The sequence below is a fragment of the Flavobacterium kayseriense genome, from assembly GCF_014305095.1.
Classification (GTDB): Bacteria; Bacteroidota; Bacteroidia; order Flavobacteriales; family Flavobacteriaceae; genus Flavobacterium; species Flavobacterium kayseriense.
This window is the reverse complement of the sequence record NZ_JACRUI010000002.1, coordinates 230,686-346,028: the sequence shown is the minus strand read 5'-3', so window position 1 is coordinate 346,028 and position 115,343 is coordinate 230,686. Positions and strand designations below refer to the sequence as shown.

Sequence of the window (115,343 nt, the reverse complement as noted above, 5' to 3'; positions counted from 1 at the left end):
TTAGAACGTTCCAAAAAGATAGCTCTAAAGAGGCGGGGATTTTTCACCACCTAATAACGTTACCTACCTACCACACAACAGCGCTTCATATGAATGATTTGTCTCAGGGATACTATGGCAATGAAGGAATGTTAGCTTACGTAAAAGGAGTGCAAAGACAAGAAATTCGAAAAGGGGTTGCTTGCGTAAAACATCAGAGAATGGCTGGGTCTAACCTAGGAGATGATCATAAAACGTTTTTTGCAGGGGAAAAAGCTTTAAAAGCTGATGGAGCTAAAAACACTAGTGATCAGTTTGAAAGTAAAAAAATAGAGCAAAAGAGAGAATTAGTTTTAGAAAAATAATATTTGTTTACTAGAATGTAAAGAGGCTAATCTTTTGTGATTGCCTCTTTTTAGTAAATATATCTTCAAATACTTTCAAATAGTAAGGATAGGGATTGCTATGCTAATTGTATAAATAAAGCTGTGAATTCATCCCTGTTTTTACTTTTTTTGAAGCGGTAAAAAGAGCAAAAAATAATAAAGTATTCCGTAATGAAAGCTATTTGTTTCTACTTTCTTCAATCTTTCTTTTCATTTCTTGGTCTTTTTTTTGTGTAGTTGTAATTGCATATGCAAACGCAATTCCAAAAAGCAGGGTAATTATCCCTGCAAAGTAGGGTATAAAATCAGTCATTTTTATTTTTCTTTATTAGATGTAAGTAAATGCCAAAACATAAGATCGATGGTACCCAAAGTCCAATGAATATAGCTTGATTTTCAAAACCATTAAAAAACAAAACTTCTGAATAAATTAAAGAAGCAAAAGCAGCAACGAATAGCAATTTGTCTGTTAAATCAAATTTATAAAACATATTAAAAGAATTATTTTGTCCTACTCTGTGGCTTTTCGGAATACGCCCCGTTTTTGGTGGGTTCTGGACTCCACTTTGATTTTAGATATATTTTCGAATAAAAATTAAGTTGTGAGTGATTTTACTCTAGAGGTAAAGTACTGCTGTCAGTAGGATACTAGACACTATGATATTGAAAATGAAGTACTCTTGTAAATGTAGTAGAATAGATTGGCTAAAAAAAGTATTTTAATCTAAAAGAATACAGTTTAGAACAATACTAAACATTCTGTGTTTTTTTCTGATACAATTAATAAAAGGTATTAATTAATTTAAAAGTAAAATTTTAGAGTTGTCAAGGTACTTTGCTGTATTCTAATAGTAAATAGTTCCGTGTTAAAATGTATTTGTTTGTAAGTCGATGACTCTAGGGAAAATCCTTTCTGTTTCTGCAGAAAGGGTTTTTTTATTACCAAATAGCAAAAACTGATTGCAGCTTTTAAGTATTTCGGTAAATAAAACTTATTTTTGTACTGTTTTTAAAAAAAATAGAATAGCACTATGTCAGATACAATCGAAAAAATAAAATGCCTAATTATAGGTTCGGGACCAGCAGGTTATACAGCAGCAATTTATGCAGCTAGAGCTAATATGAATCCTGTAGTATACCAAGGAATGCAACCGGGTGGTCAATTAACGACTACTAATGAAGTAGAGAATTGGCCTGGTAATCCAGAAGGAATTACAGGACCTGAAATGATGGTGGGATTGCAAGCGCAAGCAGAGCGTTTTGGTACAGACGTACGTGATGGATGGGCTACTAAAGTTGATTTCTCAGGTGATATTCATAAAGTATGGATTAACAATACCATCGAATTACACTGTGAAACAGTTATTATATCCACAGGTGCATCGGCTAAATATTTAGGATTAGCATCTGAGCAACATTACCTAAAAATGGGTGGTGGAGTTTCGGCTTGTGCTGTTTGCGATGGTTTTTTCTACAGAAATCAAGAAGTGGTAATTGTAGGAGCAGGAGATTCTGCTTGTGAAGAAGCACATTATCTTTCTAAATTATGTAAAAAAGTAACCATGCTAGTAAGAAGCGAAAAATTCAGAGCCTCTAAAATCATGGAAGAACGCGTTCGTAAAACCGAGAACATTACTATTTTAATGAATCATGATACGGTTGAGGTACTTGGAGACGAGCAAGTAGTTACTGGCGTAAAAGCATTGAATAAAACTACCAATGAAGAATTTGATATTCCTGCTACTGGTTTCTTTGTAGCTATTGGACACAAACCTAATACTGATATTTTTAAGGACTTTATTACTCTTGACGAAACAGGTTATATTGTAAATACTCCAGGTAGTTCTAAGACAAATGTTACTGGTGTTTTTGTAGCTGGTGATGCTGCTGATCATGTGTACCGTCAAGCAATTACTGCTGCAGGTACGGGATGTATGGCTGCACTTGATGCCGAAAGATATTTAGCTGCACAAGAATAAAAAAATAATTAGATTTAGAATAAACATAAAAGTCCCATTTACAATTTGTAACATGGGACTTTTTTTGTTTTAAGCTGAGGTAGAATTACTTCTTTTTTAATAATTTAGCTTCATCATCAAATCGTTTTATTTCAATTTTAGGATTTCCATAAAGTTGAATTTCAGATCGTTCACTAGCGCTAATTTCAATTTCTTTTTCTGCATTAACACTGCACGCTGCTGATTGTTCTGTGATGATTATAAGTTTGTTAATTTGTAGTTTTTCAGCGGTAAGCTGAGTAGTGTTATCCAGCCTAATTGCTCCTGTCTTAGCTGCTCCTTCTATTCTTGCCACTGTCTTTTGGTATTGGTCAAAAGTAAAGTCGGTTACATTTACTAATGCTTTTAATTGCGAACTCTCGCTCATCACGATTTTTGCAGTCTCACCTTTAAGATTTAATTCCAAGCTAGATTTATTGTCGGTTTGCAATGCAAAGTTTTTTGCCACAATGTTTACAAATAGTTTAGAATCATCTATAGATTTTAAGGTCAAATTATCTGTGTGAATTTCTTGAATTGCATTTACTATAGCATCGTTCTTTGTAGTTATGCTATTGATTTCATTTGCGTAAGTGATTCTAACAATTAGTTTCTTAAAACGAGTAATTGTTTTAATGGTATGCAGTTGCAGCGTAGCACCCACGGATGTTATTGCTATTTCATCCTGTAAATTATCATCGGCTTCTATTGATACAAACGAAGTTGCTCCTTTTTCAAGATAAACCTCGATGTTATCATTCACTTCAAGATGGTTAAAGTTGCTTATTTCCTTGACTATTGTTGTTACTATTTTAGAACCTTTTATTCTTTCTTTTTTTTGCGCTACTGCAAAAGAGGTTGCTAATAAGATTAAAAATACGGCTATCGAATGTTTCATTTTCATAGTGTTTACTTTACTGCAAAAGTAAAAAAATCATCCTGACTAGAATGATTTTTTTACGTATTAGGATAATGTTAACCTATATTTTATCGACGCTTCCACCTGACGACACTCGACGTTCCATTGATTTGGGCGTTTTAGAGTATTCAATACTTCCGCCACTTGACGCTTTAGCTTTTAACCTTACAATAGGATGTGTCTTAATAGATGCACCACTAGAAGCTGCCGCTATAACCTCATTTGATAAAAGATCATCAGCTTCAATCTCGCTTCCGCTAGATGAATTAGCATTTAAATCTAAGGCTAATCCATACATGACAATTGTGCTAGCACTACTCGCTTTTGCGTTCACACGATCATATTCCAAATCGAGCTTAATATTAGCTGCACTGGAAGCTCTTATCACAATTTCTTCCCCTTTTAAAGTATTGGTACCTGATATAGAAGATGAGCTTGAGGCTTTTAATTCTTCTATAAGAGGCATTTTTACGATTACTTTTTTAGATTCAATATCAAGGAACGAATTGTAGTCGCAGTCAATAACTAAAACGCCATTTTCTATTCTAGTTCTTATGCTACTGATTAGATTATCGTCGGCTTCAACTGTGATTTCAGTTTTATCTGATTGTTCTAGCACTAGATCGATCGCGTTACTTACTTCTATGCTCTTGAACGGATTAGTTACAGTTCTATTCTCTTTCTCAACAGTGCCGCTACCGGTTATTGATTTTAAGTTGATAGTGTGGTTGCAGGATGCAAACAGCACTGAACATAGTAGTGCAATAACAAATTTTGTTAGTAGTGATATAATTTTGATCATGATTAATTTGTTTTAATAATTATCCCATTTTTATTCACTCTTAGTCGACTAGAACTTTTTTTAGTATTAGTAGAATCAGTAGTTATCGTTACTCCATTTTTGCTAATTATAATTGAATTGTTCTGATCATCCGTTGCTTGAAGATTGATTTCTTCATCATATTCACTGTCAACGTCATCATATTCATTTTCATCTGCTGGACAGTCTAAACAACGTACTTTATTTTCCATTACTTGATATAAATATTTACCAGAGCTATAGTGCAAGTTAAAAAACTCATCGTTAGATCTGTCATATTCTTGAACGCTAGTATCTGCTTTAAAAAGTGTTCCCTCTGGGAGGTACAATGTAATGGCTACTTCTTGATCACGAAATTTATCTTTTAGATTAGAGAGCAGGTAGTTGTCTAAAATGATTTGATTTCCAACTATTTTATAACTGTATTTAATCAATTCGGCTCTTTTTTTAGCTTCAGATAATGAATTTCCTTTTGCTTCTTTCTCTATTTGCAGGTAAGGTAACTTTTCATCTGTACGTTCTATTTTTAAACTTACATGGTTTGAATAAATTACATTATTACTCAAGGAGTCTTGTGTAATTTTAAAATTATCATGATCATCAATGCTTTTTGAATAATAAGCATTGTGCTTGAACTTCACGAATAAAGTGTCATTTGGCATAAGGTTAATTGTTTCTTTTTTCACCACTCGGCCATCAGATGCAAATGCTGATGCTTGCTTAATTCCTAGCGAAATAGCTAAGGCAACAGCGATAATCCACAAAGCTAAAAGTGTGTATTTAGCGATACTTCCTATTGACTTCATCCCAGGAGCTAATAATTTGAACCCTAATACTGTTAAGAAAAAGAACGGAATTCCAACTGCAAAAAACATTAGCAATCCAAACGACCAAATAGGGTAGTCCGTATAATTTCCTGCTTCTACAAATCCTTGCCAAGGAAAATCAATAAAGGCATTTGTACCTAAAGTGAACACGCCTATCAATAAGAAAATCAATGTCGTTAAACCTGTCATAATTAAAATGATACCAAGGAACTTAGCAAAAATCTTAAAAACAGTCATAATAAAGTCACCTAATGAGCTTCCCACTTTACCAGCTCCAGTTTTTATTTGGTTACCGTATTTGTCATAATCGCCATTTTTAAATTTTTGAGATACATTTTCATACTCTTCTCTTACTTTTTTTTCGATGTTCGAGATATTAACAGGCTCGCCAGTCATCTCTAGTTTTTCAGAGGTTGTAATCGCTTCAGGAGTAACTACCCACAAAATGATGTAAGCAATAATACCGGTGCCGAACCCTGCAAAAACTAACAGAATAAGAACAATCCTGATCCATACAGTGTCAATCCCAAAGTAAAATCCTAATCCAGCAGCCACGCCTCCAAGCATGCCTTTGTCTTTATCACGGTACAATTTTCTTGATCTACTACCAGTTGTACTATAATTATACGTTTGCTGATTGTTTGTGTTTTCGTCTTCAATAATATAGTCTTCAGGTTGTCCCATTATGGTAATAACTTCGTCTACATCTTTTAATCCCACAACATGTTTGTCGCTTTTTTGTTTCTCATTTAATAGTTCCGAAACTCTCATTTCGATATCTTTTATAATCTCATCTTGTCCCGATGAGTTGTTGAGAGAACGCTTTATAGCATCAAAATAGCGTGTTAATTTTTGGTATGCATCTTCGTCTATATGAAAGAACATTCCGCCTAGGTTTATATTTACAGTTTTGTTCATGACTTTTATTTTTGGTTGGTTATAAGGTTTACGGCATCAGACAATTCAGTCCAAGTGCCACTAAGTTCGTTCAAAAAGGTTTGGCCTATTTCAGTGAGACCATAGTATTTTCTGGGTGGTCCTGAGGTCGATTCTTCCCAACGGTAGTTCAATAAACCGTCATTTTTTAATCGTGTTAACAGTGGGTAAATTGTACCCTCTACCACAAGTAATTTTGCGTTTTTTAAAGTGTCAAGTATTTCTGATGTATAAGCATCTTTCTCTTTTAGTACAGATAAGATGCAAAACTCGAGAACACCTTTACGCATCTGGGCTTTTGTGTTTTCAATGTTCATAATTTGTTTTTTTGATTTTTTTGTTGATTAAGCTATTCATTTTTTGATTGATAATTGATGATTTTTATTTGAAGCTAATCCTGCTATTCGCTGCAATCTTTTTATTTTTTTTCAAAAAAGTAAAAAGGATTTCCACTGCTATCAGGGCTAGGAGTATTTTATTTGATAAACGGTATGGTGATAGGATATTTATAACGTTCTCCATTTGACGTTTTAATCGCCGCGTATATGATTAAAAAAAACTCCGCTACTTTTAAACAACCAAAAAGAAAAACGGCAGTTAATCCTACAGTTATTAAACCTATTTGATTACTAAAATTAAAATTATTTACGACAAAGTTATCATCGTTGATCACCGCATCTAGGGAAACATTATTAAAAATTGTAACAAGTAAAATAGGAATAGCAATTAATGCTGTAAGGATAGAGTACAATAAAATACTCAATTGAAAATTCAGGACTTGCTTTCCATGAAAATCGACAAATTCTGATTTGTCTTTTTTAGAAGACCATAAAAGTATTGGAAAAATATAATTTCCAAAAGGAATAAAATACTGAGTCAATGTGCTCAAGTGTGTAAAAGTTGCAATGTTTTTTTCGGTTGTGTTTTCCATTTTGATTGATTTTATGCCAATTTTATTCTTGGCTTTGATGATGATTAAAATTAATACAGGTTAGCTTTAGTCGGCCTAGTAATTTCTTATGCAAATATATATCTAAAGAATGGTATCTTGTATCGCATAGTAGTAAAAGTTAACATAAAATTAACAAATTAATTTATTATGTACGCATAGTAATTTTTTGTATTTTAGCCTCAAAACCAGTGTCTATGAAACTTACAGCATCAAAACTCAACAAATTTTTATTTTTTAAATTACCATCTGCTTTTATATGTGGGGTACGTGTAAAAGAATTAGATGAGAGTCATTGTGTTGTAAAAGTAAAACACCGCTGGATCAATCAAAACCCTTTTAATTCCATGTATTTTGCTGTTCAAGCTATGGCGGCTGAGCTAGCAACGGGTGCTCTAGTAATGTACCAGATTCAAAAGAGTGGACGCAAAATATCAATGTTGGTAGCAAATAACAAAGGTAATTTTACTAAAAAGGCGACAGGACTAATAACTTTTGAGTGTAAAGATGGTCATTTAATCGAGCAAGCAATGAAGGCAACTATTGCAACAGGTGAGGGTCAAACTTTTTGGATGAAGTCTATTGGAACTGACGAAAAGGGAATTCAAGTATCAGAAATGGATTTTGAATGGAGTGTACGAGTTAAGTAGTTTCGTTTATTGTAGTAAATATAAATACGTAAAAGCCTCTAAATTTAGAGGCTTTTTTTTGTTTCAAATTTTTATAAAATAGTTTTTTGTCGTGTTGACCACATTGTGAGTTGTAGAATTTGATGTTAGTAGTATCTGTAAATTATAGATTCTGTAGCTTTGTTCCTTAGTTGTGTATTAATCATTATTAGTACTAGAAAATTATAATTTTTTTCGAAATAAAACCAACAAAGGGCAGCTCTATTCGTTTGAATAGTTGATTCAATTAGAACAAATCTTCCTGTCAATTGAACTTCTGAAACTTATTGTATAATAATTTTTCTAGCTATAGCTGCTTTATCAGTTTGTACTTTTGTAATATATATTCCAGGTGCCAGTTTTTTAAGCGGGATTGTAATTTCTTTTTGATCTTGATTTGTGATTTTTGTGTTTATAATATTTTGACCTAAAATATTATAAAGCGTGATTCCTTTTATTTCAATTTCGGTTGGATTATTTACTATAATGCTATTTTGATTTTCTGCATAACGTATTGTGATCGCTTCACTTTCATTTATAAACTCATTGCTGTTTAGTGTCTTTCCATCATTGAATTTTAGGAAGAAACGATCTTCGGTTTTGCCTTGAGAAAGTGTCACTTCAAATGGTGTTGTGGTAATATCGTTATAAGTATCAGTAAGTTTATCATAGATGAAATAGCGTTGTGCCGTATCAAAATTTTCTACTAGATCTAAGTTAAATGATACCTTCCCTTCGGCATCTGTTTTGATACCTATGGCATACGATGCTTTTTCATCAAAATAGCCCTCTCCTTGAATCAATAGTTGGTTATCACCATTAAGGAAGTACATGTCATTTGGAAAATCATCGATATTGAAACCATCATAACCAGGATCGATATCAGAAGTCGCTTTTTCATCCATAAAACCAAGTAGTACCTGACGGTGAAAATCATCATGAGAGTTAAATCCCAATCTTAATTTTTTGTATGTTTCAGTAATTGCAGAATCATTTTCGTTAGTTTTCCAATCTTGTTTCGCTGTTTTTTTTGTTTTGTAAAGGACATTAGAGTTGGCGGCATCATCTTCTTTATAGAAACCGCGCTGACTATTTTTAAAGGTAACGGTACCACCTGAACCTAATTTACCAATTACAAAAAATCCTTGGCCAACTGGAATAAAACGATTAGGAATTCCTCTCGATGGAGTTCCAGACTGAGTAATAAAATCGACTCCAGAGGAAGAAGGAGCAATTCCTCCCGTTAGATTTCGTACTGCGTAACCACCTTGATACGCTCGTAAAATATGTGTGTTATTGGTAGCATAATGCTCCCAGAAGTACAATGTACCGTCTATAGAAGGACTGTTAAAGGACTTTATTGAATTAATGTTATCAGTAATGAAAGCATCAGCATCTAAAGCAGATGGATACGGATTTCCAGCTAATAATAGCTGATCGCTCCCAACAGTGTTAGTCGCTATTGTTCCATTATTAGGTTTTCCTACAAAAGTATACGTTTGATTACCTAATGCACTTCCACTGCCTTTCATCGTAAAGCCTTGACCTACTCTCAGTGGTGCTGTTTCTGCGATTTGAGTCCAATTTGCGTAAGCATTATTTAAGCTATCAAATTTGTACAGCCAATATCTTGCAATGCTAAATGGTGTAGTTGGAGCCCCATCATAGCCACCAGTCCAATTAATATTTTGTGGTATAGTGGTTGATCCGTCTTTCATAACTCCCGAAACGGAGTAATTGCCATTGTTTTGAGCACTACTTATTGGGCTTACGGGTGAACTCCAATAATTATAGTTGTATTTATTAGACTGTCCTAATTGATCTCTTTCAATAGACCCCGAACTTGAAGTTTCAAGAATACTACCTTCTGTTTGGATGAGCTGTGATTTACCTACTAGATCTATTTTTCCATTAATTTTTAAATAATGCGTTACTTCTATCTTATTATTACTGTTAGCTTCAAGAGTATTGCTTTCAACAAGTAATCCTAATAAAGTCTTGTTTCCTGCAGTGGTAACCTTGTTGCTAGTTTTTACAATATTCCAGTCAATATACGTGGATCCATCAATAGCTAATGTATTAGGAATATTCCAAACACTTCCGTTGGTCCACGTACTGGATGTCTCCCATGCAGTATTGGCTGCAGTTGTGTAAGGAAGTGGAGCTGTTTCTGGTTGCGGTGTTCCGATATTAATAAGTCTCCCTTGAATTGCCGTAAGCGATTTTCCTAATACGTTACCATTAAGTATATCAGTTGCTTTATTCATTTGGTAATAACCATCTAAATTAGACCAATTAAGTCCTGGGACTGCAAGTGGGACTATACTACCTTCGATGTTTCCGCTCGAATTTGTAATTTCTTGGTTCATCATTTGGCGAATTTGCTGAGGTGTAAGCTCTAATTTCCAAATACGTAGTTCGTCCATCCAACCATTAAAGAAATTAGAAGGGGTACCAGCTGTTTGACCCGTCGCTCCTAGAAGGGAATTTGAATTATTATTTAGCACCGGGTTAACTCCACTAACTTGTGTTTGTACAGCAATCCCGTCGATATAAAGTTTGTAGTTAGTGCCATTAAATGTTACTGCGACATGATACCATCTCCCGGTATTTATAGGATATTGAGATGTTATTGAGCTATTGTTCCAATTGAAAGAGATTATATTATTTACCAATCTTAAGTCATATCCGTGAGTTGTATTTGTACCCAAACGCTTAGAAAATATCGTTTGCCTGTTAGTGTTTGAAGCGTTTGATTTAATCCAGACTTCAATGCTAAACGCTCCAGTATTTAAGCTGTAATTCTTGTTGAAAGTTACATGATCATCTACGCCATCAAAATTTAAAACGTTACATGGTACAAAAGTGATCAAAACGTCGTCAGTTGTTGCTGCACATCCCGTTGTCCATCGCAATAAATATTGTCCAAAATTAGGACTAGAAAAGGTTGAACTTGGACTTGATATACTAGAGAAGATTTCACCTCCTCCAGTTGGTCCACTAACAATAGTCCAAGTTCCTGTTGTTCCTGTTGTTGCCGCTAAAGTGACAATTTCGCCGCCACAGCTAAGTATTCTATCTGCTCCTGCTATATTAGTGAAACAGCTACTTCCTGTGCTATTTAATGCAACAGTGGTTGGTGTTGTAATTGCGGTATTACATCCTGTAGAATTATCAAAACCTTTAAAAATAGCTTTACTAATTGCATTACCGGATATTACTCCGACACCTGCAATAGTACCACTTACAGATATGACAGAGGTGCAACTATTGTTTATAATTATTGCACAATTCTCTGTAGCCTTTACTCTGAAGGTTAAGGTTGCTAATAAGTCATTTGGGTCTGTATGTAATGGTAAAGTACCCATATCCCAAATAATAGTGCTAGTTGCAGTATCAAAATAGGGTAAATTAGTAGTGGTAACATCTGTGGCTTTAGTTATTGTAATACTTCCTACTTCGAAGTTAATGGTATTCGAAATCGGAATTCTAATTACGGTACTGTTTATCGCCTCTGTACCTTTGTTTTTAATGTTTAAAGTGTAAGTAATGTTTTTACCAGGTGTTACTGTATAAGGCAACGGTGGATTTGTATTGCCGTCTATCGAGGTTACACCCATAAAAGCTTCTGGTTCTGGAACATAGGTCTCTACTGACATGGCTAAACCAAATATAGCGTAAAGTTCTCCTACGGTACCATATCGGAAGGTAGTGCTGGTTTGGTTATTACCTAAAACGGAATTACCAGGATTGTTAATTTCAAACATACTCAAATCAACTCCTGTGTTATTTACTATGTTTGGGTTTCTAGGATTACCTCCTGTAAATATTGACGAATTAAAAAAATTGGTTGTTGTATTTCCAGAATGAGATAAACTCGTGTAATTACTTGCAGCTGTTGGCGTTGCAGCGTTGGTGAGAGTGTTATTTCTTATTTTTAAGTAATCTCCGGTAACACCAGCATCTCCTTCACTAGCCATTACTCCCAATTTCATCTTTACTGGACCAGAGGGAACTGTTTTAAATCCATCAACAAATATTTCACCAAATTGATCCCCATTTGAAACTACCAGCGCATGACCATCAAAAAGTGTAACATCGCGGTATTTCATCAAATCATTTTCATAAATTATAACCATACCCCAGCCTCCAACGAAACCCGTGCCATCACCTTTTCCTTCTACAATTGCTAAATCAGCTATGGTATAATTTCCAATACCATTCGCTTTAACGTAATCGGTAATTTCTTTATAACCTACAAAAATACCTGAGTGTGTGCTTAAATTAACTGGATATTGAATGTCCGAGTTTGTAGCAGTCATAACCGTGTAAGCAGTCTCATTTGGACCTTTGATTGACACCTTTCTTTTATCAAATGGTTTGGTTACACCGTTCTTGGTTACATTAAAAGTATACTGGCTACTGTTAGATCTACCAGTCCAATATAACCCTGCATATAAAATTCTAGAGCAATTAGGTAGTGCTCCATTTTCATTTGATAGCTGTAATTCTGCAGATGAGGAATTGAATGTTGATGGATCACTATCTACATCAACAAAAATCATATTCTCAGTATTGTTATTAACTGCATCACCATATGCTGCCAAGGTTAAATTGGTATTTCCAATCATTGTAAAGTCACCTTTGATTCTATAGTTCAACTGTGTTGGAGTAGCTGCTGCGGCTCTTTGTGTAAATGGTTTTACTACAGTAGCTTGCGCGATTGTTTTGAGAGGATTTAATACAAATAATATTAAAATTATTTGCACCGCAATTTTGCAAATTAAATTGTTTACGTGTAAAGTTTTATCCATAACTATTATTTATAGTTGCTGCTACTGCTGTTTTTCTATGTACAAATTCAAAAAGGAATGTATTTTGTGTAGTTAAATACAAATACAAAAATAATTTTTTTCGGTTAATAAACACGTTGTAATGCATTTAAAATCGATTAAATACATTATTAGTTATTTAAATAAAGTAAATTATTACAAAAATATATTTTTTAATTATAAAGTGATACTTTCTTCAAGCATTTTAATATTAAATAGCTATAAGGTGTTTTACAAAGTTGGTACAAAGGATATTTTGAATATGTTTTATAAGTCTAATTGCAAGATTAAATAGTCTCCATTTTTTTTAATAATAAAGAACAGTAATCAGAAGTGAACCATCATTAAAAATGAAAATTAGAATAGCTATTTTGTATTATTAATTTTGAAAAAATATATAGGGCGTCTTTTTGGAATGGTTTTTCTATCAGAGCTTATGGGATAGTGTTGAATCCTACAAAAAAGGTACCTTTTATAAAGGCACCTTTTTTGTAAAATAATACAATTGTATTCTCTGGTCTATATTAAAACTGTAATAGTAAGAGTGATTAAATTCTCGTTTCTAGTCTTGCAAAAGAAGGTAGTGTAAATTATTAATTGTAGTTAGGGTACAATAATTTTTTGAGTGAAAGTAGCTGTTGCTGTTTTTACTTTGGCAATGTACATGCCTGTCGCTAGTTTTTGGAGAGGAATTTTTAATTCTTGTAGAGTACTGATTTTACTATTCATAAGGTTTTGTCCGATAGTATTATATAGACTAAATTCTTCAATACTAAAATTAGTATTGTTATTTATGGTTATCGAATTTGTTTTTGATGAATAAGTAATAAAGAGTCCGGTTTTAGCAGCTTCTATTGCTTCAGTAATAGCTTTTTTACCATCATTAAATCGGAGATAAAATCGATCACTAGTTTTTACTTTATTTAAAAAGACTTCGTACGGTGCATTTGTTATGTCATTATAAGTATCGTTTAGTTTGTCGTAAATGAAAAAATGCTGCTGTGAATCAAAATTTTCAGTACCATCTATGTTAAAAGTTACTTTGCCATCAGCATCTGTTTTTACACCTAATGGGTACGAAATATTGTTATCAAAAAATCCTTCACCTTGAATTACAAGTTGGTTTTCGCCATTGAGAAAATACATGTCATTTGGGAAATCGTCAATACTTAAGGCATCGTAACCAAGGTCAATAGCTGAGGTAGCTTTTTCATCCATAAATCCTAATAGAACTTGTCTATGAAAATCGTCATGTGAATTAAAACCAAGACGAACCTTTTTGTATTTAATCACAATCTTTTCATCAGCAGAATTATTTTCAGTTTTTTGTTTTAGTGTAGCAGTAGTTTTAAAAGTCGGATTAGACATGGTTGTATTATCTTCTTTAAAAAAAGCTCTTTGATTGTTTTTAAACATAATTGTGCCTCCAGAGTCCTTTTTTCCAATAACAAAAAATCCTTGTCCCACCGGAATGAAACGATTTGGTATTCCTCTAGATGGAGTGCCGGATTTTGAGATAAAGTCTACTGCTGACGAAGAAGGCGCTATACCTCCAGTAAGATTTCGTACTGCATAACCGCCCTGATATGCGCGTAAAATATGAGTATTATTCGTTGCATAATGTTCCCAAAAGTACAATGTACCATCTATAGAGGGACTTGTAAACGATTGAATCGAATTGATATTCTCGTTTATAAAAGCATCTGCATCTAAGGCTGAAGGATATGGATTTCCTACTAAAAGTAATTGGTCACCGCCTACAGTGTTAGAAGATATAGTTCCATTATTTGGTTTTCCAACAAATGTATAGTTTTGATTCCCTAAAGGACTTCCACTGCCTTTCATAGTATAACCCAGTCCCACTTTTAGTGGCGCTGTTTCAGAAATCTGTGTCCAATTTGAATAGTTATTACTTAAGTTATCGAATTTATAAAGCCAATATTTAGCTATGCTTACCGGTATTGTTGAAGTTGAAGGAGATCCGTCGTATCCTGTTATCCAATTTATATTTTTTGGCGTACTTGTACCGCCGTCTTTCATCACGGCTCCAATGGTGTAATCACTATTGTTTTGTGAAGTGTTTTTTGGTCCCACAGGAGAACTCCAATAATTGTAATTGTATTTGTTAGACTGTCCAAGCTGGTCTCGCTCAATGGAACCAGAACTACTTACATCTAGGTCGCTTTCATTGGTTTGTAATAGCTGAGACATGCCAGTAAGATCAATTGTACCATCTAACTTTAAATACCAGTCATTTTGGATTTTGGTGTTATTGTTCATTACAATATTTTTTCCTGAATCGACAATCATTCCTAAGTCTATATTGTCTACGGTGTCGGTAATGTCATGCTGTACTTTTATGATAGACCAGTCTTTGTCGATTACGTCCATTCCTCTAATCTCCTTCGTTGGGCTATTTACTGCTTCAGAAAAAGTACCAGTACGCTCGGTTAAAAAAGGCATTGGAGCCTGTTGCACAAATATATTTTTATGATTGTATATTTTTGTTCCAATAATATCTATCATTGGCGTAGTTAAATCATCTATGATATCATCTTTGTAATTATCCATTCGGTAGTATCGCAGTAAATTAGCAAAAGGCAAGGAAGAGGGTGCAGTAGCTATATTTTTTGGAATAATTGCACCCCTAATTTCAGAACTGCTATCCTGAATTTCTTGATAAACCATTCGTTGCAATTGTGAATCGGTTAACGCTACATTAAATACCCGTACTTCATCCATTTTGCCTTTAAAGTATTTCGATCCAATAGGTCCTATAGTAGCCGGGTCGCGGCCTATTGTTAATAATGAAGTATCATTATTTATTGAACCAGTTCTTGCTTGAGTTCGTACTAAAGTACCGTTCAAGTAAAGCTTAAGTGAACCACCTCCATATACTGCAGCAATATGATACCATCGTTGACTGGATAGTGCGGTGTTGTAAGTTACCTTTGTTCCATTAATAGAAGTAAAAAGTTTCTTAGATGCATCTATACCAATTTGGAAATTGTTCTGTCCGATGACAACACCCTCTGTTGTAAACCCCGAATTTAAATTGATCCAAGCCATCAGGGATGCATTATCTAATGTTCCTAAAATCGAAGTACTTTGTGCGTAATCATTTCTTCCGTCAAAATCTAGAAATAATTTGGTACGGATATCTCTCGGTGACCCAAACAGTGAAGTATTACTATCAAAAGTATCTAATATGCCATCTTTATCAATGTCAGCAGTACCATCAATAATTCCGTCATTGTTAGCGTCTAAAATTTTATAATTGTACAACAATTTATTATTGGCAATATCAAAAGTAGTTCCGTTAGATTTTACATCCAGGTAATCAGGTATACCGTCGCCATCGGTATCTAGTAAGTAAGTAGTGTTAGGATTGGCATTTGCAATTCCTTGCCCTATGTTTCCATATTGATTTAAGCCCGTACCATAGTCATAAATGTCTAATATTCCATCACCAAAGCCTTCCAGTATTCCGTCTCCATTAGTGTCTTTGTTTCTAAATGTTTCTGATTCAGGTCCGTCTCCAGTTCCATCGCCAGAAATATCTCCATCTCCGTTAATAAAGCCCGTAACAGCATTACTATTTCCAGCACCAGACTCATCAACATCAAACAAGCTATCATTGTCGCTATCTAAATCTAAATAATTAGGGACTCCATCACCATCTGAGTCTAAAGCAGGTAATGCGGCGATAGATTCAACGCTATCGAGAAGACCATTACCGTTTACGTCTGCCCAAGCAACAGCTATTTTGCCTTTTCCATTACTATAACTTCCTAAACCTACCTCAATTATATCCTCTATACCATCATTGTCTGCATCGAGATCAAATAAATCAGCCACTCCGTCACCATCACGGTCACATAAAGTTTGAGATATTGATATGTCATCTATCGCTAAGTCATTTCCATTTCCCCCTGTTTCATTATTTATAAAAACTACTTTAAAGTCACTGACGTTAAAAACTAAATCAGATGTAAAATTATACCAGTCTCCTGAGATGTTGCTACTATTGGTTGGTGCTATTTCGCCAGTGCTGATAGTAGAAAGTACATTATCATTTAAATCCCTAAATTCTACTTTTATATTTGGTCTTAATCTAGTTGCAATCCCAGGAGCATCAGATAAGTCTAAATTCAATACCCAAAAGCTGTATGTTATAGGTGTTTGTGGTAGCGCTCCGGTAATAGTTGCGGTGTAGAAAATTCCAGGAGAATAGTCAGCATTAAACATTGCCATCCTACCATTAACGTCACCTGTGTGATCACCGCCTTTATACCAAACTCCTGTTGGGCCTTCAGCCCATGTAGATATTATTGCACTTGGGCCTACAGTGTAGTCTCCATCATTTAAACTCAAAGTACCAGCATAAGGGTTGGGTCCCGTACCACCTGGTTCGTATAAATAGGTAGTCGTTGCAGCGTAGGTTGTATTAATAGTTGTTCGGTTTGTTCCTGCTCCAAAAGTTTCATTTAAAAATTTGTAATTAACATTGAATCCTTTTACCGCTCGGCAATTATTCTCTTCGGTAATATCGAGAATTCCATCATTGTCATCATCAATGTCTATATTGTCAAATACACCATCGTCGTCACTATCGTAGAATGTTTGAATACCTCGACCTTTGATTGTAAATGTGTAAGGATTTTCATTAGTGTCGTTATTGGCAATTGAAATGGTAGCATTTTTTGTCCCTATTACCGTGGGATCAAATGCAATCGAAAAACTAGTGCGATTCATTCCAGAGATAGTTGTTGGTAAAGTAGGGGTGCTTACTATCGTAAAATCGGTTGAGCCAGATAAAGAAATTGAATTTAAGTTCAAAGTAGCCGATCCTAGATTGTGAATGCTGAAAATTTTTGTAATAGATCCAGAGCTAATATCTAGCGAACCAAAATCGGTTCCGTCAGTTCCATCTGGAGTAGTATCACCACTTGCTATGCTGATATTACTTCCTTGTAAATCAATTTCTTGGGGTCCCCAAGTAATAACTACTTTTCCATTTGCGCCATTTCCTCCAGTCCTAGTTCCTGTTGATATTCTATAGCCACCACCACCACCACCTCCAAGAATTGCTGAATTCCCTGCATTTCCTTCAGTTACTGATCTTGCATTACCGCCATTACCACCTCCCAATGGAGCTATGGCTCCAGAACCAGTAGAAGCAGCTACACCATTCGTATAACTTCCTGCTGATGAACCACCACCACCACCAGACTTTGAAGGTATTCCATTTGAGCCGTTTCCACCGGCAAATTTAAAATCACCGATACTAGTGGTTGCACTTCCGCCAGCTGCCCCAGTAGTTATATTATTAGGAACACTGTTGCCTCCTTTGGCGAGAATTGTTGCTGTAGTACTAAACCAAGAATCACCACCTGGACTTGTACTAGTACTTCCCAAACCAACAGTGACAGTATGATTTGTTCCAGCAGTTACTACTATAGTTTTACGGGCATATGCCCCACCGCCACCGCCACCAGCTGATCCGTTTGCTAACATAGTTCCTCCTTTTCCTCCACCTCCCCATGTTTCTACTGTGACTGAAGTGACTCCAGCAGGAACGGTGAAAGTACTTGTTGTAACAAATGTTTGTTGACCCTGAGAGTAGCCACTATTTATAATAAGGATATAATAAAATACGAAAAAAAACTTTAATGTAAGAATAGTAATTTTATTCATAGTTTTCAACTGTTCTAATGTTACTGATTTTTAAATACTATTTAATGTTCTCTAATTTAATAGAATACAAGAGTTTTATTAAAAAGTATGTATGTAAAATCGGATCTGTAAAATTAAACTTTTTACGTGTTAAAAATATTTTTTATGTCAAAATAATCGATTAACGACTATTAATACAATATCTTGAACTATAAAGCCTACAAAATTTATTATTTGTTTTACAATAAGGATTGAGAATTAGAAAAAGTAGTAAAATTTTTAAGTCTATTTATTTAGTTTAAAATATGATATTACAGAGGTTTGTAAATTTTCAGGACCTAATTTCCAAAAACTTATGAAAACAATTTTTTGTACTTATCTTATTTCATCCTTAGAATTTCCCATTAGCAAACAACGCAAAAACAACCTTTAATAGAAAAATATTTTAGAGTGATTCAAAATGAATATTGAAGCAAATCAAATTGAAGAAATTGTTTTTTTTTGATGAATCCAATTCAGAAAGGAAAGCCGGAGAACTGAAGCTTTCAGTAAAATGTACGGTAATTCATTACTGTTAATTGCAATAAAAAACCCTTAAACAATTGATGTTTAAGGGTTTGTTTTTGTAGCGAGAACGAGATTTGAACTCGTGACCTCAGGGTTATGAATCCTGCGCTCTAACCGACTGAGCTACCTCGCCAAAATCATTCATTTGTTATCCTCTTGAATGCGGGTGCAAATATAAAAATTATAAATGATCTTGCAAGCATATTTAAAGAAAAAAAAATATTTTTAAAAAGGTTTTTTTTTCGTAATTATATTCTATATATTCGAAAAAAATTAATGCAACTCATGGATCAAAAAATACGCTACGAAATAGAGTTCCCAATCAATTCTTCACCGCAATTGTTATATCAATATATTTCAACGCCTTCTGGGCTTTCAGAATGGTTTGCTGATAATGTGAATTCACGTGGCGAGTTTTTTACCTTCATCTGGAATGATTCAGAGGAAAAAGCAAGATTAGCTTCAAAAAAATCTGGAGAGAAGGTGAAGTTTAAATGGGTGGACAACAATAATAAAGACACCGAATATTTTTTCGAATTACACATATTAGTTGATGAGTTGACAAAGGATGTTTCTCTAATGGTCGTAGATTTTGCTGAGAAAGATGAAGTAGAAGAAGCTACGCAGTTATGGGAAAATCAAATCTCAGATTTAAAACATCTGATAGGATCTGTCTAGTAAAATTGTATTTTATAACTTACCTTTGCCCTAAATATAATTTAGGGCTTTTTTTATGATTAATTTCAACGGGATTACAGTTACACAAGATACAAATATATTGACGCAAAATCGTGCTTTTTTATACGGAGATGCCGTATTTGAAACTGTTAAGGTTGTCGATGGGAAAATTCTTTTTCTTGAAGATCATTATTTTAGATTAATGGCCTCAATGCGTGTAGTTCGAATGGAGATTCCTATGAATTTTACAATGGAATATTTAGAAGATCAAATGTTGTCCCTTGTCAAAAATAATGGTTGCAGTGATTCTTCTAGAGTTAGGATTACTGTTTTTAGAAATGATGGAGGATATTATCTACCTGTAACAAACGAGGTGTCCTATTTAATTCACTCTAGTAAAGCTGAAAATAAATTATACAGTTTTGAAAAATCGATCTATGAAGTAGATTTGTTTAAAGACTTTTATGTTACTAAGCAACTTTTGTCGTCTATAAAAACCACAAACAGAATGTTGAACATTACAGCGAGTATTTATGCCTATGAAAATAGTTTGGACAACTGTTTGCTATTGAACGATAGTAAGAATGTAGTTGAAGCTATTCAAGGTAATATTTTTATGGTAATAGGAAAAAAGTTAATAACGCCGCCTGTAGCTGAAGGTTGTTTAAATGGTGTAATGCGAAAACAAGTTTTGACTTTAGCAAAACAAATAGGAGGACTTGAGGTTGTTGAAGAAATTATTTCTCCTTTTGATCTTCAAAAAGCAGATGAATTATTTGTTACCAATGTTATTAAAGGTATTCAGCCAATAACAAAGTACAGGAAAAAGGAATTCAAAAATGATATTGCAAGTGAATTGTTAACGAAGCTTAATGAGTCGATTAAATCTGTTTAATTCAAATAGGGATTTTCAGGTGCATTAGACCAAATTAAATATTCGCCTCCAAGTTCCATTATTTGCTCTTTCCAGAAATGTGTAGCCGATTTACCGATTATCTTATTTTTATAATTATTTGAAGTAACGATCCAAGAGTTAGAATTCATTTCAGCCTCTAATTGATTTTCACCCCAACCAGTATATCCCAAGAAAAAGCGAATATTTCCTTTTTGTATGGTACCATTGTTTATCAATTCTTTAGTTGACTCAAAATCACCGCCCCAGTATATACCGTTGGATATCTCGATACTATTAGGTATTAGATCCGGAATGTTGTGAATAAAATAAAGGTTGTCCTGTTCTACGGGACCTCCGTTGTAAATTTTAAATCTTGCACGAACCTCAGGGATTAAATCATTAATTGTGTACTTCAGTGGCTTATTTATTATGAAGCCAACTGAACCCTCCTTATCGTGATCTGCTAATAAAATTACAGATCTATTAAATGATAAATCTCCAATTATAGAAGGCTCAGAAATAAGCAGTTGTCCTTTTATTAGTGTTTCTGTAATCATGTTTGCCGTAATTTTTTTATTAAATTTAAGAAAAAAAATTAAAATAGTACCTATTTCTTCGATTAAAGGCAAAAAAAAACCTTCAATGAAGAAGGCTTTTCGCTATAATAAGATATTATAAAATGGGTGTAATTAGTTTACAGCTCCTTCTAATTCTGCTCCAGCTTTAAATTTTACAACATTTTTTGCTGCAATTTGGATTGTTTTTCCAGTTTGAGGATTTCTACCATCTCTCGCTGCTCTCGCTGATACAGACCAAGATCCAAAACCTACTAAAGATATTCTTCCACCTTTCTTCAAAGTTCCGCTAACGTTTCCTAAAAACGACTCTAAAGCCAATTTAGCAGCTGCTTTTGTGATCCCTGCGTCTGCCGCGATAGCATCGATTAATTCTGATTTGTTCATAATAATAGTTATTAATTGTTGGTTAAATAAATTGTTAATACACAAATTTAGCAGGAAAACAGTACCATGCAAGTGATTTAGGGGATTTTAGCCTCTTTTGTTGATAACTTATTTTAATTGTTCATAAATGCATGGCGTTTTGTAGTGTTTTAATGCAAAAGCCCGTGATTGTTGGACTTAATAGGCTTTAGCTTCAGCAGTAAACGTCAGACCATTTAACAGCTCTGCGATCAGCATTCTCTTTTTTCCAGGAAATTGTAAGCTTACTAATTGTATAAAACCATCCTTAACTGCTACTTTTAACTCTTTTTTGGTTGAAACTATTGTTCCTATTTCTATGTTGTGTACTTCTGGAAGTAAAATAGATTCATATATTTTAACACTCCACTCTTCATTTTTATCTGAGAAATAGCACCAAGCTGCAGGATAGGGACTTAATCCTCTAATTAAATTATGTACTGTAGTTGCTGACTGTGACCAATCGATCTTGCAATTTTCTTTATTCAATTTGTAAGCGGTCTTTATGTCTGGATTTTCAGTTTGTACTGTAAGTTCTACTTTATCTTCTTCAATAAGTGTTAAAGTTTTAATGACAGTTTCACTTCCTAGATTCATTAGGCGGTCATGTAGGTGACCTGCATTTTCATTAGTATCAATGTCTAATGCGCTATTTAGAATCATGGCACCAGTATCAATTTTATCATCTATAAAAAATGTTGTTACACCAGTAGTAGATTCTCCGTTTATAATTGCCCAGTTGATTGGCGCTGCGCCTCTATAATTTGGTAACAATGACGCATGAAGATTAAAAGTACCCAGCTTTGGCATGCTCCACACCACCTGAGGGAGCATTCTAAAAGCAACCACAACTTGAAGGTTGGCGTTTAGCGCTTTTAAAGTGTCTAAAAATGTTTCGTCTTTTAGAGTAGTAGGTTGCAATAAATTTAAATTATTAGCAAGTGCATATTCCTTTACAGCTGAGTATTTTAATTTTTGACCTCTACCAGCAGGTTTGTCTGCGGCTGTAATAACACCAACTACGTCATAATTGTTTTTTATGATGCTATCTAAAATGGCTACGGCAAATTCTGGCGTGCCCATGAAAACTATTCGTAATTTTTCCATTATTTTTTTACTGTATATTTATTATTGGTCTTGACGCTTATGCTTTCGTTTTCTAGTAATTCTTGAATAGCGAAGAGAATATCGTCTTGTTTGTGGTTAATCTTGTTTTGAATTTCTCTCGAAGTTAAATCTTCTTTTGCTAAAATATTTAGAATATCTAAGTTGATTGTAGGCTTTTTGAGTTTCTTTTTTTTCGAAGAAATGCAGTAGGAACAAATACCGCAATCTTCAGTCGCTTTTTCACCAAAATAGTCTAGAATTATTTTGCTTTTACAGTGAGTTTTGTCGCTAACATAACTTAAAACGGATTTAAGTTGTGCAGCCTTAAGCTGATTTTGGTTTTCTAAATATTTTGCTACTCTATTGATAGTTCTGTCATCTTCTCGTATTTCATTAAAAATAATTTTAGTGTCATTGTTTTTTGAGTGGTAGTCAACTATATTTTTTTCTTTAAGCTTAAGTAAAACGTCATTAACTTGGTCTTCAGTTTGATTCGATTTTTTTGCCACTAGCGAAATATTAAAAGCAGTTGGCATTTCATAAATACCAGGATAGGTTCGCATTATAACTAAGATAATTTCTGCAGCAGTAGGGTTTAAACTGGAGTATCGAATGACTTCCTTGGACGGAATTAAAAATTGTAAGTTTAATTTTTCTGAAAATTCTTGTGAAAGTGTTATGATTCCTTGACGATCTAAAAACTGTAAGGCATTATACGTTTTTAGAATAGGAAAGTTGTACTTAGAGCAAAAATTATTTGTGTTTAAATAAAACTGCTCATCGATACCTTCTCCGTAGGCAATTCGAAAGTGGTTACACAATTTAATATACATCTCCTTCAAAAACTTTGTATCGGGTAAGATATTCAAAAACTGATTTTCAGCTTGTATGCTATCTGACGGGCTATGTAAAAGTACGGCAAATGCTTTTTCCTCGTTTCTACCTGCTCTACCAGCTTCTTGGTAATAGTTTTCGATATTATCAGGAAGCTGAAGGTGAATCACCGTCTTTACGGTAGCCTTATCAATCCCCATCCCAAATGCATTTGTAGCAACAATCACCTGTTCTTGATCTTGCATCCATAATTGCATGTTCTTCTCTTTTACTTTAGTACTTAATCCACCGTGATAATAAGTTGCTTTAAAGCCAAGATTTTGTAATTGAGATGAAATTTCGATACACGATTTTCTGTTTCTTACGTATATTATAGAGGATTGCGGATTCTTTCTTAAAATTTGTTCTACGCGATGCAGTTTATCTTCCACTTCAAAAACCATGTAGGCAATGTTTTTTCTTGCAAATGATTTCTGAAACAAATGAGGTCTCTCTAGTCCTAGTTGTGAAATAACATCTTCTTTTACTCTTGAAGTTGCAGTTGCTGTAAGTGCTAAAAAAGGAATTTTAGGGAAATGAGATTTTAAATGTGAAATTTTTAAATAGGCTGGTCTAAAATCATGTCCCCATTGTGATACACAATGTGCTTCATCAATAGTTATTAAGTTAATAGGAAGGTTTTTAATCCGTTCCAAAATCCAATCAGACTGCAAACGCTCTGGTGATAAGTAGAGGAACTTGTAGTTCCCAAATTGGCAATTATCAAGTAGATCAATCATCTCTTCAGATCGAATTCCTCCAGTTAGCGCTATAGCTTTGATGTTTCGCTTTTGCAAATTCGCTACCTGGTCCTTCATCAGGGCAACCAAAGGAGAAATAACCAAGCAAATTCCATCTTTCATCATGGCTGGAACTTGAAAACAGATAGATTTTCCACCCCCAGTAGGCATTAGAGCAAAGGTATCTTGATCGCTTAAAACAGAATCTATTATCTCCTGCTGTAAGGATCTAAACGAATCATGCTTCCAATATTTTTGTAGAATTTGTAACGCCTCAGACATTCTTTTTTGAATTTGAATTACAAATTTTCAACTACATTCCATCTTGTTTATTACTAAACGGTACAGGATTTTAGTTCGAAATTTTATCTAAGATAAAAAGAATTCGGTTATCAATAGTATCTTTTGGAACTTCTATTAGTTCATACTCATATCCTTCGTACGTCTCGATAAGGTGATTTTGGATTAGCTTTGCTTGCTCGTAATTCTCATAACGAGCTTCGTCGCTAACGTAAATTTCTTCCCATGGTGGTAGTATGAAAATTTTAGAATACCGGTATTCCCTACAAATAGCATCAAATGAAGCAGGGTAGCTATCCCCAATGTAATGCATGTAAGCAAGTACATCTGGAATTCCACGATCTATAAAAACCACATTGTGAGGTTCTTTTTGAGCGTCTAAAAACTGTTTTTTTCTACCTTCAAGTAATAGTTCACTAAATAAGAGCGGTTTTTCAAGAAATAGCTGTTCGATTCCTTGTTTCTTCGCTTCTAAAGTTACTTCTCTTGAGATTTCTGGATAGCAACAAAAACCTTTTGCTACTAATCCATCTATTAGAGTACTTTTCCCTGTTCCGGGTCCACCTATAATTATAATGACTTCTTTCTGCACGTTTTAGAAATAAGGCGCAAAAGTACTCAAACTTATTGGAAATTGAAAAAATGAAACGTATTAAAAATGGTTTTAGTAAAAATTAATAATGCATAATTCATAATTATCATTTGAAACCGTATCTTTGCTTTAATTTTAATTGAAAAATGGATAAAAAAGCAGAAGAGTTTTATGATAGATTGAAAGTAGAGTTGGATAACAGCAATACCTGGCCTGCTTTATATTTGTTTAAATTTATTGTTCCTACAACAGATGAAAATATTCAAAAAGTTGAGTTGGCATTTGATTGCATGGGAGCAGTTATTAAAACTACTAAATCTAAAACAGGAAAGTTCACTAGTATATCTATTGATGTTCAAATGAAAAATTCTCAAGAAATAGTTGATAAATACCAAGAAGTTTCTACAATAGAAGGTATAGTTTCTCTTTAATATTTGAATAGTTTTACAATTGAAAAGCACTACTTAAGTGTATAAATCAATAGTTGTGTTCAAAAGCCTCAAAAAAATTCAAATATGAATTCAAAGTATACAAAAGAAATTGCTAATGATGTTGTTCATCATTTAGAATACAATGCAGAAAGGTCTCATTTAATCATACCTGAGTACGGCCGTCATTTGCAAAAGCTAATTGATCAAGCCACAGCAATAGAGGATAGCGAGCAACGCAATAAAGCAGCTAAATATATTATCCAAGTAATGGGAAATCTTAATCCTCATTTAAGAGATGTATTGGATTTTCAGCACAAATTATGGGATCAGCTTTTTATTATGTCTGATTTTAAATTAGATGTAGAGTCTCCTTATCCAATTCCTTCAAGAGAAGTTTTGCAACTTAAGCCTGATGTTTTGAATTATCCTCAAAATTTCCCAAAATATAGGTACTACGGTAATAACATCAAATATATGATTGATGTTGCTAATAAGTGGGATGATGGTGATATGAAGAGCGCTTTGGTTAAGGTTATTGCTAACCATATGAAAAAGTCTTATTTGAGCTGGAATAAAGACACAGTGAAAGATGATGTGATATTCGAGCATTTGTTTGAATTATCAGATGGGAAATTAGACATGCGTCAAAGTACAGAGGAGCTTATTAACACTACAGATTTGTTGCGTACTAATAAACGAATTTCAAACAAAATTACTCCTCCAGGCCAACCTAAGATTCAGAGTAATAAAAACATAAAAACAGGAAAAGCAAAAACGTATTCTAAAAAACAACAGTAAATACCTATCACAGGTTTTTACATATAAAAGAGTACGATTTAATGTTGCTGGAAATAAAACTTACAATAATATTAATGTTATAATATGGGAATTTTTAAAATAGAAGGAGGCATTCGTCTAAAAGGAGAAATTACTCCACAGGGAGCAAAAAATGAAGCATTACAGATTTTATGTGCAGTACTTTTAACTCCAGAAAAAGTTATAATCAACAATATTCCTGATATTATTGATATCAATAAATTAATTACACTTTTAGGTAATCTCGGTGTGAAAATTCAGAAGAATGGTCCAGGATCATATACTTTTCAAGCTGATGACATCAATGTAGGCTATTTAGAAACAGAAGCGTTTAAGAAAGAGGGTGGGTCGTTACGTGGATCTATCATGATTGTAGGTCCCTTATTAGCGCGATTTGGTAAAGGATATATTCCAAAACCAGGTGGTGATAAAATTGGTCGTCGTAGATTGGATACTCATTTTGAAGGTTTTATCAATTTAGGAGCAAAGTTTCGTTACAATAGAGAAGATCATTTTTATGGTGTTGAAGCCAAAAATGGTTTGGTTGGAGCCACAATGCTTTTAGACGAAGCGTCGGTTACAGGAACAGCTAATATTGTGATGGCAGCCGTTTTGGCTAAAGGAATAACAACTGTTTACAATGCAGCTTGTGAACCTTACTTACAGCAGTTGTGTAAAATGTTGAACTCTATGGGTGCTAACATTACCGGTGTTGGTTCTAATTTGTTAACGATTGAAGGTGTAGAAAGTCTTGTAGGTTGTGAGCACAGAATTTTACCTGATATGATCGAAATAGGATCATGGATAGGTTTGGCTGCAATGACTAGAAGCGAAATTACAATTAAGGATGTAAGTTGGGATAATTTAGGAATAATTCCAAATACGTTTAGAAAACTAGGGATAACTTTAGAGCGAAAAGGAGATGATATTTACATCCCTTCTCATGAAAATGGCTACGAGATAAAGACTGATATTGATGGCTCTATTTTGACTATTGCTGATGCGCCTTGGCCTGGTTTTACACCTGATTTATTGAGTATCGTTTTAGTGGTTGCAACACAAGCTAAAGGAGATGTATTGATACACCAAAAAATGTTTGAAAGTCGCTTGTTTTTTGTAGACAAATTGATCGATATGGGAGCTAAAATTATGTTATGTGATCCACACAGAGCAGTAGTTATGGGACATAATTTTCAATCTCAATTAAAAGCTACAACAATGTCCTCACCGGATATTCGTGCAGGAATCTCTTTATTGATTGCAGCACTTTCAGCTAAAGGAACGAGTACGATACAAAATATAGAACAAATTGATCGCGGATATGAGAGAATTGATGAGCGTTTAAGAGCCATTGGAGCAAATATCGTTCGTGTTGAGTAAAGAAGAATCAGCTGTAAAGGCAACTTATTTTAGTATTATAGGAAACACCTGCTTGGCCATTATAAAGGGCTTAGCAGGTTTTTTTGGCAATTCGTATGCCTTAATCGCAGATGCTATTGAGTCAACGACCGATATTTTTGCATCATTATTAGTGTTGTTTGGAATTAAATACTCAAATAGACCTGCTGATGATAATCACCCCTACGGTCATGGTAGAGCAGAGCCATTGATTACTTTTTTGGTTGTAGGTTTTCTAATAACCTCGGCTACTGTAATTGCATATGAAAGTATTATCAATATTCAAAAACCACATGATTTACCAAAATCATGGACGCTTTATGTTTTGGCGACGATTATCTTATGGAAAGAATATTCCTTTCGAGTAGTCATGAAAAAAAGTATCGAAACAAATAGCTCCTCCCTAAAGGCAGATGCTTGGCACCATAGGAGTGATGCAATTACTTCTGTAGCGGCATTTGTTGGTATTGGCATTGCATTACTTATGGGAAAAGGATTCGAAGCTGCGGATGATTGGGCTGCGCTGTTTGCCTCTGGATTTATTTTTTATAATAGTTACAGAATTTTTAGACCCGCCTTAGGCGAAATAATGGACGAGCATCTGTACGATGATTTAATTGCCTCGATTCGATTCGTGGCAACACAGGTAGAAGGCATTGTTGATACCGAAAAATGTTTTATTAGAAAATCGGGTATGAAATATCATGTAGAATTACACGCAATTGTCAACGCAGCTATCACTGTTAAGCAAGGGCATGAACTATCACATCGATTAAAGGATACTTTGCATCAACAAATAGATGAATTAGGTCATATTCTAATTCATATAGAGCCAGATGATGAATAGGGAGCTAAAAAAAAGCCAGCTTATAGCGCTGACTTTATTTAGGATACTTATTTTGATATTACAAAAATGATTTTATTGCTAAGTCATAGCTTTTTAAACCAAAACCCAGAATAACTCCTTTAGCATTTCCGGAAATATAAGATTGGTGTCTAAAACTTTCTCTAGAAAAAGTGTTAGATATATGTACTTCGACTATAGGTGTGGTAATTGCTTTTACTGCATCACCAATTCCTACTGAAGTATGTGTGTAAGCACCTGCATTAAGAATTATTCCGTCATAAGTAAAACCAACTTCTTGAATTTTATCAATCAATTCTCCTTCAATATTACTTTGAAAGTAAGAAAATGCTATTGTAGGGTTTTCTATTTGTAGCGTGGTGAAGTATTCCTCAAATGTTAAACTTCCGTATATTTCAGGTTCTCTCTTGCCTAATAAATTAAGGTTAGGTCCGTTTATAATGCAAATTTTCATAATGAATGTTTTTGTAAAAATAAAAAAACCGCTCTAATATTAGAGCGGTTTTTTAAGATTGTTTTTAGTTTTTAGAACATGATTCCAGCAGATACTTGAAAAGTCGAGTTTTTAATATCGGCATTCTTAGATGCTTCTGTTAAACCAAGACCATAACGCGCCTGAATAAATAGATTCTTTGTGATGTTAAGGCCAAGACCTCCAACAGCTGCAAATTCAAAAGTCTCTGAATCCTTAAAATTTACATTGTCTCGTTCACTTAATAAAAAGGAAGCTTGTGGACCTAATTCTAAACTTAAACTGTTACTTAAATAGATTTTTGCTACCACTGGAATGGATAGATACCCTAGCTCATTTTTGAACTCATTAACTCCGTTTTTATAATTTGCTCCTTGTGTAGAATATAAAAGTTCGGGCTGAATTGCAAAACCTTTTGTTAATTTAACCTCGGCTACTAAACCTGCATGGTAACTAGTGATAGCTTCTGAATCGTAGTTTGTTGGAGTTACCGTGATATTAGTTCCGTTTTGATTGGCGTAGTTAATACCCCCCTTGATTCCTAGACGTACTGATTGAGCTTCAACATTGGCTGATAATGCAAAAAATGCAATGGCTGCTAAGATTACTTTTTTCATGATGTGATTTTTTATTTTTGTTAGTTGCAAGGTACAGACTTTACAGTAGCTTACTATTGTAGAATTTTTATTTTTTATTGTAATATTTCAACTAACACCTAAGGGCATAAAAACGAATTGAGTAGTAAAGTTATTGAATTTGTTTTAGTTGGATATTTTTTCCAAATGATTAGTGTAAACTACAAATTTAGCTGTATATTTTTTTTATTACCTCATTTTATGAGTATTGTTATCACTAAATACAGTGATTTTTTTGCATTTAATGTATTGTAATTAAGTTGTTTAGTGTGTCCTTTTTAAGTGCTTTTTTTTCACCGAATAATCTGTCAGAAAATGATGCTATATTTGCCTTAGTAAATAGAACAAACAAACAAAACAAACATGAAAAAAATTATTTTAACAGTTGCGGCTGTATTTGCTTTGGCAAATGGCTATGCTCAAAAAGAAGGTGGATTTAGAGTTGGTTTAGATTTAGGATATACAGTGCCATCAAATGGTGGTGGTGGTGTTTTATTCTCGATAGAGCCAAAATACAATATCAAAGATAATATGAATGTTGGTTTACGTATTGGTGCAGCAGCGATGGCTCGCGATATCAATACAGGTAATAACAATACGACTGCGAAGATCTCTGCTAACGGTTCTTATGTTGGTACTTATGATTACTATTTTAATAAGGGAGGGTCTTCTTTTGTTCCTTACGTTGGTGGTGGTGCTGGTTACTATAGTATTGCAAATTTAGAGTTTGATGATAATAACGGTTCATCCACGGACAATATTGACGCTTCAGGAAAATTTGGTGGTCTTTTAAGAGGTGGTTTTGAATGGGGTAAATTTAGAATGGGTTTAGAATATAATCTTGTTCCAAAATCGACTTTGCAAGATATTAATGGTAATGGTAAAGGTGAGGTTGCAAACTCATACTTAGGAGTTCACTTAGGATTTTATGTTGGTGGAGGTAAATGGAGTAAATAATAGAATCTTACTTAAATAATTCAAACCTCTTCAATATCGAAGAGGTTTTTTTATGGATATAAAATGCCTTACTTTGTAGTATGAGTTGGAAGTCCTATATAAAGAGTTATCAGTCCTATTTAAAATTAGAGAGAGGAATGTCAAAGAATACAATTGAAAATTATTCTTTTGATGTCGATCGTTTATGCCTTTATTTGAGAGAGAATGCTATTGCAGTTTCTCCAATACTTATAGATGATGTAACTGTCCAACAGTTTATTTATGAAGTATCTAATCAAGTTAATGCGCGCTCACAAGCAAGAATTATTTCTGGTTTAAAAAGTTTTTTTAATTATCTAATTTTCGAAGACTATCGCGAGGATAATCCCTTAGAATTAATCGAATCTCCTAAAACAGGGAGGAAATTACCAGATACATTAGCTATTGAAGAAATAGATGCTTTGATAGCTGCCATCGATCTAACTTCCAATGAAGGGGAGCGAAACCGTGCTATGTTAGAAACGTTGTATGGCTGTGGCTTACGTGTATCTGAATTAGTGGCTTTAAAAATTTCAGATTTATTTTTTGACGAAGGTTTTATAAAAATTACAGGAAAAGGAGATAAACAGCGTTTTGTACCTATTGGTGAGTTGGCTCAAAGGTATATTGAGCTATATAAGGATACTGTTCGCATTCACGTAAATGCGAAGAAAGAATTTGGCGACACGCTGTTTTTAAATAGGAGGGGAGCGCAATTAACGCGAGCAATGGTTTTTACTATTATTAAAAATTTAGCTATAAAGATTGATCTAAGTAAAAATATAAGTCCTCACACTTTTAGACATTCCTTTGCGACACATCTACTTGAAAATGGTGCTGATCTTCGTTCGATTCAGTTAATGTTAGGTCATGAATCGATTACTACTACTGAGATTTATTTGCACTTAGATAGAAAATTTCTAAAGGAGGTTATTCATAGTTTTCACCCTAGAAAGAAAACGAAAATGTGATTTAATTTCATAAAAAAAAAACACCTCAATATAATTGAAGTGTTTTTGTATGGATATAAATGTAAAGCAGTTTTTATTTAGCAATGTTTACTGCTCTTGTTTCTCTAATTACAGTTACTTTCACTTGACCTGGGTAAGTCATTTCAGTTTGTATTTTTTGCGAAATTTCAAATGATAAATTGGCTGCATTATCATCAGATACTTTCTCGCTTTCAACAATAACACGTAATTCTCTACCTGCTTGAATAGCATATGCGTTTTTCACTCCAGTAAATCCGTAAGCAACTTCTTCAAGATCTTTCAAACGTTGAATGTAAGAGTCTAATACTTGTCTTCTAGCTCCGGGTCTAGCTCCTGATATAGCATCACAAACTTGAATGATTGGTGAAAGCAGTGATTTCATTTCAATTTCATCGTGGTGAGCTCCAATTGCATTGCAAACCTCTTCTTTTTCACCATATTTTTCAGCCCACTGCATTCCTAATAAAGCGTGAGGTAAGTCACTTTCTGCATCTGGTACTTTTCCTATATCATGTAAAAGACCTGCTCTTTTAGCTAATTTTACATTCAAACCAAGTTCTGCTGCCATGATACCACATAGTTTCGATACTTCACGAGAGTGTTGTAGTAAATTTTGTCCGTAAGAAGAACGGTACTTCATACGACCTACTACTTTGATTAATTCTGGGTGTAAACCGTGAATTCCTAAATCTATTACAGTACGTTTACCAACTTCGATAATCTCATCATCTATTTGTTTTGCTGTTTTCGCAACAACTTCTTCGATACGTGCTGGGTGAATACGTCCGTCAGTTACTAATTTGTGTAGGGCTAAACGAGCAATCTCTCTACGAACGGGATCAAAACAAGAAAGAATTATTGCTTCAGGGGTATCATCTACGATGATTTCTACTCCTGTAGCTGCTTCCAGTGCTCTAATATTCCTTCCTTCACGTCCAATAATTCTACCTTTAACGTCGTCAGATTCAATATTGAAAACAGAAACACAGTTTTCTACTGCTTCTTCTGTTCCAACTCTTTGAATTGTATTAATGATGATTTTCTTTGCTTCTTGCTGCGCTGTTAACTTAGCCTCTTCAATAGTATCTTGAATGTGAGACATTGCTTTAGTTTTAGCTTCTGCTTTTAAGCCTTCCACTAACTGTTCTTTTGCATCTTCAGCAGATAATCCTGAGATTACTTCTAATTGTTGCAACTGACTTTTATGTAATTTTTCTACTTCAGCTTGTTTTTTATCTAAGCTTTCAATTTTTGTGGTGTATTCTATCGTTTTGCTTTCAAAGTCATCATTTACTTTCTTAGCTTTTGATAATTCATTAGAGATTTGAGATTCTTTATCTCTTATTCTTTTTTCAACTTCAGCGACTTTTTTGTCTCTAGTCAAAATCACTTGTTCGTGCTCTGACTTTAGTTCAATGAATTTTTCTTTTGCTTGAAGAATTTTATCTTTTTTTATGTTTTCAGCTTCTAAGTTGGCATCTTTTAAAATCGATGATGCTTCTTTTTTAGCGTTTTTAATTAAGTTTGAAATATTGCTTTTCTCTATGATTTTTGCGATTGCAAACCCTGCTGCAATTCCTATAATTCCTGAAATAACGATCGTTAATATGTCCATGTTTGTTAAAATTTATAAATATAAAAAGCCTACATTAATTGCTTGAATAAACTCGAAAAGACAAGTTTTGAGCTAACTCGTTGTTCAAGCTTCCAAACTGAATTGGCTTGCTATAGTAACGATGATTCGCTCATTCTAAATTGTTAGTGTTGAGTTTACCAATTGTGAACTAATGTAGGCAGTATCTTAGTTTCTTGTAAAGAACGTTTAATTGTCGAGATATTGATCGAGAAGCGCATTGATTTTTTTAATTCTTTCAATGGTTTCTTCTCCATTTATCGCATTGTCAATTTGTTTTTGCTCTGATTGTGATGCAAATTGCAACGCGCACATGGCTAATACATCTTGTTTGTCGCGAACAGCATAGTTTTCTTCAAATTGCTTCATCATCACATCAATTTTCTTTGAAGCGCTTCGTAAGCCTTCTTCTTGATTAAGTTCTACCGTTAGTGGGTATACTCGATCTGCAATTGATATTTTAATTTTAAGCTTTTCGTCCATATTTATACTAATCTGATAACTGTGCTATACAGTGATCAATTTCACGAATTAATGAATTTATTTTAAGCTTTGTATCTCTCTTGTTTTCGTCACTGCCTAGTAGTGAACTAGCAATTTTAAGTGTTTCATATTGCGATTTTAGCGCTTCAATTTCATTTGACTGATCTTGTATGATTTGTGCAGATTTTGTTAATTCGATTTTTAATCCTTGATTGTTTTTTTCTAAATTTTTTATTTTTAGAATAAGTTTTACAACTTTATTTTCAAGAGTATCAATTATTTCTACAATTACACTCATTATCGTACCTAATTCATTACTTAATATTACAAATTTAGTATTAGTTTTTATTATTACAATATTTTATTGGTTTTTTTATTTTAAAATAACTAATGTATTGCATAATAATGTGTTAGGAATTGTGTTCTATTTTGTAAACTAAACCGAAATACTTTTTTTACCTTAGCAAAAATGATTACTATGAGATTTTTTATTTTTTTTCTAGTTTTTACTGGGCTTACAAACGCTCAAATCAACTATCCAAAGGATTATTTCGGATTTCCTCTAGATGTTCCTATGCAGTTATCTGGTAATTTCGGAGAGTTAAGGCCTAATCATTTTCATGCCGGTTTTGATTTCAAAACACAACAGCGTGAGGGCTTAAAGGTGTACTCTGTAGGTGAGGGTTATGTGTCAAGAATTAAAATTTCTTCCTTTGGAAATGGAAAAGCGATTTATATAACGCACCCCAACGGTTATACAACGGTTTATTGTCATTTAAAGAACGCTGATGGGGTCATTGATGAATATATCAAAAAGGCACAGTACAAAGAGCAATCCTATGAAATTGAGTTGTTTCCCAAAGCAACGGATTTAGTAATTAAAAAGGGGCAAGTTATTGCATTCTCAGGTAATACAGGTTCGTCTGAAGGGCCACATTTACATTTTGAATTTCGCGACAGCAAAACAGAAAAAATTATCAACCCAATGTTGTTTGGTTTTGATAAATACAGTCAAGATTCTAAAAAGCCAACGCTTTCAGCTGTATATGTCTATCCGATAGATGCTAAAACGGTCGTGAATCAGTCTAAAAGGCCTTTACTTTTAAACTTAGTTTTACAAAAAGATGGAACTTATTTAGCTAATAAGGTTGTCGCAAATGGTAAAATAGGATTTGGTATAAGTGCAGTAGATTATGATAATGTTTCATTTAATAAAAATGGAGTCTATAAAGTGCAGTCTTTTATCAATGGTAAACCTAATTTTGGTTATCAGTTCGATACCTATTCTTTTGATGATATGCGATATATTAATGCTTTAGTTGATTATCCTAAATATAAAAAAACCTATCAAAGAGTACAAAAGTTATTTATGGCAAACCCTTATAAGTTAAGTATTATAAAAACGGATGAAACAAATGGAGTTGTTACTGTTGTGCCAAATTTATCTGCAATTTGTAGAATTGAATTGTCTGATTTTTATGGAAACAAAACAGTGGTGTCAATTCCTATAACTTATGATACTGCTACCTCAATTGTGGATAAGGAAGTTGTTCCTTCAAATTATTTTGTAAAGGTTAATAAAGATAATATTTTTGCAAAAGATAATATGTCAGTTTTCTTTCCTGCTGGCACTTTTTACGAAGATTTCGATATGAATTTTGATGTAAAAGGGGATGTGTTGTTTTTGCATGATGATTCAGTGCCTGTTCATAGTTATTTTACCGTAACCATTGAGAGTGATAAATATACTGCAGCGCAAAAAGGAAAAATGTTTATTGCTGATATAGATAAGTCGGGTCGTAAAGGATATAATGTCACAACTATAAAAGGAAATATTTTTAGTACAAGAACTCGTGAATTAGGTAAGTACACTCTAGCTTCAGACACAGTTGCGCCATCTATTACTATCACTAGCCAAATTGAGGGGAAATGGATTAGTTCACAAAAAACAGTACAGTTTACAATAGGAGATTCAGGATCAGGAATTAAAAGTTATGATGGTTACCTAAATGGTAAATGGATTTTATTTGAACATGATCACAAAACAAAAAAAATTACGCATAATTTTGATGATAGTATTGTAGCCGAAGGTGCTAATAGTTTGAAACTTGTCGTTACAGACAACGTAGGGAACTCGACTACCTTTGAAACGCAATTTTTTAGAAGTCAAAAATAAAAATATATAAAGAGCTTGAGCTGTAAAAAGAGAATTTTTGTTTGTTTTTTATTTGTCATGAGTTTGGTATCTACAGCTCAAACAGGAACCGTTAAAGGTATTATTCTAGATAAAGTGAATCGTCCTGTAGATGGGGTGAATGTCTCTTGTGGCACCCAAAGCGTTACCTCCAATGAGAATGGATTTTACATTATCAAAGTACCAGCTGACCAAAAGACTACGTTGGTTTTTACGCATGTCTCATTAAAAAAAGCTACAGTTACTATTTTGCTTCAAGCGAATGAGAATTATGAGTTTAATTTAGTGATGAATGACCAGACTGAGCAAATAGGAGAAGTTGTTGTAAACGGGAACAACAGACGGTCAGTGCAGGGCTTGACAAGCATTGATCCTGCTATAATTAGGACAATACCAGGAGCTAATCCCGGGATTGAAAATATTTTAAGAACACTAGCAGGCGTAAATGCGAATAATGAGTTGAGTACACAATATGCAGTTCGTGGTGGTAATTATGACGAGAACTTAGTATATGTAAACGAAATCGAAATTTATCGACCGTTTTTAATTCGTTCAGGGCAGCAAGAAGGATTAAGTTTTACTAATACTGATTTAGTGCTGAATGTAGATTTTTCTGCAGGAGGATTTCAGGCTAAATTTGGTGATAAATTATCTTCAGTTTTAGACATTACCTATCGTAATCCCACACAATTTGGAGCAACATTTGAAGCTAGTTTTCTAGGTGGAAGCCTTGCTGTAGATGCCGTTTCTAGAAATAAAAAGTGGTCTGCAATTACTGGTGTACGGTATCGAAATAATAGTTTGTTGGTGAATAGCCAAGATACCCAAACAAATTACACACCGTCCTTTGTAGATGTTCAAACGAATATAAATTATCAAGCTTCGGCGAGATGGCAATGGGGTTTTTTAGGAAATATTTCTCAAAATAAATACGATTACGCTCCTTTGACGCGTGTCACTAAGTTTGGTACTATCGATATGCCTATGGCTTTATCTGTCTTTTATGAGGGGGAGGAAAAAGATAAGTATAATACTTATTTTGGAGCATTAAAATCAATATTTAAAGTATCAGATATCTTTACTTTAAAATTTATAGGTTCGGTTTTTCATACGCTAGAACAAGAGTATTTTGATATATTGGCACAATATCGTTTGGGTGATGTAGATGTTACTATTGGTTCTGAAACGTATGGGAATGTTTCATTTACTAAAGGAATTGGTTCTCAATTTAACCATGCTAGAAACGATTTAGACGCACTCATTGTTAATGCAGAAGTTAAAGGTTTTTTAGATTGGAAAAAGAATGTAGTCGAATGGGGTGCGAAATACACGCGTGAGTCGATAAGAGATCGAATAGTGGAATGGGAAGTAATTGATTCAGCAGGTTTCTCCATAAACCCACCTCGAATCGATTTAGCAACAAAAGACGAGCCCTATACTATTTATGAAGGTCCTTTAGTTCCGTATCAATCTGTTCGTGCTAAGAACTTTAATACCATAAATAGATTTTCAGGTTACGCACAATGGAGTAGACGAGATAAAATAGGAGCTGCTGATGTTTGGTATAACGCTGGAATCCGAGTTCATAATTGGGAAGTTGTTGGAGCGACTACAATAGGTAAATCACAGTTCACGATTAGTCCTCGGGCGCAATTTGCTTTAAAACCTGATTGGGAAAATGATATGGTTTTTAGAATTTCAGGAGGATTATATCATCAGCCTCCTTTTTATAGGGAGCTGAGAGCTGCTAGTGGACAAGTACAGCCAAATGTAAAAGCCCAACAATCAATTCACTTTGTTTTTGCTAACGACTATAGTTTTAAAATCTGGAACAGGCCATTTAAATTAGTTTCAGAGCTTTACTATAAGTCGTTGACTAATGTTAATACCTACACAATAGATAATGTTAGAATACGATATGCGGCTACTAACGATGCAAAAGCCTATGCCCAAGGTCTAGATCTAAGACTGAACGGAGAATTTGTTCCAGGTACAGAATCATGGTTTAGTTTTGGTTACTTAAACACAGAGGAAAATAGTTCCGATCAGGGCTATATCGCTCGCCCGACTGATCAACGTTTAAAATTTGGTATACTATTTCAAGATTATATGCCTAACATTCCTACTATGAAAGTCTATTTGAATTTGGTTTACAACACGGGAATTCCAGGAGGTTCACCAGCATATGCAAATCCTTATTTGTACCAAAACAGACTCAATGATTACCGCAGGGTAGATGTTGGTTTTTCCAAAGTTTTAATTGATAATAGTTCAGGATTGGCTAAAAATAAATGGTTAGGTAATTGCAAAGAACTAGCCATAGGTCTAGAGATTTTTAATCTTTTTAATAATCAAAATGCAATAACCAATACATGGGTTCGAGATGTTTACTCTAAAAACGAATATGCGATTCCTAATTATATGACAAGACGTGTTTTTAATATTAAATTGAATGCAAGGCTTTAAATATATTCACTTATTTTTAGGTTAAACACTAATTTAAGTTGATAAATTGAGGTGAAATAAAGAAGGAGTTTTTAAAATTGATTACATTTGGAAATATTTAAATATTTAAATCATATGAAGAAATTACATATCGCCTTGCTAAGTACCGCAGTTTTATTATTTGTGAGTTGCAAGGAAGAAGTTGAGAAACCTAGAGTAATATATGATGCAGCAAATAAAGTAAAAGCAGTTGGTAAGGTTGATTCTGCACAAATATCTATTTCTGATCTTCCCATTCAGATGGAAGGTACGGATTACTTGATTCATCCAGTTGGAGATTTAAGAGTGTATGAGCGAGGAGCAAAATCAAGATATGGATCTTCGAGTGTTATTGACGTTAGTTTTACTATCTCTAATTATGGAGAGGATGAAATCACGGGTTATTTACAAAACTTAAAATTTCAAAAAACAGATTCGGACTCCATACGTAGTCTGACAGATAAGCCTGCTCTAATTCTAACAGCCACCTACCTTGCCTCAGTTTCAAATAGAAACAAAAAACAAATAATGGTATATACGATGTATGACGTTGATACTAATAGGGATGGTAAATTAGATACAAGCGATATAAAATCTTTATATTTAAGTGATATCAGTGGAAGAAAATTCACAAAAATATCAGCAGATTTTCAGGAGTTAATTGATTGGAATTTAATAGAATCAAACAGTCGCTTGTATTTTAGAACCGTAGAAGATACTAATAAAAACGGGCAGTTTGATAAAAATGATGTGGTGCATTACAACTATGTTAATCTTGCAAGTGGTGAATGGACTGCGGCAAGTTATGATCCGATATAGTGATCCTTCAGGATCATTAAAACTAGTTTTGTAATTGTTGGAATAGTTGTCTAATAAGATTGATCTTAAATTAAGATATCGCTTTCTAAATCTGATTTTTCAATTATAAAGTCGAATCCCAATTTTTCAACTAATTCGATGACTAAGTTTTTGTACCAATTCTCTGATTTAGGATGAATATATATTCTCTCGATTAAATGGTCAATTTCAACATTGATTTTTAAACCATCATTTAATGTCAACGTGGTGTCAGCAACATCAGTAATGATTCGAACTTCGCGTTCGTATTGAAAGCTTTTTCGTTTAAAGAGAAAAGGAAAAAACATGTCGTCAAACGGGATGTATTCTTTTTTATAGTCGATATAGTTCACTTCCCCGATATATTGCCTAAAATTTTGCTCGGGCTCTACTGCCTTTTGTAAACGGCCAATAGTAGATTGTATGGCTAGCCCTTCACTATTTTGAGTAAATATTTGCCACATAGCAAACGATTCGTATTCGTTGATATGCCAGCTACTTATTGCCACTTTCTCTCGGTGTGTTTTATAATAGTGCAAAAAATCAGGATTGTCTATTGAAAGCTTTCTTATTTCTTCAAAAGTAGGTTCGCTAAAAGTACCTTCATACTGATCCTCAAATTTGTCGGACCGTGACATAAATAATTTTTTAGACATCAACAAATCTAAAAATTTAGATAAGTCTAGGTATTTCCAAACAATAGTATTTGGATCTTTTGGAAGTGTAATGTTCGTATTACTGATGTACATAGAAAATAAATTGGTAGTGTCATATTAAAGGGTACAGGTAAAGTTCAGCAATTTAAATTATAATCAATACTAAATTTGCTCTTTTTTTGACTTTAATATGCGTTTGCATTGTACTGTTATAGTCGCTCAGTAATTCATTTTTAGATTGTCTGAAGTTTTCTAAGGTAGATCAAGAGTTTTTGTTGTGTGCTTCATAGTCTTGTTTTATGCTATCATTCTGCATCATATTTGTTTTAGGATTTATTGCTTGTTAAACTTACGAATCGTTCTACTAATAAAAAGACCTCCAATAAGTCCAGGTAAACTCCATGCTACTATTGGCGGTAAAAAAGTGTTGTTTACTACTAGGAAAGCTGTAAAAGCAGCAATGTAAGAACCAGTCATTCTCCCGATATGATTTTTTAATCCGTATAATGTATCAGTAACTTTATTGGTGTACCCTTTGTAATCTATGTAGCACATGCGAAAACTTAGCACTCCAAAAAGGAAAAAAACGATTCCAAAAAGTTGTTTTTGTACGGCGTATTTGTAAGTAATAAAGAAAAAAAGTAGGGAAGAGGCAAACATTAATGCGGTCAAGATTGTGTCACCTATTTTTGGTTTCTGACCCATGTGTGCCTGTTTTAATTGTATCATACGATATCCAGATACGGAAAGATAAAAGGTAAAAATGCCAACGATAAATAAAAAAAGGTTGGGATGTACATAGGAAAGATAAAAGGCGGCAAGTCCGGTGCCTACCATTGCTACTGTAAAGATTTTGCCGAGATTTTTGTGTAAGCGATCGCCTTTTTTTCGACTTAAGATAAAGGTACCTAAAAGTAGTCCAGTAGATCCGAAAACGATGTGCAGTAATAAAATAAGTTTAAAATTCAAGTTATTTGATTTTTATTAAAAAAGGTTGAGTAAATATATTATATATCACTCAACCTGTTTTTTATTTAATACCAAAGTGTTCTTTTTGCCTACTCAATTGTAGCAAAGTACATTTTATTCTAATGATTGCATAGTAACCAATTTGTTATAGGTTCCTTTCATTGCAATTAGTTCTTCGTGCGTTCCTTTTTCTACAATTGTTCCCTTTTGCATCACAATAATAACATCTGCTTTTTGGACTGTAGATAAACGGTGCGCTATTACAATTGATGTTCTATTTTGCATCATGTTCTCTAGTGCCACTTGCACAAACTTTTCACTCTCGGTATCTAACGCTGATGTCGCTTCATCAAGAATCATAATAGGAGGGTTTTTTAGTACAGCTCTGGCAATCGAAAGACGCTGTTTTTGTCCACCAGAAAGCTTGTTTCCGCTATCTCCAATATTGGTGTATATTCCTTGAGGTAAATCTTTGACGAATTCATAAGCATTAGCAATTTTAAGCGCAGCAATAATTTCGTCATCGCTAGCGTCTAGTTTTCCTAATGCAATGTTAGCTTTGATGGTATCATTAAATAAAATACTATCTTGGGTAACAAGTCCCATCAAACCACGCAAAGATTGCAGATTCATGTCCTTGATGTTAGTGTTGTCTATAGCAACCGTTCCTTCTTGAACGTCATAAAAACGAGTGAGTAAGTTTGCAATCGTACTCTTACCACTTCCGGACTGCCCCACTAGTGCAATCGTTTGTCCTTTTTTAACTTCTAACGAAAAGTCTTTTAAAACATTTTCCTCCTCGTATTTGAAATTGATATTTTTGATACTAATTGTGGAATCAAAATCTGATTTATTAATAGCATCAGCTTTTGATGTAATTGGATTTTGCTCATCTAGAATTTCTAGAACTCGCTCTGCAGCTGCGTTTCCTCTCTTTACGGCATAGGTGGCTTTAGAAATTGATTTTGCTGGTGTAAGAATATTATAAGCTAAACCCATGTAGGCAATAAACGAAGCTCCGTTTAAGGTTTTTTCGATTAATACCATATTCCCTCCATACCATAGTAAAATAGCAATAACCATGATTCCCATAAATTCACTAGTTGGTGAAGCTAGATTTTGTCTATTTCCTATACTATTAGATAACTTGAAAAAGCGCTGTGTTGATTCTTGAAATACAGTATTAAAGTACCTTTCAGAGTTGTATCCTTTTACCACTTTTAATCCGCCCAATGTTTCTTCGATAGTAGATAAAAAGATACCTTGCTCTTCTTGTGCTTTGGTAGATTGCTTTTTAAGTTGTTTTCCAATTAGGGAAATCACATAACCTGAAATCGGGATAAAAATAAAGACAAACAAAGTTAAGTCAACGCTAATCGTTAGCATTGCTATGATGGTGAAAATTATCGTTAATGGCTCTTTTACAATTAGTTCCAGTATTGATAAAAAGGAGTTTTGTACTTCATTTACATCAGCAGAAATTCTAGCAATAACATCTCCTTTTCTTTTTTCTGAGAAAAAGGCTAGAGGTAATTCTAGTGTTTTTTTGTACATCGCGTTTCGCATGTCTCTTAAAATACCATTTCGCAAAAAAGTAATGAAAAACATGGCTAAGTAGTCACTCACATTTTTTAATAAAAAAATTGTGATTATTAGTGCCACCATTACTGATAGCGTGTAACCTACGCCATAAGTATCAGTAGCATGGGTAATAAAGTAACTAATATAATTCTCCGCATATTCTTTTAATTGCCAAATTTCAGTATAAACTGGCTCTACTGTATTTCTTTTTGTTTGGTCAAATAACACTTGCATCATTGGGATCAATGACATAAAGGAAAGCGTACTAAATAACGCGTACAAAACATTGAAAAATATGTTTAAGTAAGCATACTTTTTATACGGAATGATAAAGGAGAATATTCTTTTAAAATTATTCATGGTGTACTAGTATTAAGACCCGACAGCTTTTTAAAAACGGTCGGGTCTTGTAATTTGTTGCTGCTTTATAGCTTTTAATTCAATTGCATCGAGGCAATGATATTTTGTATTTTCTGATCAAGTATATCTTGTACTTCACTAAAATCTTCAACATTGTCAAGTGTTGTGTTAACACTGATGTAGAATTTTATTTTTGGTTCTGTTCCACTAGGTCTAGCACATATTTTTGATCCATCTTCAGTGTAATAAATCAGTACATTCGATTTCGGAATTGTCATTTCAGACTCTGATCCGTCCAATAAGTTTTTAGCAATCGAGGATTGGTAATCTTCAACCATAATTATACGTTCGCCATTAATTTCTTTAAGTGGGTTTTCACGTAGGTCTATCATCATTTGGCTAATTTGTTGTAAGCCTTCCATTCCTTTTTTAGTAATAGAAACTAAATGTTCTTTGTAAAAACCATTATCAACATACAACTTGATTAGTTCCTGGTAAACAGTGCTACCATTGGCTTTAGCTTGAGCAGCAATCTCGCAAACTAGTAAGGTTGCCGCAACAGCATCCTTGTCACGCACTGCGTCTCCTACCATGTAACCAAAGCTTTCCTCACCACCTCCAATGAAGTCTAGTTCTGGAAAATCTTTAATCATTTTTGCAATCCACTTAAAGCCTGTTAGTCCAACTTTACATTCTACCTCATAATTAGTAGCTAATTCCATCATCATAGGAGTAGAGACGATCGTAGAACCCACAAATTGTTTTCCGTTGATTTTGCCCGCTTTTTTCCATTGTTCAAGCAAAAAGGCAGTCATCAAAACCATTGTTTGATTTCCGTTTAATAATGTCATTTTGCCATTATTATCTCGAACTGCTATTCCTAAACGATCACAGTCAGGATCCGTTCCTACCACAATATCGGCATTCGTTCTTTCTGCTTGCGCAAGAGCCATTGTTAATGCTTCTGGTTCCTCTGGATTAGGTGATTTTACCGTAGGGAAATCTCCGTTTGGCACCGCTTGTTCTGCAACAACTTGAAAATTTGTGTATCCCGCGCGTTTAAATGTTTCAGGAATAATAGTTATTGATGTACCGTGTAGTGATGTGAATACAATATTCAAATCTTCTTTGGCAACCGTAGGTGTATTAAAACTTGCGTTTTCGATAGTCGATTTTATAAAAGCTTCATCAACTTCTGTATCAATATATTGAATCAAGTCCTCGTTAGCATCAAACTTGATTTGGTTGTAATTTAACTTTTCGATAACGGCAATAATACCTTTGTCCTCTGGCGGAACAATTTGTCCACCATCTTGCCAGTACACTTTGTATCCGTTGTATTCTGGCGGATTATGTGATGCTGTGAGTACGATTCCGCATTGGCAACCTAAATATTTAAGAGCAAATGATAGTTCTGGTGTAGGTCTTAAATCTGAAAATAAATAGACTTGTATTCCATTGGCAGAGAAAACATCAGCAACAACCTTAGCTAATGATTTGCTATTATGACGACAATCAAACGCAATTACCGCTTTCAACGGTTGGTTTGGAAACGAACTATGCAAATAATCACTTAGTCCTTGCGTACTTTTTCCTAGTGTATATTTATTGATGCGATTGTTTCCCACGCCCATGACACCGCGCATACCACCGGTACCAAACTCTAAATTTTTATAAAAACTTTCCTCTAATTCTGTTGGAGAACCTGCAATTAAAGCCTTAACAGCCTCTTGCGTTTCAGTATCAAATGAAGGTGTTAACCATTCATTTACAGCATCTAAAATGTTTTGTTTGATATCCATTTTTAGTATTTTTTATAGTTTTAAGGAGCTAATCCTGCTATTCGCTGCAATCTTTTATTCGCTGTCGCTACTAAAAGGATTTTCACTACTATCAGGGCTAGGGGATATTATAAATTGACTTCTTTTGCAATTTTATAACGCTCTTCATTGTTTTTTGTTCTCAAAATTATTTCGCCTAAAAATCCAGCTAAAAATAATTGCGTACCTAAAACCATTGTGGTTAAGGCGATGTAAAACCATGGATTGTCAGAAACTAAACTGTAACGCATGTTGTTATACATATGATATAATTTTGCAACACCAATGTAAACGGCAGACAGCAGCCCAATAATAAACATTAATGAACCCATAGCGCCAAATAAATGCATGGGTCTTTTACCAAAACGAGACAAAAACCAAATGGTGATTAGATCAAGGAAACCGTTTACGAATCGTTCCATACCAAATTTAGTTTCTCCATATTTTCTAGCCTGATGTTGTACTACTTTTTCGCCTATTTTTCCAAAACCGGCATTTTTTGCTAGCACAGGAATATAACGGTGCATCTCGCCCGAAACTTCGACGTTTTTGACCACAATGTTCTTGTATGCTTTCAAACCACAGTTGAAATCATTTAATTGTACTCCTGAAGTTTTTCTGGCTGCCCAATTAAATAATTTAGACGGAATGTTTTTGGCAACTACTGAGTCATATCGTTTCTTTTTCCAGCCCGATACTAAGTCATAGTTTTGAGTAGTAATCATAGAATATAAACCCGGAATTTCTTCCGGGCTATCTTGTAAGTCAGCATCCATAGTAATGATAACATCACCTTGCGCTTTTGCAAATCCTGCGTGTAATGCCTGTGATTTCCCAAAGTTTCTAATGAAACGCACTCCCTTGACATTAGTGTTTTCGCTAGCAAACCGCTCAATTATAGACCAGGAAGCATCAGAGCTACCATCATCTAGAAAGATGATTTCATAGGTGTAATTATTGGCTTGCATCACTTTAATGATCCAGTTGTAGAGTTCTTGAAGCGATTCTTCTTCGTTAAGAAGAGGTATTAAAATGGATAAGTTCATTGACTTTTATTCTTGTGATGAAGGCTTGCTTTTGAAAAAAGCGGCCATAATTAGGCCAAAGATACTAACAAAAATGATATTTGTTAAAAGACCTTTAAGTAATCCTAATACGGAGAACTGATTGTTTTCCTGCAAATCTTTAATCGCAGCGTTAACCGTTTCGGCAGGAGCATTAAATTTCTCCATCGTGCTAACCATGTATTTTATTGTAATTTCTTTTATAGTGTCTTGGGCACCAGGATCAACAACATTAAATAGTATCATATTGAAACCTACGGATAATACTAAACCGATTAAAGCGGAAATAAAATAGGTTGTAAAGGCTTCTTTAAAAGTGAAAACACCGTTTAACTCTTTCTTGGTTTTAGATAATAAAATTATTGCTATCGCGATGTAAATAACAATATTGATTATTGAAATCCACCAAGCTGTGAACAAATTCAAGTCAATAACGTAAATTGCTGTAGTTAGTATAATTGAAAAAAGTCCCGTTAGGACACCAAAAGTAATTCCGTTTTTTTTAATAGTTTCGTTGATCATTGGTAAGTTTTTTAATATTAGATTACAAATATAACAATTCATCTTACATTAGGTAATATTATACTGTATTTGAGAATTATAAAAAAAAGTGAAACAAAGATTTGATTATTGAATTTTTATTGTAAATTTGCATCCTCAAAATAACAGTGTTAAAACAAAAAGTTATAGTGAATTTATACCTTTCCCTTCAATAAGGAAAGCCGCAAAAGGAGTTATAACCAAACAAATAAAAAAGAATTACAAGATGAAAAAAGGTGTACACCCAGAAAATTACAGATTAGTTGCTTTTAAAGACATGTCTAATGAAGAAGTTTTTATCACTAAATCTACTGCAGATACTAAAGAGACAATTACAGTTGACGGTGTTGAATACCCGGTTGTAAAAATGGAGATCTCTAGAACTTCTCACCCTTTTTACACAGGTAAAAACAAACTTATCGATACTGCAGGACGTATTGATAAATTCAAAACTAAATACGCTAAACACATTAAATAATTTTAATTTGTTTTTTAATATACAGGAAGCCTCGCATTTTGCGAGGCTTTTTTTATGGAGTAAAATTAGTAGTAAGTAGTTCTTGTTGAAAATAGAAGTAAATTAATTTTATTTTTTTTTGGAAGTAAATCGGCTGTGTAGACTGCATAAATGCAATCAAAAACTTTGTAACTTTGGACCTTCATAACTTTGAAACTTTATAAAATGAATTATATACTTTTTGATGGGCCTGCCAGAAATGCGCTACTACCTTTTACTTTTACACGTCCAGTTGCAGATATATTAATTGGAATAGTGACGATACGTCAAAAATGGGAGATGCATTTAGGTTCTACAACAACAACCTTGACAGAGGAATATTTATCTGAAAAATATCCCATGGTTGAATTAGAAGAAAACGTTATGATTAACGCTTCTTTTTTGCCAACAGCTGTTTTAGTGGATATGGTGTGTGATTTAGGAGTGAACCAAGCCATCTTTAAAGGAGAGGATGTGGTCGCTTTTTATACCACAGAAGATCAAGAAGGAGTCGATTTTGATGATTATGAAATTATTGAATATGAAGGAGAGTGTATTACAGTTATGAATACTTGGGATATATTTTCTAAGAACGGTGATGCAATTCAGCAGGATTTTGAATATCTAACTGCCGACAGAGTTTCGCAAGCCATTCCTGCATCGGTTAATACAATTGCACCCGAGAATATTTTTATTGAAGCGGGAGCCAAGTTGGAATTCGTTACTCTTAACGCATCTTCGGGTCCTATTTATATTGGTAAAGATGCTGAGATTATGGAAGGTTCTGTAATTAGAGGTCCTTTTGCTCTGTGTGATAATGCTGTTGTAAAGTTAGCTTCCAAAATTTATGGACCTACTACTGTTGGTCCTCATTCAAGAGTAGGAGGCGAGGTTAATAATTCGGTAATCTCTGCTTATTCTAACAAAGGACATGATGGGTTTTTAGGTAATTCAGTTTTAGGGGAGTGGTGTAACATTGGTGCTGACAGTAATAATTCAAATTTGAAGAATAACTACGAAGAAGTTAAATTATGGAGCTATGAGAAAGAAGGTTTTGCGAAAACAGGTTTGCAGTTTTGCGGCTTAATGATGGGAGACCATAGTAAATGCGGTATCAATACGATGTTTAATACAGGAACAGTTGTTGGTGTGAGTGCTAATATTTTTGGTAGTGGTTTTCCTCGTAATTTTGTACCTAGTTTTTCATGGGGAGGTGCTTCTGGTTTTACAACTTACTTAACAAAAAAAGCTTTTGAAACGGCAAGAATAGTAATGAGTCGTCGAAATCTTATTTTCGATGAGCAAGACGCTGCTATATTAGAACACGTTTTTGAAGAAACCAAAAAATGGAGAAAAGAATAATATTCGTCACCTTTTACTAGATTTATTAAAACTGCCCAATTAAAATAGAATGGCAGTTTTTTTATGCTCTTTGTTTATATTTTTAGTATTTACTCGTAAATAGTTATTAGAAAGTCTTAAAAACTTGCTTTTACTTTAATAATTGGTCTTTGTTTTGTCGTGTAGTCATTACTCTGAATCAATGTAAAAAACGTTTTTTTATAGATATTGGTTAGTTTTTTCTCTTCATATGTTTTAGTTTTATAAAAAATTAGTGATGAAGATGCGTTTTTACTGATTTTTTGATAATTATTAATTTAAAATTTATTTATGGAAGAGATTATTGGGATGTTAAATGATTTAGTGTGGAGCAATGCTTTAATCATTTTATGCCTAGGTTCGGGGCTTTATTTTTCGATCCGAACACGTTTTTTACAAGTACGTCATATTAAGGAGATGATTCGCTTGCTCTTTGACGGAGAAAGTTCAGACTCGGGTGTTTCTTCTTTTCAAGCATTATCTATGTCATTAGCAGGAAGAGTAGGTACTGGTAATATTGCTGGAGTTGCTACTGCGATTGCTTTTGGTGGGCCAGGAGCTTTGTTTTGGATGTGGATTGTTGCTTTTTTTGGTGCTAGTACCGCTTTTATTGAAGCGACCTTAGCACAAATTTATAAAGAAAAAGATAAAGGGTCGCTTCGCGGAGGCCCCTCGTTTTATATAGAAAAAGGATTAAATATAAAATGGTTTGCTACTGCCTTTGCTATTGTTGCCGTAATTGCTATGGGAGTTTTATTACCGGGAGTACAAGCGAATTCAGTGGCCGAGGGGATAGATAACGCTTTTCAAATTGATCCTTTGATTACAGGCGTTGCTTTATCAGCTGTATTCGCTGCTATCGTTTTTGGAGGAGTAAAGCGTATTGCTAAGTTCACGGAGTTAATTGTGCCTTTTATGGCTATTGCTTATATTATCGCTGCAATAGTTATAGTAGTCATCGACTTTGATAGACTTCCTAATATTATCGCTTTAATTTTTAAAAGTGCATTTAATCAAGAAGCTGGTTTTGGTGCTGTCTTTGGTTTAGCCGTTCAATGGGGTGTAAAACGCGGAATTTATTCTAATGAAGCCGGTCAAGGATCAGCTCCGCATATTGCTGCTGCTGCCAATGTATCGCATCCTACAAAACAAGGTTTGGTTCAAGCATTTTCTGTGTACATCGATACTATTCTAGTGTGTTCAGCTACGGGATTTATGATATTAATTACAGGGACATACAATGTACAAAATCCAAATTTCGGAAATAAACAAGGTGCATCAGAGTTTTTATACAGTGGTCTCGCTAGCGTTACTCCTGGCGCAGGTTATACACAAAGTGCCATGGATACCGTATTCCCTGGAGTAGGTTCTTACTTTGTGGCAGTCGCGCTATTTTTCTTTGCATTTACTACCATACTTGCTTACTATTATATCGCAGAGACCAATGTGTCGTATTTAACTAGAAAGTTAAAGTCTCCTGTTTATAATTATATATTGCGTGGGGTAATGATTGCAGTTATGGTGTACGGAAGTATCAATACAGCAAAATTAGCTTGGACGATTGGTGATATTGGAGTAGGATTGATGGCTTGGTTTAACATTATCGCGATTTTGTTATTGCAAAAACCAGCTTTAGCTGCGCTTAAAGATTATGAGAGACAGCGCAAAGAAGGTAAAGATCCTACCTTTGACCCTAAGGACATTGGTGTAACTAACACGCCAATATGGGATGAAATTAGAGAAGAAAATCTTAGAAAGAAATAATTATTCTTTTTATTATAGTTAATGATCCCCCACAAATAGCTAGGAATAGGTGTTTGTGGGGGATTATTTTTTTTTAATGGCGTAATTACTTATTTAATCTATCTTTGCATTTTTTTAAATATACCGGTTTTTGATTGATCAATAACCAAATCTTCAAATTCATACTATAATGATTACAGTTAACGATATTTCAGTAAATTTTGGTGGTACAACGCTTTTTAGTGATGTTTCTTTTGCAATAAATGAAAACGATAAAATTGCCCTTATGGGTAAAAATGGCGCTGGGAAGTCTACACTATTAAAAATTATTGCTGGACAAAGTAAGCCGTCAACAGGAAGTGTATCTGCGCCTAAAGAGGCAGTTGTTGCTTACCTACCACAGCATTTGTTAACCACTGATGGTGCAACGGTAATGGAGGAAACTTCAAAAGCATTTGGGGAGATTTTAGGGATGAAGGCTGAAATCGATCAAATAAATGAGCAGCTAACCATTCGCACTGATTATGAGAGCGATGCTTACATGAAATTGATTGAAAGAGTTTCTGATTTAAGCGAAAAATACTATGCTATTGAGGAGGTTAATTACGAAGCAGAAGTTGAGAAGATATTAACAGGTTTAGGATTCGAACGTGAAGACTTTACCCGTCAAACTTCGGAATTTTCAGGAGGATGGAGAATGCGAATCGAATTAGCTAAAATCCTTTTGCAAAAGCCAGATTTGATCTTGCTAGATGAGCCTACCAATCACATGGATATCGAAAGTATTCAGTGGTTAGAGGAATTTTTGATTAGCGAAGCTAAAGCAGTGGTCGTAATTTCACATGATAGAGCTTTTGTAGATAATATCACTAATCGTACAATTGAGGTTACAATGGGGCGTATTTACGATTATAAAGCGAAGTACTCTCACTACTTAGAATTGCGTAAAGATCGTCGCCTACATCAGCAAAAAGCGTACGATGAGCAACAACGAATGATTGCGGATAATAGAACATTTATTGATCGTTTTAAAGGAACTTTCTCTAAGACTGATGCGGTACAATCACGTGTGAAAATGCTCGAGAAATTAGTTATTGTTCAAGTAGATGAAGTAGATAACTCGGCTTTAAAATTAAAATTTCCTGCTGCAGCACGTTCGGGACAATACCCTGTCATTGTAAAAGAGTTAGATAAAGCTTATGGAGATCACGTTGTGTTTAAAAACGCAAATATCGTGATTGAAAGAGGAGAGAAAGTAGCTTTCGTGGGTAAAAACGGAGAAGGTAAATCGACTATGATTAAAGCAATTATGAAAGAATTGCAAATTGATGGTGGTGTTTTAGAAATAGGACACAATGCGCAAATAGGGTATTTTGCTCAAAACCAAGCGTCTTTATTAGACGAAAATGCAACAATCTTTGAAACTATTGATGATATCGCTGTAGGTGATGTCCGAACTCAGATTAAAAATATCTTAGGCGCTTTTATGTTTCACGGAGATGATATTACCAAAAAGGTTAAGGTGTTGTCAGGTGGTGAAAAAACTCGTCTAGCGATGATAAAATTATTGCTAGAACCGGTTAATCTTTTAATATTAGATGAACCTTCAAATCACTTAGATATGAAGACAAAAGACATTATTAAAGACGCTTTAAGGGATTTTGACGGAACATTAATCTTGGTTTCTCACGATAGAGATTTCTTAGATGGATTAGCTACAAAAGTATTTGAATTTAAAAACAAAAGAGTGATCGAGCACTTTGAGGATATTACCGGATTTTTGGCTAACAAAAAGATGGAAAGTATGCGCGAAATTGAAAAATAATATAAGCTAAATTGGTAACAAAAAAAAAGAGCATTTGGATACATCAAATGCTCTTTTTGCTTTTATAATCGTATTCCTGGTGGCAGTAATTCTTTATAAACGGGATTCTTTTTAAAAAATAATACTATTCGTGGAAGTATGGGAACTACTTTGAGTTTTCGCTCTTCGGCTATTTCCATGATTTCTTTTAAAAAGGAATCAATAAATGCTTCGTTTGTAAAAGTTTCAGGCGTGTTTATTTTGGTCAGAAATATTTTCTTTTCTTGAAAAGAGTACTCAACTGATATGAGATCTTCTTCTGTTGTTGTTTCAAACTGTCGTGCAAATGTGTTGTCTTTAATTTCCATTGTTGTGATTCGTCAGTGTAATTTATTAAAATTGCTTTAGAGAAAGTTTGATGTGGTGCTATTTTGTGGTTGTTTACAGTTGATTTTTTTGCTAGTAAGTAGTAAATAAATAACTTTGTTAGAGCGGTTTAAAAGTGTAAAACAAAGATATTGATTTGCTTATCAATATCAAATTCTTTTTAGGTTTAAGTGCAAGTCAGTTACCATGGTAAGGAATGTTTTATAGATTATTTTGAGTTTCGCATATAAAAAGTGGTTTGCTGTAGATTGAGAATTGTATTAGTATGAATAAAAAAAAATGAACTTACGGTACTGATGCGTAAAAGATTTAAGGTTCAAAATATTTATGAATATTATAGCGTATTCAAAAGCATAATTGATAATAAAAGAATTAATTTTATCAAGAATTTGCTGTAAAATAGAATACAGATAATTGAAAAGAGAGAAGTAGTTATGAATAAAGTCCACGTTTATTTTATGCCCGGTTTGGCGGCGAGTTCAGCGATATTTGAAAGAATTGAACTTCCTGAAGAGGCATTTGAAATACATTTACTAGAATGGGAGATTCCTTTACCTCAGGAGTCATTGTCTGATTATGCAAAAAGGATTGCTGATAAAATCACTCATAAAATGCCTGTTTTAATTGGTGTTTCTTTTGGTGGCATCTTAGTGCAAGAGATAGCGGTACATATCAAAGCTAGAAAAGTAATTATTATATCCAGTGTTAGAAGTAATTTGGAGTTTCCTCGAAGGCTTAAATTAGCAAAAACAACCAAAGCGTATAAGTTGATTCCAATGACTTTAATTCTCAACTTAGAGAATTTGGCGAAGTTCTCTTTTGGAGAAAAAATAAACCAACGACTAAAGTTATATGAAAAGTTTTTATCAGTTAGAGATATTGGCTATTTAGAGTGGGCTGTAGAAAAAGTAATTTTATGGGATCGAACAGAAATAGATGAAAGCGTAGTTCATATTCATGGTGATTTAGACGATGTTTTTCCAATAAAAAACATCAAAAATTGTATAGTTGTAAAAGGAGCAACACATATTTTGATTCTTAGTAAGTACAAATGGTTGAATGCACATTTGCCACAGATTATTTTAAATTAAAAAATTAATTAAAGGATTGTAATAGTAAATTTAAGAATGAAAATATACAATAAGAAAACAAGTAATGCTGTATTGGTACTCTTGTTAATGATTTTAGCTATTTCTTGTGGTAAAGCTGAAAAAGAAGAGATTGAGAAAGTGTTGCCTCAAAAAGAGAAAGAGCTGCATTATTTCCCGAGTAAAATTAATTTTGCAGGTGAACAAGCACCTATAGAAATTGAAGATGTTAAGGAGCGTTTGGATCGGGAGTTAATTGTTAACAGAAACTATCATTCCTATACGATTCTTGCCATAAAAAGGGCAAATAGATCTTTTCCGGTTATTGAGCCCATTCTGAAAAAAAATGGAGTACCAGATGATTTTAAGTACTTAGCTGTGATCGAAAGCGGATTAGTTAATGTAGTATCAAAGGCAGGAGCTAGAGGAGTATGGCAGTTCATGCCTGAAACAGCAAAGGATATGGGATTAGAAATTAGCAATACCGTAGATGAAAGATATGATTTAGCTAAGTCGACTCAAGCAGCTTGCGATTTTTTACTAAAAGCAAAAGCTAAATTTGGTTCTTGGACATTAGCTGCTGCTTCTTACAATAGGGGTTTAGTAGGAGTGCAAAACTTGCTTAATTTTCAAAAGGAAGGTAGTTACTATGATTTATATATGAATGAGGAAACAGGGCGCTATCTTTTTAGGATTATGGCACTGAAGGAGATTATGGAAAACCCTGATAAATTTGGATTTAAAATCGATCTACAAGACAAGTATAAATTGATTGAAACAAAAAAAGTAACCGTTTCTACCTCGATAAACAATTTGGTAACATTTGCAAAAAGACAAGGGACTAATTATAAGATATTGAAAGTTTACAACCCTTGGTTGCGAGGCACGAAATTAGAGAATCCTTCAAGAAAGAAGTATGTTATTGAAATTCCTTTAAGCGGAATTTAAAACACACTAGTTTTCTGAATTTTAAAATTAGTAAGTCATAATTAAAAAGGGCAAAATGATATCATTTTGCCCTTTTTACTTTATATTTTTTTCATCTGATCTTTCATCATCGTGATTTGCTCTTTTAACATATTTTGTTTGTCGAGTTTTTTAGCCTCATTAAGCAATGCTGTTGCTTCTAATTTTCTTCTTCTTGACATCGCAACACCGGCAAGATTTAATTTAGCTACTGCTAAGTCCATATCCATAGACAAACCTAATTGAATTGCCTTCTTAAAATATTTCTCTGCTTGGTTAATATTTGTTTGCGCTAGCATGATTCCATGTAAGTAGTTATAGTACCCTTGTTGCTTTTGCACTAAAGCTGTTTCTGGTTTTTTGATGAATGATAACCATTTTTTTGCACCTTCAAAATCTTGTTTTCTTAATTTTAAGAAGGCTAATAGGATGAATTCATTTTTAAAATACAAGAAGATGGGAAAAGCAGTCAATAATAGAAGGAAAATTCCGTTACCAATATTGTTCTCTGTAAATTGCCAAATGCTAACGATTACAATAAGTCCCGCAATAATAAGTTTGATATTTTTGTTTAACATGGTATGTGATTATTTAAGATTGCAAAGATAGTAAAAGGAATTAAAAATATTTTTATAAAACTACTTGCATGAAAAAAAAGTCTTTGTATATTTGCACTCGGTTTTGAGGTAACAGTTATCTCAAAAGTAGATAGTCATATAAACAAGATTTTAAAGATACAAAGCAATGAGCAAAAGAACATTTCAACCATCGAAAAGAAAAAGAAGAAATAAGCACGGATTTATGGACAGAATGGCTTCTGCTAATGGAAGAAAAGTTCTTGCGCGTAGAAGAGCTAAAGGAAGACATAAGTTGACTGTTTCTAGTGAACCAAGACACAAAAAATAATGTTTGAATGAACATATTTAAGGCGTTACTTTTTTTAGTATCGCCTTTTTTTATACCTTGTCGGGACAAAACAAAGCTAAATAGTACATTTTAAGCTAGTTGTATCGTTTTTAAGGATGTATTTTCAAAAATAAGTAACTACTTCATCACACCATAATTACAAAAAAAATGCCAAAAGACTTATCCATTAAATCCGTTTTAATTATAGGCTCAGGACCTATAGTTATTGGTCAAGCATGCGAATTCGATTATGCAGGATCACAATCAGCACGTTCTATACGTGAAGAGGGAATTGAGGTTATTTTGATCAATTCAAATCCAGCAACTATTATGACCGATCCTTCTATGGCCGATCATATTTATTTGAAGCCTTTGACAACAAAATCAATTATTGAAATTCTGAAAGCGCACCCACAAATTGATGCGGTACTACCTACAATGGGAGGACAAACGGCATTAAACTTGTGTCTTGAAGCGGAGGAAAAAGGAATTTGGGCTGATTTTAATGTAAAAATGATTGGTGTTGATGTAAATGCGATCAATATTACTGAAGACAGAGAGCAATTCAAGCAGCTGCTTAAAAAGATAAATGTACCATCAGCTCCAGCTGAAATTTGTACTTCTTATTTAAGAGGTAAAGAGATTGCCCAGGAATATGGTTTTCCATTAGTAATTCGTCCTTCTTTTACTCTTGGAGGTACAGGAGCCGCAATTGTATACAAGAAAGAAGATTTTGATGAACTTTTGACAAGAGGTTTAGAAGCGTCACCAATTCATGAGGTTTTAATTGATAAAGCTTTGATGGGATGGAAAGAGTATGAATTAGAATTGTTAAGAGATAAGAACGACAATGTTGTCATTATTTGTTCGATCGAAAACATGGACCCAATGGGAATTCATACTGGAGATTCAATCACGGTGGCACCAGCAATGACTTTGTCTGATACTACTTTTCAAAGAATGCGTGATTATGCTATATTAATGATGAGAAGCATTGGGAACTTTGCAGGAGGGTGTAACGTGCAGTTCGCAGTTTCACCTGACGAGAAGGAAGATATTGTGGCAATTGAAATTAATCCACGCGTATCTCGTTCTTCTGCACTAGCATCTAAAGCAACAGGATACCCAATTGCAAAAATCGCCTCTAAACTAGCTTTAGGGTATAACCTTGACGAGCTACAAAATCAAATTACCAAATCAACTTCGGCTTTATTCGAACCAACTTTGGATTATGTGATTGTAAAAATACCACGTTGGAATTTTGATAAATTTGAAGGAGCTGATAGAACATTAGGACTTCAAATGAAATCCGTAGGTGAAGTAATGGGTATTGGACGTTCGTTCCAAGAAGCATTGCACAAAGCGACTCAATCACTAGAAATAAAAAGAAACGGCTTAGGAGCAGATGGTAAAGGTTATACCAATTATGAACAAATCATAGAGAAACTAACTTTTGCAAGTTGGGATCGTGTTTTTGTAATTTATGATGCAATTGCTATGGGTATTCCATTGAGCCGCATTCATGAAATCACAAAAATCGATATGTGGTTCCTAAAACAATATGAAGAATTATATACTTTAGAGAAGGAAATTTCTAACTTTAAAGTAGAAACTTTACCTAAAGAGCTTTTGCTTGAAGCGAAACAAAAAGGTTTTGCTGATAGACAAATCGCACACATGATGGGTTGTTTAGAAAGTGCGGTACATACCAAGCGTATGGATATGAATGTTAACCGTGTGTTTAAATTAGTAGATACTTGTGCGGCTGAGTTCAAAGCTAAAACACCGTACTATTACTCTACTTTCGAGGCTGAAATTGAAAAAGCAGATGGTACTCGCTACGTAGATAACGAAAGTATCGTTACCGATAAAAAGAAAATTATTGTTCTTGGCTCAGGGCCAAATAGAATCGGACAGGGAATCGAGTTTGATTACTCTTGCGTTCACGGAGTATTGGCTGCAAAAGAGTGTGGTTACGAAACCATCATGATCAACTGTAATCCTGAAACAGTTTCTACGGATTTTGATACGGCTGATAAATTATACTTCGAGCCTGTTTTCTGGGAACATATCTATGATATCATTCAGCATGAAAAACCAGAAGGTGTAATTGTTCAGCTAGGTGGTCAAACGGCTTTGAAATTGGCTGAAAAGCTATCTAAATATGGTGTAAAAATTATAGGGACGAGCTTTGACGCTTTAGATTTAGCTGAAGATAGAGGTCGTTTCTCTGACTTGTTAACAGAGTTAGAAATTCCTTTCCCACAATTTGGAATTGCCGAAACTGCTGACGAAGCCTCCGCTTTAGCAGATGTTTTAGACTTTCCATTATTGATCCGTCCTTCATATGTATTAGGAGGTCAGGGAATGAAAATTGTAATTAACAAGCAAGAGCTAGAGGAACACGTTGTAAACTTATTAAAAACGATTCCTGGAAATAAATTATTGTTAGATCATTATCTTGATGGTGCGATTGAAGCCGAAGCAGACGCTATTTGTGATGGAGAAAATGTGTACATTATAGGGATAATGGAGCATATCGAACCTTGTGGAGTACACTCTGGAGATAGTAATGCCACTTTGCCTCCGTTTAATTTAGGTGAGTTTGTAATGCAGCAAATTAAAGATCACACAAAAAAAATAGCGTTAGGCTTGAAAACGGTTGGATTAATCAACATTCAGTTCGCTATCAAAGACGACACTGTTTATATTATCGAAGCAAACCCTAGAGCGTCTCGTACGGTTCCGTTTATTGCAAAAGCATACGGAGAGCCTTATGTGAACTATGCTACTAAAGTAATGTTAGGACATAATAAAGTAACTGACTTTACTTTTAACCCACAGTTAAAAGGATTTGCAATCAAGCAACCTGTTTTCTCTTTCAGTAAGTTTCATAATGTAAACAAAGCATTGGGACCAGAGATGAAATCAACAGGAGAAAGTATCTTGTTTATTGATGATTTAAAAGACGATCAGTTCTATGAGTTGTACTCTAGAAGAAAAATGTATTTGAGTAAATAATCTTAATTTTAGATATAAAAAAGCCCCGTAATGAACATGCCCCAAAAAGTTAGACACTATTTGGGGCATTTTTTATGGAAAGAAAAGTAAAATATGATTTGATAAACGATAAAACTAATGCAATTACTATCTTTTACTTTTTATTTATTCAGTAGTTATAATAATTTTTAACGCTTTTTCTTCCGCAGCATTCAAAAAAACTTGGTAAGCATGTTCAAGTTCTGAAAGCGGAAAACGATGAGTGATCATTTTCTTTAAGTCCATATGATTAGCAGAAACTGCTTTCAATAGCATTGGAGTTGTATTTGTGTTTACTAATCCAGTAGTTATGGTTAAGTTTTTAATCCAAAGTTTTTGGATATCAAAATCTACTTTTACGCCATGAACTCCTACATTAGCAATGTGGGCTCCTGGTTTAACTATTTTTTGACAAATATCCCAAGTTGTAGGAATTCCAACTGCTTCAATAGCAACGTCTACACCATCACCACCCACTATTTCTTTAACAGCTTCTTCCACGTTTGTAGTTTCAGAATTAATAGTATGTGTAGCGCCTAATTCTTTTGCTAATTTAAGTCGGTTATCATCTAAGTCAATCATGATTATTTTAGAAGGAGAGTAGAATTGTGCTGTTAAAAGTACAGACATCCCAACCGGGCCCGCTCCAACAATAGCAATTTCATCTCCCGGTTTTACTTTTCCGTATTGCACACCTATTTCATGGCCAGTAGGTAAAATATCGCTTAACAAGACAGCGATTTCATCATCAATACTTTCTGGTATTCTATGTAAGCTGTTATCAGCATGAGGAATTCTGACATATTCAGCTTGGACCCCATCGATCATATATCCTAAAATCCAGCCTCCATCTGTACAATGAGCATACATTTGTTTTTTACAATATTCGCAAGAGCCACAAGAAGTAATACACGAAATTAGAACTTTTTCACCCTTCTTAAATTGCGATACACTGGCGCCAACTTCTTCAATAATACCTACGCCTTCATGTCCAAGGATACGTCCGCTTTCGATTTCGGGATTTTTCCCTTTATAAATACCCAAGTCTGTTCCGCATATCGTGGTTTTTAATACTTTTACAATTACATCTGTTGGTTTTACAATAATTGGTTTAGGTCTTTCTTCTAAAGCAATCTTATGATCGCCATAATAAACTAATGCTTTCATCTTATTTCTTTTTTAAGATTTAATGATTATTCTAATATACTATATATTTGTTAATCAGTATTTTACACTTATATTCAAATGTACGCTATTTTGTGTAAGTATTATCGAAAGCATCTATGTTTATTGCTTCTCTTATTTTTTAATGTTTCTATATTTTAGCTATTTTAACATTGGAAATTCATATTATAGTTATCGGTACTATTGGATTAATGAATTCTCCAATTGAAAATTATTTTTGACTTGCGAATTTTGTACTTTATTACAAAAAAATATATTTTTTTTCAATTTGATTTCTGCCTTTTTTATTCAAAAATCTTTGATCCCAACTTGTATCATAACCAGAAAAATAATCTACAAGAGAAAGTATTGTATTTACTGATGACTTTCAAGTCGATCAGTCTTACAAATAGTACTCTAGAAGAAAAATATATTGGAGTAAATAATCTCCAACTTTATATACAAAAGTACCTTGGTTGGTACTTTTTTTGTGTAAACTACGTCTGGATAAGTTGATTATTTGTATTATTATTGTGAATTGGTAAACCAATAGTGAGTTAAAACATTTTTTTATTACATTCGATTTAAATTTATAGAAGATGATTAAAACAAATTTGATAATTATTATATTTACTCTTTTCGCTGTTGTGAATGTGCAAGCCCAATTGCGTGTTTGGAATATGAAAAATTTAGATGAAGCTAAAACAAAAAAAACTACAGAAGTAAGCACTATTATAAAAGAAGCTGATAAAAAGTTGAAACAAGCTTTAGTTTCTGTAGTTGATAAAGAGATGACTCCATCTAGTGGAGACAAGCACGATTATATGAGTATGGGGCGTTATTGGTGGCCAGATCCTACGAAGACTGACGGTTTGCCTTATATTAGGAAAGACGGTCAGTCTAATCCCGAAATTGAAAAGTTAGATCGATACCCTTTGAGTAATTTTGCTCAAAGTATAGAAACCCTTTCTTTAGCGTTTTACCTAACATTAGATGAAAAATACGCGCAAAAAGCGGTAAGAAACTTAAGAATTTGGTTCATAAATGATGCTACAAAAATGAATCCGAATATGAACTACGGGCAAACTATTCCTGGTGTCAGAAACGGATTGGGTAGAGGAGAAGGGATTCTGGATACGTATTCTTTTTTCGAAATGTTAGATGCTATCGAAATCCTTAAGAAATCAAAAGCATTCTCGACGCAAGATCAAATAGCAATAGAAGATTGGTTTAAAACGTATGTTAGTTGGTTGCAATCTGCTCCTGTAGCAGCTGAAGAACAACAAGCAAAAAATAATCACGGAACTGCATTTGATGTACAATTAACACGTTATGCTCTTTTTATTGGTGACTATGAATTAGCTAAAAGCATAATTAATCAGTTTGCAGAGAATAGATTATTTACACAAATTGAACCCGACGGATCCCAACCGCTAGAATTAGTAAGAACAACTGCTTTGGGATACTCTACGTTTAATTTGACTCATTTTTTAGATATGGCGCAAATGTCAAAATCGCTCAATATTGATTTGCTTCATCAGAAATCTAAAGATGGAAGGAGTATCTTGAAAGCTATTGATTTTTTAGTGCAATATGTTAATCAGCCACAAGCGATATTTCCATACCAACAAATCAAAGACTGGGAAGGTGTACAGGAAAAACTCAGATGGCAACTGTATCGCGTAGATAAAATGCTTGATAAAGCAATATATTCAAGCTATTATCCCCAGCGATTTACCAACCCTACTAAAGAGTCAATTCTTTATTAGTACTAAACCGAAAAACACCATAAAATGGAAGTAACCTGATTGGATCAAGGTCTGAGCATTTTTTTTAGGAGATCTAAACTTTTATATCAATGATTTGTTATTAGTATAGTAACTATAAAGGTTATAAATTGATTTTTATAATTGTATTATCTGCTTTTTTTATTAGAAGCTCCTTGATAACAATATTTTTAAAAACAGAAGGTTTAGTAATCAAATCGCAAATTAGATATTGCTCATAATTGACGCCATTGATTTCAAGGATTTCATCACCAGTAGTAATTTTGGCTTTCAAAGTTTCGTCCCATACAATACCGATAGAAAGTTTGTTGTTTACTATTGTAGGTGTAAAAGGCAGTACTAATTCGCTTAAATCCGTAGTGTCTTTGTAAGCTGTGTAGTAAAATTTTTTGTTTTTGTAATCGAGCGTTCCAATTCCGTTTTCTAGAAAATCCATCCCTATTCTTGAGTTGTTATCACTAGTAGTTGTTGTAGTAATATTTGTAAATTTAGCTTTAGCTATTGTTACTTCAGGCACCAGTACTCTAAACGTATTGTCGCTCTTTGTGTTTTCGAACATACCTAAAGATGCAGAACCATTACCTGTATTTAACAATCTAATTTCTGTTTTATCTTTAAAGATACTGTACGCTCTAGTAGATAAGTCATAAAACCCTTTCATACCAGTGTCTAAGAGTACTTGTTCTTTAGCTGACTTTTTACTAGTGATTTTGATCCAGATAAATGGACTACTTTGATTTCCTTTTAAAGCAACTTTAGTACCTCTTTTTTTATCGATCACTACTTTTTCAAGATCAGTAGTGATTCGGATGACCTTATTTTTCGTGTCAATTTGCAGGATCGAATTCCTTAAAAGAGTACTACCAATAAAGCCATCAATCTCAAAGCAGTCAAAAATTATATTTTTATCCTCCGTGTAGGCTAAGGCTACTGAATTTTGGAATGTGATTCCCCCAATAGATAGTTCCGGTAAAGTAACAATATCCATCATTGACTTCGTATTATTGGCATCTGTTACAGGAAGCTGCTGAACAACTGTGGTGTTCAATTCTTTTTTAAGATGTAAAGAAATGCAGTTTGGAGCTCCTGTATCTAACAAGAACCGATATGTTTTGTCTTGAATGACAACCGGAATGATAATTTTACCATTTACGTATTCAAACGGAATCTCGGAGTAGTATTTTTGTTCTAATGTGTTTCCTTGATTGAGAGTCACTTTTTGCGCATTGCAAGCAAACGAGAGTAATACAAGCAATAGGTGCCAATTGTTCTTTAGTACTTTCAATTTAAGCATAGCAAGACTAGTTATTTCATTCTATTTATTTTTTTTAAATACTTTTTTAAAGACTAATACAACCACCAAGGTAATTGCACCACCAATCAATCCAAATATGGCTTCTCGCACCACATCTGGTAAATCAACAAATGTATGATGTAAAAATGAAACTTTGTGAGCGAATATTCCACCAGCTACTAGTAATAAAGCTATTGTTCCTATAAAGGCTAAAGCTTTAATTACTTTTGGTAACGCTAAAATTAAAACACCTCCAACTCTTTGAAGTAAACCGCTTTTTTTAGTTTGTAAAAGAATACCTGTATCATCCATTCTTACGATTAATGCTACGATTCCGTACACACCTACTGTTGCTAGTACTGCGATAAAAGTCACCACGAGTATCTGATTTAGTAGCGGTTCCTCTATTACCGTTCCTAATGCGATGATTACAATTTCTACCGACAGAATAAAATCAGTTACAATTGCTGCTTTTATTTTATCCTTCTCCATTAATAAGATTTGATCTTCAGTTAGCGGTTCAAGAGCTACTTTGTTTTCTGAATGGTCATGAGGAACGAAATATTCGTAGATTTTTTCAACCCCTTCATAAGCAAGGTAGAGCGCACCGACGATTAAAATTACCGTTATTGCAATAGGTGCAAAGGAGCTTAACAAAAAAGCAAAAGGTAAAATTATTATTTTATTTAACAATGACCCTTTTGTGATAGCCCATAAAACGGGTATTTCTCGTGAGGAAACAAATCCAGATGCTTTTTCGGCATTAACAGCTAAGTCATCACCTAAGATTCCAGCTGTTTTTTTAGTTGCTATTTTACTTAAAACCGCAACATCATCCATAAGTGCTGCAATATCGTCTAATAATGCGAAAAATCCTGAGGCCATATATTTTTTTGTTTAATGTTTATTTTTTTGATTAAAAAGTGCCTTTTTTATTAGTTTTGCTTGTTCTGTTGAAAATATTTCAATAAAAAACACAAATATCTTCGATATCTTTTCGCTCTAAATCCGGAACCCAGCACTCTTCTGCTGTATATCCAACAGGGATTAGTAAAAATGGTTTCTCATTTTCAGGACGATTGAGAATTTTACTAATGAAATTCATTGGGCTTGGCGTGTGAGTTAAGGAAACCAATCCTGCATCATGTATGGCTGCAAGTAAAAATCCTGTTGCAAGACCCACGCTTTCCTGTACGTAATAGTTATTTTTCTTTTTTCCATCTTCTCCAAATTCATAAATGCGCCTAAAGACAATGATGAGGTAGGGTGCGATTTCAAGAAAAGGCTTTTGCCAATCAGTACCAAGGGGTTTTAAATCATCTAACCATTCGCTGGACATACGTGATTCATAGCTTGCGCGCTCTTCTTCTTCTGCGGCATTTCGTATTTGTTTTTTTATCTCGGGATTAGCTATTACACAAAAAGTCCATGGTTGTTTGTGTGCGCCTGATGGAGCCGTCGAGGCCGTTCTTATGATGTTCTCAATCACTGCCCTTTCAATTGCGCGATCGGAGAATTCTCTAACTGATCTACGACTATCCATGTTTTTATAAAAAGATTGTGCTCTTTGCAGCATTTCTTCGTCCGAGAGAATGGGTTTGCTGTAACTGATATAAGGATGATTGTCAATCAATTTTTTTACGGACATTTTTCTTGCTTTTTTATATATTCAAATATAAGTTTATTTACGTCAATAATAAGTGAAGTTATGATTTTGATAAAAAATTAATGTACCGTACTGATTTCTCTTTTTTACTGCGGTAATGAATTCCATTATTGTTTTAGCAGTTATAGCTTCACCTCTTATTATTAGATCAATTTGACTATTTTTACTGCAGATATTGAAAATTAATGGAGAACGTAGAAAAAATTAATCTAAACGCAAAAGCAGATAAAAACTCGGGATTTGGTACAAATTCTAGTAGCTATGGTGGTCGATTTATAAATAAAGACGGAAAAGCTAATGTAGAAAAAGTGGGAATGCACCTTTTTCGTAGAACGAGTTGGTACCATACTATGATTGATATGAACACGTGGAGATTTATGTTTATTATTTTGAGTTTCTACATTACTATCAATTTTGTTTTTGCTGTAATCTATTATATCATTGGCATAGAGCATCTTGATGGTATCACAAGCACTGATAGTGAAGTGGTCAAGTTTGGACAAGCGTATTTTTTTAGCGCACAAACTTTCACCACAGTTGGTTATGGACATATAAGTCCTACGGGATTTTTAACAAGCGCATTATCAGCTGCTGAGGCTTTAATGGGTTTACTTAGCTTTGCTATTGCTACGGGATTATTTTTTGGACGCTTCAGTAAGCCAACCGCTTTTTTAAAATTTTCAGAGAATGCGATTATTGCTCCTTACGGCAGCGGGACAGCCTTAATGGTTCGGTTGTCTCCTTTTAAAAATACTAACTTTACTGATGCCGAAGCGCAAATGACTTTGGGGATGAGTATAATGGAAAATGGTATCATGGCTAATAAATTTTATCAGTTGGATTTAGAATTAGCTCAAATCAGTGCGTTAACTTTAAGTTGGACTTTAGTGCATCCTATCACAGCCGAAAGTCCTTTGTATCAACTTACCGAAAGTGATTTTCAATCGATTCATGGTGAAATATTAGTTTTTATAAAAACCTTTGATGACATGTTTAGTACAACAGTAGCTACAAGATCTTCTTACACTTTTGATGAAGTTGTGTATGGTGCTAAGTTTAAGCCCATGTATGCAAGAAGTGTAGATAACTCAAAAACAGTGTTATACCTAGATAAACTAAACGAATTTGATTTTGTTCCGTTACCTTAAAATAATTATTTTTAACAGTTTTAGCTGTTTTCACTATATTTTGTTTTACATTTGTTTATCAAATACGGAAAAACGATGAACAATGTAAAAAATGTCTTTAGTATCAAGGATCTTGAAAACCTTTCAGGGATCAAAGCACATACTATTCGTATCTGGGAAAAAAGATACAATGTATTACAACCTATGCGAACAGATACTAACATTAGATTGTATGACTTAGCAAGCTTACAGAAATTGTTAAACATCACCTTGCTACATGAATACGGCTATAAAATATCCAAAATTGCTTCTTATCCTGAGGACAAAATCCCATCATTAGTACGCGAGATTGTTTCGTCTAAAAATGCTAAAAGTCATGCTATTAGTGCGTTTAAGATGGCAATGATGAACTTTGATCAGGAACTTTTCTTGAACACATATAACTGGCTAATTGAAGAGAAATCTTTCAAAGAAATTTTTCATCAAGTCTTTATTCCATTGTTAAATGAGTTAGGATTGTTATGGCAAACAGATACAATATCTCCTGCTCATGAACATTTTGTAAGTTATCTTATCAAACAGAAGTTATTGGTAAACTCAGAGAAATTGCAACAGGTAGAAGCTACAAAAAAAGGGAAGGTTTTTGTTTTGTCACTTCCTATGAATGAAATCCACGAGTTAGGACTAATGTATTTACATTATGAGATACTGCTTAGTGGATACAAAAGTATATACTTGGGCGAAAGTATGCCAATTGAAAGTTTAAAGGAACTTAAAAAACATTTTGAATCTATTATTTTTGTTTCCTTCTTTACCGTCCAGCCAGACCGAACTGTTATAGATGAATACGTTCAGGAAATGACTGATGTTTTGCTTGATGATAAAACTGAATTGTGGCTCACTGGAAGATTAGTTGAGTTTTTAGATCGCAAAGGCCTGTCAGAACAGATAACGATCTATAATTCTATTAAAGAATTAACAGATAATATTGAAAACTTGTTTAACGATTAATTATATTTGCTAGACAAATGAAGAAAAGAATTACAATAATAGGTTCGGGATTCTCTGCTTTAGCAGCATCGTCGTATTTAGCTAAAAGTGGTCATGACGTGCATGTTTATGAAAAAAACGAATCAGTAGGAGGTAGAGCACGACAATTAAAAATTGATGGTTTTACTTTTGATATGGGGCCAAGTTGGTACTGGATGCCTGATGTTTTTGATCGTTTTTTTGCTGATTTTGGTAAGAAAACAACTGATTATTATGAGTTGATAAAGCTATCTCCGGCCTACAGAGTTTATTTTGGTGTGGATGAGTTTATAGCGATCGCTGATAATTTACGTGAAATAGAAGCAACATTTGAAAAAATAGAAAAAGGGAGCGGTGCTGTCTTACATGATTTCATGATGGAAGCTCAAAGTAATTACAACATTGCCATTAAAGATTTAGTATACCGTCCAGGCGTTTCTCCACTAGAATTAGTTACGGTAGAAACAGCGAAAAAAGTGGGTGAGTTTTTTAGTAATATAAGTCGCGATGTTCGCAAAAAATTCAAGAATGAGCAATTGATTCAAATATTAGAATTTCCAGTTCTCTTTTTGGGAGCAAAACCTTCTGATACGCCCTCTTTTTATAGTTTTATGAATTATGCCGACTTTGGACTTGGAACTTGGCATCCAAAAACGGGGATGTTTGACGTAGTGCGTGCCATGAAAAGCCTAGCCGAAGAGCTTGGAGTTGTTTTTCACACCAACTCAAATATCGAGAAAATAATTGTCGAAAATAAAACAGCGAAAGCCATTGTAGTAAATGGTGAAAGAATCGATTCTGATTTAGTATTAAGCGGTGCAGACTACCATCATACCGAAACATTATTGGATCAAGAGCACCGTGCGTATTCTGAAAAGTACTGGGACAGTCGTGTTTTTGCACCTTCTTCCTTACTTTTTTATGTTGGTTTTGATAAAAAAATAGAAAATATGTCGCATCATGCGTTGTTTTTTGACACTGATTTTTATCAACATGCAAGAGATATTTATGATGAACCAAAGTGGCCAGATGAGCCGTTGTTCTACGCTAATTTCCCTTCTGTTACGGATAAGAGTGCTGCTCCAGAAGGAATGGAATCTGCTTTCTTTTTAGTTCCGTTAGCACCTGGAATTAATGACAGTGAGGACTTAAGAGAAGAGTACTTTGAAAAAATAATGAATCGATTTGAGTCGGTTACTAAACAAAATGTCAAAAAAAATATTATATTTAAAAAGTCATTTTGCAAGAACGATTTTGTTTCGGAATACAACTCCTACAAAGGGAATGCATATGGAATGGCAAACACCTTGTTGCAAACTGCTTTTCTTCGCCCTAAACTAAAAAGTAAAAAAGTTCGTAACTTATATTTTACCGGGCAATTAACGGTTCCTGGCCCTGGAGTACCTCCTGCATTAATTTCGGGTAAATTAGTGTCGGATTTGATTAATAAACAATTTTTACAAAAATAATATGAAGCAATTATTTGACGATGTTTCTTTTAAGTGTAGTAAATTAGTAACTAAAAACTATTCTACTTCATTTTCATTGGCAGTTTACATGCTGTCGCCAAGTATAAGGGATGCTATTTACAGCATCTATGGTTTCGTACGTTTTGCTGACGAAATTGTAGATTCGTTTCATGGTTTTGACAAGGAAGTCCTGATTGATGATTTCGAAAAAGAATATTATAAAGCTTATAACTTAGGCATAAGTTTAAATCCAATATTAAATTCTTTTCAACAAACTGTGAAAGAATATAATATAACGGATGATATGATACAGTCATTCTTGAAAAGTATGAAATTAGATTTAGTAAAATCTGATTATAACAGTCAAGAAGAATATGAAGAATACATATATGGTTCTGCTGATGTAGTAGGATTAATGTGTTTAAGAGTTTTTGTTTCTGGTCACGATGATCGATACGAAGCATTAAAAGGGGAGGCAATGCGTCTTGGATCTGCTTTCCAAAAAGTGAACTTCTTGCGCGATTTAAAGGACGACAATCTACTTTTAAATCGAAACTACTTCCCAGGTGTTGACCTTAAATCTTTTGATGAAAATGCTAAAACGGCTATTATCACAGAAATCGAAGAAGACTTTAGAGTCGCTTACCAAGGAATAGTTAAGTTGCCAATGGAAGCTAAATTTGGGGTTTATACGGCTTATGTTTATTACAAAAAGTTATTAACCAAACTAAAAAACACGCCATATCACGAGATAGGTAATTCTCGTATACGCGTCTCTAATTATACAAAAGCGGGGCTCTTAGCACAGTCTTTTGTTACCTATAAATTACGTTTAGTTCAGTAAATACAATACAATTAAAAATTAAATACAATGATATCCTTTTTGATTTTTTTAGCGGTTTTCCTTATTATGGAGTGCGTTACTTGGCTAACACATAAGTACGTGATGCACGGCTTTATGTGGTATTTTCATGAAGATCACCATCAGCCAAAATACGAGCACCCCTTTGAGCGCAATGACATATTTTTCGTGATTTTTGCCATACCGTCAATAGCTTTGTTTTATTTTGGTGCTGAGGCAGGTTTCAATTATCTGTTTTTTATTGGGTTAGGTATTTTTGCCTATGGTCTTAGTTATTTTATGATTCACGATGTCCTGATTCATCAACGTTTTAAATGGTTCAAGAATACGAATAATAAGTACTTGATTGGTTTACGTAAAGGACACAAAGTACACCATAAAAATATGGGCAAGGAAGACAGTAGGGTATTCGGAATGCTATTCGTTCCTTTCAAATATTATAAAATGTAATAATAGTAGGGCGTGATCTATTTATAAATCCGAAAATCGATTTATAAATAGGTCGGGCTTTATACTCCCGCTTTTATAAACACGACTAAAAAGTCGTGTTTATAAAGAGCTCCGTTGCAATCCCTCACGCGACGCAGCGTATGCAATTCAAATATCAAATAACATCTCTGATGAAAATATATAAAAAAGAATCTGTTCAACACGTTACTGCTAGTTTGGAGGAATGTTGGTCATTTTTCTCTAGCCCACGAAATTTACAAAAAATTACGCCATCAGATATGGGTTTTGAAATAACCGATTATGATGGCAAAACAGTTTATCCAGGCCAAGTTATACAATACAAAGTGCGACCATTATTAGGTATTACCTTGTCGTGGATGACGGTAATCACTGCGGTAAAGGAAAATAGTTATTTCATAGATGAGCAGCGCTTCGGGCCATATTCTTTATGGCACCACAAACACTTTTTTGAGGCAACTCCAGATGGTGGTGTCAAGATGACTGATGTAGTTCACTACGGTTTACCGCTTGGTTTTTTAGGACGTATTATGAACACATTAGTAGTTGAGAATAAATTAAAAGAGATTTTTGATTTTAGAGAAAAAGCAGTTGACAAAATGTTTAATATAAAATAATGAGTAGAGTAGCGGTTTCCTTTTTTTGGTTTAGACGCGATTTAAGACTAGAGGATAATATTGGTTTATTTCATGCTTTAAAGAGTGATTTTCCTATTATTCCATTGTTTATTTTCGATACAGATATTTTAGATAAACTGCCTAAAGATGATGCTCGGGTTACTTTTATACATGAAAACTTAACAACGATCCATAAAGAATTACAATCAATTGGCAGCTCATTGTTGGTGAAAAACGGAAGTACTAAAGAAGTATGGCAGTCTCTAGTAGATGAGTACGACATTAAAGAAGTCTTTTTTAATAAAGATTACGAGCCATACGCGATCAAAAGAGACGAAGCGATTTGTGAATTCTTAGATCATAATAATATAATTTCTTATTCTTTTAAAGATCAAGTTATCTTTGAAGAAAAAGAGATTACCAAAGCTGATGGTTTACCTTATACCGTTTATACTCCTTATAAAAACAAGTGGTTAGAGAATTATAAAAGTACTGCACCAGTACAAGAATACAATGGTACAGCGTTTTATAGTAATTTCTTTAAAAGTTCTTCTTCTTTACTAACTCTTGAAGATATTGGTTTTGTTGAAAGTAAAATAAAAGTGAAACCTTATACTTTTAAAGGAGTTTCTAATTACGAAGAAACACGTGATTTTCCTGCTGTAGATTCCACATCTTATTTATCACCTCACTTACGCTTTGGTACGGTAAGTATTCGTAAAATGGTCAATTATGCTGCGCAATCAAACGGTGTTTTTTTAAGTGAATTGATTTGGCGTGAATTTTTTATGCAGATACTTTTTAGTTTTCCAAAAGTGGTCACTCACAATTTTAAATCAGCTTATGACGGAATAGAGTGGCGCAATAATGAGGCCGATTTTAAAAGATGGTGTGAAGGAAAAACAGGCTATCCAATGGTTGATGCTGGAATGCGTCAGCTCAATGAGACTGGATATATGCACAACCGCGTACGCATGGTAGTGGCTAGTTTTTTAATTAAGCATCTCATGATTCAGTGGCAATGGGGCGAAGCTTATTTTGCTCAAAAATTATTAGATTACGATTTGTCTGCTAATGTTGGTAACTGGCAGTGGGCAGCTGGTACAGGTTGTGATGCTGCTCCTTATTTTAGAGTATTTAATCCTGAAATTCAACTTAAAAAGTTTGACGAAAAAGGAAGATACATTCGTAAATGGATTCCTGAGTTTGACTTAGGGTACTGTGCTCCTATGGTAGAACATGCTTTTGCACGTGATAGGGCAATCGCAACTTACAAAGCTGGTATACTGAAGTAATACCTAGAGTGAGGGAGCAGTTGTACGTTACTTATACTCACAGAAAGGAACTAAAGTTGACTTTGATAAAAATTCTAAGAAAAGCGTAAGGTACTAAGTGGCTTATTTATCTCATTTTAATTCATGAGAATTAGTTTGTGAATTTAGAGTATATTTTTATGATAATTTCATTTTTCTAGCCCATATAGTAACGGCATCCTTTGCTTTTTTTCTTTAAAAAAGGAAAGATATAGTGGATAGCTGGAAAGTGCTCCTTAAAACTATTTAATCAACTTATTCAGCATTCCTTTGAATATAAATCCATGAAACGGCAAGACGGAATACCAATATAATTTTCCCCAAATTCCTCTAGGTTGGAATGTAGCAGATTGATACAGTGTATTTCCTATTATTTTAAACTCCAACCATGCTTTTCCAGGTAGTTTCATTTCAGCAAACAGCACTATCTTACCTACTTCCTTATCAGCGTAAAGTACGCGCCAAAAGTCCAAAGAATCTCCAGCATGTATTTCATGTTTATTGGTTCGCCCTCTTCGAGAGCCAACACCACCAAAAAGTTTATCTAGAAAACCTCTTAAATCCCATAACCAATCGCCATAATACCATCCGGTTTCTCCACCTATAGACCATATTTGTTTGATGGTGTAGTCTCTATCAATGATTTCTTTTTTGCGACGGTCAATGTAACAATCTTTCTTAGGTACTTTTAAATAGGAAGAGATGTTAGTCTTAAATCGGCCACTAACTAGCGAGTCTTTCCAGCTAGAGGCAACGGTATCGCTTTCAATTTTACTTAATGCCCTTGATAGTGCTAGATCATAGGACATAGGAGTTACACCTAAAAGTTCGTTAATTCTAGTGTCTCGACAAACAACCTCTACTTTCATACTACTTACTAAAGCACTTGCTAATTTATAGGACGTTGAAGTAACAAAATAGAGCCAGTAGGAGGAAAGTTTTGGTGTCATTACCGGAACAGTAAATATCCAACGTTTTAGATTTTTAGCTTTAGCAAAACCTAAAAGCATTTCTTTATAAGTTAATATATCCGGTCCTCCAATGTCGAAACTTTGATTGTATGTAGCACGATTAAGTAAGGATTTTGATAAAAACTCAAGCACATCTGTAATTGCAATTGGTTGGCAACGTGTATTAAGCCATTTGGGAGTAATCATTACGGGTAGTTTATTTACTAAATCCCTAATGATTTCGAATGAGGCGCTACCAGAGCCTACAATAATTCCTGCTCTTAAGGTTGTCATAGCATAGGTACCCGTATTTAATGTTTCTTCTACTTTTTTTCGGGATGATAGATGCTTAGACAGCGTGTCGTCATTAATAATTCCGCTAAGGTATATTACTTGCTGCGCTTTAGTCTTATTGATTTGGGAGACAAAGTTTAGTGCAGATTCTTTTTCTAGTTTGTCATAATTATCGGCAGAACTTGACATGGAGTGAATAAGATAATAGGCAGCATCTATGTCTGATGGTATGGCTTGTAGTGTCTCTTTTTTTAAAAAGTCTACTTCTACAACTGAAACCAGATCCTTGAATGGAAGTGGAACAAAAAAGCGATTCAAATCTCTTACGCAACATACAATATCGTGACCTTGATCTATTAAAATGGGTAATAGTCTTTTTCCGATATAGCCTGTTGCGCCTGTTAAGAGAATTTTCATCGTTCTATGTTTTAAGTTTTAGCTCAATTTGTTCGAAATTAAGCTTATGAATTCTTTTCTTGTCTTATTTTTTTCAAACGCACCTGTGAAAGACGATGTAGTTGTGAAAGAATTTTGTTTTTCAATACCACGCATTTGCATGCACATGTGTTGCGCTTCAATTACAACAGCGACACCAAGTGGTTCAAGCGCTTCTTGGATACAATCTTTAATCTGGTCTGTTAATCGCTCTTGTACTTGCATTCTTCTAGCGAAAGCATCAACAATTCTTGGGATTTTACTTAGTCCAACGATTTTCCCGTTTGGTATGTAGGCAACGTGTGCTTTTCCAAAAAATGGAAGCATGTGGTGTTCACACATAGAATAGAGTTCGATGTTTTTTACGACAATCATTTGGCTATGATCTTCAGTAAAAAGGGCTCCTTTTAATATTTCTAGTGGGTCTAATGCGTATCCATGTGTTAGAAACTGCATAGCTTTTGCAACTCTTTCAGGCGTTTTCTCTAAACCTTCTCTAGTTACATCTTCTCCTAAACCGTGAATAATGGTTTTATAATTTTCGGCTAATAAAGCGGTTGTCTCTGCGTTATATTGCTCTTTTTTTTCGTAGTTTTTCATTTCTTTGATCATGTGCTTGCTTCTGCTGTATTGAGTGATAATTATATTTTAAAAGTTACAATTCCGTAGTCCATTTCAAAAACTTGTCCTGAAATTGATTTTGCTTTGTCTGAGATTAAGAAGTCAGCCATATCTGCCACTTCAGATGGTTTTAGATATCCTTTCATGGGATGGCGTTCTATCATCATGTCTTTCATTCTATCATTTCTTAAGATGTTTGCAGATAAAGAAGTCTCCGTAATAGTTGGAGCAATAGCGTTGATTCTAATCGTCGCTGCTAGTTCTGCTCCTAATGATTTTACTAAACCTTCTACACCCGCTTTTGCTGTCGCGATACTCGCATGAAAAGGCATACCTAGTTTTGCTGCAACGGTACTAAAAAGTACAATCGATGGATTGGTTCCTTTTTTCAAGGCAGGTAAGTATTTTTGAATCGTTTTAACCGCTCCAATAACATTGATTTCAAAGTCATTTCTGAAATCATCAATGCTCAAATTACCGATTGGTTTTAGGTTAATAGATCCTGGGCAATAAATTAAGGTATCTACATTTTCAATTTCCGGAAGTGAATCTTGTAAGATGTCTAATGGAAAATGTTTCAAGTTAGGATGCGTAATTTCTGGTGCATTTCTGCTAATGTTATAAATGTAATTATTTTCTAACTGTTGTAATAAAATAGCGCTACCTATGCCTTTACTACCACCTACTATAACTATGTTTTTCATAATTGATTTTTTATGAGCCAATCGACTAGCGCTTGGATATTTTATTGTTATTTATTTGTCTTTGCATTGTGCATTTAAAGCGTCCTTCAGTAAAGTTACGTAGCTTTTCGTGCTTGGTTTTTCGACCTTGTACACGAGCTCTCCACATTCTAAAGCTAGAAGGCTTCATTTCAGCTCGCATCAAATCGATCACCTCTTGCTCTTTTAAACCAAACTGTAAATGAATTGCTTCAAAAGTGGTACGGTCTTCCCAAGCCATTTCAATGACGCGGTCTTTTTCTAAATTAGTTAAATGTGCTGCCACCATTTGCTAATATTTTAAATAATCATTTACTTTTATCTCCGCTTTCAAATCGAACATAAGGTTGTACAAACCAAAGAAAGTTCGATTGATATAGATAAAATGTTTAGATCCTCGGTTACCATTCATTTTTTTCAAATTAGTATCATTTGCAAAACGTTCTCCTAGTTTAGCAATATTTTCAAAGAATACTTCATCAGAAAAATCAAAAGTCTCTGATTGGAAAGGTTGCGTGAATAAAGAAAGTAAGTCATGAAACATTTGCGTGAAATATGCAATCTCCTCTTTAGTGTCATCTGTTCTCAAAATCTCTAAATTAAATAGCTTTTCTTTGAACAGTGCTTTATTATCGATTACGTTTTTGTCAATTAATTCAAAATAAGGAACGTAGAAGTCGTTAGGGATAGTTTTCATACATCCAAAATCTAATGCAACTAGTTCATCTTTTTCGTTAATCAAAAAATTTCCTGGATGTGGATCAGCGTGAACTTTTTTAAGTATGTGTATTTGATACATATAAAAATCCCACAATGCTTGACCTACTTTATTTGCCACGATAGGATCAGAATTTTTAAATTCAGATAAATGTACACCTGACATCCAATCCATAGTGATAATTTTCTCTGATGAAAATTCAGGATAGTATTCTGGAAAAACTAAATTTTCTATTTTTTTACAAGCCGCCACAACTTCTTGGCTTTGCTTTAATTCTAATAAGTAATTCGTTTCTTCAATTAATTTGTCTTCAACTTCTTTAAAATATTTATCAGAGTCTTTTCCTTGTAAGTTAAACATTCTGATAGCTATAGGTTTAACTAAAGCGAGGTCAGATGAAATGCTGTTAGCAACTCCCGGGTATTGAATTTTAACTGCTAACTTTTTGTTGTTTTTAACTGCTAAGTGAACTTGACCAATGCTCGCAGCGTTAACTGAATTAGGATTAAATTCATCAAATATCTCATAAGGAGTTTTCCCAAAATTATTTTTGAATGTTTTTAGCACTAACGGAGCTGAGAGTGGTGGAACTGAGAATTGTGACAATGAAAACTTCTCAACATAAGCTTGCGGCAAGAAATTCTTATCCATGCTTAACATTTGAGCTACTTTCAAGGCGCTACCTTTTAAGCTTTTAAGTCCGTCATATATGTCTTCGGCATTGCTTTCATTCAGTTTATCACGAGTTAAATCAGAATTAACGATTTTCTCTCCGTAATATTTTAAATAATTCACACCCACTTTTGCTCCTGTTTGCACGAGTTTTGTAGCTCGTTCAATTTTTGAGGTTGGAATATAATCGATTGTTTTCATTTATTTTTTTTGTGTTTTTTCTTTGAAAATAAATTTCCCAAAGTCAATAAGGCTGTTGATTGGCGCGATATTCATTAAGTCAAAACTTAATTTTACTGATTTCTCAATGTAAATATCTGTTTTCTCAAAGGCTGCCGATCCATCTTCCATCCAGAATTTCAAAGTGAAGAGGAATTGTACCCATGCACTTTCTTGAATTGCTTTCTCTTGTAATTCTTGTATTTTTTCCTGCTCAATTAAAATTTCATCTGTAGTAATTTCAGCAATGTAATTTTTAAAACTTGTTCGTAAGCTTGATAGTTGCATCAAGTTTTTGAGTTGATTTTTGTTTTGTTGCAAACTCATCAAAACATAACTACGGTTAGCTGTTAACAATTCGAAGAATGTAAAGTAAAAACTGAGTAATTTACTTTTCATGTCATAGGTCTCGTAGTTCGCATCAGTATGAATCAATTCGACTGTTTTTTCAAAAAACATATCGTATACTATTGTCTCAATATTTTCTAGATTACCAAAAAAACTGTAGAATTCAGCTTCGGTAAAATCATTCATTTTAGTAAAGAGATATACTGACTTAGGCTTCTCATTATGTTCTAAAGTGTAGTTCATATACATAGACACAATAGATTCTTTTGTTATTTTAGATTTCTTGGTTGCCATTTTTTCTTGTTTATTTAGAGTATAAAGATAATAAATGTTTAACAATTATTCGGTAAAGTTAAACAAAATTTATTTTGTATCTTTACCTGAGTAGAATTTAAACAATAAAGTTATGAAAAAAAATGTTTTGATTACGGGAGGTACGGGCTTTGTTGGGAGGCATTTAACAGATTTGTTATTGGAAAATGGATACAGTGTTTCGATCTTAAGTAGGACAAAAAAAAATAATACAGATTCCGTATTTTATTACACATGGGATGTTAAAAAGCAGGTTATCGATAAAGAGTCAGTCCTTAAAGCTGACTACATTATTCATCTAGCTGGCGAAAACATAGCTGGCAAGCGCTGGACAAAAGAACGTAAGGAAGCTATCATTAATAGTAGAGAACAGTCTGCGCAACTTATTTATGGTGTGGTAAAAAAACATAGTAAAAAACTAGAGGCATTTATATCTGCATCCGGAGTAGGTATATATGGAGCGATTAATGGGCAGGCTATTTGTGTCGAAGAGCAGAAACCTGCTAATGACTTCTTGGGTTTAACTTGTCAAAAATGGGAGGCCGTAGCAAATGAATTTCAAAGAGAAGGTATCCGCACTGTAAAAGTTCGGACCGGATTAGTTTTAGGTAAAAATGATGGTTTTCTTGAAAAACTGAAGCCAATATTCAAATACAAACTGGGTGCGGCTTTAGGTTCAGGTTCACAATACATGCCTTGGATTCATATTGATGATTTGTGTGCTATTTACCTTGAAGCACTAGAAAATACAGATATGAGTGGTGCTTATAATGCTGCTATTACTGATGATACTACAAATGCTAGCTTCTCAGATACCTTTGCTAGCGTTTATGGATATAAAATTTGGCTACCTAATGTACCCGCTTTTTTAATGAAATTAGCACTCGGGGAAATGGCAAAACTGCTTTTAACCGGCAGAAGAGTGTCAAACGAAAAGATAAAGTCAGTAGGTTTCACATTCAAATGGCAAAAATTAGAGGACGCAATAAGGTCGTGTGTATAGATATTTATTCTAGCATTGCCACCAAACTTACGTGTACATTTTTTGCGATTTTATCACGAACGAGATACGGTATTTGAATATTAAAGTCATCTGTATTCAGGTTAAAACTAGTTGCCAATTCTAATTTGTTTCCAATTTTTTTAAAATAAGCGGGAACTCGCATTTTTTTGGACTTACCATGTATTGTAATGGTACCTTCAACTACATATGTACTTTGGAAATTGTTAATTTTAGATAAATCAAATTTCAATATTGTTCCTTTGAAGATGGCTTTTGGATACCTCTTAGTCTCTAAATAGTTTTCGTTAAAATGTTGTTGCATCAGTGATCTTTCAAAACGAAAATCCTTTACGTAAACCACAAAAACAATTGTTTCTTTTTTTATGTTTAAAAGACAATGTGTGGTACTGCTTTTAGCTTGTATAGGTTCAAAAAAAGGAACTGAAGCTTCAAAAGATACCAAAGCTTTATCTGTGCTCCATTTTTCTTGAGCACCAACAGTAATGAAACTAAGCAAGAGGAGGAGTAGTGTTTTTTTCATTTTCTTAGCTTTTTAGTCCACTACTAAAGTTACGAAAAAATAAGGTTATTTTCTAATTTTTTACTGAAAAAACACCCCTCTAAAGCTCAATATAAGTCACCACTTTTTTATTCTTAATGTATTTGAACAGAAACCCGATATTGGGCTAAATTGTCTATTGCTTCCTTACTACCATAATCATAGTGTTCCTCATGTCGATCTTTTTCTTTCTTCAATGATATTTGTTTTAGACAATTAATAAAACGTCTTACTTGCTTTTCAGTAGAAAGTATTAAACCCGGTACTTTGGCGTTATTTCCCTGCGCATCTTTAGATACCATCGTGAAGTAGGAGGAATTACAATGCTTTTTAGCGCCAGTCTGGATATTCTCTGATTCAACTCGAATACCTACAATCATAGAGCTATTACCTACATAGTTTACGCTAGCTTTCATTGTTACTAATTCACCTACTTCTATAGGACTGAGAAAATCTACCGTATCTACACTGGCAGTTACACAATAGTTGCCTGAGAATTTAGAAGCACAGGCAAAAGCGATTTGATCTAGCAGTGATAAAATGTAACCTCCATGAATTTTACCACTAAAGTTAGTGTGAGAGGGAAGCATTAGCTCTGAAATGGTGATATCTGATGATTCAACCGTTTTATAATTATTTGTCATATTATTTATTTAAAGCGGTAAGGAGAGTCTTCTTCTTTTACATCGATAATAAAATATTTTGAATCGCCCCACCAAGCAAAAGTTTTATAACGTTCAATATATTTTACTTTGATGTATTTGCCTTCAAATTTTTGCAAATCTGTTATGACTCGTTTGTCTTTGTCTAATACTGAAAAGGAAAAGATTTGTGCTCCAGAAATTCCTTGGCTTATTTCACCTTCCCAAGTTTTAAAAACTATCCCTTTATTACTAAATTTTATTAGTTGGCCTGAGCGAACCCCTTCGCTGTAGGTTGCGTTGTAAATAAATGTAAAATAACCTACTACTGATAATAGAACAACTGCAGTAAGCACGTAAATAAATTTTTTCATAATGGTTTAGTTTAATAGTTCGTTATCCTCCTTGTTGGCTCGATTGATAATACTCTCTGGAAGCGATTTTTTAGCTTTAGCTCCCATTTTCTTTAATTTTTCAACACTAGTAATTAGGTTTCCTTTCCCATCTACTAATTTATTCATTGCACTGCTATATTCTGTCTTGCTTTCATCAATTTTTTTACCAATTTTTATTAAATCAGTTACAAAACCTTCAAATTTATCATACAATGCGCCTGCTTGCCTTGCAATTTCGAAGGCATTTTCTTGTTGTTTTTGATTTGCCCACATACTATCTATAGTTCGCAATGTAGCAAGTAATGTAGCAGGGGTTACAATTACGATGTTTTTTTCGAATGCTTTGTTGTATAAAGTAGTGTCTTCATTCAAAGCCATCGCAAATGCTGGTTCGATAGGAATAAACAATAAAACGAAATCAGGACTTTCAATCTGATACAAATCTTGGTAATTTTTGTTTCCTAATTGCTCCACATGACGTTTTATAGAGTTTACGTGCTCTTTTAAATAGCTAATTTTTATCTCATCATCTTCTTCATTAATATATTTTTCATATGCGGTTAACGAAACCTTAGAATCGACAATCATCTTTTTACCATCAGGTAAATTAATTACTACATCAGGAAATACGCGGCTGCCATCTTCTCTAGTAAAGGCTTGCTGTACTTCGTATTCACGCCCTTTTTCTAAGCCTGATTTTTCTAATACACGTTCTAACACCAGTTCGCCCCAATTCCCTTGCATTTTGCTATCACCCTTTAACGCTTTGGTAAGGTTAATAGTTTCTTTGCTCATTTGAATGTTCATCTCACGTAATCCTAAAATTTGCTGACGCAAAGCCGCATGATAGTCAATACTTTCCTTATGGGTGTCTTCTACTTTTTTCTCAAATAATTGAATCTTGTCTTGCAAAGGCGACAAGATGTTTTTCATGTTTTCTTTATTCTGTTCAGTGAATTTATTTGATTTTTCGTCTAAAATTTTATTAGCTAAATTTTCAAACTCTTTGGTGAATTTTTCTTGAAGCTTTTCAACTTCGTCTTTTTGCTCTTTATTGCGTTCCCATAGGTTTTCAAAATCTACTTCTTTTTTTGATAGCTGTATTGCCAAACTATCCTTTTCACGTCGAATAGTTTCTTTTTCAGAATTAAATAGTTCTAATTGTTTTTCCACAGTGTTTTTATCATTCAAAAATTGTGATTTTTGTTGCTCGAACTGTGTCCGTAAAGCAATTAGCTTCTCTTCCAAACTGATTTTTTCAGATTGAAAACGAGCGGAAAAAATTAATTTTCCAAGAAAAAGACCAAGTACAAGCGCAATGAGGAAGATAAATAAAAAAGAAATAAGGTCAGACATTAATAAGAGTTTTTGCAAAAGGTAAAAGTAAGGATTTATATCAATGGTGAGAGGAATCTTTTGGATAGAAATAGTAGTTTCGTCAGTTTTGTCCAAATTTTAATTATAGTTTCTTAACAATAAAAAACCGTGGGATATAATATCTTTACCAAAAAGTAAAAAATAGAAAATGAAGAAATATATAGTGATGTTGTTCGGGATTATGTTATCTATTTCAAATTATGCGCAGCAAAATGAAAAACCGTACGTAGTCCTAGTATCATTGGATGGATTTAGATGGGATTATAATAAGTATTTTGAAACACCTAATTTAGATGAATTGGCTAAAAACGGAGTAAAGGCAAAGTCAATGAAGCCTTCCTATCCAACAAAGACTTTTCCTAATCACTATAGCATTGTAACAGGTTTGTATCCGGACCATCATGGAATTGTTAATAATAGTTTTTATGACCCTACAACAAAAAAGAAATTTTCATTGGGAAGTAGTGCTAAAACGGATGCAAGTTTTTACGGTGGAAATCCGATTTGGAATGTTGCAGAAGAACAAGGAGTAAAAACAGCCTCTTTTTACTGGCCAGGATCAGATACGGGAGAAAAAAGCCCAAGTATTTATAAAACGTATGATGCTTCAGTACCTTATACGGCTCGCATAGAAACTGTTTTACAATGGCTTGCATTACCAGAGCAAGAGAGGCCGCATTTGATCACATTATATTTTGATGAGCCAGATCATACAGGACATACCTTTGGCCCTTTATCGCAAGAGAATAGAATTATGGTTCAAAAGATGGACTCCATAATTGGTGTATTGTCAAAAAAAATAGATGCATTAGCAATTGGGAAGCGTGTAAATTTGATTGTGGTAGCAGATCACGGGATGACGGAGATAAGCGATAATAAGAAAATAGTTGTCCTAGATTATTTAAAACCGAATTGGCTGGAGCAGGCCGATGTCATTAATCCCATTATGAGTATTCGTACCACAGCAGAGGCTAAAGACTCAGTGAGTAAGGCATTGTCCCGGGTGCCAAACATTCGATTTTGGAAATCGGAAGCTATCCCTAAACGACTGCATTTAGGTTCTAATAAGCGAAATTTAGACTATGTTATTGAAGCAAAAAAAGGGTATAGTTTGGTAAAAAATTCTAACCAGCAAATAATGGGAGGTACACATGGTTACGACAATAAGATAAAGGATATGCATGCTATTTTTTATGCAAAAGGGCCTAATTTTAAAATCAATAAAAAGGTGTCAACTTTTCAAAACGTAAGCGTTTACAACTTAATTGCTCATATTCTCGGTCTAAAAATTGAAGCAACAGATGGTCAATTTTCAGAAGTAAAAAGAATGTTAGATGAGTAGAAAATGTATGAGTAGTTTTGTTTTAGATTAAAAATGAGCCATTGCTAACTGTGGTTAGTAATGGCTCATTTATAAGTTTCGATAGTTTTTATTCGTCGTCCCCTAATTTCATGTTTCCTCTATCTTTATGATTGTCTGGATGAGAGTTAGGATAGCGGTTTGCAGTAATGTCTGAGTTTAAGTCTTCATTCTCTACTGTTTTCATAGCTTCTTCCTCTGTTGTAACACCTCGGCTCAAACTTTCGTTTTCGTTCCAAGTTCGATCTTCTTCAGGGATGTGAGCGACGCTTCCATCAGCATTATGTGCTCTTTTAACTATTGTTTCCTTTCCCTCAGCATCAATCTCTATTTCCTCATTAAGCATAGCGTCTTGCTTATTGTCATTGTTTATTTTGCCGTTTGCTTCTTTATTGTTGCTAGGTACTTCAGGCTCATTATGAGTACTTTTATCTTTGTTTTGCATAGTATATAGTTTTAAATTTTATAATTTGTTTGTCTTAAAATTATGACTTTTATTTAAATATATATAATTGTTTAACATCCTTTTTAGATTTTCTAAGGAATGGTTTAGTTTTTTGAAGTTTATAAAAGTAGATTATCTTTGACTTTTCTAAATCAAAATAAGTCTATGTCCCATCATCATTTTATCTGTCATAAGCCGTACGGTTACTTAAGTCAATTTATTTACGAATTGAAACGTAAAAAGAAACTATTGGGGGAATTACATGATTTTCCTGAAGGTACGATGGCTATTGGTAGGCTAGACGAAGATTCCGAAGGCTTGTTGTTACTAACTACCGATGGAAAAGTAAGTGAACAAATTAGATCTAAAAAAGTAGATAAGGAGTATTATGTGCAAGTAGATGGTGTAATTACGCAAGAGGCCATTGATCTTATGAAAGACGGAGTCGAAATAGGTTTTGATGGCGGTAAATACCGGACTAAGAAATGTGAAGCCCGCTTGATTAGTGAAATTCCTGATTTTGGACCGAGAGGAAAAAAAATTCGGGATGAACGCCATGGTCCAACCTCGTGGGCATCGATTACGGTCAATGAAGGAAAATTTAGGCAGGTACGAAAAATGACGGCTGCAGTTGGCTTTCCCACTTTGAGATTAGTACGAGTTCGCATAGGAACAGTACATTTGCAAAACTTAAAAGCAGGAGAGGTGCGAGAGGTAACTAATTTTTTTGATGCATATTAATAAGATCGTTGCGCTTTTAAGCTTTAAATTTAAAATTTTATTCCATGTTAAATATTGTTTTGGTAGAGCCAGAAATCCCTAATAATACAGGAAATATTGGTCGGTTGTGTGTAGGGACTGATAGTCGGTTGCATTTAGTTCATCCTTTTGGATTTGTTATTAATGATAAAAACTTGAAGCGTTCAGGATTGGATTATTGGGTTCACTTGGATGTAACGGAATACGATACTATTGATGAGTGGATTAGCCAAATTCCTGATAAATCGAGAGTCTTTTTGATGAGTTCGCATGCCGAAAAATCCTATTTAGAAACTGATTTTCAGGATGGGGATTGGTTGGTATTTGGTAAAGAAAGTGTGGGTTTAAGTCAGGACGTCTTATCTGAATTTGAAAATCATTTAACGATTCCGATGTCAAAATTGATTCGTAGCTTTAACATCGCAAACTCTGTTGCTTTCGTGATTGGAGAAGCTAAACGCCAGATAGCACTGAAATAGTCTGTGATCCTATGGTCTACTAGCCCAGATAGCAGCGGCATCCTTTTATTTTTTCTTTAAAAATAAAAGATACAGCGAATAGCTGGAAAAAGCTCCTGAAATAATTACTTGATTATAAATTTGCCTTTTTCAGAATCGAAAGAAATATGCTCGTCTTGAAATAAAGTATTAAAACTACCCTTACTGATAAAATTGCAGGGTTCGTCTTGCTCTACTTTTTTGGGAGTCATGATGATCATTTCATCACTTAATTGGATTGCCATGTCAATATCGTGAGTCGAAAACAGAATGCACTTTTGTGTTTCTTGAGTAAGCTTCTTTAAGAGTTTAAAAAGGGCTACTTTATGAAGTAAGTCGAGATGCGTGGTGGGTTCATCTAGAATGATAAGAGGAGTATCCTGTGCCAAAGCGCGTGCAACAAGTACCTTTTGTAACTGTCCGTCACTAATTTCAAAATGCTTTTTTGTTGCCAAATGACTTATCTGCGTGAGCGACAAAGCACCATTTACCTTTGAGTAGTCCTGAGCGGTTAATTTACCAATCCAATTGGTGTAGGGTTGTCTGCCAAGTGCTACCAGCTCAAAAACAGTTAAGTTACTTGGAGGTAATTTCTCAGTTAGGACCAGACTTAAATTTTGGGCTAACGTCAAATTATCTATTTCGTGAATGTTTTTTTGATTGAGAGAAACTGTTCCTGATAGCGGTTTTTGAATACCGGTAAGCGTGCGTAGAAGGGTTGATTTTCCAACACCATTGGCTCCAATTAATGCAATTAATTTTCCCTTTTTTAAGGTAATGTTCAAATTCTTAGCGATCACAATGGAGGAATTCTTAGATGAGTATCCAATGTTTAAATCACAAGTCTGTAAAATTATATTATTTCTCATTATCCCATCATTTTACGTTTCCTAACTAATAACCATATAACTATTGGGGCTCCAAAAATGGAGGTTACCGCATTAATTGGTAAAGTGAAATCTCCACCTGGAACCTGTGATATAGTATCACAAATAAGCATAATTCCTGCTCCAAATAGGAGTGTGCTCCAAAATAAAATAGTATGATTACTTGTTTGAAACACGAGTTTAGAAATGTGAGGAACAGCAAGGCCAATAAATGCGATGGGTCCTGCAAATGCAGTGATACTGCCGGCCAGAATACTTGTTGCAAAAATAATTATTAGTCGGGCTCTCTTATAATTTAACCCTAGGCTTCGTGCATAATTTTCACCAAGTAAAAGTGCATTCAGTGGCTTTATGCTTAATAAACTTAATAAAAGACCTAAAATGACGCAAATGGTTAAGATCGCAATTGATGTCCAGGAAAGATTACCTAAATTTCCCATCGACCAAAAAGTGAATTTTTGAAGTTGTTCGGCCGTGCTAAAATAAGTTAGAGTTCCTACAATGGCACTCGTTAGGCTACCAAACATGAGTCCAACAATTAATATAGCCATGGTATCACGAAGTTTGTACGAGACTAATAATACCGCTAGTAAAACAAGTAAACTGCCAAGTGTTGATGCCAGAACGACACCATAACTAGAAAGTAGAAGTGACGATAAAAAAGGAGGTAGTAAACCAGCACCTAAAATAACAAAAGCTACTCCTAAACTTGCTCCAGAACTTAACCCTAATACATACGGTCCAGCGAGCGGATTTCTAAATAAGGTTTGCATCAATAAACCACTAGTTGCTAAACCCATACCTACAAGTATAGAGGTAATGGCCTTAGGTAAACGGTAGTTTATGATGATATACTCCCATGTAGATTTGCTAGCTTCTCCTCCCGTAAGACTAGTATATATTTCATGAATCGGAATTGTAATAGATCCGAAACTTATATTTACAAAAAAAAGTACGATTAGCCCTAATGTTAGAACTGGGAATAGAATAGTATTTCGTTTTTTGTTTAGCAATGGAGTTTATTTTATTTTTTCAGCAAAAGTAAAAGAATAGTTAGGAAGTGCCTCTGGATGGAAAATTTTAATGAAATCTTTTAATACTAAATCGGGACGACTTGGCGCTATTTCGTAATAAATAGTTCCTCCCGTTGCTCCTAATTTGCTCTCAAAACTATAAATATTTTTTTTAGTAAAAGCGTCAAATTGACTGTAATGTGGGTTCTTGCTCCTCATCTCTGTGTAGGATTTGAAAGATCCAGTAGTAATCCAGTAATTAGCTGATTTGCCTTTTTCAAGTATTTGTTCAAAGGACAAAGGAGTACTTCCTGATCCAGCAATATCAGCCCATAAATAATTGGACTTAGCATCTTTCATAAACTGTGCAACCCAACTATTGCCATTAGCAACATACCATTGATCTTGGTACATGGAGCCATATAAAACGGTTGCTTGTGCTTCCGTTTTAGAGACAAGCTGCATTGCGTCATTGTAATTTTTCACAATAGCATCAAACTGAGTTTTGGCTTCTTCCTCTTTTCCAAATAACGCACCATAAAGTTTAATCCATTCTGCTTTTCCAAGTGGTGACTGCTCCATCCAATCTGCTTGAATAATAACTTTTAAACCGCTTTTCTCTAAGTTATCAATCATAGGATTGTTGTTGTCTATACCATAGGTAACAATCGCTGATGGTGCCAAATCAATTAGTTGCTCTACATCTAATCGTTCATTTTGTCCAATATTTTTAACTTTTCCTGCAGCAATTAAGCTTCTTGTTTTTTCTGAAGATATGTAATCTGTATGTGGAAAACCGATCAATTGATTTTCTATTTTTAACATCTCTAAAAACGGAATATTGGTTGTAGAAGTAACCACAATCGATTGGAGAGGAACTCTAATTGTATTGTATTTTTTTAAACTATCGGGAACGATACCACCATTTTTCTGCAAGATGTAAGTGAATTTTTTATTGGCTTTTGGCCAAGGATTATTCACTTTTACTATAGTATAACCTTCGTGTTTGTAGATAGATAAACTAGTTGCGTATTCAATTTGGTTAGAACTAGATTGTTGGTTAGTAGGAACTGTTTCTTCTGCATTTTTGCAACTTGCAAATTGAAGTATTGCTAGAAGAAGAACAATTTTGCGCAAAAATATTTTCATAGCTGTTTTTTAAAACTCAAACAAAGGTAGAGCAAAATATAAAATTTATTGTTTATTTTTTAGGATAAAAAACTGAACAAATGTTATCTTTACCTCATGAGTTTAATAAAGGATAAACATTGTTCAAGCTGTGGTAAAACTTTTGGTTGTGCGGTTACTGATAGTGAGAATCAATGTTGGTGTTTTGATTATCCATTTATTTTTGACACCAAATCTGAGAGGGATTGTCTGTGCCCTAGTTGTCTAAAGACAAAATGTATTCTTAAAATTGAGCAGTATGTCGAAACAATATCTCCCGAGAATGCACACCAAAATCTAGCCAAAGACTTGCCTAAAACAAACGCTATAATAAACGATATTGATTATTACATAGAGAATGGAAATTATGTGTTTAAGCCATGGTTTCATCTCAAACGAGGTTTTTGTTGTGGTAACAATTGCCGTCATTGTCCTTATCAATTAAAAAACATTTAGAATGATTTATTTTATTACTGGCGGTGAACGCTCAGGTAAAAGTAGTTATGCCGAAAATATAGCTAAAGAATTATCAGCGAATCCAATGTACGTTGCCACTGCTCGTAAATGGGATACTGATTTTCAAAAACGAATTGATCGCCATCAAAAAGATCGTGATGAAAGATGGACCAATATTGAAAAAGAAAAGTTTCTAAGTGAGATTGATTTTTCAGGGAAGGTTGCCGTGATAGATTGTGTTACTTTATGGCTTACTAATTTTTTTGTAGATACTAAAAACGATGTCGAATTGTGTCTCGAGCAAGCAAAGGCCGAGTTTGACGCCATTGCATTTCACGAAAATTCGACTATTATTATCATTTCGAATGAAATTGGGATGGGACTGCACGCTGACACAGCAGTAGGCAGAAAGTTTACAGAATTGCAAGGATGGATGAATCAATATTTGGCTAACAAAGCAAATAAGGTAATACTAATGGTTTCTGGAATTCCAGTAATGATAAAAGGATAATTATGAATTTTGTAACTTCATGGAGTGGAGGGAAAGACAGTTGCTATGCTTTGATGTTGGCCATCGAACAAGGGTTAACACCTAAAGTTTTGCTCAATATGATGAATGAAAACGGCAAAGTGTCTCGTTCACACGGGTTGCCACTATCAATTTTAAAGCAACAAGCTTCAAAAATGCAAGTTCCACTTGAAGGAATTCCTGCAAGTTGGACTGATTATGAAAAGGAGTTTATTGGTGTTTTAAATACGCTTAAAGAAAGCTATGACCTAGATGCCGCAGTTTTTGGGGATATCGATTTGCAAGCACACAAAGATTGGGAAGATAAAGTGTGTTTAGCCGTAAACTTAAAAGCAATTTTACCTTTATGGCAGCAAGAACGAATTGTGCTGGTCAACGAAATGATTGACCGTGGAATTGAAACCATGATTGTTTCTTGCAATAGCTACATGGGCGAGGGATATCTAGGTAGGATTTTAACGAAGGAATTGGCAATCGAATTACAACAACTCGGAATAGATCCTTGTGGAGAAAATGGTGAGTTTCATACGATGGTAATAAATTGTCCTCTTTTTTTTGAGCCAATTGTTCTTCCACAATATAGTAAAAAAACGTACGATAGCTATTGCTTCTTAGTTTGGGAAGAATTCGAGTATCATTAATAAGCAGTACTTAATATGAAAAAGATAAGAACCTTAGACGAAATAATAAAGGCACGTCGCGATACCCGTCATTTTACAAATGATCAGGTTCCGGAATCAGTTTTAACTAAGGCTTTGTTAGCAGGGCAAAGGGCCCCCTCAGTTGGTTTAACTGATGCAACGAGGTATTACATTGTTAAATCGGCAAAAGTAAAAAAAGCGATAAAAGAATTGTTTCTGGATTATGATAAAAAAGCAACCGAGGCTACAGATAATGACACCCAAAAAGAACAATACAAAGCTTTAAAATTAGAAGCAATAGAGGAAGCTCCCCTTGGTCTGATCATTGCTTATGATCGTTCTGTTCTCAATAATTTCACAATTGGAACCGTTGGGAGTTCTGAGGCAATTAAATTTAGTGCGGTCTGTGCTGCTCAAAATATATGGTTATCTCTGACTGAACAAGGTTTTTCGATGGGTTGGGTATCGATTTTGAACTATTACGAATTCAAAAAAATAATAGGTTTGCCAGATCATATTGAACCTCTAGGCTATTTTTGCGTAGGCCAACCAGCCACGAATTATGAAGACCAACCGATGTTGCAGCAATTAAAATGGAAAGAAAAAGAGGAATTACCCATTGTTTCAGAAATTACAAGTGTTGTCGTAAAGGAAAAAGTGGCAGTTTCAACAGCTAAATCACTGGAGTATTCTTTTACTCTAATTGAAGAATTAAAAAATAAGATTGATCAAAAAACAAAGCCACAAGGGTCATTAGGTGTTTTAGAAAAAATGGCCTTGCAAATAGGTACCGTTTTTCAATCATTGAGTCCGCAAATATACACACCAACTATTGTAGTTTTTGCTGCAGATCACGGAATAGCAAACCATGGGATTAGTGCTTATCCTCAAGATGTTACCAGGCAAATGGTTACTAATTTTCTCGAAGGCGGTGCGGCGATTAATGTTTTTTGCGACCAGAACAATATTAGTATCACGATCGTAGATGCAGGTGTAAACTATGATTTTGCATCTAACACTAAACTGATATCCTCAAAAATTGATAAAGGAACACAGTCTTTTTTAGGAGGACCTGCTATGAGTAGAAGCCAAATGAAATTGTGTTTGCAAAAAGGAGGTGAAGTGGTGGCTAATATAGCAAGGCAAGGAAGTAATTGCATCGGTTTTGGAGAAATGGGTATTGGAAATACAGCTACAGCTGCTATACTAATGAGCGTTATTACTGGTTTAACTTTAGATGATTGCATCGGGAAAGGTACTGGAGTCAGTGAACAACAATTCACAAAAAAACAAACCATCCTTAAAGAGGCACTCGAGAATTACAAAGGTCCGCAAGATCTAGAGTCACTAATAACTTATTTTGGTGGGTTTGAGATTTTACAAATGGCAGGAGGAATGCTTGAGGGGTATCAAAATAATATGATCATTTTAGTGGATGGTTTTATAAGTACAGTTGCTTATTTGATTGCTTTCAAAAAGAACCCTTTAATTGTTAGAAATGCGATTTTTTGCCATCAATCAGCTGAAAAAGGACATCAAAAATTACTTCAATATCTTGAGGTGTCGCCTGTTTTACAATTAGATTTAAGATTGGGTGAAGGAACAGGCTGTGCCATTGTTTTTCCTATAATTAAGTCGGCTGTGGCGTTTTTAAATGAAATGGCTAGTTTTGAAAGCGCTGGTGTAAGTAACAAATAAGTACCCATTACAATGAAAAAAGAATTACATATATTTTTTACCGCCTTGATGTTTTACACACGAATTCCGTGTCCCAAAAATATTGACCACAATCCCGATTATTTAAACAAAGCATCTCGATATTTCCCACTAGTGGGTTGGATTGTGGGAGTAGTGGCTTATGCTGCTTTTTATACTTCTACATATTTATTCAATGTGGAGATTGCAGTTGTACTATCAATGATTATATCCATTTTGACTACAGGAGCCTTTCACGAAGATGGTTTTGCTGATGTATGTGACGGTTTTGGTGGTGGTTGGACCAAGGACAAAATATTACTCATCATGAAAGACAGTGCTATTGGTGCCTATGGAGCCATAGGTGTAGTACTATTACTTATATTGAAATTCACCGCGATTGCTACATTATTATCCTCATTTCAAGTAGGAAATATGCAAGCTGCTACTTATGGATTATTACTTTTTGTAACAGCACATTCAATAAGTCGCTTAGCAGCAATATCAATTGTTTTTACACATGTTTACTCTCGAGAGGATGCGTCGAGCAAAAGCAAGCCTATTGCTCAAAGTTATTCGTGGAAAGAGATAGTAGGTGCGCTGTTTTTTGGGCTACTGCCGCTTGCGGTATTAAGTTATTGGCAGTGGCAACTTTGTTTGGTGGTGATTCCAGTATTTTTTTCAAGATTTTTCATGGCTCGTTATTTTCAAAAATGGATAGACGGCTATACTGGAGATTGCCTTGGAGCCACTCAACAAGTGAGTGAGATTATTTTTTACCTATCAATTATTGGATTATGGAAGTTTATTTAGTGCGTCATACAGAAACAGTTTGTGAAAAAGGAGTTTGTTATGGACAAACTGACGTGGGTATTATAGAACCCTTCTTGCCTGTTTTTGATAATATAAAAAAACAACTTCCTGCTGATGCGATTTATTATTCCAGTCCTTTACTTAGATGTAAAATTCTCGCTAATCACCTTTCTAGCGAGGTGCTAATTGATTCCCGCTTGATGGAAATGAATTTTGGTGATTGGGAATTACAAAAATGGGACGCTATTCCTGAGGTAGATTTAAATCCTTGGATGGCTGATTTTGTTACTAAAACGGTACCTAACGGCGAGTCTTTCCTCAACTTGCATAACCGTGTTCTAGATTTTTTAAGCAACCAACTTTTAGTTGAAGAATCGAAACCAATAGTTATTGTAACACATTCGGGCGTTATTAGAAGTATTTTGTGTCAACAAACGAATACGCCATTAAAGGATGCTTTTAACAGTAAGATCGATTTTGGATCGGTTACTAAAATAGAATTATCACCCTTGTAGCTAACTGTAATGTAGATTTTATTCTATTTTTCGATCAGCTTAATAAATGTTAGTTTTCTCTTTATTATATGTTATATTTGCCGCCGTATTGAGGTTGCTTTTTTACTATTATAAAAGAGCATTAAAAGGGAATTAGGTGTATGAATACAGAAAATTGATTTTTAGATGGTACTACCTCTAGAATCTTGGCTCCAAATTCGCAAATCCTAAGCTGTACCCGCAACTGTAAGCTATTAAGCTTGTTGTTATCTACTAAACCATTGTTCGCTACGGCGAATGAGAAGGTGAACAACAAGACGCAAGCCAGGAGACCTGCCTACTACATCGAGTATCAAACTTTCGGGAAAAAAGGTTTGGGTATGGGTCATTCTATGCTTTTCTCCCATTTATTAGTCACGCAACAGCTATAAACTGTTGCCAAATGTTAACAAAATGAACAAAAAAATCGTTCGTATTAGTGCGCTATGTCTATTAGTGAGCGCCTGTACTTTTGCACAAAAAAAAGGAATTGTCCTTCCTGTGTCAAACGAATTAAATGAAGTTGTGATTTCAGATTCGAAATTTGCACTTTCTAAGGAGAAATCAGGAAAAGTAATTGTTAAAATTACAGCCGAAGATTTAAAGAAAAGGCCGGGGCAGTCAGTTGCTTCTATTTTAAGTACAGTTGCAGGTGTCGAAATTAATGGAAATCAAAGCCGAAACGGAAAAGACTTAGGAATGTACATTAGAGGCGGAAGAGGAAACCAGGTTTTAATTATGATTGATGGTGTTCCGGTTACGGATGCTTCAGGAATTGATTTGTCTTATGACTTACGACTTCTTCCTGTTGATCAGATAGAAAGTATCGAAATCATGAAAGGAGCATCAAGCACGCTTTACGGTTCCGGAGCTGCGACAGGGGTGATCAATATTACCCTAAAAAAGGCAGACACAAAAGCTATCGCAGGTGCTGTTTATTTGAACATGGGGACGCAAAATGTTGCCAAGGAAAGTAATAATACTATCAATGATTTTAATCAAGGGTTTTCTTTTAATGGTAAGTCGCATAAGTTCAATTATTTTGCTGCTTTAAACAGTACAGAATCAACGGGTATTTCAGAGGCAAAATCTGCTAGTGAAAATATCGCTTTTGAGAAAGATGCTTTTTCTAGAGTAAATTCGATTGTGAAATTTGGTTTTACACCAAATAAGAAATTATCATTAGATTTTTTCGCGAGTTATGATAAATTAAGAAATGAATTTGATTCAGGTTCTTTTGCCGATAATAAGGATAATTTTTCTACTTCTGAGCAGTACCGCATTGGTTTTTCACCAAAGTATAAGTACAATGGCGGTGAAATTGTAATGAACTCGAGTGCAAGTTCGATTGAACGAGATCTTTTTAACTTTGGAAGTTTCTCTTATTATAAATCAAGAAATATTAATGCTGATGTATTTAATAAGTATAATGTACTTCCAGAATTATTCATTGTAACGGGAGCTCAATTTCAATTTCATGAAATGTCAAATAAAAGTGATTATGCTTTTATACCTGAGGAATTGGCTAAGTTTAATATGTTTGATCCGTATGCTACGGCAGTTTACAATTCTGATTTTGGTTTAAATCTTAATGTTGGTGCACGCTATACAATGCATAGTCAATTTGGAAATAATCTAGTGTACAACTTGAATCCGTCGTACGTAATTCCAAATATGCCTTTAAAAGTACTAGCCTCTTACAGTACTGCTTTTATTGCACCTAGTTTATATCAGCTCTACTCTGAATATGGAGATATAGCATTAGCCCCTCAAAAAGATGCTACTTTTGAGTTAGGTTTAGAAGCTAAATTGTTCAGTAATAAAATTACAGTAACAACAATTGCTTTTTTTAGAGAAGAAGTAGATGCTATTGGATTTGATTTGACCGCTTACGAATATTTTAATGTTTTGGGGAAAAATAAAGTTAGAGGAATCGAAACCATGATTGTTTATGATCTAAGTGACAAAGTACGATTGAATGCTAATTATACTTTTACTGATTTAGAGCGACAATCTAGAATTTTAAATCCTAAAAATAAGGTCAATGCAGGAATCGATGTACAAGCAACTACACGATTAGCTTTTAGTGCGACCTATCAATTTGTGTCGGATAGATATACGGAATACACCACATATCCAGCTCCTGCATTCGTTCCGGTTTTAAACTCTGAAATCCTAAAAAACTACCAATTGGTTAATGCAACTATTCGCTATGTGGTAATTAAAAACAGGTTAAATGTTTTTGCAGCGGCAGATAACTTACTTGATAAAGATTTTGTTGAAGCAAGAGGTTTTAGTACTAGAGGTCGAAACTTTAGAGCAGGTTTAAATATCAATTTCTAAATTTTAACAGCTAGTCAAAAAAAAAAGCTTTGTTTCATGAAACAAAGCTTTTTTTGATATGGGATAATCACGAATTAATAATTATAAAGAATAAAATTAAACTGCTTTCTATTTGTACTCGCAGTGTTTACTTCATTCAATAACAAACATAAATAAACTATTCTGCAAAAGTCTTAAAATTTTATTAATTTTTTTAAATCATTGTGATTATGCTTTTGCGGCACGCGAATTAGAAAACGTTTGATTGTAGAAAAAAGAGTGACAATTTGACATTTTTACAGATTTGGCAGAACTTTTGCCATCCAAAGAAAAGTGCAAAAATGAAGTTTAAGAATATATTTAAAAATACAAGTAATATGGCTGCTGAAAATACAGATATCGATCAGAAAGTAGAAGATGTAACGATGGAAAACAATGCAACTGGAGAGCAAGTTGTTGTTGAGGAATTAACTGTTGAAGAGCAATTAGCGAAAGACTTAGCGCAAGAAAAAGATAAGTTTTTAAGACTGTTTGCTGAGTTTGAGAATTATAAAAGACGTACTACTAAAGAACGTATTGAATTGTTTAAAACAGCAAATCAAGAAGTTTTATTAGCTATGTTGCCAGTATTAGATGATTTTGATAGAGCAATCATGGAAATAGCCAAGTCTGAAGATGAGGTTATGGCTAAAGGTGTTGAACTTATTCATGAAAAATTAAAAAGTACGTTAGTAGGTAAAGGACTAGAAGTAGTAGAAGTAAAAGCCGGTGATACATTTGATGCTGATTTTGCTGAAGCAATTACGCAAATCCCTGCTGCAAATGATAAAATGAAAGGTAAAATTGTTGATGTTCTTGAAAAAGGATACAAATTAGGAGATAAAATTATTCGTTTTCCTAAAGTAGTAATCGGACAATAGTTTGCAAGAGAAGCATGTATAAAGTGCAACTTATCAAAAGAAAAAAATTAAAATGAAGAAAGATTTTTACGAGATATTAGGTGTTGCTAAAGGTGCAGATGCTGCAGCGATTAAGAAAGCCTACAGAAAGAAAGCATTAGAATATCATCCTGACAAAAATCCTGGAGACAAAGCGGCAGAAGAAAAATTTAAGGAAGCTGCTGAAGCTTATGAGATTTTAAGTGATGCTAGCAAGAAAGCCAAATACGATCAGTATGGTCATCAAGCATTTGATGGATCTGGTGGTTTTGGTGGCGGCGGTCATGGAGGTATGAATATGGACGACATCTTTAGTCAGTTTGGTGATATCTTTGGTAGTGCCTTTGGTGGTGGTGGCGGATTTGGTGGCGGTGGCGGTGGTCAACGTCGTACTAAAGGTAGTAATCTACGTATCAAAGTAAAATTAACACTGGAAGAAGTCGCTAACGGTGTTGAGAAAAAAGTAAAAGTGAAGCGTAAGGTGCAGGCGCCAGGTGTTACCTATAGAACATGTAGTACATGTAACGGGCAAGGGCAGGTGATGCGTGTAACAAATACAATTTTAGGCAGAATGCAATCTGCATCTACTTGTCCTACTTGTGGAGGATCAGGTCAAATTTTAGACAAAAAACCAAGCGAAGCAGATTCGCAAGGAATGATACTAGAAGATGAAACAGTTTCGATCAAGATTCCGGCAGGAGTAGTAGATGGGATGCAATTAAAAGTTTCGAATAAAGGAAACGATGCGCCAGGCAACAGTGTTCCCGGAGATTTAATTGTAGCTATCGAAGAATTAGAGCACGAGTGGTTGAAACGCGAGGGCGAAAACTTACACTACGATTTATATATTAGTTTTTCTGAGGCTGTTTTAGGTGTTTCTAAAGATATTGAAGCGATCAATGGTAAGGTGAGAATCAAACTAGAAGAAGGTATTCAATCTGGAAAAATTTTAAGACTTAAAGGAAAAGGTATTCCAAGTATTAATGGTTATGGTAACGGAGATTTACTAGTTCATGTAAATGTTTGGACGCCAAAAACATTGAATAAAGAGCAAAAACAATTTTTTGAAAAAAATATGACGGATGAGAACTTTGTTCCTAATCCAGAGAAATCAGACAAATCATTTTTTGAAAAAGTAAAAGATATGTTCTCTTAATTAAAGAAAATTAGATCATTTGATGCCAATATACAAGCCCATCTTCTTTAAAAGGAAGATGGGTTTTTATGTAACAATTAGTCCCGTTTAGCTACTAATTAGTTACTTTTACAGCATAGAGAATGTGAGAGCCAATGTTGTCAAGTAAATTTAAAAATTCAGCATGAGTAACCTATTAGAAGTCAATAAAGTTGTTAAGCAGTACGGTGATTATGTTGCACTTAACGAAGTTTCATTAACCGTTCCTAAAGGTAGTATTTATGGCCTTTTAGGTCCTAATGGCGCCGGAAAAACCTCCCTTATCCGAATTATCAATCAAATTACACTTCCGGATAGTGGCGAAGTCATACTCGATGGCGAAAAACTACAATCCAAACATGTTCAATATATAGGTTATCTTCCAGAGGAAAGAGGCTTGTATACCAGTATGAAAGTAGGAGAACAATGCTTGTATTTAGCTCAAATGAAAGGGTTGTCTAAAGCTGAAGCTAAAAAGCAATTAGAGTATTGGTTTGATCGCCTAGGAATACAAGGCTGGTGGAACAAAAAAATTCAAGAACTTTCTAAGGGAATGGCTCAAAAAATTCAATTTGTAGTTTGCGTTTTACACAAACCTAAGTTACTGATCTTTGACGAACCCTTTTCAGGTTTTGATCCTGTCAATGCCAATATAATCAAGGACGAAATTTTAGCCTTACGTGATGAAGGAGCTACCATTATTTTTTCGACGCATCGCATGGAAAGCGTAGAGGAATTATGTGATCATATTGCCTTAATTCACAAATCGAATAAATTAATCGAAGGGAAACTAGACGATGTCAAAAGACAATTTAGAACGAATAGCTTCGAAGTAGGTATTCTGTCAGATAATGTTGAAGGATTGATGTATGATATTACACAAAAATTCTCAGTAAGTCCAGCACACTTTAAATCACTTAACAAAGAGCTAAAATTAGAGGTTCAATTAGGCAACTCGATGCCTAACGAATTACTAAATATCTTAACGCAACGAGGTCAAGTAACGCACTTTTTAGAAAAAATTCCTAGCGTCAATGATATTTTTATTCAATCCGTACAGGAAAAGTAAATCCTAAACAAACATATTCCAATCATCATAGTTTAGTTTGGGATTTCATACTTCAAAAAACAACATTATGAGCATTATATCATTAATCATAAAAAGAGAATTTGTTGCTAAGGTTCGCAACAAGTCTTTCATCGTCATGACCTTTCTTAGTCCGCTACTATTTGTGGGTATCGCAGCCTTTGTAGGGTATTTAAGTTCAATGAAAGCCGATACAAAGCAAATAGTCATTCATGACGAATCGGGTTTATTTGTTAAAAATTTCACTTCTCAAAATAGTAAAAAAGGAGCCTACAACTATCTCGATTTATCTGCTGTAGATATTAAGTTTTTAAAAGATAGTATTATTAGCGAGGGATATGATGGATTATTGATAATACCTCAGGCGACAGCTATAAGTGAGTTTGAAACTAAAATTCAATTCGTATCAAACAGCAGTCCTAGTATTTCCTTTATAGAGAATATCCAAGATGTTATAGCTACAAAAATCACGAATCTCAATCTCGAAAACGCTAATTTAGATACGCTAGCGATTCAAAAAGCACAATCAAAAGTTAATATTAGTTTAACAAAAGCTTCTGGTGAGGAAAGTATGAAAGGCCTTAACGAGATTAAAATTGCTATCGGTGGAGGTTTTGGTTATCTCATCATGATGTTTATTATAATTTATGGTAACATGGTTATGCGTTCCGTAATCGAGGAAAAGACCAATCGAATTATCGAAATTATTATTTCTTCGGTTAAGCCTTTTCAGCTCATGATTGGTAAAATAGTAGGAACCTCACTAGCTGGAATTTTACAATTTTTAATTTGGGCTCTGTTGGGACTTTCTTTAATGTTTGCAGCCTCTTATTTCTTTGGCGTCAACGCATCACCAACGGCTAAAATCTCGCCCGAAGCCATGCAACAAGCGCAAAACAGTTTTGCAGGAACAGCCCAGATGTATATTAAAGAGTTATGGAATTTACCTATTGCAACCATCCTTATTTCGTTTCTAATCTATTTTATAGGAGGTTATTTTTTGTATAGTTCATTTTATGCTGCTATTGGTGCAGCGGTCGACAATCAAACCGATTCTCAGCAATTTCTATTGCCGGTAATTATGCCTTTAATGTTAAGTGTTTATGTTGGATTTTTTAGTGTTGTCAATGATCCACATGGCACTATTGCAGTTGTTTTTTCAATGATTCCGCTAACATCACCTATTGTAATGCTTATGAGAATACCATTTGGCGTACCTTTGTGGCAAGTGGCAATCTCAGTAACTTTACTTTTTGCTACCTTTTTTGCTGTTGTTTGGTTTGCAGCTAAAATATACCGTATTGGTATTTTAATGTACGGTAAAAAACCAACATGGAAAGAGTTATATAAATGGCTTCAGTATTAAAACAAAAGGCTTAGGAGCGAATGGCTTGGTTTTTGTCAATTTACAAAGTACCTGCTTTCGCCTTTATCTCACGCTCGCTAAAGAACGGGATCGCGAGGATATCGGCTCTATCAGGGCTAGATTGCCAAGATGATTTTGTACTTGGAGAATCAATTCGATAACAGCTACTAACGATTAAAACAAAAAAAGATGCCAAAAATACTTATCATAGAAGACGAAGCAGCAATTCGAAGAGTATTAACAAAAATTCTTTCAGAAGAAAACGATAGCTATCAAGTCGAGGACGCCGAAGACGGTATTTTAGGATTCGAAAAAATAAAGAATAATGATTATGACTTAGTACTCTGCGATATCAAAATGCCAAAAATGGATGGCGTAGAGTTATTAGAAGCCGTAAAAAAAATAAAACCCGAAATTCCAATCGTAATGATTTCCGGTCACGGTGACATGGAAACGGCCATCAATACCATGCGATTAGGGGCTTTTGATTATATATCTAAACCACCAGATTTAAACCGTTTATTAAATACGGTTCGAAACGCTTTAGATAAAAAGCAGCTTGTTGTCGAGAATAAAATTCTTAAGAAAAAAGTTAGCAAAAATTACGAAATGATCGGTGAGAGTGAAGCTATAGGTCATATCAAAGTTATGATTGATAAGGTTGCGCCTACCGAGGCTAGAGTACTAATCACAGGGCCTAACGGAACTGGAAAGGAATTAGTAGCGCATCAATTGCATGAAAAAAGTGAACGCGCTAGTTTTCCTTTAATCGAAGTAAACTGCGCTGCAATACCATCTGAGTTAATAGAAAGTGAGTTGTTTGGTCACGTAAAAGGAGCATTTACTTCAGCTGTAAAAGACAGAGCAGGTAAGTTTGAAGCAGCAGATAAGGGAACAATTTTCTTAGACGAAATTGGAGATATGAGTCTGTCGGCTCAAGCCAAAGTGTTGCGTGCATTGCAGGAAAACATGATCACAAGAGTAGGAGCTGATAAGGATATAAAAGTTGATGTTCGTGTCGTAGCGGCAACTAACAAAGATTTAAAAACAGAAATCGCCGAGGGTCGTTTCCGTGAGGATTTATACCATCGATTAGCAGTTATTTTAATTAAAGTACCTTCGCTAAATGAGAGACGCGATGACATACCTTTGCTCGTAGGTCATTTTGCAGATAAAATTGCTTCAGAGCAAGGAAATGCAGTTAAGAAATTTTCTGCTGATGCAATTAATTTATTACAGGAATACGATTGGACTGGAAATATCAGAGAGCTTCGAAATGTTGTAGAACGATTGATTATTCTTGGCGGTAGCCAAATATCTGAGAATGACGTAAAGCTTTTTGCTTCTAAATAATATCAAAGTAAATTAATGGTTTAAAAATTAAATCAATGCTATGTAAAGTTAGCATTTATTGGTTTTTAGACTTTCAATAATAAAGAATGAAACTAAAAAAAATAAACGAAGGCTTAAAGGAATCATTAATAGCAAACGGATTAACGGAGCCAAATGGAATGCAAAAAGAAACTTTTTCGACTCTTAAAAGTGGAGCAGATTGTATTATTATTGCACCTCCTGGTAGCGGAAAATCGACAACTATCGTACTAAATGTTATTCAGCAATTAGTTAAAGAAGGCGAGCAATCACCAAGAGCTTTAATAATGGTTGAAAGCAAAGAGAAAGTACTTGCAATGAGTGCTCTTTTTGAAAAATTTGGTAAGCATACTGATTTGACCGTTTATGGCGTGCATGAAAAAGGAGACATGGAATATGATAAGAATTATATTTCAGGCGGTATTGATGTTTTAATTGGTACTCCTGCTAAATTAAATGACATGTTTAGTACTGCTGGCTACAACGTAAACCGTTTAAAAATGTTTATTATAGATGACGCTGATGCTATTTTAAAATTACGTCATGAAACTAAGATCATGCGTATTTCTAATAGTATAGCTCGAACGCAACGAGTGATTTTTTCTGAAATTCTTTCAGACAGAATAGATATTCTTGCTGAAAAAATGATGGAAGAACCTTTCTTATTTGAAATTGAGGAAGACGAAGACGTGGATGAAGACGAGGATGAAGATATTGAAGGGAAAAACGACGAAGACGAAAAATAATATAAAATAGAATACCATGGGATTAATGAAAGTGTTTTCAGGAAGTGAAATTTTAGCAATGGCTTTAAAAGAAAAAATTGAAGCTATTGGAATCGATGTCTTGATGAAGGACAATATTCAATCAGCTAGATTAGCAGGTTTTGGTAGTTCAGGATCAGCGGTTGAATTATTTGTACAAGAAACAGAATTTGCAAAAGTAAATCCTGTAATCGAAGAATTTAGGTTAAGTATCTAAAAACATAATAAATCTTAAATCTATACAATGAGAAACCTTTGATGTTATAAAAACGTGAAGGTTTCTTTTTTTGTAATTACCATAAAGGGAAAGAAATGAAATATAAAATGCTGGTTTTAGACATGGATGATACCTTGTTAAACGATGACCATAAAATTTCTGATGAGAATGCACTAATGTTGGCTAAAGCCAAAGAAATGGGAGTACTTGTAATTCTTGCTTCTGGCAGACCAACCCCAGCTATGATTGAATATGCTAAGGAATTAGGATTGGGTGATTCATATATTATTTCGTACAACGGAGCTGTAATAACCAATTTGAAAGAAAACGAAATTATTTTCGAGCAAATGTTAACTCAAGAGCAGATTCACGAATTATACGACTATAGCGTCAAACATAAGACTCATATTATCACTTACGTGGATGGTAAGGTAGTGAGTGAGACTAGTTCAGAGTACATCGATGTAGAATTAAATATTACCGGCTTGCAACATAACAAAGTCAATGATTTTAGAGCAGCTGTACAATCATCTGCTGTAAAATGTATCTTGTTAGAAGAGCCTTCTTATTTAAAAGAAGTAGAGCAGGATTTAAAAAAAGCAATGCCTCATTTAAGTGTGTGCATGTCTAAACCTTTTTTCTTAGAAGTAGCACAAAACGGAATTGATAAAGGAGCTAGTGTGAAATTCTTGGCGGATAAACTAAATATTCTTCAATCAGAGGTTATTGCAGTTGGTAATGCAGGTAATGATTTGTCAATGATAGAGTATGCAGGTCTTGGTGTCTGGGTTGACAATGTCGATGCTGACCTGCGAGATAAAGCTAATGTTATTGTTGCTTCAAACAATAATCATGGAGTAGCTGAGGTAGTGAGGAGATTTATTTTAAATTAATTTTTTTTAATGTTTTTAGCAAATCCATAATATTGTATGGATTTGCTATTGTGTTACTTATTTTTTCTTTTTTGGGGGTTTACAACTTTTACAAAAATCAGCTAACTCTTCAATGCTAGTAAGTACTTTTGCATTTAAAAGAGCAAGTTTTTCTTCCTCTTGTCCTAGGTTTGTTTCTTTAGATGCAACTCCATTTTCAGTAATGAAATCTTTTTCTATATTTTCATATAAGGGTTTCAAAAAACTGATATCTGAGAAAGTAGCCTTGTTTTCATATATTTGTTGTCTCAATTTTCGAGCGTACAATTCAGATAAATTAAATTGATACTGTGCAAATTGGACTAATTTATTTGCTGTTAGCGTATCTGGTGCCACGATTAAAGCTCCATCCCTCTGAAAGGCACATTCTACTTTCGTGTTAAAGTTTTTAGTAAACATAAACTCGACATTACTCATTTGAAATCCAAACTGTAAACTAGAAGCGGTTTGCATACTAATTATGGAAGTGCCGCCAACTTGCGTGCCTTCTGACTGAAAGTCCGATAATTGTAGCTCATATTTACCGTCCCATTCCACCTTGTTTTGAGCGCTAACTGTAGTTGATACTACAATAAATAGTGCAATAATAATTTTTTTCATTTCTAAGTATGATTGTATCTGATGTTCAAAAGTATTCAAAACAATCGAATAGCGAAACTCTTTGATGCTATAATATTAGAAATGAAATAGACTTAATTGCTAAATACTATTTTCATTATAAAAATTGTTTGTAAATTTGCACACGCTAATTTTTGACAACGATTTCATTATTAGTGACTACATATGGAAAACAGAAAAAAAGTAGCGTTCTACACGCTAGGATGTAAACTAAATTTTTCAGAAACTTCGACTATTGCTCGTAGTTTTCAAGACGAAGGATTTGATCGAGTTGATTTTGAAGAAGTGGCTGATATGTATGTGATTAATACCTGCTCTGTTACCGAAAATGCAGATAAACAATTCAAACAAGTGGTTAAGAAAGCCATGAAACTCAACAACAAGGCTTTTGTAGCTGCAGTGGGTTGTTATGCGCAATTAAAACCTGAAGAGTTAGCTGCGGTAGATGGAGTTGATTTGGTTCTTGGTGCTACTGAAAAATTTAAAATCACTGATTATATTAACGATTTATCTAAGAACGACATGGGCGAAGTACACTCTTGCGAGATTGCTGATGCTGATTTTTATGTAGGAAGTTATTCAATAGGTGATAGAACTAGAGCATTTTTAAAAGTGCAAGACGGTTGTGATTATAAATGTACCTATTGCACCATTCCACTAGCACGTGGAATTTCACGTTCAGATGAATTAGAAAATGTGTTGAAGAATGCAAAAGATATTTCAGCTCAAAACATCAAAGAAATTGTACTTACTGGAGTTAATATTGGCGACTACGGAAAAGGAGAATTCGGAAATAAAAAACACGAACATACGTTCTTAGAATTGGTGCAAGCACTAGATGAAGTAGAAGGAATCGAAAGGTTGCGAATTTCATCAATCGAACCCAATTTGTTGAAAAACGAAACGATAGAATTTGTCTCTAAAAGCCGAACTTTTGTACCTCATTTTCACATTCCTTTACAATCAGGAAGTAATGATATTTTGAAGTTAATGAAGCGCAGGTACCAACGAGAAGTTTATACCGAAAGAGTAAATAAAATTAGAGAAGTGATGCCTCATGCTTGTATAGGTGTGGATGTGATCGTAGGTTTTCCTGGTGAAACAGATGAACATTTTCTAGAAACCTATCATTTCTTAAATGAGATGGATATATCTTACTTACATGTTTTTACCTATTCAGAGCGTGATAATACGGAAGCTGCTACAATGGATGGCGTAGTTGCTGCCAATGTGCGAGCTAAACGTAGTAAAATGCTACGTAGTTTATCTGTAAAAAAGCGTCGTGCTTTTTATGAAAATCAGTTGGGAAGCAACAGGTCAGTTTTGTTCGAAAGTGAGAATAAAGAGGGTTATATTCATGGATTTACAGAGAATTATGTAAAAGTAAAAACACCATGGAACCCGGCTTTGGTAAACACCTTACACGATATTAATCTAACTCGAATTGATGAAGACGGAAGCGTACGAATGGAATTTCTAAATGTAGAGGTTTAAACTTAAGTAAAGTTAAATACTTAAAAAACCATTAAGAAAATAGAGTCACTATTTTCTTAATGGTTTTTTTATATTGGAATTATTACGTTCCAAATCACTTTTATTATTCTTCTTTAATTACCAATTTTAAAGAGTTGATATAATCAGTATCAAATTCAATAACTCTAATTTTTTCGGGATTAAAGCTTAGTTCTCCACCAAATTCTCCTCGAATATCTAAAAAATCAATAGTCAATTCCTCTTTATTTAGTTCGATTAACTTTCCTAGATAAGCTGATTTTGATGACTTTTTTGAAATTTGAAAAATCCCATATTTTTTATCCAAGTACGTTACAATAGAAGCTAAGTCTTTGATCGGGATGATATCCTCTGCATTAGTTTTAACTCCTTTAAGTCGGATTACTTTCTCTGTAAATTCATGATCTTCGTCTCGATGTATACTTTTTATGTTTTTGTTTTTGAGCAAAACGTAACCATCTACGATAAAATCGACAGGATTGTTGCGCAACAAAATCCAATCATCAGAGTAGTCGATCAGGAAACCAGTAAAAATTTCTTTTTTATCTTCGAATTCTATCGAGATTAATTGTCTCAAATTTTTTTCCATGCTGTCATTATTTAAGGGTTAGTAGACCAAATGCTGCTATTTTTAATAAATACACGACGGTTTAACTTTAGTTGAGCAACGATTAATTCAGCAATATCTTCTGCTTGCATTACTTTTTCTGGATCACCATCGGTTAGTTTTAGGTCTTTAGCCATATCTGTAGCAACAGTACTTGGGGTTAAAGCTGTAACACGTACGTTGTGTTTGCGCATTTCTTGCATTAAGGAATCAGTCAATCCAAGAACAGCAAATTTAGATGCACTGTACGCACTGGTTAAAGCATTTCCTGCAAGACCCGCTGTAGACGAAATATTTATGATATCTCCTGATTGTCTCTCTATCATGTTTGGTAACACCGCGCGAGTCATATAATAAGTACCCATTAAATTCACTTGAATGATACGCTCCCAGTCAGTAGGCTCAAGATCTAGGAATTTACCAAAAGCAGCAATTCCTGCATTATTAATTAAAATGTCTATGCTACCAAATTCAGCTATTGCTTTTTCCGCAGCTTTATTAACAGAATTGATGTCGGTTACATCGGCAGTAATAGCGATTGCTTTTACGCGTAAGGCACGTGCTTTAGCGGCAACATTATCAATTTCTTCTTGGGTTCTAGCGATTAAAATTACGTTAACACCCTCTTTAGCTAGTGCTAGCGCAATCGCTTTTCCTATTCCTTTTCCTGCGCCTGTGATTAAGGCATTTTTATTTTTTAAGTCCGTCATTTTAATTTTTATTATAAATTGAATAGCAAAGTTAACCCTTTGAAATTTTTTAAATGATATTAAAAAGTTAAAAATGGTGGTATAAAAGAGGGCGTTGTATTAAAATGTAATAAGATTAACTAATAATTACGTAACACTAAAAAGGGTAAAAAGGTAGAAATTTACAGTAATCTATTATAGATTAATTAAGGCCTTTGAAACAACTGGTAAAGAACCAAAAGTTGTAGTCTAGCCTTACTTTAAAATACATACTAATTTAAAATAATTTTATGAAAAAGATACATTTACTTGCTTTAGGTTTTGCAATTACAACCTTTGTTTCCTGCAAACAAGAAGTAGCAAAAGGTACTGTTGAAACAACTGCACCTACAAAGGTTATTGAGCGTCATGAACCAAAAGAAGTTTCCTATACTGTAGTTAGTACTAAAGAATGGTTAACGAAAAATGAAGCCGATAGTACTAGTTTAAGAATCGCCTACGCAACAAATAGGACCGACGCCGAGAATTTAAAAAAAATGGATTCCATTATCGTACCTAAAGACTTAAGTGGTGATATTGAATTTTACTTACCGTTTCCGCTGGAAGTAGCTGCTTTGAAAGAAGTGAATAAAATTATTTTATTTTCCTATCCATCTCAAACATTTGCAGCTTATGAAAATGGGCAGTTGGTTCGCACAGGTCCTACAAATATGGGGCGTGAAAAAGATCAAACTCCTACGGGATTATTTTTTACGAACTGGAAAGCAGAGGAAACAACAAGTACCTTCAATGATGAGTGGGATTTGAAATGGAATTACAATATTGCGAATAAATTAGGAGTAGGTTTTCACCAATATGCTTTGCCGGGTTATCCTGCATCGCACTCTTGCTTGAGATTACAAGAACGTGATGCTCGTTATTTATATGACTGGGCTGATCAATGGGTACTTGCTGATTCAGAAACGGTCAAAGTGAAAGGAACTCCAGTAGTTGTTTTTGGTACATATGATTTTAAGGCATCAAAACCTTGGTTGGAGTTAACATCTGATCCAAAAGCTTTAACTTTATCAGAAGAGGATGTAAAACAAACAGTGCAACCGCACCTGAGTAGTATTATGAAGGAGCAAAAAAATAAAGAAGCAAATAAAGCATAAATCTATTTTAAATCCAAAGTCAATTTAAAAATAGTGCTATCAAGAATATAGGTATCTTTATCCTCGCAAAGCAGGAATTGAACTTGGTCTTTGGTTTGAGCATATAAAGTTAGCCCTTCGAATTTATTCGTTGGGCTAATTTTTTTTGCAAAATCTATTTTCATAGTTTCTATATCAATTCGGCCAATTATACTTCCTAGAATTGTTCCGTCGTCGTAGGTGTTCATTGTGTTTTCGGCTGTGGCCAAAAAGTAAATCTTGTTTCCAACTTTGATTGCATCTGTGAAAGAGGTGCGAACACCTTTTATTTTAGGGAGTTTATAGGTATTTGCAATTAAGCTAAACTCCTGATCTAATTTTTGTGCATGGAGTGTGAAAATAATGTTTTTGCCACTACCACCATTACCACGATTGAATAAATACCAATCTTCACCGGTGTAGATAACAGACTCTACATTAAAATCCTGCGGTAGTACAGCTTCAAAACTTTGCATCACTGCGTAAAGGTCTGTTAGGTCATTAGTGTTTGCTTTTTTTTTGGTTTTTAAATCAAAGGCGATCATCGTATTTCGTTTGACAGTCGAGCCAGAGCCAAATATGTATAAGGTGTCTTGGAAATGGGTAAGGGACTCAAAATCAGGTTTGTCTTGCTTTGCAATGTTTTGCGAAGCATTTTTTAATAAGGGATATTCCTTAAGTGTTTCTTTAGCAATATTATACTCGTACAAAAAGCTACTGTTGTCGCTTATGACAAATATGGAATTATTTTGGTAAAAAAGTCCCGAAGCGGAACCTATACCAATGATACGAAATAGAATTTCTAAGGTGAATTTTGTCATGAAAGGATCTTGTTTTTAGCCCTGATTGCAATAGAAATAGTTTGAAAAGGAATTGTATTTTTTTCTGGGAGGTGCAAAGCGACCAAAGGAAGCTCTTGCAATGACCTAAGAAAAAAACAATTACTTGAAAAGTATTGCCATGAAAAGCAGGAAATAGCTACCCAAAAATACTATATTTACTTTAATTAAAACCGGTATCCTATGAAATCTATAAATCCAGAAAATTTTAAAGTTGTTGATACTATTACGCTTGCAAACAGACCGACGAACTTATTTAATGAAGCAAGTGACGATGATAAGGAGAATAAATTAGACAAGGTTCAAAAAAAATTAAGTGAACTGCAAGATGTGATGTATGCGCACAATCGTTACGGTGTATTGATTTGCTTGCAAGGCATGGATACTTCGGGCAAAGATAGTTTGATTCGAGAAGTTTTTAAGGAATTTAATCCAAGGGGAGTACTGGTGCATAGTTTTAAAACGCCAAATTCGACAGAGTTAGAACATGATTATTTGTGGAGACACTATTTGGCTTTACCTGAGAAAGGGAAGTTTGCCGTTTTTAATAGAACACATTATGAGAATGTGCTCGTTACTCGAGTGCATCCAGAGTATATCTTGAACGAGAATTTGCCAGGTATCGAAGAGGTTACTGATATTACACCTCAGTTTTGGGAAAATCGAATGGAGCAGATTAATAATTTTGAAAAGCATATTACGCAAAACGGAACCATTGTTTTGAAGTTTTATTTGCACTTGAGTAAAGAGGAACAACGCGAAAGATTGCTGAGACGTTTAGAGGAAGAAGAGCACTATTGGAAATTTTCGGCGGGTGATTTAAAAGAACGGGAACGCTGGGATGATTATATGAAATATTACGAAGAGGCGATAAATAAAACTGCGACCATAAACGCACCTTGGTATGTAGTTCCCGCTGATGATAAAGACATGTGCCGTTATATTATTGCCGAAATTATGTGGAATGAAATGCAAAAATATACGGATATAAAAGAACCTGAATTAGATGAGAAGGTAAAGTTGAACTTTAGTATGTATAAAGAGCAACTATCAAAAGAATAAAAAAAGGGCTCTGAAATTTCAGAGCCCTTTTTAACTAATTCAATTTTAACTAATTCAATTTTCTTAGTTTTTATAATTTGAAACCGTAAGCTAAACGAACTCCAACTTGTCCTACTCCTGTACCAGTACTTCCGTTGTTGTTTATTTTAGCAAAGTCAGAATAGTGCTCATAATGAACTGAGATGTCTACATATTTAGTAGCATATCCAATAGTTGGAGCTAATAACAATGAAGTACCATTACTTCCATGAGAAACTGCAAATGCAGCTCCAGCCTCACCCATTACATAAAACTGATCATCCCAAATAAAAGCTTTGAATCCCGCTTTAGCAGGAATGAATCCAAGGTCTTTTCCGGCAACTTGTCCAGGAATAGCGTCAGAATTGCTTACAAATAAGTTAGTGTATCCAGTAGTCATTGTTAATGAATATCTTTTTGATAAATCATATTGTAAGCGAACATCACCACCTAATGCCAATTTATAAGGATCTTGGGTTGCGTACCCAGCGTTTAGTCCAACTCCTAAACGAAATCCTTGATCGTAATTTGAAGGTGCTGTTGTTTCTTGCGCCGTTGTTGTGTTAGAAAATAGAGCAGCTATGGCTACTAAAAGTACTGTTTTGATTTTTGTTGTAGTTTTCATACTATTTACGTTTTATTTATAATTTATGATGTCTTCATTCTCGGGTTTTTTCCTTGCTGATGACTGGGACAAATGTAGAACCGATGTAGACTGTAAATGTTATAGGATTTTCATTTTTTGTTATGTAATAATTGTTGTGTATAACTAGAGAGCCTCACAAATCCTTTGATAGTAAGGGCTAAGGATCTTATCGTTTTTTATTTTTACAATTAGTAATCAATTACTTAGAGCTGTATTTTTAAAAATATAATTTTATTTTAGACTAAAGTTATCTTAAAATCATCATTTGGTTCTAATAGCACTCTTATGTAAAATAATTGTTGGTTTTATACTTAATATCCTACTATTATTTTAAGTTTTAGTAATCTTTAGTTCATTTAGTTTTAAAATAGCAATCCTTTCTTTGCTTTGAATTTAATAAACAAACAAATGAAAAAAATTATTTTAGGACTGCTGTTAGGAGCGTCTTTTATTGCTTGTGAGAATGATAAGGCTGAGTCAGAGGTTGTTTTAGTAGATCAATCTATTACACCAGTATTATTAACCAGGAAATCAGGATTTGAAAAGTTAGAGTTGTATTCACTTATAACGTCTGATGATGTTTTACCTCAGAGTCCAAATTTTGTTTTTGGAGGTTCTGCAGATGGTACAGGATTATTAAAAAATGGCGACGGTACCTATACTTTTTTAGTAAACCACGAAGACAACTTCTCTGTTTCTAGAATCACGCTAGATAAATCTTTTAAACCCGTAAAAGGAGAATATTTGCTAAACTCTAATGGAGGAACTTGGAGATTGTGTGGAGCTACAATGGCTACACCTGCTGAACATGGTTTTGGCCCTTTGTATTTAACGGCAGGAGAATCTGGAGAAGAGTCTCGCACACATGGATTAAATCCTTATGCAGATGTTGGGTCGGCTGGTGTATCAAAGGAACTTCCTGGGCTTGGTCGCTTGAGTGCTGAGAATGCTGTGCCATTAAAAGCGTCTGCTTTTGCAGGAAAAACAGTTGTTGTAATTGGTGATGACGATTCGGGTACGTACGGAGGTCAAGTTTTTATGTATGTAAGTAACACAGTTGGTGATTTAGCAAATGGTTCTTTGTATATGATGAAAAGAACAAACGACAATCAAAGAGAGAAAGATATGGTTGTAGGTGAATCGTATCCTGTTTCATTTGTAAAAATTGAAAATCACACTACAATGACTGGTAATCAAATTAATGCCTCAGTTAATACTTTGAAGGCAATTAAGTTTGGTCGTGTAGAAGATTTAGATTATCGTAAAGGAGGTAGTAACGCCGATAGAGAAATTTACTTTAATGTTACGGGTCAAAACACAACGGGAAGTAATGCTGATGCTTCAAGAACAAAGTACGGAAGAGTGTACCAGTTAAATTTAGATGCCGGCAATCCTTTAGCAGGTACTCTGAAAGTGGTACTTGATGGAGATGACCGCAACGGAATAGCTAAAACATTTCAGAATCCAGATAATATTTGTGTTACTAAGAACTACGTTTACGTTCAAGAGGATGCAAATGGATACGGAGATGAGACTCACGATGCGTATATTTATCAATATGATATTGCTAAAAAAACGATGAAGGTTGTGGTTGAACTAGATCACCGCCGAACCGCAACAGATGCAGCAAAATATAATGTTGGCGGAACTTCTGGCAAAGGCGATTGGGAATACGGAGCTTTAATTGATGTTTCTGAACAATTAGGAGTCGAAGACACTTTTTTATTGAGTGTTCAGCCGCATACTTGGACTGGAGATAAATACAAAGGAGTTGATGGAGGTACAGGACGACCAAACGAAAAACAAGCGAGTCAAATTGTTCTAATAAAAGGGCTAGCACGATAATTTACATAAAAAATATAGTCAAAAGTCCGCGGCTTCAGCTCTTGAAACCGTGGCTTTTGTTTTTAATCACTGATCATTTCATATGAAAACTTTTTTTTATTTTCTAATTGTATTTGGAGTAGTATCTTGCCAAGACAAACCAAAAACAGACCAAGTAAAGCAATTATTAATAGCAGACATTAGTGCGCTAAGTCAATCAATATCAGACTTAGATCAATTAGTGCAAAAGGACGCTTCAAGCTTACTAATTCAAAAACAGTTTCTAAAAGCACACAAAAATTACAAACAAATAGAACTTTTTTCAGAGTATTATTTTCCCGAAGTGTCTAAAGCAATCAATGGTCCTGCAATTCCTGAATTTGAAGAAAATGATGGTTTAACTATAGAGCCACAGGGATTTCAAGTTATCGAGGAGTTTGTATTTCCAAATTATGAAAAAGAAGCTAAGGCTGAAGTGTTAAAGGAAATTGGAATTCTTAACTCTAATTTGAAGCGCTTAGAAAAGATTACGAGTTCGACTGAATTGACAGATTCACATGTTTTTGATGCCTTACGATTGGAGGTATTTAGAGTAATTACATTAGGAATCACTGGATTCGACTCACCAGTAGCTCAAAAATCAATTCCAGAGGTAGTTGGTGCTCTTGAAGGAATTCAAAAATATTATCAAATCTATGACGGCAAATCTACTGATGCAACTGCTGAAATAATCACTAAAGCTATCAAGTATGTACAAGCTAATTCTGATTTTAATCGTTTTGATCGAGCTACCTTTATTAAGGAGTACGCTAATCCTTTGAGTCGATCACTATATAAGAAACAAGTAGCCTTACAAATTCCTGTCTTTAAGGAATTGAGAGGATTAAGGACAACTGCTCAAACTTTATTTGATAAAGTGGTTTTTGATGAAGAAGCTTTTTCAGGATTTCCAGATTATGTTACAACAAAGGCTAAATCAGATCTTGGAAAGACACTTTTTAATGATCCTATTTTGTCCGGAGACAATAGCCGTTCATGTGCCTCTTGTCATCATTCAGATAAAGCCTTTACTGATGGCGAAACGAAAGCCGTGTCTTTTGATGGGAAATCATTTGTAGAGCGTAATACGCCTACATTAACAAACATTGCATTCCAAAGAGTTTTTTTTAGTGATTCCAGAGTGAATTATTTAGAAGACCAAGCAGTAGCAGTTATTACAAATACTTCTGAAATGCATGGTTCACTAGATGTAGCAGTCACTAAAATTAAGAAGAGTAAATTATACCAGCAAAAATTTGAAAGTGCCTTTCCTAAAAAAGGAATTACGGCCTTCGAAATAAAAAATGCTTTAGCTTCCTATATCCGCACGTTAAGTAAATATGACTCAAAATTTGATATGTACATGCGTGAAGAAGTTGCTTTTAATGCAAACGAAAAAGCTGGCTTTAATCTTTTTGCAGGCAAAGGAAAGTGCGCAACTTGCCATTTTATACCTTTAACAAACGGCACCGTACCGCCAAATTTCATGAAATCAGAAAGTGAAGTACTAGGTGTTCCTAACTCAGCAGGCACATTAGACGCAGATTTAGGGAAATACAACTTAACTTCAGCCGGTATTCATAAATATTCGTTCAAAACACCAACAATCAGGAATATTGCATTAACTGCACCTTATATGCACAACGGTGTTTATAAAACGCTAGAAGAAGTAGTCGATTTTTATAACGAAGGTGGAGGTAGAGGCTTAGGTTTTGAACTAGATAATCAAACTTTGCCTGAAGATAAATTAAATTTATCACCCTTAGAGAAAAAGCAATTGGTTGCTTTTATGAGAACTTTAACCGATAAAAAACACTAAAAGTAGTGTAAGCTGTTGTTGATTTGATCAAAAGTATTTTGTTCACTAAGTAAATTATGGTGTTGCTTCTCGTTATATTTGTTCAAAAATAATCACAGTGACTTTAGCAACTTATACCAAGGAATTCTCCTATAATTTACGATTAGCCTATCCTATTATTCTAGGAATGTTAGGGCATACAGTAGTGGGAATTGTAGACAATATAATGGTAGGGAAATTAGGCCCAACAGAGCTAGCAGCGGTATCCTTAGGAAATAGTTTTATTTTTATAGCGATGTCCTTAGGAATCGGGTTCTCTACCGCTATTACGCCAATGGCAGCTCAAGCAGATGGGAAAAAAAATATCGAAGAAGGTCGCAGTACCTTTCATCATGGTCTGTATTTATGCACAATTCTTGGTGTGATCCTTTTTACATTGATTTTCTTTTCAAAACCATTGATCACTTTGATGGGGCAACCAGAAAACGTAGTAGAACTAGCGAAGCCTTATCTTGATATTGTTGCTTTTTCATTAATTCCGCTAATTGTTTTTCAAGGCTACAAACAATTTGCTGACGGAATGAGCGAAACAAAATATTCGATGTGGGCTACAATTTTAGGAAATGTAGTGAATGTAATACTGAATTACTTATTTATATACGGGATCTGGATTTTTCCAGAGCTAGGTATTGTAGGTGCTGCGATCGGAACTATTGTTTCTCGTTTTGTCATGGTTGGGTACATGCACTACCGCATGAAGCGAAAAGAAAAGTTTCAGCCTTTTTTCGAAGGTTTTTCCCTAAATAAAATTCAGAAGGCCGTTAATATTCAAATTATTAAACTTGGTGCACCATCAGCAATGCAAATGTTTTTTGAAGTCGCTTTATTTACAGGAGCTATTTGGCTTTCAGGTCGATTGGGAATTACAAATCAAGCAGCTAATCAAATAGCATTGAGTTTGGCTTCATTCACTTTTATGTTTGCCATGGGTTTAAGCGTTGCAGCAACCATTAGAGTAGGGAATCAAAAAGGTCTAGGAGATTACAAACAACTGCGCATTGTAGCTTTTTCGATTTTCTTATTAGCAATTTTACTTGAATCTGTTTTTGCATTAATTTTCATCGTTTTTCACCAATATTTACCGGCTTTGTTTGTAGATATGCATAATGTGACAGATCTAGCAGTAAATACTGAAGTGGTGACTATAGCAGCACAATTGTTATTGGTAGCGGCTATTTTTCAAATCTCAGATGGAATTCAAGTGGTGGTTTTAGGCGCACTTCGTGGACTTCAAGATGTAAAAATACCTATGTATATCACATTTGTTGCCTACTGGGTGGTTGGTTTTCCAGTATCAATTTATTTAGGAATGTATACGGACTTGAAAGCAGCGGGAATATGGATTGGTCTCTTGGCAGGGTTATCGACCGCTGCCGTTTTTTTATACATTCGCTTTAATAGTCTAACAAAGAAATTAATTCTCGATAGTAAGTAATTAGAATCAAATTGGGATTGTTTTACGGCGCTTTCTTTAATTACAGTTCTGATGGGAAAGATTATAAATATTTTAGCAGACAGATAGATTTTTTAAAAGTTTATTCGGTTCTTTGTTTTTTGCTTTTGAAGTGAAAAACACAAATTTTAAAACAGCATCAAATACAAATTAATAAATGGAATTACCTAAATTTTTACTTGGCGACAATACTGATTTTCCAGATGATATTTTTATCATTCACTTAGATTATCCTAGGTTTATCATAAACTTAAAGGACGATGAAGTAGAATTTATGGAAGAGGCAGAAGATCTTGATGAGGCAGAACTTAACTCAGAGATGGAAGGTTTGATTGAGCAAGCAAATGCTTTTTACGATAGAGAAATGGAATTATATGAGAAAGAGTAATATTACTTTTTAAAATATTTTTCTAATACAATTTGAGCGGCTGCAAATGGAGATAAGGTATCTTCTTGCACCGCTTTTTTAGTTTCCGTAAGCAAACTTTCTACTTCAGGATTACCATAAAAATGCAATTTTAGAGCAGCATTTATAGTTTCAAGCATCCAGTATTCGTTCTGCTGTGTTCTTTTTACATTAAAATAGTTATTTGTAGTTGTCAATTCTAGAAACTCATTTATAGTATCCCATACTTCGGGAATGCCCTCTTGAGTAATAGCGCTACAAGTTGAGGTCGTAGGTATCCATCCTGATTTTTTAGCTGGAAACAAATGCAACGCTCTGTTAAATTCTGTTTTTGCAAGTTTTGCTTTTTTAATATTGTCGCCATCCGCTTTGTTAATCACTATCGCGTCTGCCATTTCCATAATACCACGTTTTATTCCTTGTAATTCATCACCTGCACCAGCAATTTTAAGAAGCAGGAAAAAGTCGACCATGCTGTGTACGGCAGTTTCACTTTGACCTACACCAACCGTTTCAATAATGATGGTGTCAAAACCTGCTGCTTCGCACAATGTTATTGTTTCTCTTGTTTTGCGAGCCACGCCTCCCAGAGTGTCTCCTGAGGCTGATGGTCGTATGAAGGCACTGGAGTCTTTTACAAGTTCTTCCATGCGCGTTTTATCCCCTAATATACTACCGTGCGAAATAGTGCTGCTAGGGTCTACGGCAAGGACTGCTACTTTTTTACCTAATGATGTAAGGTGTTTACCAAAAGCTTCGATAAAAGTACTTTTTCCTACCCCTGGAACGCCAGTGATTCCAATGCGAATCGATTTATTAGCGTGAGGAAGGCATGCAGTAATGATACTATTTGCTTTGGCCAAATGCTCATTATTTGTACTTTCAACTAGGGTAATAGCTCGACTTAAGGATGTTATGTTTGAATTTAAAATCCCTTTTATCAAATCATCTGCAGAGGGTTGTACGGCTCTCCGCTGTCTAATATTTTTTACTACGGTAGAACTGACGCTCTCTGGAGCTTTGATTCCTGATTTCTCGTTTAATGCCGACGGTTTATTTGTATTGTTTTCCAAAGCGTAAATGATTTTAGTAAAAATAATACTTCTAAAGGGAAATAAAAGTATTAATTTAGTTTTAAGCACCCTTTTTTTAAGTATTCATCAATTTGAAGATGCTAGAGGTTAAGATTCGTTTATTAATAGTATTTTTGTTTTTAGGCTGTCCACGAATAGGACATAGTCGCTTGACTACTATGAGTAATTTTATCTTAATTTTCGTTTATTTACTTTTGGGATTGGCTTTACAAAGAGTAAAATGGATACCCACTACTACCTACAAAGTTCTAAATAAAATTGCTGTTAACTTTTGCCTTCCAGCCTTGGCTTTGTTTTATATACCCAAAATTCATTGGAGCAATGAGTTGTTGTATCCTATTGGTGCTGCTTGGATTGGTTTTGGAGCTTCCTTTTTATTTTTTTACTTCTTAGGAAAACAGTTAGGATGGTCTAAAAAACTAACGGGATGCTTGATTTTGACAGCAGGTTTATCCAATACTTCTTTCTTGGGTTTTCCTATTATTAGTGCTATCTATGGTCCTGAAGGAATGAAAACGGCTATAATGATTGATCAGCCTGGAAGTTTCGTCGTGCTATCTACCCTTGGAGTTCTTGTAGCTGCAATGTATTCTAAGGGAGAAACAAATGCAGGATTAATTTTGAAGAAAGTTTTGTTCTTTCCTCCTTTTTTGACTTTTGTTTTGGCTTGTGTAATGAATGTATTAAATTTTGATTTTATCGCAATTGTACAAGAAGGAATGCACAGCGTAGGAAGCTTGATC

General features: G+C 34.2%; 107 protein-coding genes, 1 tRNA gene, 1 other RNA gene and 1 riboswitch (2 of these 110 only partly in view). Of the genes, 57 read left to right on the top strand and 52 right to left on the bottom strand.

The window, feature by feature from the left end; translation table 11 throughout:
• Nucleotides 1-344: the 3' portion of an isocitrate lyase gene (locus tag H8R22_RS07875; protein WP_187009910.1), read on the top strand. It extends 1,282 nt beyond the left edge of the window; only the last 344 of its 1,626 coding nucleotides appear in the window; the start codon falls outside the window, past its left edge; its stop codon occupies nucleotides 342-344.
• A gap of 199 nt (nucleotides 345-543) precedes the next feature.
• On the opposite strand, the gene H8R22_RS15670 is transcribed toward H8R22_RS07875, so the two are convergent.
• Entirely contained in the window at nucleotides 544-678 is a 135-nt protein-coding gene (locus tag H8R22_RS15670; protein ID WP_262891046.1) for a hypothetical protein, read from the bottom strand.
• 718 nt (nucleotides 679-1,396) lie between these two features.
• Here H8R22_RS15670 and trxB point away from each other — a divergent pair.
• Complete coding sequence (gene trxB / locus H8R22_RS07870) at nucleotides 1,397-2,344, top strand: thioredoxin-disulfide reductase (protein WP_187009909.1); 948 nt, start codon at nucleotides 1,397-1,399, stop codon at nucleotides 2,342-2,344.
• Between the two features lie 85 nt (nucleotides 2,345-2,429).
• Here trxB and H8R22_RS07865 read toward each other — a convergent pair whose 3' ends face one another.
• The 5 genes from H8R22_RS07865 to H8R22_RS07845 all read right to left on the bottom strand — a co-directional run bounded on the left by H8R22_RS07865 (nucleotide 2,430) and on the right by H8R22_RS07845 (nucleotide 6,795).
• Nucleotides 2,430-3,260, bottom strand: coding sequence for a GIN domain-containing protein (locus tag H8R22_RS07865; protein WP_187009908.1), 831 nt, complete (start codon nucleotides 3,258-3,260; stop codon nucleotides 2,430-2,432).
• A gap of 82 nt (nucleotides 3,261-3,342) precedes the next feature.
• The gene (locus tag H8R22_RS07860; RefSeq protein ID WP_187009907.1) at nucleotides 3,343-4,083 is read right to left on the bottom strand and encodes a head GIN domain-containing protein; all 741 of its coding nucleotides are present in this window, start codon (nucleotides 4,081-4,083) and stop codon (nucleotides 3,343-3,345) included.
• 2 nt (nucleotides 4,084-4,085) lie between these two features.
• A complete protein-coding gene (locus tag H8R22_RS07855) occupies nucleotides 4,086-5,846 on the bottom strand; it encodes a PspC domain-containing protein (protein ID WP_187009906.1) in 1,761 nt (586 codons plus the stop codon).
• Nucleotides 5,847-5,851: 5 nt separating this feature from the next.
• Nucleotides 5,852-6,181 (bottom strand): PadR family transcriptional regulator, encoded by a 330-nt coding sequence (locus H8R22_RS07850; protein WP_035667768.1) that lies wholly within the window; start codon nucleotides 6,179-6,181, stop codon nucleotides 5,852-5,854.
• 158 nt (nucleotides 6,182-6,339) lie between these two features.
• Nucleotides 6,340-6,795, bottom strand: coding sequence for a DUF4870 domain-containing protein (locus H8R22_RS07845; protein ID WP_187009905.1), 456 nt, complete (start codon nucleotides 6,793-6,795; stop codon nucleotides 6,340-6,342).
• Between the two features lie 215 nt (nucleotides 6,796-7,010).
• On the opposite strand from H8R22_RS07845, the gene H8R22_RS07840 reads away from it, so the two are divergent.
• A complete protein-coding gene (locus H8R22_RS07840) occupies nucleotides 7,011-7,463 on the top strand; it encodes a DUF4442 domain-containing protein (RefSeq protein WP_187009904.1) in 453 nt (150 codons plus the stop codon).
• A 302-nt stretch (nucleotides 7,464-7,765) separates the two neighbouring features.
• Here the strand turns inward: H8R22_RS07840 and H8R22_RS07835 are convergent, their stop codons facing one another.
• From H8R22_RS07835 to H8R22_RS07825, 3 genes are all read right to left on the bottom strand, one after another.
• A complete protein-coding gene (locus H8R22_RS07835) occupies nucleotides 7,766-12,295 on the bottom strand; it encodes a LamG-like jellyroll fold domain-containing protein (RefSeq protein ID WP_187009903.1) in 4,530 nt (1,509 codons plus the stop codon).
• A 621-nt stretch (nucleotides 12,296-12,916) separates the two neighbouring features.
• Nucleotides 12,917-18,010 carry a LamG-like jellyroll fold domain-containing protein gene (locus H8R22_RS07830; RefSeq protein WP_187009902.1) on the bottom strand — a complete coding sequence of 1,698 codons (5,094 nt, stop codon included), beginning with the start codon at nucleotides 18,008-18,010 and terminating at the stop codon, nucleotides 12,917-12,919.
• Nucleotides 18,011-18,615: 605 nt separating this feature from the next.
• Nucleotides 18,616-18,689, bottom strand: a tRNA-Met gene (locus H8R22_RS07825).
• Between the two features lie 152 nt (nucleotides 18,690-18,841).
• Between H8R22_RS07825 and H8R22_RS07820 the strand changes: the two genes are divergently transcribed.
• Both H8R22_RS07820 and H8R22_RS07815 read left to right on the top strand, forming a co-directional pair.
• A complete protein-coding gene (locus tag H8R22_RS07820) occupies nucleotides 18,842-19,234 on the top strand; it encodes an START-like domain-containing protein (protein WP_187009901.1) in 393 nt (130 codons plus the stop codon).
• Between the two features lie 55 nt (nucleotides 19,235-19,289).
• Complete coding sequence (locus H8R22_RS07815; RefSeq protein ID WP_187009900.1) at nucleotides 19,290-20,129, top strand: aminotransferase class IV; 840 nt, start codon at nucleotides 19,290-19,292, stop codon at nucleotides 20,127-20,129.
• On the opposite strand, the gene H8R22_RS07810 is transcribed toward H8R22_RS07815, so the two are convergent.
• The 5 genes from H8R22_RS07810 to H8R22_RS07790 form a co-directional block, all read right to left on the bottom strand.
• Nucleotides 20,126-20,686, bottom strand: a complete 561-nt coding sequence (locus H8R22_RS07810) for a YqgE/AlgH family protein (RefSeq protein WP_187009899.1) — start codon at nucleotides 20,684-20,686, stop codon at nucleotides 20,126-20,128. The two genes, H8R22_RS07815 and H8R22_RS07810, sit on opposite strands and share 4 nt — an antisense overlap.
• 132 nt (nucleotides 20,687-20,818) lie before the next feature.
• A complete protein-coding gene (locus H8R22_RS07805; protein WP_187009898.1) occupies nucleotides 20,819-21,091 on the bottom strand; it encodes an HU family DNA-binding protein in 273 nt (90 codons plus the stop codon).
• 177 nt (nucleotides 21,092-21,268) lie between these two features.
• Complete coding sequence (gene fmt, locus H8R22_RS07800; RefSeq protein ID WP_187009897.1) at nucleotides 21,269-22,216, bottom strand: methionyl-tRNA formyltransferase; 948 nt, start codon at nucleotides 22,214-22,216, stop codon at nucleotides 21,269-21,271.
• Nucleotides 22,216-24,111 (bottom strand): RecQ family ATP-dependent DNA helicase, encoded by a 1,896-nt coding sequence (locus H8R22_RS07795; protein ID WP_187009896.1) that lies wholly within the window; start codon nucleotides 24,109-24,111, stop codon nucleotides 22,216-22,218. Before H8R22_RS07795 ends, fmt begins: the two co-directional genes overlap by 1 nt.
• A gap of 70 nt (nucleotides 24,112-24,181) precedes the next feature.
• On the bottom strand, nucleotides 24,182-24,721 hold the full coding sequence (locus H8R22_RS07790; RefSeq protein WP_187009895.1) for an AAA family ATPase: 540 nt from the start codon (nucleotides 24,719-24,721) through the stop codon (nucleotides 24,182-24,184).
• A gap of 146 nt (nucleotides 24,722-24,867) precedes the next feature.
• On the opposite strand from H8R22_RS07790, the gene H8R22_RS07785 reads away from it, so the two are divergent.
• From H8R22_RS07785 to H8R22_RS07770, 4 genes are all read left to right on the top strand, one after another.
• The gene (locus tag H8R22_RS07785) at nucleotides 24,868-25,152 is read left to right on the top strand and encodes a DUF493 family protein (protein ID WP_187009894.1); all 285 of its coding nucleotides are present in this window, start codon (nucleotides 24,868-24,870) and stop codon (nucleotides 25,150-25,152) included.
• A gap of 84 nt (nucleotides 25,153-25,236) precedes the next feature.
• Nucleotides 25,237-25,950 carry a DUF4290 domain-containing protein gene (locus tag H8R22_RS07780; RefSeq protein WP_187009893.1) on the top strand — a complete coding sequence of 238 codons (714 nt, stop codon included), beginning with the start codon at nucleotides 25,237-25,239 and terminating at the stop codon, nucleotides 25,948-25,950.
• Nucleotides 25,951-26,034: 84 nt separating this feature from the next.
• The gene (gene murA / locus H8R22_RS07775; RefSeq protein ID WP_187009892.1) at nucleotides 26,035-27,348 is read left to right on the top strand and encodes a UDP-N-acetylglucosamine 1-carboxyvinyltransferase; all 1,314 of its coding nucleotides are present in this window, start codon (nucleotides 26,035-26,037) and stop codon (nucleotides 27,346-27,348) included.
• Nucleotides 27,341-28,213, top strand: coding sequence for a cation diffusion facilitator family transporter (locus tag H8R22_RS07770; RefSeq protein ID WP_187009891.1), 873 nt, complete (start codon nucleotides 27,341-27,343; stop codon nucleotides 28,211-28,213). Before murA ends, H8R22_RS07770 begins: the two co-directional genes overlap by 8 nt.
• 58 nt (nucleotides 28,214-28,271) lie before the next feature.
• On the opposite strand, the gene aroQ is transcribed toward H8R22_RS07770, so the two are convergent.
• Complete coding sequence (gene aroQ / locus H8R22_RS07765) at nucleotides 28,272-28,685, bottom strand: type II 3-dehydroquinate dehydratase (RefSeq protein WP_187009890.1); 414 nt, start codon at nucleotides 28,683-28,685, stop codon at nucleotides 28,272-28,274.
• Between the two features lie 71 nt (nucleotides 28,686-28,756).
• Nucleotides 28,757-29,320: a porin family protein gene (locus H8R22_RS07760; RefSeq protein WP_187009889.1), complete on the bottom strand. Its 564-nt coding sequence runs from the start codon at nucleotides 29,318-29,320 to the stop codon at nucleotides 28,757-28,759.
• A 381-nt stretch (nucleotides 29,321-29,701) separates the two neighbouring features.
• Here H8R22_RS07760 and H8R22_RS07755 point away from each other — a divergent pair, with 381 nt between their 5' ends.
• Both H8R22_RS07755 and xerD read left to right on the top strand, forming a co-directional pair.
• Nucleotides 29,702-30,295, top strand: a complete 594-nt coding sequence (locus H8R22_RS07755; protein ID WP_187009888.1) for an outer membrane beta-barrel protein — start codon at nucleotides 29,702-29,704, stop codon at nucleotides 30,293-30,295.
• 80 nt (nucleotides 30,296-30,375) lie between these two features.
• Complete coding sequence (gene xerD / locus H8R22_RS07750; protein ID WP_187009887.1) at nucleotides 30,376-31,284, top strand: site-specific tyrosine recombinase XerD; 909 nt, start codon at nucleotides 30,376-30,378, stop codon at nucleotides 31,282-31,284.
• Between the two features lie 73 nt (nucleotides 31,285-31,357).
• Here xerD and rny read toward each other — a convergent pair whose 3' ends face one another.
• From rny to H8R22_RS07730, 4 genes are all read right to left on the bottom strand, one after another.
• Complete coding sequence (gene rny, locus H8R22_RS07745) at nucleotides 31,358-32,920, bottom strand: ribonuclease Y (RefSeq protein WP_187009886.1); 1,563 nt, start codon at nucleotides 32,918-32,920, stop codon at nucleotides 31,358-31,360.
• 48 nt (nucleotides 32,921-32,968) lie between these two features.
• A non-coding RNA gene (gene ssrS / locus H8R22_RS07740) (6S RNA) lies at nucleotides 32,969-33,075 on the bottom strand.
• Between the two features lie 52 nt (nucleotides 33,076-33,127).
• On the bottom strand, nucleotides 33,128-33,421 hold the full coding sequence (locus H8R22_RS07735; protein ID WP_187009885.1) for a cell division protein ZapA: 294 nt from the start codon (nucleotides 33,419-33,421) through the stop codon (nucleotides 33,128-33,130).
• 7 nt (nucleotides 33,422-33,428) lie between these two features.
• Nucleotides 33,429-33,719: a hypothetical protein gene (locus tag H8R22_RS07730; protein ID WP_187009884.1), complete on the bottom strand. Its 291-nt coding sequence runs from the start codon at nucleotides 33,717-33,719 to the stop codon at nucleotides 33,429-33,431.
• Between the two features lie 180 nt (nucleotides 33,720-33,899).
• On the opposite strand from H8R22_RS07730, the gene H8R22_RS07725 reads away from it, so the two are divergent.
• From H8R22_RS07725 to H8R22_RS07715, 3 genes are all read left to right on the top strand, one after another.
• The gene (locus tag H8R22_RS07725) at nucleotides 33,900-35,597 is read left to right on the top strand and encodes a M23 family metallopeptidase (protein ID WP_187009883.1); all 1,698 of its coding nucleotides are present in this window, start codon (nucleotides 33,900-33,902) and stop codon (nucleotides 35,595-35,597) included.
• Between the two features lie 57 nt (nucleotides 35,598-35,654).
• Complete coding sequence (locus H8R22_RS07720) at nucleotides 35,655-38,081, top strand: TonB-dependent receptor (RefSeq protein WP_187009882.1); 2,427 nt, start codon at nucleotides 35,655-35,657, stop codon at nucleotides 38,079-38,081.
• 114 nt (nucleotides 38,082-38,195) lie between these two features.
• Complete coding sequence (locus H8R22_RS07715; RefSeq protein ID WP_187009881.1) at nucleotides 38,196-38,918, top strand: CREC-EF hand family protein; 723 nt, start codon at nucleotides 38,196-38,198, stop codon at nucleotides 38,916-38,918.
• 65 nt (nucleotides 38,919-38,983) lie between these two features.
• On the opposite strand, the gene H8R22_RS07710 is transcribed toward H8R22_RS07715, so the two are convergent.
• The 6 genes from H8R22_RS07710 to H8R22_RS07685 form a co-directional block, all read right to left on the bottom strand.
• Nucleotides 38,984-39,685: a DUF2971 domain-containing protein gene (locus tag H8R22_RS07710; RefSeq protein ID WP_187009880.1), complete on the bottom strand. Its 702-nt coding sequence runs from the start codon at nucleotides 39,683-39,685 to the stop codon at nucleotides 38,984-38,986.
• A 240-nt stretch (nucleotides 39,686-39,925) separates the two neighbouring features.
• On the bottom strand, nucleotides 39,926-40,561 hold the full coding sequence (locus H8R22_RS07705; RefSeq protein ID WP_187009879.1) for a DUF2306 domain-containing protein: 636 nt from the start codon (nucleotides 40,559-40,561) through the stop codon (nucleotides 39,926-39,928).
• 114 nt (nucleotides 40,562-40,675) lie between these two features.
• The gene (locus tag H8R22_RS07700) at nucleotides 40,676-42,502 is read right to left on the bottom strand and encodes an ABC transporter ATP-binding protein (RefSeq protein ID WP_187009878.1); all 1,827 of its coding nucleotides are present in this window, start codon (nucleotides 42,500-42,502) and stop codon (nucleotides 40,676-40,678) included.
• Nucleotides 42,503-42,576: 74 nt separating this feature from the next.
• Nucleotides 42,577-44,304 carry a phospho-sugar mutase gene (locus H8R22_RS07695; protein WP_187009877.1) on the bottom strand — a complete coding sequence of 576 codons (1,728 nt, stop codon included), beginning with the start codon at nucleotides 44,302-44,304 and terminating at the stop codon, nucleotides 42,577-42,579.
• 107 nt (nucleotides 44,305-44,411) lie between these two features.
• Nucleotides 44,412-45,368 carry a glycosyltransferase family 2 protein gene (locus H8R22_RS07690; RefSeq protein WP_187009876.1) on the bottom strand — a complete coding sequence of 319 codons (957 nt, stop codon included), beginning with the start codon at nucleotides 45,366-45,368 and terminating at the stop codon, nucleotides 44,412-44,414.
• 6 nt (nucleotides 45,369-45,374) lie between these two features.
• A complete protein-coding gene (locus H8R22_RS07685) occupies nucleotides 45,375-45,908 on the bottom strand; it encodes a DUF4199 domain-containing protein (RefSeq protein WP_187009875.1) in 534 nt (177 codons plus the stop codon).
• A gap of 244 nt (nucleotides 45,909-46,152) precedes the next feature.
• Here H8R22_RS07685 and H8R22_RS07680 point away from each other — a divergent pair, with 244 nt between their 5' ends.
• The 4 genes from H8R22_RS07680 to abc-f all read left to right on the top strand — a co-directional run bounded on the left by H8R22_RS07680 (nucleotide 46,153) and on the right by abc-f (nucleotide 51,370).
• Nucleotides 46,153-46,404 (top strand): type B 50S ribosomal protein L31, encoded by a 252-nt coding sequence (locus tag H8R22_RS07680; protein WP_187009874.1) that lies wholly within the window; start codon nucleotides 46,153-46,155, stop codon nucleotides 46,402-46,404.
• 204 nt (nucleotides 46,405-46,608) lie between these two features.
• On the top strand, nucleotides 46,609-47,784 hold the full coding sequence (locus tag H8R22_RS07675; protein ID WP_187009873.1) for a GlmU family protein: 1,176 nt from the start codon (nucleotides 46,609-46,611) through the stop codon (nucleotides 47,782-47,784).
• A 309-nt stretch (nucleotides 47,785-48,093) separates the two neighbouring features.
• Nucleotides 48,094-49,566 carry an alanine/glycine:cation symporter family protein gene (locus H8R22_RS07670; protein ID WP_187009872.1) on the top strand — a complete coding sequence of 491 codons (1,473 nt, stop codon included), beginning with the start codon at nucleotides 48,094-48,096 and terminating at the stop codon, nucleotides 49,564-49,566.
• Between the two features lie 169 nt (nucleotides 49,567-49,735).
• Nucleotides 49,736-51,370, top strand: coding sequence for a ribosomal protection-like ABC-F family protein (gene abc-f, locus H8R22_RS07665; RefSeq protein ID WP_187009871.1), 1,635 nt, complete (start codon nucleotides 49,736-49,738; stop codon nucleotides 51,368-51,370).
• A gap of 62 nt (nucleotides 51,371-51,432) precedes the next feature.
• Here abc-f and H8R22_RS07660 read toward each other — a convergent pair whose 3' ends face one another.
• Nucleotides 51,433-51,717, bottom strand: a complete 285-nt coding sequence (locus tag H8R22_RS07660; RefSeq protein WP_187009870.1) for a GNAT family N-acetyltransferase — start codon at nucleotides 51,715-51,717, stop codon at nucleotides 51,433-51,435.
• A 453-nt stretch (nucleotides 51,718-52,170) separates the two neighbouring features.
• Here H8R22_RS07660 and H8R22_RS07655 point away from each other — a divergent pair, with 453 nt between their 5' ends.
• Both H8R22_RS07655 and H8R22_RS07650 read left to right on the top strand, forming a co-directional pair.
• On the top strand, nucleotides 52,171-52,827 hold the full coding sequence (locus H8R22_RS07655; protein WP_187009869.1) for an alpha/beta fold hydrolase: 657 nt from the start codon (nucleotides 52,171-52,173) through the stop codon (nucleotides 52,825-52,827).
• 36 nt (nucleotides 52,828-52,863) lie between these two features.
• Nucleotides 52,864-53,772 (top strand): lytic transglycosylase domain-containing protein, encoded by a 909-nt coding sequence (locus H8R22_RS07650; protein WP_225876001.1) that lies wholly within the window; start codon nucleotides 52,864-52,866, stop codon nucleotides 53,770-53,772.
• A gap of 80 nt (nucleotides 53,773-53,852) precedes the next feature.
• Here the strand turns inward: H8R22_RS07650 and H8R22_RS07645 are convergent, their stop codons facing one another.
• On the bottom strand, nucleotides 53,853-54,368 hold the full coding sequence (locus tag H8R22_RS07645) for a DUF2892 domain-containing protein (protein ID WP_187009868.1): 516 nt from the start codon (nucleotides 54,366-54,368) through the stop codon (nucleotides 53,853-53,855).
• A 166-nt stretch (nucleotides 54,369-54,534) separates the two neighbouring features.
• Between H8R22_RS07645 and rpmH the strand changes: the two genes are divergently transcribed.
• Both rpmH and carB read left to right on the top strand, forming a co-directional pair.
• Entirely contained in the window at nucleotides 54,535-54,696 is a 162-nt protein-coding gene (gene rpmH, locus H8R22_RS07640) for a 50S ribosomal protein L34 (RefSeq protein ID WP_008464848.1), read from the top strand.
• 168 nt (nucleotides 54,697-54,864) lie between these two features.
• Entirely contained in the window at nucleotides 54,865-57,717 is a 2,853-nt protein-coding gene (gene carB, locus H8R22_RS07635) for a carbamoyl-phosphate synthase large subunit (protein WP_187009867.1), read from the top strand.
• 144 nt (nucleotides 57,718-57,861) lie between these two features.
• On the opposite strand, the gene H8R22_RS07630 is transcribed toward carB, so the two are convergent.
• Complete coding sequence (locus H8R22_RS07630; protein WP_187009866.1) at nucleotides 57,862-58,902, bottom strand: zinc-dependent alcohol dehydrogenase family protein; 1,041 nt, start codon at nucleotides 58,900-58,902, stop codon at nucleotides 57,862-57,864.
• Between the two features lie 596 nt (nucleotides 58,903-59,498).
• On the opposite strand from H8R22_RS07630, the gene H8R22_RS07625 reads away from it, so the two are divergent.
• Nucleotides 59,499-60,668, top strand: coding sequence for an alginate lyase family protein (locus H8R22_RS07625; RefSeq protein ID WP_187009865.1), 1,170 nt, complete (start codon nucleotides 59,499-59,501; stop codon nucleotides 60,666-60,668).
• A gap of 121 nt (nucleotides 60,669-60,789) precedes the next feature.
• Here the strand turns inward: H8R22_RS07625 and H8R22_RS07620 are convergent, their stop codons facing one another.
• From H8R22_RS07620 to H8R22_RS07610, 3 genes are all read right to left on the bottom strand, one after another.
• Nucleotides 60,790-61,980, bottom strand: a complete 1,191-nt coding sequence (locus H8R22_RS07620; RefSeq protein ID WP_187009864.1) for a retropepsin-like aspartic protease — start codon at nucleotides 61,978-61,980, stop codon at nucleotides 60,790-60,792.
• Nucleotides 61,981-62,001: 21 nt separating this feature from the next.
• Nucleotides 62,002-62,865: a DUF808 domain-containing protein gene (locus H8R22_RS07615; RefSeq protein ID WP_187009863.1), complete on the bottom strand. Its 864-nt coding sequence runs from the start codon at nucleotides 62,863-62,865 to the stop codon at nucleotides 62,002-62,004.
• 79 nt (nucleotides 62,866-62,944) lie between these two features.
• Complete coding sequence (locus tag H8R22_RS07610) at nucleotides 62,945-63,556, bottom strand: nitroreductase family protein (protein ID WP_225876000.1); 612 nt, start codon at nucleotides 63,554-63,556, stop codon at nucleotides 62,945-62,947.
• Between the two features lie 275 nt (nucleotides 63,557-63,831).
• Between H8R22_RS07610 and H8R22_RS07605 the strand changes: the two genes are divergently transcribed.
• The 7 genes from H8R22_RS07605 to H8R22_RS07575 all read left to right on the top strand — a co-directional run bounded on the left by H8R22_RS07605 (nucleotide 63,832) and on the right by H8R22_RS07575 (nucleotide 70,513).
• Nucleotides 63,832-64,794 carry an ion channel gene (locus H8R22_RS07605; protein WP_187009861.1) on the top strand — a complete coding sequence of 321 codons (963 nt, stop codon included), beginning with the start codon at nucleotides 63,832-63,834 and terminating at the stop codon, nucleotides 64,792-64,794.
• Nucleotides 64,795-64,869: 75 nt separating this feature from the next.
• A complete protein-coding gene (locus H8R22_RS07600; RefSeq protein ID WP_187009860.1) occupies nucleotides 64,870-65,784 on the top strand; it encodes a MerR family transcriptional regulator in 915 nt (304 codons plus the stop codon).
• A 17-nt stretch (nucleotides 65,785-65,801) separates the two neighbouring features.
• On the top strand, nucleotides 65,802-67,271 hold the full coding sequence (locus H8R22_RS07595; RefSeq protein ID WP_187009859.1) for a phytoene desaturase family protein: 1,470 nt from the start codon (nucleotides 65,802-65,804) through the stop codon (nucleotides 67,269-67,271).
• Between the two features lies 1 nt (nucleotide 67,272).
• Nucleotides 67,273-68,115, top strand: a complete 843-nt coding sequence (locus tag H8R22_RS07590) for a phytoene/squalene synthase family protein (protein WP_187009858.1) — start codon at nucleotides 67,273-67,275, stop codon at nucleotides 68,113-68,115.
• A 27-nt stretch (nucleotides 68,116-68,142) separates the two neighbouring features.
• Nucleotides 68,143-68,583, top strand: coding sequence for a sterol desaturase family protein (locus tag H8R22_RS07585; protein ID WP_187009857.1), 441 nt, complete (start codon nucleotides 68,143-68,145; stop codon nucleotides 68,581-68,583).
• A gap of 170 nt (nucleotides 68,584-68,753) precedes the next feature.
• Nucleotides 68,754-69,218, top strand: coding sequence for an SRPBCC family protein (locus H8R22_RS07580; protein ID WP_187009856.1), 465 nt, complete (start codon nucleotides 68,754-68,756; stop codon nucleotides 69,216-69,218).
• Nucleotides 69,218-70,513, top strand: coding sequence for a cryptochrome/photolyase family protein (locus H8R22_RS07575; protein ID WP_187009855.1), 1,296 nt, complete (start codon nucleotides 69,218-69,220; stop codon nucleotides 70,511-70,513). The genes H8R22_RS07580 and H8R22_RS07575 overlap by 1 nt, the downstream gene beginning before the upstream one ends.
• Before the next feature lie 260 nt (nucleotides 70,514-70,773).
• Here H8R22_RS07575 and H8R22_RS07570 read toward each other — a convergent pair whose 3' ends face one another.
• From H8R22_RS07570 to H8R22_RS07545, 6 genes are read right to left on the bottom strand one after another with little or no spacing between them, the layout of a single operon-like run.
• A complete protein-coding gene (locus tag H8R22_RS07570; RefSeq protein WP_187009854.1) occupies nucleotides 70,774-72,192 on the bottom strand; it encodes an SDR family oxidoreductase in 1,419 nt (472 codons plus the stop codon).
• 18 nt (nucleotides 72,193-72,210) lie between these two features.
• Nucleotides 72,211-72,810 carry a GTP cyclohydrolase I FolE gene (gene folE / locus H8R22_RS07565; RefSeq protein WP_187009853.1) on the bottom strand — a complete coding sequence of 200 codons (600 nt, stop codon included), beginning with the start codon at nucleotides 72,808-72,810 and terminating at the stop codon, nucleotides 72,211-72,213.
• A gap of 41 nt (nucleotides 72,811-72,851) precedes the next feature.
• Complete coding sequence (locus tag H8R22_RS07560; RefSeq protein ID WP_187009852.1) at nucleotides 72,852-73,535, bottom strand: SDR family NAD(P)-dependent oxidoreductase; 684 nt, start codon at nucleotides 73,533-73,535, stop codon at nucleotides 72,852-72,854.
• A 25-nt stretch (nucleotides 73,536-73,560) separates the two neighbouring features.
• Entirely contained in the window at nucleotides 73,561-73,842 is a 282-nt protein-coding gene (locus tag H8R22_RS07555; protein WP_187009851.1) for a TIGR03643 family protein, read from the bottom strand.
• Between the two features lie 3 nt (nucleotides 73,843-73,845).
• Nucleotides 73,846-75,144 (bottom strand): ABC1 kinase family protein, encoded by a 1,299-nt coding sequence (locus tag H8R22_RS07550; protein ID WP_187009850.1) that lies wholly within the window; start codon nucleotides 75,142-75,144, stop codon nucleotides 73,846-73,848.
• Nucleotides 75,145-75,804, bottom strand: coding sequence for a TetR family transcriptional regulator C-terminal domain-containing protein (locus H8R22_RS07545; RefSeq protein WP_187009849.1), 660 nt, complete (start codon nucleotides 75,802-75,804; stop codon nucleotides 75,145-75,147).
• A 112-nt stretch (nucleotides 75,805-75,916) separates the two neighbouring features.
• Here H8R22_RS07545 and H8R22_RS07540 point away from each other — a divergent pair, with 112 nt between their 5' ends.
• Entirely contained in the window at nucleotides 75,917-76,825 is a 909-nt protein-coding gene (locus H8R22_RS07540) for a TIGR01777 family oxidoreductase (RefSeq protein ID WP_187009848.1), read from the top strand.
• 4 nt (nucleotides 76,826-76,829) lie between these two features.
• Here the strand turns inward: H8R22_RS07540 and H8R22_RS07535 are convergent, their stop codons facing one another.
• The 4 genes from H8R22_RS07535 to rmuC form a co-directional block, all read right to left on the bottom strand.
• Nucleotides 76,830-77,366 (bottom strand): YceI family protein, encoded by a 537-nt coding sequence (locus tag H8R22_RS07535; RefSeq protein ID WP_187009847.1) that lies wholly within the window; start codon nucleotides 77,364-77,366, stop codon nucleotides 76,830-76,832.
• A 113-nt stretch (nucleotides 77,367-77,479) separates the two neighbouring features.
• A complete protein-coding gene (locus tag H8R22_RS07530) occupies nucleotides 77,480-78,028 on the bottom strand; it encodes an acyl-CoA thioesterase (protein WP_187009846.1) in 549 nt (182 codons plus the stop codon).
• A gap of 5 nt (nucleotides 78,029-78,033) precedes the next feature.
• A complete protein-coding gene (locus H8R22_RS07525) occupies nucleotides 78,034-78,399 on the bottom strand; it encodes a 6-phosphogluconate dehydrogenase (RefSeq protein ID WP_187009845.1) in 366 nt (121 codons plus the stop codon).
• A 6-nt stretch (nucleotides 78,400-78,405) separates the two neighbouring features.
• A complete protein-coding gene (gene rmuC, locus H8R22_RS07520; protein ID WP_187009844.1) occupies nucleotides 78,406-79,776 on the bottom strand; it encodes a DNA recombination protein RmuC in 1,371 nt (456 codons plus the stop codon).
• Nucleotides 79,777-79,945: 169 nt separating this feature from the next.
• Between rmuC and H8R22_RS07515 the strand changes: the two genes are divergently transcribed.
• Complete coding sequence (locus H8R22_RS07515) at nucleotides 79,946-81,139, top strand: alkaline phosphatase family protein (protein WP_187009843.1); 1,194 nt, start codon at nucleotides 79,946-79,948, stop codon at nucleotides 81,137-81,139.
• An 88-nt stretch (nucleotides 81,140-81,227) separates the two neighbouring features.
• Here the strand turns inward: H8R22_RS07515 and H8R22_RS07510 are convergent, their stop codons facing one another.
• A complete protein-coding gene (locus H8R22_RS07510) occupies nucleotides 81,228-81,602 on the bottom strand; it encodes a hypothetical protein (protein ID WP_187009842.1) in 375 nt (124 codons plus the stop codon).
• Nucleotides 81,603-81,767: 165 nt separating this feature from the next.
• On the opposite strand from H8R22_RS07510, the gene H8R22_RS07505 reads away from it, so the two are divergent.
• Complete coding sequence (locus H8R22_RS07505) at nucleotides 81,768-82,343, top strand: pseudouridine synthase (protein ID WP_187009841.1); 576 nt, start codon at nucleotides 81,768-81,770, stop codon at nucleotides 82,341-82,343.
• Nucleotides 82,344-82,387: 44 nt separating this feature from the next.
• The gene (locus H8R22_RS07500; RefSeq protein ID WP_187009840.1) at nucleotides 82,388-82,840 is read left to right on the top strand and encodes a tRNA (cytidine(34)-2'-O)-methyltransferase; all 453 of its coding nucleotides are present in this window, start codon (nucleotides 82,388-82,390) and stop codon (nucleotides 82,838-82,840) included.
• A gap of 104 nt (nucleotides 82,841-82,944) precedes the next feature.
• Here H8R22_RS07500 and H8R22_RS07495 read toward each other — a convergent pair whose 3' ends face one another.
• The 3 genes from H8R22_RS07495 to H8R22_RS07485 are packed head-to-tail and all read right to left on the bottom strand — an operon-like array spanning nucleotide 82,945 to nucleotide 85,907.
• Complete coding sequence (locus tag H8R22_RS07495; protein ID WP_187009839.1) at nucleotides 82,945-83,727, bottom strand: ABC transporter ATP-binding protein; 783 nt, start codon at nucleotides 83,725-83,727, stop codon at nucleotides 82,945-82,947.
• Nucleotides 83,727-84,758 (bottom strand): iron ABC transporter permease, encoded by a 1,032-nt coding sequence (locus tag H8R22_RS07490; RefSeq protein WP_187009838.1) that lies wholly within the window; start codon nucleotides 84,756-84,758, stop codon nucleotides 83,727-83,729. The genes H8R22_RS07495 and H8R22_RS07490 overlap by 1 nt, the downstream gene beginning before the upstream one ends.
• Before the next feature lie 6 nt (nucleotides 84,759-84,764).
• Nucleotides 84,765-85,907 (bottom strand): ABC transporter substrate-binding protein, encoded by a 1,143-nt coding sequence (locus H8R22_RS07485; RefSeq protein ID WP_187009837.1) that lies wholly within the window; start codon nucleotides 85,905-85,907, stop codon nucleotides 84,765-84,767.
• 96 nt (nucleotides 85,908-86,003) lie between these two features.
• On the opposite strand from H8R22_RS07485, the gene H8R22_RS07480 reads away from it, so the two are divergent.
• The 15 genes from H8R22_RS07480 to H8R22_RS07410 all read left to right on the top strand — a co-directional run bounded on the left by H8R22_RS07480 (nucleotide 86,004) and on the right by H8R22_RS07410 (nucleotide 100,724).
• Nucleotides 86,004-86,381, top strand: coding sequence for a cysteine-rich CWC family protein (locus H8R22_RS07480; RefSeq protein WP_187009836.1), 378 nt, complete (start codon nucleotides 86,004-86,006; stop codon nucleotides 86,379-86,381).
• Between the two features lies 1 nt (nucleotide 86,382).
• Nucleotides 86,383-86,892 (top strand): bifunctional adenosylcobinamide kinase/adenosylcobinamide-phosphate guanylyltransferase, encoded by a 510-nt coding sequence (locus H8R22_RS07475; protein ID WP_187009835.1) that lies wholly within the window; start codon nucleotides 86,383-86,385, stop codon nucleotides 86,890-86,892.
• Between the two features lie 2 nt (nucleotides 86,893-86,894).
• Nucleotides 86,895-87,551 carry a Dph6-related ATP pyrophosphatase gene (locus H8R22_RS07470; protein WP_187009834.1) on the top strand — a complete coding sequence of 219 codons (657 nt, stop codon included), beginning with the start codon at nucleotides 86,895-86,897 and terminating at the stop codon, nucleotides 87,549-87,551.
• A 15-nt stretch (nucleotides 87,552-87,566) separates the two neighbouring features.
• A complete protein-coding gene (gene cobT / locus H8R22_RS07465; protein WP_187009833.1) occupies nucleotides 87,567-89,249 on the top strand; it encodes a nicotinate-nucleotide--dimethylbenzimidazole phosphoribosyltransferase in 1,683 nt (560 codons plus the stop codon).
• Nucleotides 89,250-89,261: 12 nt separating this feature from the next.
• Nucleotides 89,262-90,059, top strand: coding sequence for an adenosylcobinamide-GDP ribazoletransferase (locus tag H8R22_RS07460; protein WP_187009832.1), 798 nt, complete (start codon nucleotides 89,262-89,264; stop codon nucleotides 90,057-90,059).
• A complete protein-coding gene (gene cobC, locus H8R22_RS07455; protein ID WP_187009831.1) occupies nucleotides 90,044-90,574 on the top strand; it encodes an alpha-ribazole phosphatase family protein in 531 nt (176 codons plus the stop codon). The genes H8R22_RS07460 and cobC overlap by 16 nt, the downstream gene beginning before the upstream one ends.
• A 73-nt stretch (nucleotides 90,575-90,647) precedes the next feature.
• A riboswitch (cobalamin riboswitch) is annotated at nucleotides 90,648-90,908 on the top strand.
• A 98-nt stretch (nucleotides 90,909-91,006) separates the two neighbouring features.
• Nucleotides 91,007-92,935, top strand: a complete 1,929-nt coding sequence (locus H8R22_RS07450; RefSeq protein WP_222616903.1) for a TonB-dependent receptor plug domain-containing protein — start codon at nucleotides 91,007-91,009, stop codon at nucleotides 92,933-92,935.
• A gap of 320 nt (nucleotides 92,936-93,255) precedes the next feature.
• On the top strand, nucleotides 93,256-93,834 hold the full coding sequence (locus H8R22_RS07445; RefSeq protein WP_187009830.1) for a nucleotide exchange factor GrpE: 579 nt from the start codon (nucleotides 93,256-93,258) through the stop codon (nucleotides 93,832-93,834).
• A gap of 52 nt (nucleotides 93,835-93,886) precedes the next feature.
• Nucleotides 93,887-95,008 (top strand): molecular chaperone DnaJ, encoded by a 1,122-nt coding sequence (gene dnaJ, locus H8R22_RS07440; RefSeq protein ID WP_187009829.1) that lies wholly within the window; start codon nucleotides 93,887-93,889, stop codon nucleotides 95,006-95,008.
• 163 nt (nucleotides 95,009-95,171) lie between these two features.
• Nucleotides 95,172-96,095, top strand: a complete 924-nt coding sequence (locus H8R22_RS07435) for an ABC transporter ATP-binding protein (protein WP_187009828.1) — start codon at nucleotides 95,172-95,174, stop codon at nucleotides 96,093-96,095.
• A 67-nt stretch (nucleotides 96,096-96,162) separates the two neighbouring features.
• Nucleotides 96,163-97,479 carry an ABC transporter permease gene (locus H8R22_RS07430; RefSeq protein ID WP_187009827.1) on the top strand — a complete coding sequence of 439 codons (1,317 nt, stop codon included), beginning with the start codon at nucleotides 96,163-96,165 and terminating at the stop codon, nucleotides 97,477-97,479.
• A gap of 189 nt (nucleotides 97,480-97,668) precedes the next feature.
• Nucleotides 97,669-98,832: a sigma-54-dependent transcriptional regulator gene (locus tag H8R22_RS07425; protein WP_187009826.1), complete on the top strand. Its 1,164-nt coding sequence runs from the start codon at nucleotides 97,669-97,671 to the stop codon at nucleotides 98,830-98,832.
• Between the two features lie 86 nt (nucleotides 98,833-98,918).
• Nucleotides 98,919-99,596, top strand: a complete 678-nt coding sequence (locus tag H8R22_RS07420) for a DEAD/DEAH box helicase (RefSeq protein WP_187009825.1) — start codon at nucleotides 98,919-98,921, stop codon at nucleotides 99,594-99,596.
• Nucleotides 99,597-99,612: 16 nt separating this feature from the next.
• The gene (locus H8R22_RS07415) at nucleotides 99,613-99,831 is read left to right on the top strand and encodes a DUF2007 domain-containing protein (protein ID WP_187009824.1); all 219 of its coding nucleotides are present in this window, start codon (nucleotides 99,613-99,615) and stop codon (nucleotides 99,829-99,831) included.
• 95 nt (nucleotides 99,832-99,926) lie between these two features.
• The gene (locus H8R22_RS07410) at nucleotides 99,927-100,724 is read left to right on the top strand and encodes a Cof-type HAD-IIB family hydrolase (protein WP_187009823.1); all 798 of its coding nucleotides are present in this window, start codon (nucleotides 99,927-99,929) and stop codon (nucleotides 100,722-100,724) included.
• A gap of 57 nt (nucleotides 100,725-100,781) precedes the next feature.
• On the opposite strand, the gene H8R22_RS07405 is transcribed toward H8R22_RS07410, so the two are convergent.
• On the bottom strand, nucleotides 100,782-101,363 hold the full coding sequence (locus H8R22_RS07405; RefSeq protein WP_187009822.1) for a hypothetical protein: 582 nt from the start codon (nucleotides 101,361-101,363) through the stop codon (nucleotides 100,782-100,784).
• A 183-nt stretch (nucleotides 101,364-101,546) separates the two neighbouring features.
• On the opposite strand from H8R22_RS07405, the gene mtaB reads away from it, so the two are divergent.
• Nucleotides 101,547-102,875, top strand: coding sequence for a tRNA (N(6)-L-threonylcarbamoyladenosine(37)-C(2))-methylthiotransferase MtaB (gene mtaB / locus H8R22_RS07400; RefSeq protein WP_187009821.1), 1,329 nt, complete (start codon nucleotides 101,547-101,549; stop codon nucleotides 102,873-102,875).
• A gap of 103 nt (nucleotides 102,876-102,978) precedes the next feature.
• Here mtaB and H8R22_RS07395 read toward each other — a convergent pair whose 3' ends face one another.
• Nucleotides 102,979-103,482: a hypothetical protein gene (locus tag H8R22_RS07395; RefSeq protein ID WP_187009820.1), complete on the bottom strand. Its 504-nt coding sequence runs from the start codon at nucleotides 103,480-103,482 to the stop codon at nucleotides 102,979-102,981.
• Between the two features lie 11 nt (nucleotides 103,483-103,493).
• Complete coding sequence (locus H8R22_RS07390; RefSeq protein ID WP_187009819.1) at nucleotides 103,494-104,210, bottom strand: 3-ketoacyl-ACP reductase; 717 nt, start codon at nucleotides 104,208-104,210, stop codon at nucleotides 103,494-103,496.
• Between the two features lie 269 nt (nucleotides 104,211-104,479).
• Between H8R22_RS07390 and H8R22_RS07385 the strand changes: the two genes are divergently transcribed.
• On the top strand, nucleotides 104,480-105,343 hold the full coding sequence (locus H8R22_RS07385) for a L,D-transpeptidase (protein ID WP_187009818.1): 864 nt from the start codon (nucleotides 104,480-104,482) through the stop codon (nucleotides 105,341-105,343).
• Nucleotides 105,344-105,345: 2 nt separating this feature from the next.
• Here H8R22_RS07385 and H8R22_RS07380 read toward each other — a convergent pair whose 3' ends face one another.
• Complete coding sequence (locus H8R22_RS07380) at nucleotides 105,346-106,182, bottom strand: DUF6929 family protein (RefSeq protein WP_187009817.1); 837 nt, start codon at nucleotides 106,180-106,182, stop codon at nucleotides 105,346-105,348.
• A gap of 201 nt (nucleotides 106,183-106,383) precedes the next feature.
• On the opposite strand from H8R22_RS07380, the gene H8R22_RS07375 reads away from it, so the two are divergent.
• Entirely contained in the window at nucleotides 106,384-107,262 is an 879-nt protein-coding gene (locus H8R22_RS07375; RefSeq protein WP_187009816.1) for a PPK2 family polyphosphate kinase, read from the top strand.
• A 70-nt stretch (nucleotides 107,263-107,332) separates the two neighbouring features.
• On the opposite strand, the gene H8R22_RS07370 is transcribed toward H8R22_RS07375, so the two are convergent.
• On the bottom strand, nucleotides 107,333-107,905 hold the full coding sequence (locus tag H8R22_RS07370; protein WP_187009815.1) for a hypothetical protein: 573 nt from the start codon (nucleotides 107,903-107,905) through the stop codon (nucleotides 107,333-107,335).
• A gap of 429 nt (nucleotides 107,906-108,334) precedes the next feature.
• On the opposite strand from H8R22_RS07370, the gene H8R22_RS07365 reads away from it, so the two are divergent.
• The 4 genes from H8R22_RS07365 to H8R22_RS07350 all read left to right on the top strand — a co-directional run bounded on the left by H8R22_RS07365 (nucleotide 108,335) and on the right by H8R22_RS07350 (nucleotide 113,488).
• Entirely contained in the window at nucleotides 108,335-109,771 is a 1,437-nt protein-coding gene (locus H8R22_RS07365; protein ID WP_187009814.1) for a PhoX family protein, read from the top strand.
• Between the two features lie 82 nt (nucleotides 109,772-109,853).
• Nucleotides 109,854-111,608 carry a cytochrome c peroxidase gene (locus H8R22_RS07360; RefSeq protein ID WP_187009813.1) on the top strand — a complete coding sequence of 585 codons (1,755 nt, stop codon included), beginning with the start codon at nucleotides 109,854-109,856 and terminating at the stop codon, nucleotides 111,606-111,608.
• A 97-nt stretch (nucleotides 111,609-111,705) separates the two neighbouring features.
• Nucleotides 111,706-113,082, top strand: coding sequence for an MATE family efflux transporter (locus tag H8R22_RS07355; RefSeq protein WP_187009812.1), 1,377 nt, complete (start codon nucleotides 111,706-111,708; stop codon nucleotides 113,080-113,082).
• A 175-nt stretch (nucleotides 113,083-113,257) separates the two neighbouring features.
• Nucleotides 113,258-113,488, top strand: coding sequence for a hypothetical protein (locus H8R22_RS07350; protein ID WP_187009811.1), 231 nt, complete (start codon nucleotides 113,258-113,260; stop codon nucleotides 113,486-113,488).
• Between the two features lie 2 nt (nucleotides 113,489-113,490).
• Here H8R22_RS07350 and meaB read toward each other — a convergent pair whose 3' ends face one another.
• Nucleotides 113,491-114,579, bottom strand: coding sequence for a methylmalonyl Co-A mutase-associated GTPase MeaB (gene meaB, locus H8R22_RS07345; RefSeq protein ID WP_187009810.1), 1,089 nt, complete (start codon nucleotides 114,577-114,579; stop codon nucleotides 113,491-113,493).
• A gap of 179 nt (nucleotides 114,580-114,758) precedes the next feature.
• Here meaB and H8R22_RS07340 point away from each other — a divergent pair, with 179 nt between their 5' ends.
• A protein-coding gene (locus tag H8R22_RS07340) for an AEC family transporter (protein ID WP_187009809.1) crosses the window boundary here: on the top strand, nucleotides 114,759-115,343 show its 5' portion. It continues 330 nt past the right edge of the window; 585 of the gene's 915 nt are visible here — the first part of the coding sequence; it begins with the start codon at nucleotides 114,759-114,761; the stop codon falls past the right edge of the window.

Coding starts and splice junctions, on each gene's coding strand:
- H8R22_RS07500 (WP_187009840.1), top strand. CDS start 82,388: ATGTTAAATATTGTTTTGGTAGAGCCAGAAATCCCTAATAATACAGGA.
- H8R22_RS07620 (WP_187009864.1), bottom strand. CDS start 61,980: ATGCTTAAATTGAAAGTACTAAAGAACAATTGGCACCTATTGCTTGTA.
- H8R22_RS07470 (WP_187009834.1), top strand. CDS start 86,895: ATGAATTTTGTAACTTCATGGAGTGGAGGGAAAGACAGTTGCTATGCT.
- H8R22_RS07485 (WP_187009837.1), bottom strand. CDS start 85,907: ATGAAAATATTTTTGCGCAAAATTGTTCTTCTTCTAGCAATACTTCAA.
- H8R22_RS07530 (WP_187009846.1), bottom strand. CDS start 78,028: ATGACAAATAATTATAAAACGGTTGAATCATCAGATATCACCATTTCA.
- H8R22_RS07735 (WP_187009885.1), bottom strand. CDS start 33,421: ATGGACGAAAAGCTTAAAATTAAAATATCAATTGCAGATCGAGTATAC.
- mtaB (WP_187009821.1), top strand. CDS start 101,547: ATGGAAAACAGAAAAAAAGTAGCGTTCTACACGCTAGGATGTAAACTA.
- H8R22_RS07810 (WP_187009899.1), bottom strand. CDS start 20,686: ATGATTACAGAAACACTAATAAAAGGACAACTGCTTATTTCTGAGCCT.
- H8R22_RS07535 (WP_187009847.1), bottom strand. CDS start 77,366: ATGAAAAAAACACTACTCCTCCTCTTGCTTAGTTTCATTACTGTTGGT.
- H8R22_RS07610 (WP_225876000.1), bottom strand. CDS start 63,556: ATGCTGCAAAGAGCACAATCTTTTTATAAAAACATGGATAGTCGTAGA.
- H8R22_RS07605 (WP_187009861.1), top strand. CDS start 63,832: ATGGAGAACGTAGAAAAAATTAATCTAAACGCAAAAGCAGATAAAAAC.
- H8R22_RS07495 (WP_187009839.1), bottom strand. CDS start 83,727: ATGAGAAATAATATAATTTTACAGACTTGTGATTTAAACATTGGATAC.
- cobT (WP_187009833.1), top strand. CDS start 87,567: ATGAAAAAGATAAGAACCTTAGACGAAATAATAAAGGCACGTCGCGAT.
- rmuC (WP_187009844.1), bottom strand. CDS start 79,776: ATGTCTGACCTTATTTCTTTTTTATTTATCTTCCTCATTGCGCTTGTA.
- H8R22_RS07450 (WP_222616903.1), top strand. CDS start 91,007: ATGAACAAAAAAATCGTTCGTATTAGTGCGCTATGTCTATTAGTGAGC.
- H8R22_RS07720 (WP_187009882.1), top strand. CDS start 35,655: ATGAGTTTGGTATCTACAGCTCAAACAGGAACCGTTAAAGGTATTATT.
- H8R22_RS07420 (WP_187009825.1), top strand. CDS start 98,919: ATGAAACTAAAAAAAATAAACGAAGGCTTAAAGGAATCATTAATAGCA.
- H8R22_RS07715 (WP_187009881.1), top strand. CDS start 38,196: ATGAAGAAATTACATATCGCCTTGCTAAGTACCGCAGTTTTATTATTT.
- H8R22_RS07710 (WP_187009880.1), bottom strand. CDS start 39,685: ATGTACATCAGTAATACGAACATTACACTTCCAAAAGATCCAAATACT.
- H8R22_RS07590 (WP_187009858.1), top strand. CDS start 67,273: ATGAAGCAATTATTTGACGATGTTTCTTTTAAGTGTAGTAAATTAGTA.
- H8R22_RS07865 (WP_187009908.1), bottom strand. CDS start 3,260: ATGAAACATTCGATAGCCGTATTTTTAATCTTATTAGCAACCTCTTTT.
- H8R22_RS07660 (WP_187009870.1), bottom strand. CDS start 51,717: ATGGAAATTAAAGACAACACATTTGCACGACAGTTTGAAACAACAACA.
- H8R22_RS07430 (WP_187009827.1), top strand. CDS start 96,163: ATGAGCATTATATCATTAATCATAAAAAGAGAATTTGTTGCTAAGGTT.
- H8R22_RS07815 (WP_187009900.1), top strand. CDS start 19,290: ATGATTAATTTCAACGGGATTACAGTTACACAAGATACAAATATATTG.
- H8R22_RS07830 (WP_187009902.1), bottom strand. CDS start 18,010: ATGAATAAAATTACTATTCTTACATTAAAGTTTTTTTTCGTATTTTAT.
- trxB (WP_187009909.1), top strand. CDS start 1,397: ATGTCAGATACAATCGAAAAAATAAAATGCCTAATTATAGGTTCGGGA.
- H8R22_RS07595 (WP_187009859.1), top strand. CDS start 65,802: ATGAAGAAAAGAATTACAATAATAGGTTCGGGATTCTCTGCTTTAGCA.
- H8R22_RS07385 (WP_187009818.1), top strand. CDS start 104,480: ATGAAAAAGATACATTTACTTGCTTTAGGTTTTGCAATTACAACCTTT.
- H8R22_RS07390 (WP_187009819.1), bottom strand. CDS start 104,210: ATGACGGACTTAAAAAATAAAAATGCCTTAATCACAGGCGCAGGAAAA.
- H8R22_RS07380 (WP_187009817.1), bottom strand. CDS start 106,182: ATGACAAAATTCACCTTAGAAATTCTATTTCGTATCATTGGTATAGGT.
- H8R22_RS07670 (WP_187009872.1), top strand. CDS start 48,094: ATGGAAGAGATTATTGGGATGTTAAATGATTTAGTGTGGAGCAATGCT.
- H8R22_RS07370 (WP_187009815.1), bottom strand. CDS start 107,905: ATGAAAACTACAACAAAAATCAAAACAGTACTTTTAGTAGCCATAGCT.
- H8R22_RS07425 (WP_187009826.1), top strand. CDS start 97,669: ATGCCAAAAATACTTATCATAGAAGACGAAGCAGCAATTCGAAGAGTA.
- H8R22_RS07655 (WP_187009869.1), top strand. CDS start 52,171: ATGAATAAAGTCCACGTTTATTTTATGCCCGGTTTGGCGGCGAGTTCA.
- H8R22_RS07695 (WP_187009877.1), bottom strand. CDS start 44,304: ATGGATATCAAACAAAACATTTTAGATGCTGTAAATGAATGGTTAACA.
- H8R22_RS07760 (WP_187009889.1), bottom strand. CDS start 29,320: ATGAAAAAAGTAATCTTAGCAGCCATTGCATTTTTTGCATTATCAGCC.
- H8R22_RS07600 (WP_187009860.1), top strand. CDS start 64,870: ATGAACAATGTAAAAAATGTCTTTAGTATCAAGGATCTTGAAAACCTT.
- H8R22_RS07845 (WP_187009905.1), bottom strand. CDS start 6,795: ATGGAAAACACAACCGAAAAAAACATTGCAACTTTTACACACTTGAGC.
- H8R22_RS07795 (WP_187009896.1), bottom strand. CDS start 24,111: ATGTCTGAGGCGTTACAAATTCTACAAAAATATTGGAAGCATGATTCG.
- dnaJ (WP_187009829.1), top strand. CDS start 93,887: ATGAAGAAAGATTTTTACGAGATATTAGGTGTTGCTAAAGGTGCAGAT.
- H8R22_RS07785 (WP_187009894.1), top strand. CDS start 24,868: ATGGATAAAAAAGCAGAAGAGTTTTATGATAGATTGAAAGTAGAGTTG.
- H8R22_RS07855 (WP_187009906.1), bottom strand. CDS start 5,846: ATGAACAAAACTGTAAATATAAACCTAGGCGGAATGTTCTTTCATATA.
- xerD (WP_187009887.1), top strand. CDS start 30,376: ATGAGTTGGAAGTCCTATATAAAGAGTTATCAGTCCTATTTAAAATTA.
- H8R22_RS07560 (WP_187009852.1), bottom strand. CDS start 73,535: ATGAAAAACATAGTTATAGTAGGTGGTAGTAAAGGCATAGGTAGCGCT.
- abc-f (WP_187009871.1), top strand. CDS start 49,736: ATGATTACAGTTAACGATATTTCAGTAAATTTTGGTGGTACAACGCTT.
- H8R22_RS07780 (WP_187009893.1), top strand. CDS start 25,237: ATGAATTCAAAGTATACAAAAGAAATTGCTAATGATGTTGTTCATCAT.
- folE (WP_187009853.1), bottom strand. CDS start 72,810: ATGAAAAACTACGAAAAAAAAGAGCAATATAACGCAGAGACAACCGCT.
- H8R22_RS07395 (WP_187009820.1), bottom strand. CDS start 103,482: ATGGAAAAAAATTTGAGACAATTAATCTCGATAGAATTCGAAGATAAA.
- H8R22_RS07820 (WP_187009901.1), top strand. CDS start 18,842: ATGGATCAAAAAATACGCTACGAAATAGAGTTCCCAATCAATTCTTCA.
- H8R22_RS07510 (WP_187009842.1), bottom strand. CDS start 81,602: ATGCAAAACAAAGATAAAAGTACTCATAATGAGCCTGAAGTACCTAGC.
- H8R22_RS07555 (WP_187009851.1), bottom strand. CDS start 73,842: ATGGTGGCAGCACATTTAACTAATTTAGAAAAAGACCGCGTCATTGAA.
- H8R22_RS07475 (WP_187009835.1), top strand. CDS start 86,383: ATGATTTATTTTATTACTGGCGGTGAACGCTCAGGTAAAAGTAGTTAT.
- H8R22_RS07615 (WP_187009863.1), bottom strand. CDS start 62,865: ATGGCCTCAGGATTTTTCGCATTATTAGACGATATTGCAGCACTTATG.
- H8R22_RS07840 (WP_187009904.1), top strand. CDS start 7,011: ATGAAACTTACAGCATCAAAACTCAACAAATTTTTATTTTTTAAATTA.
- H8R22_RS07570 (WP_187009854.1), bottom strand. CDS start 72,192: ATGAAAATTCTCTTAACAGGCGCAACAGGCTATATCGGAAAAAGACTA.
- H8R22_RS07690 (WP_187009876.1), bottom strand. CDS start 45,368: ATGAACTTATCCATTTTAATACCTCTTCTTAACGAAGAAGAATCGCTT.
- fmt (WP_187009897.1), bottom strand. CDS start 22,216: ATGGAAAAATTACGAATAGTTTTCATGGGCACGCCAGAATTTGCCGTA.
- H8R22_RS07435 (WP_187009828.1), top strand. CDS start 95,172: ATGAGTAACCTATTAGAAGTCAATAAAGTTGTTAAGCAGTACGGTGAT.
- H8R22_RS07730 (WP_187009884.1), bottom strand. CDS start 33,719: ATGAGTGTAATTGTAGAAATAATTGATACTCTTGAAAATAAAGTTGTA.
- murA (WP_187009892.1), top strand. CDS start 26,035: ATGGGAATTTTTAAAATAGAAGGAGGCATTCGTCTAAAAGGAGAAATT.
- H8R22_RS07410 (WP_187009823.1), top strand. CDS start 99,927: ATGAAATATAAAATGCTGGTTTTAGACATGGATGATACCTTGTTAAAC.
- H8R22_RS07515 (WP_187009843.1), top strand. CDS start 79,946: ATGAAGAAATATATAGTGATGTTGTTCGGGATTATGTTATCTATTTCA.
- H8R22_RS07860 (WP_187009907.1), bottom strand. CDS start 4,083: ATGATCAAAATTATATCACTACTAACAAAATTTGTTATTGCACTACTA.
- H8R22_RS07360 (WP_187009813.1), top strand. CDS start 109,854: ATGAAAACTTTTTTTTATTTTCTAATTGTATTTGGAGTAGTATCTTGC.
- H8R22_RS07645 (WP_187009868.1), bottom strand. CDS start 54,368: ATGTTAAACAAAAATATCAAACTTATTATTGCGGGACTTATTGTAATC.
- H8R22_RS07545 (WP_187009849.1), bottom strand. CDS start 75,804: ATGGCAACCAAGAAATCTAAAATAACAAAAGAATCTATTGTGTCTATG.
- H8R22_RS07580 (WP_187009856.1), top strand. CDS start 68,754: ATGAAAATATATAAAAAAGAATCTGTTCAACACGTTACTGCTAGTTTG.
- H8R22_RS07650 (WP_225876001.1), top strand. CDS start 52,864: ATGAAAATATACAATAAGAAAACAAGTAATGCTGTATTGGTACTCTTG.
- H8R22_RS07585 (WP_187009857.1), top strand. CDS start 68,143: ATGATATCCTTTTTGATTTTTTTAGCGGTTTTCCTTATTATGGAGTGC.
- rny (WP_187009886.1), bottom strand. CDS start 32,920: ATGGACATATTAACGATCGTTATTTCAGGAATTATAGGAATTGCAGCA.
- H8R22_RS07630 (WP_187009866.1), bottom strand. CDS start 58,902: ATGAAAGCATTAGTTTATTATGGCGATCATAAGATTGCTTTAGAAGAA.
- H8R22_RS07405 (WP_187009822.1), bottom strand. CDS start 101,363: ATGAAAAAAATTATTATTGCACTATTTATTGTAGTATCAACTACAGTT.
- H8R22_RS07445 (WP_187009830.1), top strand. CDS start 93,256: ATGAAGTTTAAGAATATATTTAAAAATACAAGTAATATGGCTGCTGAA.
- H8R22_RS07850 (WP_035667768.1), bottom strand. CDS start 6,181: ATGAACATTGAAAACACAAAAGCCCAGATGCGTAAAGGTGTTCTCGAG.
- H8R22_RS07725 (WP_187009883.1), top strand. CDS start 33,900: ATGAGATTTTTTATTTTTTTTCTAGTTTTTACTGGGCTTACAAACGCT.
- H8R22_RS07835 (WP_187009903.1), bottom strand. CDS start 12,295: ATGGATAAAACTTTACACGTAAACAATTTAATTTGCAAAATTGCGGTG.
- H8R22_RS07805 (WP_187009898.1), bottom strand. CDS start 21,091: ATGAACAAATCAGAATTAATCGATGCTATCGCGGCAGACGCAGGGATC.
- H8R22_RS07675 (WP_187009873.1), top strand. CDS start 46,609: ATGAATTATATACTTTTTGATGGGCCTGCCAGAAATGCGCTACTACCT.
- H8R22_RS07460 (WP_187009832.1), top strand. CDS start 89,262: ATGAAAAAAGAATTACATATATTTTTTACCGCCTTGATGTTTTACACA.
- H8R22_RS07350 (WP_187009811.1), top strand. CDS start 113,258: ATGGAATTACCTAAATTTTTACTTGGCGACAATACTGATTTTCCAGAT.
- H8R22_RS07685 (WP_187009875.1), bottom strand. CDS start 45,908: ATGATCAACGAAACTATTAAAAAAAACGGAATTACTTTTGGTGTCCTA.
- H8R22_RS07365 (WP_187009814.1), top strand. CDS start 108,335: ATGAAAAAAATTATTTTAGGACTGCTGTTAGGAGCGTCTTTTATTGCT.
- H8R22_RS07480 (WP_187009836.1), top strand. CDS start 86,004: ATGAGTTTAATAAAGGATAAACATTGTTCAAGCTGTGGTAAAACTTTT.
- rpmH (WP_008464848.1), top strand. CDS start 54,535: ATGAGCAAAAGAACATTTCAACCATCGAAAAGAAAAAGAAGAAATAAG.
- H8R22_RS07625 (WP_187009865.1), top strand. CDS start 59,499: ATGATTAAAACAAATTTGATAATTATTATATTTACTCTTTTCGCTGTT.
- H8R22_RS07755 (WP_187009888.1), top strand. CDS start 29,702: ATGAAAAAAATTATTTTAACAGTTGCGGCTGTATTTGCTTTGGCAAAT.
- H8R22_RS07575 (WP_187009855.1), top strand. CDS start 69,218: ATGAGTAGAGTAGCGGTTTCCTTTTTTTGGTTTAGACGCGATTTAAGA.
- H8R22_RS15670 (WP_262891046.1), bottom strand. CDS start 678: ATGACTGATTTTATACCCTACTTTGCAGGGATAATTACCCTGCTTTTT.
- H8R22_RS07550 (WP_187009850.1), bottom strand. CDS start 75,144: ATGAAAACAATCGATTATATTCCAACCTCAAAAATTGAACGAGCTACA.
- H8R22_RS07540 (WP_187009848.1), top strand. CDS start 75,917: ATGAAAAAAAATGTTTTGATTACGGGAGGTACGGGCTTTGTTGGGAGG.
- H8R22_RS07700 (WP_187009878.1), bottom strand. CDS start 42,502: ATGAATAATTTTAAAAGAATATTCTCCTTTATCATTCCGTATAAAAAG.
- H8R22_RS07525 (WP_187009845.1), bottom strand. CDS start 78,399: ATGAAAAAATTTATTTACGTGCTTACTGCAGTTGTTCTATTATCAGTA.
- aroQ (WP_187009890.1), bottom strand. CDS start 28,685: ATGAAAATTTGCATTATAAACGGACCTAACCTTAATTTATTAGGCAAG.
- H8R22_RS07680 (WP_187009874.1), top strand. CDS start 46,153: ATGAAAAAAGGTGTACACCCAGAAAATTACAGATTAGTTGCTTTTAAA.
- H8R22_RS07415 (WP_187009824.1), top strand. CDS start 99,613: ATGGGATTAATGAAAGTGTTTTCAGGAAGTGAAATTTTAGCAATGGCT.
- H8R22_RS07375 (WP_187009816.1), top strand. CDS start 106,384: ATGAAATCTATAAATCCAGAAAATTTTAAAGTTGTTGATACTATTACG.
- carB (WP_187009867.1), top strand. CDS start 54,865: ATGCCAAAAGACTTATCCATTAAATCCGTTTTAATTATAGGCTCAGGA.
- H8R22_RS07505 (WP_187009841.1), top strand. CDS start 81,768: ATGTCCCATCATCATTTTATCTGTCATAAGCCGTACGGTTACTTAAGT.
- cobC (WP_187009831.1), top strand. CDS start 90,044: ATGGAAGTTTATTTAGTGCGTCATACAGAAACAGTTTGTGAAAAAGGA.